94 protein-coding genes and 1 pseudogene (1 of these 95 running past the window's edge) are annotated in these 115,343 nt (G+C 63.7%); 47 read left to right on the top strand and 48 right to left on the bottom strand.

Annotated features, from left to right (window positions below; translation table 11 throughout):
• Positions 1-341, top strand: the end of a protein-coding gene (locus tag AC5ZGW_RS10595) for a DUF2336 domain-containing protein (protein WP_130229379.1). Its footprint begins 766 nt before the window's first position; the window shows 341 of its 1,107 coding nt (coding positions 767-1,107); its start codon lies beyond the left edge, outside the window; it ends in the stop codon at positions 339-341.
• A gap of 112 nt (positions 342-453) precedes the next feature.
• On the opposite strand, the gene AC5ZGW_RS10590 is transcribed toward AC5ZGW_RS10595, so the two are convergent.
• Positions 454-1,092 (bottom strand): NrsF family protein, encoded by a 639-nt coding sequence (locus AC5ZGW_RS10590; RefSeq protein ID WP_130229380.1) that lies wholly within the window; start codon positions 1,090-1,092, stop codon positions 454-456.
• Between the two features lie 2 nt (positions 1,093-1,094).
• Positions 1,095-1,640 (bottom strand): sigma-70 family RNA polymerase sigma factor, encoded by a 546-nt coding sequence (locus AC5ZGW_RS10585; RefSeq protein WP_130229381.1) that lies wholly within the window; start codon positions 1,638-1,640, stop codon positions 1,095-1,097.
• Between the two features lie 368 nt (positions 1,641-2,008).
• Here AC5ZGW_RS10585 and AC5ZGW_RS10580 point away from each other — a divergent pair, with 368 nt between their 5' ends.
• The 4 genes from AC5ZGW_RS10580 (at position 2,009) to AC5ZGW_RS10565 (ending at position 6,266) form a co-directional block, all read left to right on the top strand.
• Positions 2,009-2,692 (top strand): hypothetical protein, encoded by a 684-nt coding sequence (locus AC5ZGW_RS10580; RefSeq protein ID WP_245475032.1) that lies wholly within the window; start codon positions 2,009-2,011, stop codon positions 2,690-2,692.
• Between the two features lie 117 nt (positions 2,693-2,809).
• Positions 2,810-3,589 carry an enoyl-CoA hydratase gene (locus AC5ZGW_RS10575; RefSeq protein WP_130229382.1) on the top strand — a complete coding sequence of 260 codons (780 nt, stop codon included), beginning with the start codon at positions 2,810-2,812 and terminating at the stop codon, positions 3,587-3,589.
• A 163-nt stretch (positions 3,590-3,752) separates the two neighbouring features.
• Entirely contained in the window at positions 3,753-5,171 is a 1,419-nt protein-coding gene (locus tag AC5ZGW_RS10570) for a TolC family outer membrane protein (RefSeq protein WP_130229383.1), read from the top strand.
• Positions 5,172-5,294: 123 nt separating this feature from the next.
• Entirely contained in the window at positions 5,295-6,266 is a 972-nt protein-coding gene (locus AC5ZGW_RS10565; protein WP_130229384.1) for an amidohydrolase family protein, read from the top strand.
• Here AC5ZGW_RS10565 and AC5ZGW_RS10560 read toward each other — a convergent pair.
• Both AC5ZGW_RS10560 and AC5ZGW_RS10555 read right to left on the bottom strand, forming a co-directional pair.
• Positions 6,256-9,384 carry an efflux RND transporter permease subunit gene (locus tag AC5ZGW_RS10560; protein WP_130229385.1) on the bottom strand — a complete coding sequence of 1,043 codons (3,129 nt, stop codon included), beginning with the start codon at positions 9,382-9,384 and terminating at the stop codon, positions 6,256-6,258. The two genes, AC5ZGW_RS10565 and AC5ZGW_RS10560, sit on opposite strands and share 11 nt — an antisense overlap.
• 32 nt (positions 9,385-9,416) lie before the next feature.
• A complete protein-coding gene (locus AC5ZGW_RS10555) occupies positions 9,417-10,661 on the bottom strand; it encodes an efflux RND transporter periplasmic adaptor subunit (RefSeq protein WP_130229386.1) in 1,245 nt (414 codons plus the stop codon).
• Positions 10,662-11,008: 347 nt separating this feature from the next.
• Between AC5ZGW_RS10555 and AC5ZGW_RS10550 the strand changes: the two genes are divergently transcribed.
• The 4 genes from AC5ZGW_RS10550 to AC5ZGW_RS10535 all read left to right on the top strand — a co-directional run bounded on the left by AC5ZGW_RS10550 (position 11,009) and on the right by AC5ZGW_RS10535 (position 14,642).
• On the top strand, positions 11,009-11,293 hold the full coding sequence (locus AC5ZGW_RS10550) for a hypothetical protein (protein WP_130229387.1): 285 nt from the start codon (positions 11,009-11,011) through the stop codon (positions 11,291-11,293).
• Positions 11,294-12,439: 1,146 nt separating this feature from the next.
• Positions 12,440-12,736, top strand: a complete 297-nt coding sequence (locus AC5ZGW_RS10545) for a hypothetical protein (RefSeq protein ID WP_130230693.1) — start codon at positions 12,440-12,442, stop codon at positions 12,734-12,736.
• A gap of 221 nt (positions 12,737-12,957) precedes the next feature.
• Positions 12,958-14,385 carry a non-oxidative hydroxyarylic acid decarboxylases subunit C gene (locus tag AC5ZGW_RS10540; protein WP_130230695.1) on the top strand — a complete coding sequence of 476 codons (1,428 nt, stop codon included), beginning with the start codon at positions 12,958-12,960 and terminating at the stop codon, positions 14,383-14,385.
• The gene (locus tag AC5ZGW_RS10535; RefSeq protein ID WP_130230697.1) at positions 14,382-14,642 is read left to right on the top strand and encodes a non-oxidative hydroxyarylic acid decarboxylases subunit D; all 261 of its coding nucleotides are present in this window, start codon (positions 14,382-14,384) and stop codon (positions 14,640-14,642) included. The genes AC5ZGW_RS10540 and AC5ZGW_RS10535 overlap by 4 nt, the downstream gene beginning before the upstream one ends.
• 235 nt (positions 14,643-14,877) lie before the next feature.
• Here the strand turns inward: AC5ZGW_RS10535 and AC5ZGW_RS10530 are convergent, their stop codons facing one another.
• The 4 genes from AC5ZGW_RS10530 to AC5ZGW_RS10515 form a co-directional block, all read right to left on the bottom strand.
• The gene (locus tag AC5ZGW_RS10530; protein WP_130230699.1) at positions 14,878-15,717 is read right to left on the bottom strand and encodes a universal stress protein; all 840 of its coding nucleotides are present in this window, start codon (positions 15,715-15,717) and stop codon (positions 14,878-14,880) included.
• 352 nt (positions 15,718-16,069) lie between these two features.
• On the bottom strand, positions 16,070-19,630 hold the full coding sequence (locus AC5ZGW_RS10525; RefSeq protein ID WP_130230701.1) for an error-prone DNA polymerase: 3,561 nt from the start codon (positions 19,628-19,630) through the stop codon (positions 16,070-16,072).
• Entirely contained in the window at positions 19,627-21,129 is a 1,503-nt protein-coding gene (locus AC5ZGW_RS10520; RefSeq protein ID WP_130230703.1) for a Y-family DNA polymerase, read from the bottom strand. Before AC5ZGW_RS10520 ends, AC5ZGW_RS10525 begins: the two co-directional genes overlap by 4 nt.
• Before the next feature lie 241 nt (positions 21,130-21,370).
• The gene (locus AC5ZGW_RS10515; protein WP_130224279.1) at positions 21,371-22,162 is read right to left on the bottom strand and encodes an ImuA family protein; all 792 of its coding nucleotides are present in this window, start codon (positions 22,160-22,162) and stop codon (positions 21,371-21,373) included.
• 285 nt (positions 22,163-22,447) lie between these two features.
• On the opposite strand from AC5ZGW_RS10515, the gene AC5ZGW_RS10510 reads away from it, so the two are divergent.
• Together AC5ZGW_RS10510 and AC5ZGW_RS10505 are read left to right on the top strand one after the other, a co-directional pair.
• Positions 22,448-23,803: a UdgX family uracil-DNA binding protein gene (locus tag AC5ZGW_RS10510; RefSeq protein WP_130224281.1), complete on the top strand. Its 1,356-nt coding sequence runs from the start codon at positions 22,448-22,450 to the stop codon at positions 23,801-23,803.
• Between the two features lie 407 nt (positions 23,804-24,210).
• Positions 24,211-25,839, top strand: a complete 1,629-nt coding sequence (locus AC5ZGW_RS10505; protein WP_130224283.1) for an inorganic phosphate transporter — start codon at positions 24,211-24,213, stop codon at positions 25,837-25,839.
• 182 nt (positions 25,840-26,021) lie between these two features.
• On the opposite strand, the gene AC5ZGW_RS10500 is transcribed toward AC5ZGW_RS10505, so the two are convergent.
• Positions 26,022-27,194 carry a M20 aminoacylase family protein gene (locus AC5ZGW_RS10500; RefSeq protein ID WP_130224285.1) on the bottom strand — a complete coding sequence of 391 codons (1,173 nt, stop codon included), beginning with the start codon at positions 27,192-27,194 and terminating at the stop codon, positions 26,022-26,024.
• A gap of 211 nt (positions 27,195-27,405) precedes the next feature.
• On the opposite strand from AC5ZGW_RS10500, the gene AC5ZGW_RS10495 reads away from it, so the two are divergent.
• The 11 genes from AC5ZGW_RS10495 (at position 27,406) to AC5ZGW_RS10445 (ending at position 35,758) form a co-directional block, all read left to right on the top strand.
• A complete protein-coding gene (locus AC5ZGW_RS10495; protein WP_130224287.1) occupies positions 27,406-29,025 on the top strand; it encodes a GMC family oxidoreductase in 1,620 nt (539 codons plus the stop codon).
• Positions 29,026-29,103: 78 nt separating this feature from the next.
• Positions 29,104-29,472 carry a type II toxin-antitoxin system RelE/ParE family toxin gene (locus AC5ZGW_RS10490; protein ID WP_130224289.1) on the top strand — a complete coding sequence of 123 codons (369 nt, stop codon included), beginning with the start codon at positions 29,104-29,106 and terminating at the stop codon, positions 29,470-29,472.
• A 2-nt stretch (positions 29,473-29,474) separates the two neighbouring features.
• Entirely contained in the window at positions 29,475-29,816 is a 342-nt protein-coding gene (locus AC5ZGW_RS10485; protein WP_130224291.1) for a helix-turn-helix domain-containing protein, read from the top strand.
• Between the two features lie 5 nt (positions 29,817-29,821).
• Complete coding sequence (locus tag AC5ZGW_RS10480) at positions 29,822-30,730, top strand: alpha/beta fold hydrolase (protein ID WP_130224292.1); 909 nt, start codon at positions 29,822-29,824, stop codon at positions 30,728-30,730.
• A 120-nt stretch (positions 30,731-30,850) separates the two neighbouring features.
• A complete protein-coding gene (locus AC5ZGW_RS10475) occupies positions 30,851-31,381 on the top strand; it encodes a putative immunity protein (RefSeq protein ID WP_130224294.1) in 531 nt (176 codons plus the stop codon).
• A 128-nt stretch (positions 31,382-31,509) separates the two neighbouring features.
• On the top strand, positions 31,510-32,211 hold the full coding sequence (locus AC5ZGW_RS10470; protein ID WP_130224296.1) for a glutathione S-transferase family protein: 702 nt from the start codon (positions 31,510-31,512) through the stop codon (positions 32,209-32,211).
• The gene (locus AC5ZGW_RS10465) at positions 32,201-32,914 is read left to right on the top strand and encodes a class I SAM-dependent methyltransferase (protein WP_130224298.1); all 714 of its coding nucleotides are present in this window, start codon (positions 32,201-32,203) and stop codon (positions 32,912-32,914) included. The genes AC5ZGW_RS10470 and AC5ZGW_RS10465 overlap by 11 nt, the downstream gene beginning before the upstream one ends.
• Before the next feature lie 139 nt (positions 32,915-33,053).
• Complete coding sequence (locus AC5ZGW_RS10460) at positions 33,054-34,004, top strand: metallophosphoesterase family protein (RefSeq protein WP_130224300.1); 951 nt, start codon at positions 33,054-33,056, stop codon at positions 34,002-34,004.
• 14 nt (positions 34,005-34,018) lie between these two features.
• A complete protein-coding gene (locus tag AC5ZGW_RS10455) occupies positions 34,019-34,342 on the top strand; it encodes a cupredoxin domain-containing protein (protein ID WP_130224302.1) in 324 nt (107 codons plus the stop codon).
• A 103-nt stretch (positions 34,343-34,445) separates the two neighbouring features.
• Positions 34,446-35,000: a sigma-70 family RNA polymerase sigma factor gene (locus AC5ZGW_RS10450; protein WP_130224401.1), complete on the top strand. Its 555-nt coding sequence runs from the start codon at positions 34,446-34,448 to the stop codon at positions 34,998-35,000.
• Positions 34,997-35,758 carry an anti-sigma factor family protein gene (locus tag AC5ZGW_RS10445; RefSeq protein WP_130224303.1) on the top strand — a complete coding sequence of 254 codons (762 nt, stop codon included), beginning with the start codon at positions 34,997-34,999 and terminating at the stop codon, positions 35,756-35,758. The genes AC5ZGW_RS10450 and AC5ZGW_RS10445 overlap by 4 nt, the downstream gene beginning before the upstream one ends.
• 18 nt (positions 35,759-35,776) lie before the next feature.
• Here the strand turns inward: AC5ZGW_RS10445 and AC5ZGW_RS10440 are convergent, their stop codons facing one another.
• Complete coding sequence (locus tag AC5ZGW_RS10440; protein WP_130224304.1) at positions 35,777-36,181, bottom strand: GFA family protein; 405 nt, start codon at positions 36,179-36,181, stop codon at positions 35,777-35,779.
• Between the two features lie 121 nt (positions 36,182-36,302).
• Positions 36,303-37,694, bottom strand: coding sequence for an aminobacteriohopanetriol synthase HpnO (gene hpnO / locus AC5ZGW_RS10435; RefSeq protein ID WP_028167166.1), 1,392 nt, complete (start codon positions 37,692-37,694; stop codon positions 36,303-36,305).
• A gap of 104 nt (positions 37,695-37,798) precedes the next feature.
• Here hpnO and AC5ZGW_RS10430 point away from each other — a divergent pair, with 104 nt between their 5' ends.
• A complete protein-coding gene (locus AC5ZGW_RS10430; protein ID WP_130224305.1) occupies positions 37,799-38,497 on the top strand; it encodes a DUF2147 domain-containing protein in 699 nt (232 codons plus the stop codon).
• Here the strand turns inward: AC5ZGW_RS10430 and hpnN are convergent.
• Entirely contained in the window at positions 38,438-41,056 is a 2,619-nt protein-coding gene (gene hpnN / locus AC5ZGW_RS10425) for a hopanoid transporter HpnN (RefSeq protein WP_130224306.1), read from the bottom strand. The two genes, AC5ZGW_RS10430 and hpnN, sit on opposite strands and share 60 nt — an antisense overlap.
• A 445-nt stretch (positions 41,057-41,501) precedes the next feature.
• On the opposite strand from hpnN, the gene ispH reads away from it, so the two are divergent.
• Together ispH and hpnH are read left to right on the top strand one after the other, a co-directional pair.
• Positions 41,502-42,428: a 4-hydroxy-3-methylbut-2-enyl diphosphate reductase gene (ispH, locus tag AC5ZGW_RS10420; RefSeq protein WP_130224307.1), complete on the top strand. Its 927-nt coding sequence runs from the start codon at positions 41,502-41,504 to the stop codon at positions 42,426-42,428.
• Positions 42,429-42,462: 34 nt separating this feature from the next.
• On the top strand, positions 42,463-43,623 hold the full coding sequence (gene hpnH / locus AC5ZGW_RS10415; protein WP_028167170.1) for an adenosyl-hopene transferase HpnH: 1,161 nt from the start codon (positions 42,463-42,465) through the stop codon (positions 43,621-43,623).
• Positions 43,624-43,944: 321 nt separating this feature from the next.
• On the opposite strand, the gene AC5ZGW_RS10410 is transcribed toward hpnH, so the two are convergent.
• The 7 genes from AC5ZGW_RS10410 to AC5ZGW_RS10380 form a co-directional block, all read right to left on the bottom strand.
• Entirely contained in the window at positions 43,945-44,694 is a 750-nt protein-coding gene (locus AC5ZGW_RS10410) for a phosphorylase (RefSeq protein WP_028167171.1), read from the bottom strand.
• Positions 44,691-46,652 (bottom strand): squalene--hopene cyclase, encoded by a 1,962-nt coding sequence (gene shc, locus AC5ZGW_RS10405; protein ID WP_130224308.1) that lies wholly within the window; start codon positions 46,650-46,652, stop codon positions 44,691-44,693. Before shc ends, AC5ZGW_RS10410 begins: the two co-directional genes overlap by 4 nt.
• Positions 46,653-46,707: 55 nt before the next feature.
• Complete coding sequence (gene hpnE / locus AC5ZGW_RS10400) at positions 46,708-47,964, bottom strand: hydroxysqualene dehydroxylase HpnE (RefSeq protein WP_130224309.1); 1,257 nt, start codon at positions 47,962-47,964, stop codon at positions 46,708-46,710.
• Between the two features lie 6 nt (positions 47,965-47,970).
• On the bottom strand, positions 47,971-48,813 hold the full coding sequence (gene hpnD / locus AC5ZGW_RS10395; protein ID WP_130224310.1) for a presqualene diphosphate synthase HpnD: 843 nt from the start codon (positions 48,811-48,813) through the stop codon (positions 47,971-47,973).
• Positions 48,810-49,688, bottom strand: a complete 879-nt coding sequence (hpnC, locus tag AC5ZGW_RS10390; protein ID WP_028167175.1) for a squalene synthase HpnC — start codon at positions 49,686-49,688, stop codon at positions 48,810-48,812. The genes hpnD and hpnC overlap by 4 nt, the downstream gene beginning before the upstream one ends.
• Before the next feature lie 196 nt (positions 49,689-49,884).
• On the bottom strand, positions 49,885-50,124 hold the full coding sequence (locus tag AC5ZGW_RS10385; RefSeq protein WP_028167176.1) for a cysteine rich repeat-containing protein: 240 nt from the start codon (positions 50,122-50,124) through the stop codon (positions 49,885-49,887).
• On the bottom strand, positions 50,117-50,287 hold the full coding sequence (locus AC5ZGW_RS10380) for a hypothetical protein (RefSeq protein WP_155255431.1): 171 nt from the start codon (positions 50,285-50,287) through the stop codon (positions 50,117-50,119). Before AC5ZGW_RS10380 ends, AC5ZGW_RS10385 begins: the two co-directional genes overlap by 8 nt.
• A 266-nt stretch (positions 50,288-50,553) precedes the next feature.
• Here AC5ZGW_RS10380 and AC5ZGW_RS10375 point away from each other — a divergent pair, with 266 nt between their 5' ends.
• On the top strand, positions 50,554-51,057 hold the full coding sequence (locus AC5ZGW_RS10375) for a hypothetical protein (protein ID WP_130224311.1): 504 nt from the start codon (positions 50,554-50,556) through the stop codon (positions 51,055-51,057).
• Between the two features lie 48 nt (positions 51,058-51,105).
• Here AC5ZGW_RS10375 and AC5ZGW_RS10370 read toward each other — a convergent pair whose 3' ends face one another.
• Complete coding sequence (locus AC5ZGW_RS10370; protein WP_130224312.1) at positions 51,106-51,753, bottom strand: DapH/DapD/GlmU-related protein; 648 nt, start codon at positions 51,751-51,753, stop codon at positions 51,106-51,108.
• A gap of 42 nt (positions 51,754-51,795) precedes the next feature.
• Positions 51,796-52,686 carry a LysR family transcriptional regulator gene (locus tag AC5ZGW_RS10365; protein ID WP_130224314.1) on the bottom strand — a complete coding sequence of 297 codons (891 nt, stop codon included), beginning with the start codon at positions 52,684-52,686 and terminating at the stop codon, positions 51,796-51,798.
• A gap of 508 nt (positions 52,687-53,194) precedes the next feature.
• On the opposite strand from AC5ZGW_RS10365, the gene AC5ZGW_RS10360 reads away from it, so the two are divergent.
• The 6 genes from AC5ZGW_RS10360 (at position 53,195) to AC5ZGW_RS10335 (ending at position 59,232) form a co-directional block, all read left to right on the top strand.
• Entirely contained in the window at positions 53,195-54,346 is a 1,152-nt protein-coding gene (locus AC5ZGW_RS10360) for an ABC transporter ATP-binding protein (RefSeq protein WP_130224316.1), read from the top strand.
• The gene (locus AC5ZGW_RS10355) at positions 54,339-55,280 is read left to right on the top strand and encodes a carbohydrate ABC transporter permease (protein ID WP_245474576.1); all 942 of its coding nucleotides are present in this window, start codon (positions 54,339-54,341) and stop codon (positions 55,278-55,280) included. The genes AC5ZGW_RS10360 and AC5ZGW_RS10355 overlap by 8 nt, the downstream gene beginning before the upstream one ends.
• Positions 55,277-56,113, top strand: coding sequence for a carbohydrate ABC transporter permease (locus AC5ZGW_RS10350; RefSeq protein WP_130224320.1), 837 nt, complete (start codon positions 55,277-55,279; stop codon positions 56,111-56,113). The genes AC5ZGW_RS10355 and AC5ZGW_RS10350 overlap by 4 nt, the downstream gene beginning before the upstream one ends.
• Positions 56,114-56,142: 29 nt before the next feature.
• A complete protein-coding gene (locus tag AC5ZGW_RS10345) occupies positions 56,143-57,423 on the top strand; it encodes an ABC transporter substrate-binding protein (protein WP_130224322.1) in 1,281 nt (426 codons plus the stop codon).
• Between the two features lie 163 nt (positions 57,424-57,586).
• Positions 57,587-58,411: a phosphodiesterase gene (locus AC5ZGW_RS10340; protein ID WP_130224324.1), complete on the top strand. Its 825-nt coding sequence runs from the start codon at positions 57,587-57,589 to the stop codon at positions 58,409-58,411.
• Complete coding sequence (locus AC5ZGW_RS10335) at positions 58,408-59,232, top strand: phosphodiesterase (protein ID WP_130224326.1); 825 nt, start codon at positions 58,408-58,410, stop codon at positions 59,230-59,232. Before AC5ZGW_RS10340 ends, AC5ZGW_RS10335 begins: the two co-directional genes overlap by 4 nt.
• Before the next feature lie 142 nt (positions 59,233-59,374).
• On the opposite strand, the gene AC5ZGW_RS10330 is transcribed toward AC5ZGW_RS10335, so the two are convergent.
• The 4 genes from AC5ZGW_RS10330 to AC5ZGW_RS10315 form a co-directional block, all read right to left on the bottom strand.
• A complete protein-coding gene (locus tag AC5ZGW_RS10330) occupies positions 59,375-61,762 on the bottom strand; it encodes an efflux RND transporter permease subunit (protein WP_130224328.1) in 2,388 nt (795 codons plus the stop codon).
• 316 nt (positions 61,763-62,078) lie between these two features.
• Positions 62,079-62,849, bottom strand: coding sequence for an ethanolamine ammonia-lyase subunit EutC (gene eutC / locus AC5ZGW_RS10325; protein WP_130224330.1), 771 nt, complete (start codon positions 62,847-62,849; stop codon positions 62,079-62,081).
• Between the two features lie 6 nt (positions 62,850-62,855).
• Positions 62,856-64,442 carry a B12-binding domain-containing radical SAM protein gene (locus AC5ZGW_RS10320; RefSeq protein ID WP_130224332.1) on the bottom strand — a complete coding sequence of 529 codons (1,587 nt, stop codon included), beginning with the start codon at positions 64,440-64,442 and terminating at the stop codon, positions 62,856-62,858.
• A gap of 141 nt (positions 64,443-64,583) precedes the next feature.
• Entirely contained in the window at positions 64,584-65,966 is a 1,383-nt protein-coding gene (locus AC5ZGW_RS10315) for an ethanolamine ammonia-lyase subunit EutB (RefSeq protein ID WP_130224334.1), read from the bottom strand.
• Between the two features lie 208 nt (positions 65,967-66,174).
• On the opposite strand from AC5ZGW_RS10315, the gene AC5ZGW_RS10310 reads away from it, so the two are divergent.
• The gene (locus tag AC5ZGW_RS10310; RefSeq protein WP_245474577.1) at positions 66,175-67,923 is read left to right on the top strand and encodes a methyl-accepting chemotaxis protein; all 1,749 of its coding nucleotides are present in this window, start codon (positions 66,175-66,177) and stop codon (positions 67,921-67,923) included.
• A 12-nt stretch (positions 67,924-67,935) separates the two neighbouring features.
• On the opposite strand, the gene AC5ZGW_RS10305 is transcribed toward AC5ZGW_RS10310, so the two are convergent.
• Both AC5ZGW_RS10305 and AC5ZGW_RS10300 read right to left on the bottom strand, forming a co-directional pair.
• Positions 67,936-69,192, bottom strand: coding sequence for a sensor histidine kinase (locus tag AC5ZGW_RS10305; protein ID WP_245474578.1), 1,257 nt, complete (start codon positions 69,190-69,192; stop codon positions 67,936-67,938).
• A gap of 132 nt (positions 69,193-69,324) precedes the next feature.
• Positions 69,325-70,317, bottom strand: a complete 993-nt coding sequence (locus AC5ZGW_RS10300) for a formylglycine-generating enzyme family protein (RefSeq protein ID WP_130224336.1) — start codon at positions 70,315-70,317, stop codon at positions 69,325-69,327.
• Between the two features lie 445 nt (positions 70,318-70,762).
• Here AC5ZGW_RS10300 and AC5ZGW_RS10295 point away from each other — a divergent pair, with 445 nt between their 5' ends.
• Complete coding sequence (locus AC5ZGW_RS10295) at positions 70,763-71,752, top strand: helix-turn-helix domain-containing protein (RefSeq protein WP_035691666.1); 990 nt, start codon at positions 70,763-70,765, stop codon at positions 71,750-71,752.
• A gap of 133 nt (positions 71,753-71,885) precedes the next feature.
• On the opposite strand, the gene AC5ZGW_RS10290 is transcribed toward AC5ZGW_RS10295, so the two are convergent.
• From AC5ZGW_RS10290 to hpaR, 11 genes are all read right to left on the bottom strand, one after another.
• On the bottom strand, positions 71,886-72,764 hold the full coding sequence (locus tag AC5ZGW_RS10290; RefSeq protein ID WP_130224338.1) for a transglutaminase family protein: 879 nt from the start codon (positions 72,762-72,764) through the stop codon (positions 71,886-71,888).
• A complete protein-coding gene (locus AC5ZGW_RS10285; protein ID WP_130224340.1) occupies positions 72,761-75,283 on the bottom strand; it encodes a circularly permuted type 2 ATP-grasp protein in 2,523 nt (840 codons plus the stop codon). The genes AC5ZGW_RS10290 and AC5ZGW_RS10285 overlap by 4 nt, the downstream gene beginning before the upstream one ends.
• 75 nt (positions 75,284-75,358) lie before the next feature.
• The gene (locus AC5ZGW_RS10280) at positions 75,359-78,622 is read right to left on the bottom strand and encodes a transglutaminase family protein (protein WP_130224342.1); all 3,264 of its coding nucleotides are present in this window, start codon (positions 78,620-78,622) and stop codon (positions 75,359-75,361) included.
• A 234-nt stretch (positions 78,623-78,856) separates the two neighbouring features.
• Positions 78,857-80,380, bottom strand: coding sequence for a UxaA family hydrolase (locus AC5ZGW_RS10275; RefSeq protein WP_130224344.1), 1,524 nt, complete (start codon positions 80,378-80,380; stop codon positions 78,857-78,859).
• Positions 80,381-80,562: 182 nt separating this feature from the next.
• On the bottom strand, positions 80,563-81,342 hold the full coding sequence (locus AC5ZGW_RS10270; protein WP_130224346.1) for an HpcH/HpaI aldolase family protein: 780 nt from the start codon (positions 81,340-81,342) through the stop codon (positions 80,563-80,565).
• A gap of 171 nt (positions 81,343-81,513) precedes the next feature.
• Positions 81,514-82,599, bottom strand: a complete 1,086-nt coding sequence (locus AC5ZGW_RS10265; protein WP_130224348.1) for a malate/lactate/ureidoglycolate dehydrogenase — start codon at positions 82,597-82,599, stop codon at positions 81,514-81,516.
• Between the two features lie 70 nt (positions 82,600-82,669).
• A complete protein-coding gene (locus AC5ZGW_RS10260) occupies positions 82,670-83,398 on the bottom strand; it encodes an ABC transporter ATP-binding protein (RefSeq protein ID WP_130224350.1) in 729 nt (242 codons plus the stop codon).
• On the bottom strand, positions 83,398-85,176 hold the full coding sequence (locus tag AC5ZGW_RS10255; protein WP_130224352.1) for a branched-chain amino acid ABC transporter ATP-binding protein/permease: 1,779 nt from the start codon (positions 85,174-85,176) through the stop codon (positions 83,398-83,400). The genes AC5ZGW_RS10260 and AC5ZGW_RS10255 overlap by 1 nt, the downstream gene beginning before the upstream one ends.
• On the bottom strand, positions 85,173-86,048 hold the full coding sequence (locus AC5ZGW_RS10250) for a branched-chain amino acid ABC transporter permease (protein WP_130224354.1): 876 nt from the start codon (positions 86,046-86,048) through the stop codon (positions 85,173-85,175). The genes AC5ZGW_RS10255 and AC5ZGW_RS10250 overlap by 4 nt, the downstream gene beginning before the upstream one ends.
• Before the next feature lie 84 nt (positions 86,049-86,132).
• A complete protein-coding gene (locus tag AC5ZGW_RS10245) occupies positions 86,133-87,278 on the bottom strand; it encodes an ABC transporter substrate-binding protein (protein ID WP_130224356.1) in 1,146 nt (381 codons plus the stop codon).
• Between the two features lie 297 nt (positions 87,279-87,575).
• Positions 87,576-88,112 (bottom strand): homoprotocatechuate degradation operon regulator HpaR, encoded by a 537-nt coding sequence (gene hpaR / locus AC5ZGW_RS10240; RefSeq protein ID WP_245474579.1) that lies wholly within the window; start codon positions 88,110-88,112, stop codon positions 87,576-87,578.
• 92 nt (positions 88,113-88,204) lie between these two features.
• Between hpaR and AC5ZGW_RS10235 the strand changes: the two genes are divergently transcribed.
• From AC5ZGW_RS10235 to AC5ZGW_RS10220, 4 genes are all read left to right on the top strand, one after another.
• Positions 88,205-88,603: a 5-carboxymethyl-2-hydroxymuconate Delta-isomerase gene (locus tag AC5ZGW_RS10235; protein ID WP_130224409.1), complete on the top strand. Its 399-nt coding sequence runs from the start codon at positions 88,205-88,207 to the stop codon at positions 88,601-88,603.
• The gene (gene hpaE, locus AC5ZGW_RS10230; RefSeq protein WP_130224358.1) at positions 88,596-90,137 is read left to right on the top strand and encodes a 5-carboxymethyl-2-hydroxymuconate semialdehyde dehydrogenase; all 1,542 of its coding nucleotides are present in this window, start codon (positions 88,596-88,598) and stop codon (positions 90,135-90,137) included. The genes AC5ZGW_RS10235 and hpaE overlap by 8 nt, the downstream gene beginning before the upstream one ends.
• A gap of 189 nt (positions 90,138-90,326) precedes the next feature.
• Positions 90,327-91,310: a 3,4-dihydroxyphenylacetate 2,3-dioxygenase gene (hpaD, locus tag AC5ZGW_RS10225; protein WP_130224360.1), complete on the top strand. Its 984-nt coding sequence runs from the start codon at positions 90,327-90,329 to the stop codon at positions 91,308-91,310.
• Positions 91,311-91,386: 76 nt separating this feature from the next.
• Complete coding sequence (locus AC5ZGW_RS10220; protein WP_130224362.1) at positions 91,387-93,015, top strand: thiamine pyrophosphate-dependent enzyme; 1,629 nt, start codon at positions 91,387-91,389, stop codon at positions 93,013-93,015.
• A 117-nt stretch (positions 93,016-93,132) separates the two neighbouring features.
• On the opposite strand, the gene alkB is transcribed toward AC5ZGW_RS10220, so the two are convergent.
• From alkB to AC5ZGW_RS10205, 3 genes are all read right to left on the bottom strand, one after another.
• Positions 93,133-93,783: a DNA oxidative demethylase AlkB gene (gene alkB / locus AC5ZGW_RS10215; RefSeq protein ID WP_130224364.1), complete on the bottom strand. Its 651-nt coding sequence runs from the start codon at positions 93,781-93,783 to the stop codon at positions 93,133-93,135.
• Positions 93,784-93,956: 173 nt separating this feature from the next.
• Positions 93,957-94,643: a DUF2848 domain-containing protein gene (locus AC5ZGW_RS10210; RefSeq protein ID WP_130224366.1), complete on the bottom strand. Its 687-nt coding sequence runs from the start codon at positions 94,641-94,643 to the stop codon at positions 93,957-93,959.
• Entirely contained in the window at positions 94,636-95,985 is a 1,350-nt protein-coding gene (locus tag AC5ZGW_RS10205; protein ID WP_130224368.1) for an amidase, read from the bottom strand. The genes AC5ZGW_RS10210 and AC5ZGW_RS10205 overlap by 8 nt, the downstream gene beginning before the upstream one ends.
• A gap of 216 nt (positions 95,986-96,201) precedes the next feature.
• Here AC5ZGW_RS10205 and AC5ZGW_RS10200 point away from each other — a divergent pair, with 216 nt between their 5' ends.
• From AC5ZGW_RS10200 to AC5ZGW_RS10180, 5 genes and pseudogenes are all read left to right on the top strand, one after another.
• On the top strand, positions 96,202-96,615 hold the full coding sequence (locus AC5ZGW_RS10200; protein ID WP_130224370.1) for a Zn-ribbon domain-containing OB-fold protein: 414 nt from the start codon (positions 96,202-96,204) through the stop codon (positions 96,613-96,615).
• Positions 96,616-96,619: 4 nt separating this feature from the next.
• Entirely contained in the window at positions 96,620-97,759 is a 1,140-nt protein-coding gene (locus AC5ZGW_RS10195; protein WP_130224372.1) for a thiolase C-terminal domain-containing protein, read from the top strand.
• A gap of 129 nt (positions 97,760-97,888) precedes the next feature.
• Positions 97,889-98,803: an SDR family oxidoreductase gene (locus tag AC5ZGW_RS10190; RefSeq protein ID WP_130224374.1), complete on the top strand. Its 915-nt coding sequence runs from the start codon at positions 97,889-97,891 to the stop codon at positions 98,801-98,803.
• Positions 98,804-99,071: 268 nt separating this feature from the next.
• A pseudogene (locus AC5ZGW_RS10185) lies at positions 99,072-100,183 on the top strand (SMP-30/gluconolactonase/LRE family protein).
• 181 nt (positions 100,184-100,364) lie between these two features.
• Complete coding sequence (locus AC5ZGW_RS10180; RefSeq protein WP_130224376.1) at positions 100,365-101,534, top strand: SMP-30/gluconolactonase/LRE family protein; 1,170 nt, start codon at positions 100,365-100,367, stop codon at positions 101,532-101,534.
• A 59-nt stretch (positions 101,535-101,593) separates the two neighbouring features.
• Here AC5ZGW_RS10180 and ppc read toward each other — a convergent pair whose 3' ends face one another.
• From ppc to AC5ZGW_RS10165, 3 genes are all read right to left on the bottom strand, one after another.
• The gene (gene ppc, locus AC5ZGW_RS10175) at positions 101,594-104,383 is read right to left on the bottom strand and encodes a phosphoenolpyruvate carboxylase (protein WP_130224378.1); all 2,790 of its coding nucleotides are present in this window, start codon (positions 104,381-104,383) and stop codon (positions 101,594-101,596) included.
• Positions 104,384-104,636: 253 nt separating this feature from the next.
• On the bottom strand, positions 104,637-106,184 hold the full coding sequence (locus tag AC5ZGW_RS10170) for an acyl-CoA synthetase (RefSeq protein ID WP_130224380.1): 1,548 nt from the start codon (positions 106,182-106,184) through the stop codon (positions 104,637-104,639).
• Between the two features lie 149 nt (positions 106,185-106,333).
• Complete coding sequence (locus tag AC5ZGW_RS10165) at positions 106,334-107,146, bottom strand: crotonase/enoyl-CoA hydratase family protein (RefSeq protein WP_130224384.1); 813 nt, start codon at positions 107,144-107,146, stop codon at positions 106,334-106,336.
• A gap of 100 nt (positions 107,147-107,246) precedes the next feature.
• Between AC5ZGW_RS10165 and AC5ZGW_RS10160 the strand changes: the two genes are divergently transcribed.
• Positions 107,247-108,122, top strand: coding sequence for an SDR family oxidoreductase (locus tag AC5ZGW_RS10160; protein ID WP_130224386.1), 876 nt, complete (start codon positions 107,247-107,249; stop codon positions 108,120-108,122).
• Positions 108,123-108,258: 136 nt separating this feature from the next.
• Here the strand turns inward: AC5ZGW_RS10160 and AC5ZGW_RS10155 are convergent, their stop codons facing one another.
• Positions 108,259-109,533 carry an acyl-CoA dehydrogenase family protein gene (locus tag AC5ZGW_RS10155; RefSeq protein ID WP_130224388.1) on the bottom strand — a complete coding sequence of 425 codons (1,275 nt, stop codon included), beginning with the start codon at positions 109,531-109,533 and terminating at the stop codon, positions 108,259-108,261.
• Positions 109,534-109,753: 220 nt separating this feature from the next.
• Here AC5ZGW_RS10155 and AC5ZGW_RS10150 point away from each other — a divergent pair, with 220 nt between their 5' ends.
• Positions 109,754-110,533 carry an enoyl-CoA hydratase-related protein gene (locus AC5ZGW_RS10150; RefSeq protein ID WP_130224390.1) on the top strand — a complete coding sequence of 260 codons (780 nt, stop codon included), beginning with the start codon at positions 109,754-109,756 and terminating at the stop codon, positions 110,531-110,533.
• A 189-nt stretch (positions 110,534-110,722) separates the two neighbouring features.
• Here the strand turns inward: AC5ZGW_RS10150 and AC5ZGW_RS10145 are convergent, their stop codons facing one another.
• From AC5ZGW_RS10145 to AC5ZGW_RS10135, 3 genes are read right to left on the bottom strand one after another with little or no spacing between them, the layout of a single operon-like run.
• On the bottom strand, positions 110,723-111,100 hold the full coding sequence (locus tag AC5ZGW_RS10145; protein WP_130224392.1) for a DUF6285 domain-containing protein: 378 nt from the start codon (positions 111,098-111,100) through the stop codon (positions 110,723-110,725).
• Between the two features lies 1 nt (position 111,101).
• Complete coding sequence (locus AC5ZGW_RS10140) at positions 111,102-112,088, bottom strand: phosphotransferase family protein (protein ID WP_130224393.1); 987 nt, start codon at positions 112,086-112,088, stop codon at positions 111,102-111,104.
• On the bottom strand, positions 112,085-112,876 hold the full coding sequence (locus AC5ZGW_RS10135) for an enoyl-CoA hydratase/isomerase (RefSeq protein ID WP_130224395.1): 792 nt from the start codon (positions 112,874-112,876) through the stop codon (positions 112,085-112,087). The genes AC5ZGW_RS10140 and AC5ZGW_RS10135 overlap by 4 nt, the downstream gene beginning before the upstream one ends.
• A 183-nt stretch (positions 112,877-113,059) precedes the next feature.
• Between AC5ZGW_RS10135 and AC5ZGW_RS10130 the strand changes: the two genes are divergently transcribed.
• Positions 113,060-113,839 carry an SDR family NAD(P)-dependent oxidoreductase gene (locus AC5ZGW_RS10130; RefSeq protein ID WP_130224397.1) on the top strand — a complete coding sequence of 260 codons (780 nt, stop codon included), beginning with the start codon at positions 113,060-113,062 and terminating at the stop codon, positions 113,837-113,839.
• Between the two features lie 137 nt (positions 113,840-113,976).
• Complete coding sequence (locus AC5ZGW_RS10125; RefSeq protein ID WP_130224399.1) at positions 113,977-115,251, top strand: acyl-CoA dehydrogenase family protein; 1,275 nt, start codon at positions 113,977-113,979, stop codon at positions 115,249-115,251.
• Positions 115,252-115,343: the final 92 nt, after the last annotated feature.

Below are 115,343 nucleotides of genomic sequence, written 5' to 3'. Positions count from 1 at the left end.
ATGAGGATGGCCGCCTCGACGAATTCCAGGTGGCAGCGTTTGCCGACGCCGGCAAGTTCGACGAGACCAATGCCTCGATTGCAGCTCTTGCCAATGTGAGTCTGGCCGTTGCCGAGAACATGATGATCGAAACCCGCGCCGAAGGCGTGATGATCCTGGCCAAGGTCGCAGGCTTCTCGTGGTCGACCGTGCGCTCGATCATCAACCTGCGCGACGAATTGTCAGGCGGCGAGCCGACGGATCTCCTGGCCTGCATGGAGACCTACGAACGGCTCCGGCCATCGACCGCACAGCAGGTCTTGCGCTTCCACCGCATGCAGCAGTCCGCGCCCGCGGCTTAGCCTTCACACTCGTCATTGCGAGGAGCGATAGCGACGAAGCAATCCATGCCTCCGCAAGTGGAGAGATGGATTGCTTCCCTGCGCTCGCAATGACGACGTGGAGGGACCGCAATCAATATCGAAGCACCTTCGAGCCGATCAGGGCGCCGATGGCGGCGACCAGCGTGGTCCCGATCGTGTACCAGGTCGCCACGAACAGCGGTGAATCATCGGCGCAATGCGATGCGTAAAGCGTGGCCGCAAGTCCCGCTGCCAGCAGGCCCGCGATCGCGCCGGCGACTGCCGGGCGCGCCGGCGCGCCATGGCGCAGGCCGAACAAAGCGGCCGCGAGCAGCGGCAGCGACAGCAAGGGAATCGAGATCAGGCAGGCCCGCGAATTGTTGCCGACCAGCCGCGTCATCATCGGCGCGCGCTGCGGCATCATCATCTCGCCGCTGATACCGGCCACGAGCAGCCCGGCCGGAACCAGCAACCACCAGCCAAAGCCACGCAGCGAAGCCTCGGGCCGCGATAGATGCAGGCTGACGGCGATCGCAGAAGCGGCGAGCGCCAGCGTCACGGCGAACTTCAGACCGAAGAACGGGTTGTGCATCGCGGTCATGACATCAGGCCTGACGCCGAGCTCGGTGAAGAACATCAGCAAAGAAATCGGTGCGGCGGCGAGCAACGCCAGCATCAGGACAAAACCCACCGGTTGTGCACGCTGGGTGTTGTCGGCGGCGATCGTGCGAATGAGCTGATCGGTCTCCATGTTCAACTCTCCCGCAGTTTCGCCGTCAGATTGGCGAGCCCGCGATGCAACGCCACCCGCACGGCGCCCTCGCTCATCGAGAATTTTGCTGCCGTATCCTTGATCGAAGCGCTGTCGACGGCGATGGACTGCAGCACCTCGCGCTGCCGCGCCGGCAATGCGTTCAGATGCGCAGCGATTTCGCTCGCGGAGGCCTTCTCCTCCTGCGCCTCGCCGGGCAAGGTCTCGGCAAAATCGTCGATGTTGACGAACACCCGCTTGCCCCGGCGTCGCAGCGCATCGATCAGCTTGTTGCGGGCAATTGCGAACAGCCAGGGCGCAAACGGGGCGTTTACGTCCCACGTGTGTCGCTTCGAATGCACCGCCAGCAGAATGTCTTGCACGATATCCTCGGATTGATCGATCGGTTGGCCCGCGCGCGCCAAACCGCGGCGCGCGGCCGCCCGCAGGACCGGCGTGATCGCCTTCAGCAGGCGATGATACGCCGTGCTGTCGCCTGAAATGGCCGACCGCATCAGGCCGGTCCATTCGTCCTCACGCTCGCGCACGTGCGCTCCCACAACGCAATTCGGTCGATCCTTCAATTTGTTACACCGGCGGCGAACTGATCACAAAATCGTGAAACGGCGCCCGGGCGACAGAATCTCAAATCCGGACCAGCGCAAGTCGAGCGGGCCGTTCGAGATCCACAGCGCTCTTAACATCGATTGCTGGAGCTCGCACCGGTCGGAGCGTGAGCGCAGAATTTTACCTGGAGGAAAATCGACGCCGTGCCCGAAAGCAGCCGCTTTGGCGCAACGGTGCCGCCCCGTTTTGGCCCGGCAAAACCCGAAGATTCCCTTTTTCTGCCCCGCTGCGGACACGCCTCGGGGTCTCATTTCGCCCCTCAGGGGCGGGCAAATGGGGAGATTGTCAGATGATCACCAAAGCCAGCGGGCTTCTGGCGGTGCTTGTGGCCGCAGGGCTGTTTGCATGCGTCGCCGCGCCGTCCCCGGTCGAGGCGGCAGGTTCGGGCGGCACGACTGCCTCGGACTCCGATAGTGCGGCAAGTGTTAAGAAACAGAGTACGCGTCACGCAAAGCGCGACACGTCGGCCAAGACCGAGTCGAAATCGTCCGCTTCCAAGTCCTCCGAATCCAAGTCGTCCGAGGCCAAGAAACCGGATAGCGCCGAGACCGCCGACGCCGCAGCCGTCTCGCTTCCGGCATTGGTCGCCAATGCCAAGGCCGAACTGACCCCCAACGTTCCTGCCGATAATGCGAGTGCGATGTCGGCGAAGGCCAACACGCTGCTCGCCGCATCCGATAAGCCCGACGAGGCAAAGGCGCCCGGTGATGCCGACGTCGTCGCCTCCGACCAACTCAACGAAGTCGATCGCGCGATGCAGGAGAGCCAGCAGCAGAATCAGCCCGCCGCGCAGCCACAGCCGCAGCAGCCTGCCCCGGCGGTCGCGATGACGACCGCCCAGGCGCCGACGGCGGCGCCGGTCGCCAGCGCCGACGACACCACCTGGGACCGGACTTCCCTGATCGGCAAGATCTTCATCGCCGCGGGCGCGTTGCTGACCATGGCGTCTGCCGCCCGCATGTTCATGGCCTGACGTCCCCTTGTGCCCGGACGCGCGGCGCAAATAGCGCCACACCGCGTCCGGGAGCCCACTTGAAGCCCACCCCGTCAGCGGGCACATTGCCGCCAGATCAGGAGAACGGGGTGGATCATGTCGACGTTTGAACACATCATTGTCGAGAGCAAGGGCGCGGTCGGCATCATCAAGCTGAACCGTCCCAAAATGCTCAACGCGCTGTCCTTCGGCGTCTTCCGCGAGATCGCAGCCGCAGTCGACGACCTCGAGGCGGACGACGCCATCGGATGCATCGTCCTCACCGGCAGCGAGAAGGCCTTTGCCGCCGGCGCCGACATCAAGGAGATGCAGCCGAAAGGCTTCATCGACATGTTCACCAGCGACTTCGCCGCTGTTGGCGGCGACCGCGTCGCCAGATGCCGCAAGCCGACGATTGCGGCGGTGGCCGGATATGCCCTTGGCGGCGGCTGCGAGCTTGCCATGATGTGCGACATCATCATTGCTGCCGATACCGCGAAGTTCGGCCAGCCCGAGATCACGCTCGGCACGATCCCCGGAATCGGCGGCACGCAGCGGCTGACGCGCGCGATCGGCAAGTCGAAGGCGATGGATCTCTGCCTCACCGGACGGATGATGGATGCCGCCGAGGCCGAACGCTCCGGCCTCGTCAGCCGCGTCGTGCCCGCCGACAGGCTGATGGACGAAGCACTTACCGCCGCTGAAAAGATCGCATCGATGTCGCGCCCGGCAGCGGCGATGGCCAAGGAAGCCGTCAACCGCGCCTTCGAGACCACGCTGTCGGAAGGCCTCAACGTCGAGCGCAACCTGTTCCACTCGACCTTCGCGCTCGAAGACCGTTCCGAAGGCATGGCCGCCTTCATCGAGAAGCGGCAGCCTGTGAATAAGAACAGGTAAGTTAAATCACTGTCGTCACCGTCTGTGACGAACCGGCAACAGACAAGCGCTGATTTGATGTGCAGATGTCGCGCGACCGTTTGTCAGTAGCGAGACCATCCCCTAAACAGTAGATGTGACCCAGTCGACGGGGGCGGACAGTCGGGGTGGTTTGCGGGTTATTATGGTTGGACGTGCCGCTAGAGTTAGCGACGTGAGAAGGCGTTTGCTTCAGACGGGCATTTGCCTTGGCGTTATGCTTTGTGTCGATTTCGCCGCCTCGGCGGTCCATGCGGAGAGCCTCCCTGAAGCACTCGCCAAAGCCTACCAGACCAATCCGGCGCTGAATGCCGAGCGGGCGCGGCAGCGGGCGACCGACGAGAACGTGCCGCAGGCACTGACTGGCTATCGTCCGCAGATCGCAGCAACCCTCTCCGCCGGTTTGCAGGCGGTGCGCGACCTCTTGCCAAATAACGTCGTTCAGACCGCGAACCTGAAGCCGTGGCAGATCGGCCTGACAGTGACGCAGACGCTGTTCAACGGTTTCAAGACCGCCAACAGCGTGCGGGTGGCGGAATTGCAGGTGCAATCCGGCCGCGAGGCGCTGCGCAATGTCGGCCAGGGCGTGCTGCTGGACGCGGTGACCGCTTATACCAATGTGCTCGCCAACCAGTCCTTGGTCGAGGCGCAGCGCGCCAACGTCGCGTTTCTGCGCGAAACGCAAACCATCACGCAGAAGCGCCTCAATGCCGGCGATGTCACGCCGACCGACACGGCGCAGGCCGAAGCGCGACTGAACCGCGGGCTTGCCGACCTCAACGCCGCCGAGATCAGTCTCGCGATCAGCCAAGCGACTTACGCACAGGTCATCGGCAATGCGCCCGGGCAATTGCGGCCTGCCGAGACCACCGACCGCCTGCTGCCGCGCAATCGCGAGGACGCGATCGGGCTCGCCTTCAAAGAGCACCCGGCGGTGATGGCGGCAAGCTACGACGTCGACGTCGCCTCGACCACGATCCGCGTCGCCGAGAGCAGTCTGATGCCGAACGTCACGGTGCAGGGCAGCGTGAGCCGCAGCCGCGACTCCGACCCGACGCTCGGCACATTCGGAACCGATCAGGCTTCCATCATCGGCCAGTTGAACCAGCCGATCTATGACGGCGGCATGGCGGCGTCCCAGACCCGGCAGGCCAAGGAAGTGGCGGCGCAGAGCCGGCTGGTGCTCGACCAGGTTCGTAACCAGGCGCGGACCGCTGCGATCAGCGCCTGGGTCGCCAACGAAGGCGCCAAGACGGCGGTCTCCGCTTCCGAGTCCGAAGTCCGTGCCGCGAACGTTGCGCTGCAGGGCGTGCAGCGCGAGGCGGCAGGCGGCCAGCGCACCACCGTCGACGTGCTCAATGCGCAACAGGATTTGATCTCGGCCAGAGCCCGGCTGATCGGCGCACTGCGCGACCGCGTGATCGCCTCCTACAGCCTGCTCAGCGCCATCGGCCGGCTCGACGTCAAGAACCTCAATCTCAATACGCCCGATTACCTGCCGGAGGTGCATTACCATCAGGTGCGCGACGCCTGGCACGGGCTGCGCACGCCGTCCGGACAGTGATCCGGCATAGGCATCACCGCCTTCCCGCCCGCACATTCGCCCTGTAACCTCGCTCAACCGGCGGCTGATAACGCCGGGGCGCAGCAAGCGCCGATCAAACGAGGAAACGCAGGGAGAAGACCAATGCTGACGCGACGCAGTATGATGCTTGCCTCCATCGCGGCCGGAGTGATGATGAACAACAGAGACGTGCACGCCAAGGCAGCCCAGCCTTCGACGCCGGTGAATTTCGACGTGCCGGCCGGCGCCTGCGACTGCCACACCCACATCCATGGCGATCCCCAGAAATTCCCGTTCTTCGCCGGTCGCGTCTACACGCCGGAACCGGCCTCGCCCGAGGAGATGAGCGCGCTGCACAAGGCTCTCGGGATCGAGCGCGTGGTGATCGTGACGCCGAGCGTCTACGGCACCGACAATTCCGCGACCCGCTTCGGCATGATGGCGCGCGGTGGCACGGCGCGGGGGGTGGCTGTCATCGACGACAAGACGCCGGAAAGCGATCTGGATGCGATGCAGAAGGACGGTTTTCGCGGCATCCGCCTCAACCTCGCAACCGGCGGCATCAACGATCCCAATGTCGCCCGTGCCCGCCTGACCTCCGGGATCGACCGCGTCAAGGCGCGGGGCTGGCATGTGCAGGTGTACACGAACTTGCCGCTGATCCCGGCGGTCAAGGACCTCGTCGCTGCATCGCCCGTGCCCGTTGTCTTCGACCATTTCGGCGGCGCGCAGGCCGCGCTCGGCGTGGAACAACCGGGTTTTCCGGACCTTGTCGAACTGGTGAAGTCCGGCAAGGCCTATGTGAAGATCTCCGGCGCCTACCGCGCCTCCAAGCTTGCGCCCGACTATCAGGACGCGATCCCGCTCGCCAAGGCCCTGATCGCGGCAAATCCCGACCGCATCGTCTGGGGCACCGACTGGCCGCATCCCGATACGGTGGTCCCGCCCGGAAAGCAGGTCACGGATGTTGTTCCGCTGTACCAGATCGACGACGGACGCCTCCTCAACCAGCTCGCGGTGTGGGCGCCGGACGCGGCGACGCGCAAGAAGATCCTGGTCGACAACCCGGCGCGGCTCTACGGCTTCACCTCCTAGATTCGCGCCGCGAGAAATAGGAGATCAGGACCGGCAGCGTCACGAGGATGACGATCGGCGCCAGCATCATGCCGGTCACGACCACGACCGCAAGCGGCTTCTGCACCTGCGAGCCGATCCCTCCCGACAGCGCCGCCGGCAATAGCCCGACGCCGGCGACGACGCAGGTCATCAACACCGGGCGCAGTTGCAATTCACCGGTGCGGACCACGGCCCGCATCCGCTCGTAACCTTCATCGATGAGCTGGTTGAACTGCGACAGGATGATGATGCCGTCCATCACGGCGATGCCGAACAGCGCGATGAAGCCGATCGCGGCCGAGACGCTGAAGGGAATGCCGGAGACCAGCAGCCCGAGCACGCCGCCGAAGATCGCCATCGGGATCACGCTCATGGCGAGCAGCGTGTCGACCATCGAGCCGAAATTGAGGAACAGCAGTATCCCGATCAAACCGAGGCTGATCGGCACCACGATCGACAGCCGCTTGATCGCGTCCTGCAGATTGCCGAACTCGCCGACCCATTCGACACGCGATCCCGGCGGGAGCTTGACCTGGTCCGTGACCTTCTGCTGCGCCTCCTGGATCGCGCTGCCGAGGTCGCGCTCACGCACCGAGAATTTGATCGGCAGATAGCGTTCCTGCTGCTCGCGGTAGATATAGGCGGCGCCCGAGATCAGCTTGATCGAGGCCACTTCGCTCAGCGGGATCTGCGTGATCCCGCCGTTCGGGTTGGCGACGCCGATGCGCAGGTTCTGGATCGCTTCGGCGCTCTTGCGGTACTCCGGGGCAAGCCGCACGATGATCGGGAAATGGCGGTCACTGCCGGGCTCATAGAGATCGCCGGCGCTGTCGCCGCCGACTGCGACCTTGATCGTGGCATTGATGTCGCCCGGCGATAGGCCATAGCGCGCGGCGCGGGCGCGGTCGACGTCGATCTGGATCGTCGGCTGGCCGAGCGAGGTGAACACGGCAAGGTCGGTGATCCCCTGCACCGTCGAGAGCACCGACTTGATCTGATTGGCCGTGTCGGTCAACGCCTGCAGGTCGCTGCCGTAAAGCTTGATCGAGTTCTCGCCCTTCACGCCCGAAACCGCTTCGGAGACGTTGTCCTGCAGATATTGCGAGAAGTTGAATTCGACGCCGGGAAACTTGTCCTGCAACTGCGCCAAGAGCTGCGCGGTAAGCTCATCCTTGTCGCGCGTGCCGGGCCATTCGCTTGCGGGCTTCAGCGGCGCGAAAAATTCCGCGTTGAAGAGACCGGCGGCGTCGGTTCCGTCATCGGGACGGCCGTGCTGTGACACCACCGATTCCACCTCGGGACGGGCGCGGATCATCCGGCGCATCTCGTTGACATAGGCATTGCCTTCCTGCAGCGAGATCGTCGGCGGCAGCGTGGCGCGGATCCACAGATTGCCCTCTTCCAGCTTCGGCAGGAATTCGAGCCCGAGCAATCGTACCGACAGCGCGGTCAAGACCACGAGGGCGGCCGCACCGGCCATCACCACTCGCCGGTTGGCGACCGCCCAGTTCAGGACGGGCAAATAGAGGCGATCGAGCTGCCTCATGATCCAGGTCTCGGTCTCCTGGATATGCGCGGGCAGGATGATCGCGCTCAGCGCCGGCGTGATCGTGAAGGTCGCGAGCAGACCACCGGCGAGCGCATAGGCATAGGTCCGCGCCATCGGTCCGAAGATGTTGCCCTCGACGCCGCTCAGCGTGAACAGCGGCAGGAAGGCGGCCACGATGATGGTGGCGGCAAAGAAGATCGAGCGCGATACGTCGGCGGACGCCGACAGGATCGCGTGGGTCTTGATGCCCATCATGGTTTCGGCGGAGACATGGCTCTGCTCGGCTTCAGAAAGCCGCGTGGTCTGTGACAGGCGGCGGAAGATCGCCTCCATCATGATGACGGTGGCATCCACGATCAGCCCGAAGTCGATCGCGCCGACCGACAACAGATTGGCGGATTCGCCGCGCAGCACCAGGATGATCACGGCGAAGAACAGCGCGAAGGGAATGGTTGCGCCGACGATCAGCGCGCTGCGAAGATCGCCGAGGAATATCCATTGCAGCAGCACGATCAGGAGGATGCCGACCACCATGTTGTGCAGCACGGTGTGGGTGGTGAGATCGATCAGGTCCTTGCGGTCGTAGATGCGCTCGATCCTGACCCCCGGCGGCAGGATCGAGGAGTGATTGATCGATTTGACCAGTTGTTCGACGCGGGCGATCGTCGGTGAGCTCTGCTCGCCGCGGCGCATCAGCACGATGCCCTGCACGATGTCATCGTCATTATCGATTCCGGCAATCCCGAGCCGCGGCTTCTCGCCGATGGTGACGGTCGCGATATCCCTCACCAGCACGGGGTTGCCGCCGGACTGCGACACCATGGTGTTGTTGAGATCGTCGACCGAACGGATCAGGCCGACGCCGCGCACCACCGCGGACTGGGTGCCGATATCGACCGTGTTGCCGCCGACATTGATGTTGGCGTTGCTCACCGCCTGCAACACCTGCGGCAAGGTCAGGCCGTTGGCGACGAGCTTGTTGAAATCGACCTGCACCTCATAAGTCTTGGTCTTGCCGCCCCAGCCGGTGACGTCGATCACGCCGGGCACGGCGCGGAAGCGGCGTTGCAGCACCCAATCCTGCAATGTCTTCAGATCGAGGACGCTGTAGTTGGGCGGGCCGACCAGCCGGTACCGAAAGATCTCGCCGATCGGGCTGAGCGGTGAGATCGTCGGCTGCACATTGCCGGGCAAAGGCGGCAGTTGCGCGAGGCGGTTCAGGACCTGCTGCAGCGCCTCGTCATAGGTGTAGTCGAAGGAGAACTGCAGCTTCACATCGGAGAGGCCGTAGAGCGAGATCGTGCGGATCGTGCGCAGGTTCTTCAGCCCGGCGACCTGGGTCTCGATCGGAATCGTGATGTAGCGCTCGATCTCCTCTGCCGACAGGCCCGGGCTTTGCGTCACGACGTCGACCATCGGCGGCGTCGGATCGGGATAGGCCTCGATGTTGAGGTGCTGGAAGGCAATCAGCCCGCCGATCATGACGGCGGCGAAGATGCCGACCATCAGATAGCGGCGGCTGACTGCGAGAGCGACGAGGCGATCCATTTCAGATCGAAGCTTTCAATAATCCGGGAATGTCAGGTACCGGAGGCGGCGCGATCGATGAACAGGCTGCCCTTGGTGACGATCTGCTCGCCTGGCCGCAGATTGCCGACGATCTCGACGAGATCGCCATTGGTGATCCCCGGCTTGACCTGGCGCAGTTCGATCGTCTTGTCCGGATGCGCGACCCAGACGCGCACCTGGTCGCCTTCATAGATCAGCGCCTGCTTGGGTACGCCGACCGCGGGATGGTCGCCCGGCGAATAGAGCGTGACATTGGCGAACATCTCCGGCTTCAGCGCGCCATCCGCGTTGTCGATGGTGGCGCGGACCAGGAGCCGGCGCGTCGCCGGATCGATCGCTGCGGCGACATAATTGATGCGCGCGGTCAGCGAGCGGCCCGGCAGCGCCATCACGCTGAATGTGAGGTCCTGCCCGACCGCGACCTTGGCGGCGTCGCTCTCGCGGACGAAGGCGAGCAGCCAGACCGTCGAGAGATCGCCGATGACGTAGACGGGATCACTGGCGCCCGAGGAGACATATTGCCCGGGGCCGGCCTTGCGCTGCACCACCGTGCCGCCGATCGGCGCGAAGATCGTGATTTCCGGATTGATGCCGCCCTTCTGGCGCAGCGCATCGATATCTCCGTCGCCGAAGCCCAGGATGCGCAGCTTGTTGCGCGCGGCCTCCAGCGTCGTCTGCGCCGAGCGCAGATCGTTTTGCGCCTGGACCAGCGTGGCCTGGGTCTGCTGATAGTCCTTCAGCGGCACGGCCTTGCCTTCGAACAGGTTCTTCGCGCGGTCGTCCTGGATCTGCGCCAGATCGACCGCGGACTTCGCCTTGTTCACGCCGGTCATCGCCGAGATGTAGTCGTTCTGCGCCTGCACGGTGTCGGCGGCCTCGATCACGAACAGCGGCTGGCCCTTGACGACGCTGTCGCCGGGCCGCGCCAGCAGCTTGGTGATGCGGCCGGTATAGGGCGAGAACACCGGAGTGGAGCGATCCTCGTCGATGCCGATCTTGCCCTCGGTCACGTATTCGGCGCGGAAGGCACGCTCGGAGACCGGCTGCAGGCTGAGGCTCGCCCATTCGGCAGGGGTTGGCGTGTAGCGCTGCAGGCCTTTGCGGGATTGGCTCGAAATCTCCGAATGGCCGCCATTTGCCCCCTTGTTGTGCAGGGATGCGTAAGCCACGCCACCGGCAACCGCCAGCACGGCCACGACCAGCGCCAGGCGCTGACGGCTAAGGGTCTGCAATTGCTTGGTAATGTCTTTGACCATGGGCCGTGGCTGATGTCGGAGGTTCCGCTGCGCGCTAATAGTGCCCAATTACCGGTTCAGACAACCAAAAAAGCGACAATTGGACGCAGGTTCCGGTTTATCTTTGGACAGTGAGGCATGAACGCCGGGTGAATGCCAAGCCCCGGGCAATTCCGGGGGTGACGGCCGGCGAAACTAAAGCGGGCCGTGTGACAGGCCCTGCGTGCGCAGGCAGATCCTGCCTGACCATCCCTCCTGTTTTGACGATGCCGACCGCCTGCCCTTTTCGGCATGGTTGAACCGGTCGCGCTTCGGCATTCCCTCAATTGTGTGCCCAAGAGCAGTGCCCGAACTGGGAAGGAGTTGCAATGGCCATCGATCCCTTGACCGCCGCCGGCGTCGTGCTGGCGACGGCCGCAACCGATGCGGTCTACGTGATGTTCACGTCCGCCGTGGTGGCACGCAAACGCGTGCCGGCGGCAACCTGGAGCAGCGTCTGGTACGTGCTCTCGTCCTATGCGGTGATCAGTTACACCGAAAACTCGGTCTACGTGTTGTTCGCGGCGATCGGCTCCTGGGTCGGCGCCTACCTGACGATGACGTTCTTGCATCGACCTCCCGGCGGCCCACCGGTCGGGGCGGCGGTGGAGTGAGCGCGTAGATGATGCGTAGGATGGGTAGAGCGCAGCGAAACCCATCGCGACGGAGTAAGCGGCACGAATGATGGGTTTCGCTGCGCTCTACCCATCCTACGATGTCGTCCCCTGTGAAAGCAGGGACCCATAACCACAGGGAGTGGTTGTGGCGCGAGCCAGCGGTGCGGAGCCGTAGGGTGGGCAAAGGCGCATCAGCGCCGTGCCCACCGTTACCACTTCGCTCGTGATGGTGGGCACGCTTCCGCCTTCGCTCGTTGAGCTACGGCGGACAAGTCGCTTTGCCCACCCTACGGCATCGCCGCGAGTTCTGATTCAGATTTCAAACAGCAGAGGGATGTGAGTTCGCGTTCTCGCGGCGCATTGCGTCCGAGGTTTGCGTCACTTTCCACCCTCCTCGATAGCAGAGGGCGCAGGGAAAGCCGGGTGCTGGTTGCACCCGTGGGTCCCGTGCAACAAAAAGCACGGGGGTAGGACCACAGGTTCAACCGAAGCATTCCGGCTTTCCCTGCGCGATGGTTTACGGTTTCCTTCGTGCTCTCCTTGGTGACCGGGCTTTCTTGCCACCATCGCCTCTCGCGCGGATTTCTTCGCGCAAAAAACTTAGCGCCAGCGTCGGGGCGCCAGGACCACACGACTTCGCCGTCCGCGATGCGCGTGCTCGTCAGTCACACCCATCACGTCCACCGCATCTCACCGCAACGTTCGTGACGATCGCGAACCGCCCCTCATCCGCCGTGAGACGCGCGGAGTTAAATCACTGATTTGCCCGACGGCGAAAGCGGAATGTTTTTCGCGGCTGGGCTGGACGAGGCAAATCACCTTGGAATCGCTTGCATAATTTGCTTCGCCGTGCACGCGACTTTGGACCCTCTTGGTGAGGAGCGCGCAGCGCGTCTCGAACCATGAGGCCCCGCTCTCGCCTGGAGCCCCTCCCTCGAGACGCCGCTAACGCGGCTCCTCGGGATGAGGGCGGGGGCGCCGTTGCAGGGAACAGCCTTTGGTAGTACTTCTTTTGCAGGGCCAGTCACGCTTGTCTCTTCCGGGAGACCGCGATGACCGCGGCGCACCGATCCTGCCTCACTTCAATGAACTGCCGCCTTCGATTTCCGCGAGAATGCGGATCACCTCCGAGGGAGATGTGAAATGAAGGAAGCCGAGCACTTCTACGCGGCGCCCGCAACCAGCAGCAAGACCCCGGACGGGGTGGTCCGTTATCTCGATGGCACCGACCTGGAGACCAAAACCCAGGCGCTGCGTCTCTCGACGGTTGGTTCGGACGGATGGCCTCACGCTGCCCTGCTCAGTGCAGGCGATATGGTGATCGTGCCTTCTGGTCGCGTCCGCTTTGCGGTTTTTCCGCAATCGACAATGGCCTCCAACTTGAACGCGAAGGACGGCTCACGATCGCGCTTTCACTGGATGGCGGCATTTGCGAGATGAAGCTCCGCTGTCGCCGCCTCGCACACTCTTCTGCCGATGTGCCGCTGGCGTTGTTCGAGGCGGAGGTCGAGTCGGTACGCCAGCATGTCGCGCCATACGCGGATGTGACAGGCGGAGTCACCTTTGCACTGCACGATCCTCAAGCCGTACTCTCGCGTTGGCAACGGCAGATTGCCGCGTTACGCGCCGCCTGAAACCAATCCGAGCAATCGGGGGCAGAAATGCGTGCCTACAAGGACCTTCGTGAATTCCTGTCCGTCCTCGAGCAAGAGCGGCAATTGCTGCGCATCCATGATCAGGTTCTTCCTGAACCCGACATCGCCGCCGCGGCCTGCGCCCTTACAGAGATCGGCGAGGACAGCCCCGCGATCTATTTCGACAACATCGCCGGCTACACCAGCGCTCGGGTCGCCATGAACATACATGGATCATGGAGCAACCATGCTCTCGCGCTTGGCATGGAAAAAGACGCCAGCATGCGCGATCAATTTTTTGAGTTCGTCCGGCGCTTCCAGCAATATCCTGGCACATTGGAGCGCGTTGAGACCGCGCCCTGGCAGGAGGTTGTCGTCGACAAGGACGTGAACCTCTACGAACTGCTGCCGCTGTTTCGTCTCAACCGCGGCGATGGCGGCTACTTCATCGACAAAGCCTGCACCATCAGCCGAGACCTGGACGACTGGAACAATGACGATGTCGAGAACGTCGGCATCTATCGCCTGCAGGTCAAAGGGTGGAATCGCCTTGGAATCCAGACTGTGCCGCAGCACGATATCGCGATCCATATGGCTCATGCGGAAGCCCGCGGCCAAGACTTGCCAGTCGCGATCGCGCTGGGAAACGAGCCTATCATCACGCTGATGGGCGCGACGCCGCTGCTTTACGATCAGCTCGAATACAAGATGGCGGCCGTGATGCAGGGCGCGCCATACCGTGTCGTCAAGACTGCAAAGGGCCTGGATGTCCCCTGGGGATCCGAATATGTGCTGGAGGGCCGCCTGCTTTGCGGACAGCGCGAGACCGAGGGGCCGTTTGGTGAATTCCCCGGCTATTATTCGGGATGCCATAAATATCCGGTGATCGAGATCGATCGCGTGTCGCACCGCAAGGATCCGGTCTACGACGCGGTCTATGTGGGGCGGCCCTGGACCGAGCTCGACTTCCTGCAAGCCATGACGACGAGCGCGCCGATCTTCCTTCAACTCAAGACGACGTTTCCCGAAGTCGTTGCCGTCAATGCACTCTATACCCACGGTCTGGTGGTCGTCGTCTCGACAAAAATCCGCTATGGCGGCTTCGCCAAATATGTGGGCTTGCGCGTGCTGACCACGACCCATGGTCTCGGATACGCAAAAGTCGTGATCGTTGTTGACGAGCAAGTCGACCCGTTCGATCTTAAGCAGGTGATGTGGGCGATATCGGTGAAGGTAAACCCTGCGGGCGACATCGTGACCATCCCGAATCTCGCGGAGAATCTCCTGGATCCGGCCTGCAGTCCGGCCGGCGTGGTGACCAAGATGATCATCGACGCCACCACGCCGATCGCGCCTGACATTCGCGGCGACTATGGCGAGGAACTCGACAAGCCGCAGCACACCGATCAGTGGCGGACCAAGCTCATGGCTCTGGCGAAGGAGATGCGGACATGACGGCGACAACCGCCGACACTCTTCCGGCCGCATGTCCGCGATGTCGATCAGGCAAGATCGAGGTCCGCAGCAAATCTCCCGTTGCCGGGGTCTGGACCGTGTTCGGTTGTCCGACATGCCTCTATGTCTGGAGATCGACCGAGCCGGAGGAGAACGTGAACCCGGACAAATATCCCGTCGCCTTTCGGCTGCGCCCCGAGGATCTTCCTAAGCTGCAGGTGGTTCCGCCGATCCCGCCGCGTCGATCATCCTCGTGAGTCCGTGCAGGACATTGGCCATTGTCATTCCGGGGCGATGCGAAGCATCGAGCCCGGAATCTATTTCTCCACTTGCGCCTGCGGCCCAATGGATTCTCTGATGTGCACTTGCACATCATAGCTCGCGCTGCGCGCGCCCCGGAATGACGGACAGTGAGAGTTTCTCGGCCATCCCTCGTGACGCCGCTTCGCGATGCCCGGAATGACACCTCGGGCAGTCCGGTGGGCACGATTTTCAATGCGCCATCAATAACGGCAAGTCTGCGTGTTCCATGATGTGGCTGGTGGCGCCGCCGAAAATCAATTGCCGTAGCCTGGTCCTTGTAAAAGCTCCCTTGACCAACAGGTCGCAGCCGTCGGCCTTGGCCGCGGCGAGCACCGCTTCGCCGGTGCTGCGACCGTTCAGCTCGATGCTCAGGGGCTCGGCGGCAATGCCATTGTACCGCAATTGCTTGCGCACCTGATCGGCCGATGGACCCGGCACATCCTGTCCGCCGATGACAGTCAACACCGTCACGCGTCCGGCCAGGTGCAATAGCGGCATCGCCAACGCGTTGGCGCGGGCCTGCTCGGTGCTGCCATTCCAGTGGATCATGATGTTGGTCGCGATCTGTTTCGGAGCAGTCGGCGGCGACAGCACAACAGGCCGACCGCTTTCGAACAATCCCGACTCGACCGCCCGCCGATAGAGAGGGTCCGTAGCAGCACCCGGCCTGCTCATCACAATCACATCGAACACGCGGCCATGGCTGCCGACGAGGCCCTCGCCCGGCGGCACCTCGGCGAACCAGCTATACCAAGGTCGGTCCGCGGTCATTTTCGCAGCAGCAACACCGTGCTGCTGCATGAAGGTCTCGAACAGCTCGCGCTCGCCCGCCGCCTCCGCTTCGCGCCGTACCCGATAGGTTTCCATGGAATAGCTGCTGGCCAGCCCCGCCACGACAAACTCAGGCGTGCCAAACCACAGTGGAACCCCCTCGATATAGGCGCCAGTGCGCCGCGCGAGCAGCACCGCCGTTTCGAGTGTGGATGTCATGGCCGGGGTATTTTGGGTCGGTACCAAAATCGTCTTCATTGTCAGCTCCCGCCCGTTGCAGATGAACGATAGTCCAGGCAGCCAAAACGGCACTGACTTTCGACATGCTAGACCTTCGGGACGGGATCGCCAACGCCGAGTGCATTGCGAAATGGATTCTCTGTGGTTACGCATCATAGTTCGCGCCTTCGCGCCCCGGAATGACTGAGGGAGCCCGTGGCCCATCCCTCGAGACGCCGCTTCGCGGCTCCTCGGGATGAGGAGTCATTCCGGGGCATCGCGAAGCGATGAGCCCGGAATCCATTTCTCCGCCTGCGGGTGCGGCGCAATGGATTCCGGGCTCGCGCTGCGCGCGCCCCGGAATGACGGAGGAGAGAGGCGGCGCGCTCCCTCAATGGAAATCGCGTGACGGCGGCAGAATGCGGACGTTGCGGGGGTGGCGGATTCTTTGCGGGGAGTTTTCGCCGTGGTCGCGGCGATCGTCATTGAGGGGTTCGACCAAAGCGGGGCCGGCGGGCACGGCAGGCTTGGCGCTGAAGGCGTCGTTGGAGAGATTGATGAGGTCGTAGGAGCGGTCGATCATGCGTTGCGCGACCAGGTGCGTCACCTCCTCCGGGCTGCTCTGGATATAGCCCTCGACCAAGATCAGACGCGCGCCCATCACCTCTTTCCGGTATTGCTCCATCACCTTCGGCCACACCACGATATTGGCGATGCCGGTTTCGTCCTCGAGCGTCATGAATACCACGCCATTGGCGCTGCCCGGACGCTGCCGTACCAGCACCACGCCGGCGCAACGGACGCGGCGGCGGTCGTTGCGATGGCAGATCTCCTTGCAGGACACCACGCGCTCTTTTTCAAACATCGCGCGCAGGAACTCCATCGGGTGGCCTTTCAGCGACAGGCGGATGGTCTGGTAGTCGGCGACCACCTGCTCCTGCCGCGGCATCTGCGGCAAGGGTTTTGCGTTCTCGTCCGGCTGCTCGCGGGCAACAGCGGCTTCGAACAGAGGCAATGGGACATCGTCGGGCAGCCGCCGCACTGTCCAGAGCGCTGCGCGGCGATCGAGCCCGATCGAGCGGAAGGCATCGGCGTCCGCCAACAGGATCAGCGCACGCTTGGGCAGGCCGGTGTCGCGGGCGAAATCCTCCAGCGAGGTGAAGGGACGCCGCTGCCGCGCCGCGACAATGCGGTCGGCCCAGTCGATTTCTTCACCTCTCCCATAGGGAGAGGTCGCGCCCAACGGGTCGCGCCGAAGGCGCGCCCGATGACAGGCTCCAGCGCGGGTGAGGGGCGCGGTCTCTCGTGGGACCTGAGCCCCCTCACCCGACTTGCACATGGTCATGTGCAAGTCGACCTCTCCCCGCTGGGGAGAGGTGGGAGCGTGCGGCAACATCGCAGGTTCACCATGGAATGACGCCTGGATTTGCTTCAGCTTCTCCTCATCCGGGTCTTTCCAGTTGAAGCCGTCGATCTGGCGGAAGCCTAGCCTCACGGCACAGTGCTTACCGCTGCCCTCCTCCAGCGTGTTCTGGGCGAAGCTGAAGGATACATCGATCTCGCGGACTTCGACGCCGTTCTTGCGGGCGTCGCCGACGATCTGCGCGGGAGCGTAAAAGCCCATCGGCTGCGAGTTGAGCAGCGCACAGCAGAAGGCGTCGGGATGATGATGCTTGAGCCAGGAGGAGATGTAGACGAGTTGGGCAAAACTCGCGGCATGGCTTTCCGGGAAGCCGTAGGAGCCAAAACCCTTGATCTGGTCGAAGCAGCTTCTGGCGAATTCGCCATCGTAGCCGCGTGCGACCATGTTGCCGATCAGCTTGTCCTCGTACTTGCCGATGGTGCCGAGATTGCGGAAGGTCGCCATCGAGCGGCGCAGGCCATTGGCCTCTTCGGAGGTGAATTTTGCGGCTTCGATGGCGATCCGCATCGCCTGCTCCTGGAACAGCGGCACGCCGAGGGTCTTGTGCAGCACCCTGTACAATTCGTCTGCAGGACCGTGCTCCGGTGACGGTGATGGATAGCTCACCTTCTCCTGCTTGTTTCGCCGGCGCAAATAAGGATGCACCATGTCGCCCTGGATCGGCCCCGGACGCACGATCGCGACCTCGATGACGAGGTCATAGAACTCCCGCGGCTTCAGCCGCGGCAGCATGTTCATCTGCGCGCGGCTCTCGACCTGGAACACGCCGAGCGATTCACCGCGGCACAGCATGTCGTAGACTCTCTTGTCGTCCTGCGGAACGGTCGCAAGCTCCCAGCGCTCGCCCTTGTGATCGGCGATCAGGTCAAAGCTCTTGCGGATGCAGGTCAGCATGCCCAGCGCCAGCACGTCGACCTTCATCATGTTGAGCGCGTCGACGTCGTCCTTGTCCCATTCGATGAAGGTGCGGTCTTCCATCGCGGCATTGCCGATCGGCACGTAGGTGTCGAGCCTATCCTGCGTCAGCACGTAGCCGCCGACATGCTGCGAGAGATGGCGCGGGAATTCGATCAGCTCGGTGGCAAGATCGACGGCGAGTCCGATCATCTCGTTCCTGGGGTCGAGCCCCGCCTGCCGCACCTGCATATCGTTGAGGCCCTTGCCCCAGCTTCCCCACACGGTATCGGCGAGCGCGGCGGTGACATCCTCGGTCAGCCCCAGCGCCTTGCCGACGTCGCGGATCGCGCTGCGCGGACGATAATGGATGACGGTTGCGATGATGGCGGCGCGGTGACGGCCATAGCGGCGATAGACATATTGCATCACCTCCTCGCGCCGCGAATGCTCGAAATCGACGTCGATGTCGGGCGGCTCCAATCGCTCTTTCGAGATGAAGCGTTCGAACAGGAGATCGACCTTGATCGGGTTGACCGAGGTGATGCCGAGTACATAGCAGACTGCGGAATTCGCCGCCGATCCCCTGCCCTGGCACAGGATATTCTGACTGCGTGCGTACCGGACAATGTCGTGCACGGTCAGGAAATAATGCGCGTATTTCAGTTTCCTGATCAGGCGCAATTCTTTGTGCAGGGTCTTTTTGATTTTCGGGGAAATCCGGATCGGAAATCTTTCGTGCGCGCCTTGCCACGTCAAATCTTCCAGGTGACGCTGCGCGGTCTTGCCCGGCGGCACCGGCTCATCGGGATATTGATATTTGAGCTGATCGAGCGAAAAGGTGATGCGGTCGGCAAAGCGCATGGTCTCGGCGATCGCGTCGGGAAAATCGCGGAACAGCCGCGCCATCTCCTGCGCAGGTTTCAGATGCCGCTCGGCATTGGCTTCCAGCTTCCTGCCGATGGCATCGATCGTCGTCTTCTCCCTGATACAGGTGAGCACGTCCTGCAGCGGGCGGCGCGCCGGATGGTGATAGAGCACTTCGTTGGTCGCGAGCAGCGGCACGCCGGCTTTGGTCGCAAGATGGTGCAATCGCGCCAGGCGCCGCCTGTCGTCGCCACGATAGAGTAGGCTTGCGGCGAGCCACACGCCATCAGTGCGGCTCGCCTTCAACCGCGCGAGCAGATCGAGCGCCTTGGCCATCTCGAAACGATGCGGCAATGACAGCACCAGGAGCTGGCCTTCGGCGAAATCCAGGAGGTCGTTCAGCTTCAGATGACATTCGCCCTTTTCGATCCGCTCGATGTCATCGCCGCGCTTGCCGCGGGTGAGAAGCTGGCACAACCGGCCGTAAGCCGCGCGGTCGCGCGGGTAGACCAGGATGTCAGGCGTGCCATCCATGAATACGATGCGCGAACCGATCAGCAGCTTTGGCGGATGGGTCACTTTCGAATTTTCGAGCTCCTTGTAGGCGCGCACGACACCGGCGAGCGTGTTGTGGTCGGCAAGCCCGATCACGGGAATGCGGAGAATGCTCGCCTGATGCACATAGGCGCGCGGATCCGATCCGCCGCGCAGGAAGGAGAAATTGCTTGTGATGCCGATCTCGGCATAGTCGGGCGCCGGTTCCATCATGCGAAAAGCCCATGCACGAACCAATTGGCGGGAATGGGCTTGCCGTCTTCGTCGATCAGTTCGCTGTCGTAAAGGCCGTCGCGAAAGATCCAGAAGCGCAGGCCCTGCTCGTCCTCGACGCGGAAATAGTCGCGCGTCAGCACCTTCCCGTCGCGCTGCCACCATTCCATGGCTATGCGCTCGGGACCCTCGACCCGCACCACCTGATGCGTGGCGCGCCGCCAGGTGAAGCGATGCGGCGGTCCATCCGGCACGGTGGCGAACGGCACCTTGATCGGCTCCGGCCTTTCGAACAGGCGCAGCGGACGGAGCGGCGGTTCGCCCTCGGCGCGCGCGGGCCAGGCGGCTTGCGAGGCCGCGGCCAGATGATGCTGCGCAGGGGCGGCAAGCGCCGCGCGCTCGGGGATATGGGTATCCTCCGGCAGGTACACGACCACGCGCTTGCCGCCGATGCGGGCGGCGATGCGGTCGATCAGCGCGGCAAGCTCGTCATTGTCGTGGACATGGGCATCGAGATCGCGCTGCTGCTGCACCACGATCTCGGTACGACCAGCCGACAGGCGGATCAGGTCGAAGCCGAAGCCGGGATCGAGGGGATCGCTCAGTGCATCGAGCCGCTCGCGGAACAGGCGGTCGATCACCTCGGGCTTCGTGACCGCGCGCCCGGTCTCGACGGCAAGCGTGCGCACCGCGCCGTCGGTGCGGAAGAAGCCTGCTTCCAGCTTCCGCGCGCCCTTGCCCTGCTTGTCCATCGCCTGGACCAGCATTCTGGCGAGGTTCTGCAGCGTCATCGCGATCATGGGCTCGGTCGTGACCGGCTCGGGAAACCGCTTTTCGACGATGTAGTCAGGCAATGGCTTGCGCGGACTGATCGGCGCATCGCCCTGCCCCAGCGCATGCGCGAGCCGCGTGGTGAAGGCAGCACCGAAACGCGCCGCAATCTCATGGCGCGCGCGGGCAGCAACATCGCCGATGGTCTTCAAGCCGGCGCGGCGCAGGCCTTTGGTGATCGTCTCATCGGCGCCCAATGCCGAGATCGGCAGAGGGCTGACAGCTTCGACCTCCGCACCATCCTCGATGATCCTGCCTGACGAATGCCGCGTCAGCGTACGCGCGCAAACCGAGGTGGCGGCGATCGCGCCGCTGACGGCAAAGCCGCGCCGACTGAGAGCGCCGCAGATGATCTGCAGCATCGCGTGTTCGCCGCCGAACAGATGGGCGCAGCCGGTGATATCGAGGAAGAGACCGTAGGGCGGATCGAGCGCCACCAGAGGTGTGAAGCGGTCGCACCAGTCGGCGATGTCATTGAGCGTTTTGGCATCCGCGACCTCGTCGGCATCATAGACCGTCAGTTCCGGGCAGATCGCGCGAGCATTGGCGAGTGGCAGGCCAGTCGACAGCCCGCTTCGCGCGGCGATGTCGTCGAGAGAGTGGATGACGAGCGCGTTGTGCTCCTTGATGACCACGACACTGGGGATCTCTTTCTTCACCTCTCCCATAGGGAGAGGTCGGATCGCATCGTTAGATGCGATCCGGGTGAGGGGTGCGGTCTCTCGCGGGACCTGAGCCCCCTCACCCGACTTGCACATGGCCATGTGCAAGTCGACCTCTCCCCGTTGGGGAGAGGTGGGAACTCGCGGCGATGCCGGTTCGATCAAGGAGACTGCGTGACTCGCGGAGGCACCCCCACCCCAGCCCTCCCCCGCTTGCGGGAGAGGAGGTGCGGCGTCCGTGTGGCGATCAACTGGCGAGGCGGTGCGCGCCAGTTGCCGCTTGATCCGATCGATGGGCAGGCGCGGCAGCCACAGGCTGAGGATACGCCGACGGTTCACTGAAAAGGCACTCATCACATTTCCATTCCATGATCCATCGCCCGACCGGGCCATGACGGTTGCGAACGAGCTGCGCATCGAACAGAGGCGCGCCCCACGCGCTCCAACTGGCGCCCGGCGGCGAATGCGCCGCGCGCACGATCCATCTGGTTTCCGCGGTGGACGGAAGCGGCGTTGCGGCGAGGCGCAGCAGCAGCGCGGGGACGCCTGATGATTGCGCTGATAGCGTCAGCTTGCGGCTCGCGACCAGATCGAGCTGCTTGGACTCGCCCCAGACTTCCATGATGACGGCGCCTAACGCGTCGCAGGCGAGCGCATCGGCCGTGGTGCGCAAGGCATTGTCGATGTCGGCGGCGCGCACGGTGACGAGGAGGCGCGGATCGAGGCCGAGTTCGGACAGACCGTTCATCGACAGCGCGCCGGATTCGGTTTCGGAAAAATCCTGCCGCACCCAGACCAGCGGCTTTCGCGCGGCAAGACGGCCGGCGAGACCTGCGATGAAACCGGTGGCGGAAGCGCCCTGGTGCCCCTCGGCAAACACCTCGTGCACCGCGGCTTTCGCGAGGCCGCCCTTGAGCATCGCATCAGCGCCGGCATGACCGAGCGCGATCCGCGGCAGCGGATGCGCTTCATTGGATGTCTCAATGCGCTCGATGCGCCCACGTAGGGACGCAAGCGTGCTCAGGCGTGCGCTCGTCATGCGCCGCTCCTTAAGGAAGATATCGGGGCCGCTGCTGGCTTCCGGGAGAAACTAGAAGCTGGCCCAATTGTTCATGGTATGTTCTAATATAAAGCCAACTGCGCGGGAGGAGTCAATCAGATTGGTAACGGGATAAATTCATGAATGAAATCAACTGGATTCATGAGAGCCGTCATGGCCGGGCTTGTCCCGGCCATCCACGTTCTTTCCTTGGTGAGGAAGGCGTGGATGCCCGGGTCAAGCCCGGGCATGACGAGAGGAGAGACAGGAGGGAGAGTAAGTGCCATGCACCACATCATCCTGGGCAGCGAGACTGATTTCGACGGCTGGCGAAAGGCAGCACGGACGCTGGTGCTGAACGAGGTGCCGCCTGACGATGTGACGTGGACGGTGCGCAACAACGAAGTCGAACCGTTCGATGCGCCGGACCGCGAAGCGCCGCTCGAGCCGCCGCACGGCACGTTCAGCGTGCCGGCCAAATTCGTCGAGCTGGCGAAAACCGCGATCCTGCATCGCGATGCCGAGCGCTTTGCCCTGCTCTATCGCCTGTTGTGGCGCCTGCGCCGCGACCATGACCTGCTCGACGTCGCCGACGACCCTGATGTCGCGCGCATCCATGCGATGGCGAAGGCCGTGCATCACGAGGCACAGCGGATGCGGACGTCGATCCGCTTCCGCGAGATCGGGCGCGAGCACAAATCGCATTTCGTCGCCTGGTTCGAGCCGCAGCATCATGTCGTGGAACTGGCGGCGCCATTCTTCGCGAGCCGCTTCGCCGACATGCCCTGGTCGATCCTCACACCTGATGTCTGCGCACATTGGGATGGACATGCGGTGTCGATCACCCCTGGTATCGGCGAGGCCGGGATGCCTGCAGGCAATCGGCTGGAGGAAATCTGGCAGCGTCATTACGCTACGATCTTCAACCCGGCCCGGCTGGCAGCGAAGCAATCGAGGAACCTGCGGGAGGCTTCGACGATTAAGCCCACAAGCGAAATCGCCACGCCACCGGAACCCGCCATGATCCGCCACGCCGACCGACTGAGTGCGCTGCGGAAGGAAGCCGCCGATTGCCGCGCCTGCCATCTCTATGAGCATGCGACCCAGACCGTGTTCGGCGAAGGCCCGCAAAGCGCGCAGGTGATGCTGGTCGGCGAGCAGCCGGGCGACAAGGAAGATCTCGCCGGAAAACCGTTCGTCGGTCCCGCCGGCCTGATGCTCGACCGCGCGCTCGACGAAGCCGGTATCGACCGCAAAAAGGTCTACGTCACCAATGCGGTGAAACATTTCAAATTTGTGCCGCGCGGCAAGATCCGCCTGCACCAGAAGCCGAATACGCCGGAGATCAAGGCCTGCCGCCAATGGTATGAGCGGGAACTCGCATCGATCAAACCGGACCTGGTAGTGGCGATGGGCGCGACCGCTGCGCAATGCGTGTTCAACAAGCTCACGCCGATCAACAAGAACCGCGGCCGCCTGATCGATCTTGACAACGACGTCAAGGCGCTGGTGACGGTGCATCCCTCCTATCTGCTGCGGCTCCCCGATGAGGATGCGAAAGCGCGGGAATATCAACGCTTTGTCGAGGATCTGAAGATCGCCGCGGAACTGTTGAGGAAACGCGCGCGGGCTGCGGCATAAGCATGGCCCCATGCATAGCACTGCAAATATCAAGCCGTTGATCTATTTACAACCTTACATTGATGGACAATACTCCCCTATTACAGGGGGAGTTTGGGGCGTCTTGTTCACGCCAATGACGTTCCCATGCGGTCGACGCGCTGCCACGGCGCCACAGCCCCGGCGTCAGGCAGCGCGCGACCGCTCCTCTCCATCACACATCCATCACACACTTTCGCTACGAGCATGGCTCGTCATGTGAATGGTCAACATTCGTGTCGCGAGCGCGCGTGACAGACGATCATCGATGCAACACCCAAGCACCGTTGCGACACGCGTTTCATTCAAGCACACTACGGCTGTCATCTAACCTTCAAGTCAATGGTCAAGACTAAGGGCCTCCTTCCGTATTTCGACGGGGCCTCAGAATGACCGATTTTGCACTCAATACTTCAGTACGCGACGAAAGACCGATTCAGCCGGCTTCAAGGCCAAATCTCGATAAAGGCTTCAATCCGCTGACGATGATCCTCTTCTTCGGCATCCTCGCGGCGGGGTTGCTGTTCGTCGCCTACAGCATCTATTCCGACGTCGATGCCACCGGCACCCGCGTCACCACGTTCTTGCCCTACATCCTGCTGTTCGTTGCGCTCTTGATTGCGCTCGGCTTTGAATTCGTCAACGGCTTCCACGACACCGCCAACGCGGTCGCGACTGTGATCTACACGCATTCGCTGCCGGCCGAAGTCGCGGTGATGTGGTCGGGCTTCTTCAACTTCCTCGGCGTGCTGCTCTCGTCTGGCGCGGTCGCCTTCGGCATCATCTCGCTGTTGCCGGTCGAGCTGATCCTGCAAGTCGGCTCCAGCGCCGGCTTTGCCATGGTGTTCGCGCTGTTGATCGCCGCGATCCTGTGGAATCTCGGCACCTGGTATTTCGGCCTGCCGGCCTCGTCTTCGCACACGCTGATCGGCTCGATCATCGGCGTCGGCATTGCCAACGCGCTGATGCGCGGCCGCGATGGCACTTCCGGCGTCGACTGGAGCAAGGCCACCGAGATCGGCTACGCGCTCTTGCTGTCGCCCCTGGTTGGCTTCATCTGCGCCGCGATACTCCTGCTCGTGCTCAAGATGATCGTGCGCAACCCTGCGCTCTATGCCGCGCCGGAAGGCCACAAGGCGCCGCCGCTCTGGATCCGCGGCCTCCTGATCCTGACCTGCACCGGCGTCAGCTTCGCGCACGGCTCCAACGATGGGCAGAAGGGCATGGGCCTGATCATGCTGATCCTGATCGGCACCGTGCCGACGGCGTATGCGCTGAACCGCACGCTGCCGGAATCCATGGTCGCCCAGTTCCAGAAGAACTCGGAAGCTGCCTCCAAGGTGATCGCGGCGAAGGGCGCCGGTCACAGCATCATCGGCGATCCCCGTCCGGCCGTGACGCAGTACATCTCGCTGCACCACCTCAATGAGGGCACGTTCCCCTCGCTCGCGGTGCTGGTGAAAGATGTCAGCGACCAGGTGACGAGGTACGGCTCGCTGACCAAGGTGCCCGCGGAAGCGGTCGGCAACACCCGCAACGACATGTACCTGATTTCGGAAGCGATCCGCTTCCTGATGAAGGACAAGGAGAGCGACCTCAGCAAGGAAGACGTCGCGACGCTGAATGCCTACAAGGCTTCGCTTGACAGCGCGACCAAGTTCATCCCGACCTGGGTGAAGATCGCGGTGGCGATCGCGCTCGGCCTCGGCACGATGATCGGCTGGAAGCGGATCGTGATCACGGTCGGCGAGAAGATCGGCAAGACCCACCTGACCTACGCGCAGGGCGCCTCCGCCGAACTCGTTGCCGCCGCCACCATCGGAGCCGCGGACACCTTCGGCCTGCCGGTGTCCACCACGCACGTGCTGTCGTCCGGCGTCGCCGGCACCATGGCCGCCAACGGCTCGGGGCTGCAGATGGCGACCATCCGCAACCTCCTGATGGCCTGGGTACTGACGCTGCCCGCCGCGATCATGCTGTCGGCTTCGCTCTACGTGCTGTTCGCGAACGTGTTCTGAGCGGCAGAGCCATCAACAACAAAGGCCCGCGCGATGCGCGGGGCCTTTTTGTTTTGTGCGAGGATAGCGCCACACTCTGTCATTGCGAGGAGCGCAGCGACGAAGCAATCCATCTCTCCGCAAGCGGAGGCATGGATTGCTTCGCTGCGCTCGCAATGACGGGGAAGGACGACGAAAGGGCGTCACACCGCGAGCGTGTTCTCCACCAGCTTGATCCAGTAGGACGTGCCGTAGACGATCGCCTCGTCGTTGAAATTGTAGGCGGGGTGATGCAGGCCGGCGCTGTCGCCATTGCCGCAGAAGATGAAGGCGCCGGGGCGCGCTTCCAGCATGTAGGCGAAATCCTCCGCGCCCATCATCGGCGGCATTTCGTGGACGTTGTTCTCGCCGGCGATTTCCTTGGCGATCTTGGTCGCGAACTCGGTCTGCGAGCGATGGTTGACGGTGACGGGATAGCCGCGCTCGTAGGTGAGGTCGATCCTGGCGCCGGTCATCTGCGCAACGCCGGCGACCACCTCATGGATGCGCTTCTCGACCAGCGCCCGCACCTCCGGCGTCAGCGTGCGCACCGTGCCACGCAGCTCCGCGGTCTGCGGGATGACGTTCCGGGCATTGCCGGCGTGGAATTCGCAGATCGAGATCACGGCCGAATCCAAGGGATCGACGGTGCGCGAGACGATCGACTGCAGCGCCGTGATCAATTGTGAGCCGACCAGCACGCTGTCGATGCATTTGTGCGGCCGCGCGGCGTGGCCGCCATGGCCTTCGATCCTGAAGTCGATCGCGTCCGTTGCCGCCATGATCGGGCCGGTCCGGATGGCGAACGAGCCGACGGGGATGCCGGGGCCATTGTGCATGCCATAGACCTGCTCGATGCCGAACCGCTCCATCAGCCCGTCCTTGATCATCGCGGCAGCGCCCGCGCCGCCCTCCTCGGCCGGCTGGAAGATCACAACCGCGTTGCCGGCGAAATTGCGGGTCTCGGCGAGGTAGCGGGCGGCCCCTAACAGCATCGCGGTGTGCCCGTCATGGCCGCAGGCGTGCATCTTACCCGGCGTCCTGGATGCATAGGGCAGATTGGTCTCCTCCTCGATCGGCAGCGCATCCATGTCGGCGCGCAGCCCGATCACCCTGATGTCGCCACTGCCGGCTGGTTTCTTGCCCTTGATGACGCCGACCACGCCGGTGCGGCCGAGCCCCGTCGCGACCTCATCGCAGCCGAATTCCCGCAGCCGCTCGGCGACGAATGCTGCAGTGCGGTGGGTGTCGTACATCAGCTCGGGATTTTCGTGGATATCCCGCCGCCAGGCCTGGATGGCGGGCTGCAGGTCGGCGACGCGGTTGACGATGGGCATGGCACTTCTCAAGTTCTGTGATTCAAACGTGTGTGATGTTTAGCATGCAAGCGGCGGTCCACCCAACAGGCGCACCGGCCGGTCATGCCTATTCGTCATGGCTGGGCTTGTCCCTCCCGCCCACGTCTGATTGTTTGGGCAGCAGAAAAATGCGCAGATGCCTGGAACATTTTCGGGCAACGCGGCCCACGGACGGGTGGAAAGCAAGAGAATGCCTGGAAAGCTCGAGGGTGATTTCGACTATATCGTCGTGGGCGCCGGCACCGCCGGCTGCATCATGGCCAACCGGCTTTCGGCCGATGCCTCAAAGCGCGTGCTGGTGCTGGAAGCCGGCGGCGACGACAACTGGATCTGGTTTCACATCCCGGTCGGCTATCTCTTCGCGATCGGCAATCCGCGTTCCGACTGGATGTTCAAGACCGAGGCGGAGCCCGGCCTCAACGGCCGCGCGCTCGCCTATCCCCGCGGCAAAGTGATCGGCGGCTGCTCGGCGATCAACGCCATGATCTCGATGCGCGGACAGGCCGCCGATTACGATCACTGGCGCCAGCTCGGCCTCACCGGCTGGGGCTACGACGACGTGCGGCCGGTGTTCCGCGGGATCGAGGATCATTTCCTCGGGCCGAGCGAGGACCACGGCACGGGCGGCGGCTGGCGCATCGAGGCGCCGCGGCTGTCCTGGAAAGTGCTGGACGCCGTCGGCGACGCCGCGGAAGAAATGGGCATCAAGCGCATTCCGGATTTCAACACCGGCGACAACGAAGGCGTGAGCTATTTCCACGTCAACCAGAAGCGCGGCCGCCGCTGGTCTTCCGCGCGCGGCTTCTTAAAGCCCGCATTGCACCGGCCGAATCTGCGGCTGGAAAAGAACGTGCTGGTCGATCGCCTGCTCGTCGAGAATGGCCGCGCCGTGGGCGTGCGCTTCATCCGCGACAATGAAATCATCGAGGCCCGCACCACGGGCGAAGTGATCCTGACGGCCGGCGCGATCGGATCGGTGCAGGTGCTGCAGCGTTCGGGCATCGGACCCGCCGACTGGCTTGCGCCGCTCGGCGTCGATGTCGTGCTCGACAGGCAGGGCGTCGGGCGCAACCTGCAGGATCATTTGCAGCAGCGCGCGATCTACAAGGTCACTGGCGTGCGTACGCTGAACGAGACCTATTACTCGCTGTTCCGCCGCGGCCTGATGGGCCTTGACTACGCGCTGCGCCGCCGTGGTCCGCTCACCATGGCGCCGTCCCAGCTCGGCATCTTCACCCGTTCCGATCCGCGCCGCGAGCGCGCCAACATCCAGTTCCACGTGCAGCCACTGTCGCTCGACAAGTTCGGCGATCCCCTGCACCGCTTCCCCGCAATCACCGTGAGCGCCTGCAACCTGCAGCCGACGTCGCGCGGCACCGTGCGCATCCGCTCGGCCCAGCCTGACGAGAAACCGTCGATCGCACCGAATTATCTTTCGACCGACGAGGACCGCCAGGTCGCAGCCGACGCGATCCGCACCACGCGGCGCCTGATGAAGCAGAAAGCGCTTGCGCAATATCGGCCGGAGGAATTCCTGCCCGGCCCCTCTGTGGGCGATGACGATGCATCGCTGGCAAAAGCCGCCGGCGATATCGGCACCACGATCTTCCACCCAGTCGGCACCGCGAAGATGGGCACGGCCAGCGACCCGATGGCCGTGGTCGACGAACGCCTGCGCTTCTACGGCATCGCCGGCCTCCGCATCGCCGATGCGTCCGTGATGCCGACGATCACCTCGGGCAACACCAACACCCCGACCGCGATGATCGCGGAGAAGGCCGCTGCGATGATTTTGGAGGACGGGCGGTAACCCATCTCGTTCTGTGCGCCGAATTCGCCTTTGGCAGCAGCCATTGACCAAATCCTATAGGTATATTACTATATAAAAGTGAATGATGCGTTGCGCGAGATTAAGCCTGCCATTTTCGTGGGCTCGAGCCAGAAGGACTTGCGGGCCTTTCCTTCAGCCGTCCGAAGCGAGATCGGTCAATCGCTTTTCGAAGCGCAACTGGGCGAGCATCCACGCAACGCCAAGCCCTTGAAGGGCCTGGGCGGCGTACTAGAGATTCGAGACAATTTTGACGGCGACACTTACCGAGCCGTCTACACAGTCCGGTTCGAAGGCGTCCTGTACGTCCTGCATGCGTTCCAAAAGAAATCCACAAGTGGGATCGCCACACCGCAACGACATATGGATTTGATCCGGCAGCGTCTACGCGACGCGGAGGCTATCCACAAGGCAACCAAGGGAGACTAGCGATGAGCGCCAAGAAAAAAGTGCCCGCCCATACCAAGGGCTCCGGCAACATTTTCGCTGATCTCGGCTTGCCCAACGCCGAGGAGCATCAATTGAAGGCCGCGCTGGTCGCGCAGCTCAAGCGGCTGATGGCCGAACGGGAGTTGACTCAGACCGAGGCCGCCAAGCTGGTCGAAATGAAACAGCCCGACCTCTCGAAACTCCTGCGGGGTCACCTCAAGCTCGCATCCGTGGAAAAACTGATGCGGATGCTCACTGCTTTCGACCAGGACGTGGAAATCAGGCTGAAGCCGCATCGTAAGCGCGGCGAGGCAGGCCGGATCACGCTTGTTTCTGCAGTGTAGAATGTATGCTCAGTCAGCGCCGCATCTCGATCGGGTCTGCAGATAGGCGCATTGCGCTGGTGCAATGGGCCGAAGACAGCTCGCACCGGCCGCCCGCGCTTCTGCTGCATGGCACAGGTTTCGTGGCCGACGTCTGGGATGACGTCGCGCGCGATCTTGCATCCGACTACACGGTATATGCGCTCGATCGCCGCGGCCACGGCGACAGCCACAAGCCCGCGGCGAACTGCTATCACTTTCAGGACTATGCGCAGGACGTGTGCGCGGTCATCGAAGAGCTTGATCTGCACGACATTTACGGCATCGGCCACAGCGCAGGCGCAACCGACCTGCTGCTTGCCGCAAAGCTGCTGCCGGGACGCTTCGCACGCCTGTTCGTGATGGAGCCGACCATTATGGATCCGCGCGCCGCGCGCGACTGCGTGACGGGATTGAGCGAACGAGCAACCTCCTCCGTGCAAGGCGCCCTGCGCCGCCAGGCCGAGTTCGACAGTTTTGACGCGGTATTTACACGTTATCGCGCCGCGCCGGCATTTGCGGATTGGTCCGAGACTTCGCTCTGGGCCTATATCAGGCATGGCTTTGCGCCCCTGGAGAACGGAAGGGTACGGCTTCGTTGCACGCCCGAAATCGAGTCGGCGATCCTGCGCCCGATCTTCGAGGCCATGGAGCAGGTCTACGCCGGAGATGCGCGCGGCAATCCTTTCGGCTGGCTCAGTGAAATCGATTGTCCCGTGCGCGTGGCCACAGCCGAAAAGTCCTGGCCGATCTACAAGGAGATGGCGTCACGAGCCGTCTCGCTCATTCCCGATGTCAGCGCGTGGAATTTCGATGGCATCGGCCATTGCGTGGCGCAGGAAGCGCCGCCAATGCTGTTGCAGGCCCTGCGGGAATTCGCGCGATCGGAACGATGAAGCCCGCTCACTGCAGCACCGGGCTAATCCAAAGCCGCGTCGCCGGTCCTCTATATTGAAACAGCCCAGAGCAACACGTTAGTTCGTTGCGAATATCCATTGTGGAGGAAGTTCAAATAAATGGACAAACCAACCTTACCGGAATTGACGATCGAGAAGCTATGCCATGTTGCGAATTGGGCCGCCGACTGCGCGGAACGAGCACTCCCGGTGTTCGAGGCGCGCGCTCCAAATGACGCTCGTCCGCACCAAGCCATCTACGCCGCACGAGCTTTCGCGCGCAGCGGTGTACGGACCGCAGATCTTCGCAACTTCGCGTGGGGCGCACAGTCGGCCGCAAAAGATGTGCAAGATCCTGCCGCAGCTGCAGCCGCTCGTGCCGCTTCGACCGCTGCCGCGACGGCTTACACGCATCCAATCGCGACATCGCACCAGACAAATCACATCTTGAGCTCAGCCGCCTACGCCGCGCATGCAAGGGCGCTTTCGGCCGGCGACGAACCCGGTGCGAGCGACGCTGAAATTCGGTGGGCGATAGGGCGTGCATCGCCCGAGATCAGGCAGCTCGTCCAGCAATTTCCTACACGCGCCCCAAGCAAAGGGCGGTTTCACACACTGCTTTATCGCCTCGATACCGGCTTGCGGAGCTGATCGACGTACATGCGTCGAATGCTGGCCGGCCGAACGCATCACGCAACAATTGAAGTTGCGAAAGATGCGAGAAGGCGTTATATCGTCGCGTAGCCGGGCGCGCTGCGCCGCCACCGACGATCGGGCTCATGAAACTCTACAACTTCGCCTTCGGCCCCTACCCGCAGCGGTTGACTATCTACGTCGCCGAAAAGGGCCTCACGGATATCGAACTGATCCGTTTGGATCCGCCGACCGACCAGACGAACTGGCCGCCGGCCTTGCTCAAAGGTCTCACGCCCGCCAGTTCGTTGCCGATCGTCGTAGACGACGACGGGACGGTGGTCGGGCAGTCGCTGGCGATCCTCGAATATCTCGAGGACACCCGTCCGGGCCCAGACATGCGCGGCAGGACGCCAGCGGACCGGGCGCACACACGGGAGCTCGTCACAGTCTTTGACGACGCGCTTTCGTTCTTCGCCCTGTGGGCCCGGCACGGCAGCCTTCTGAATCGCGGCGTCGACCGCGAAAGTCGCGACGTCGCCGAGATCTGCGCTCCCAGCTATTTCCAGAAACTGCGGCTCGCCGAGCGGATGATCGGCGATGCCGAATTCCTGGCCGGCGAAGCCGTGACCATCGCCGATTGCGTCGCGATGGCGACGCTTCGTTACGTCGACGGCTTCTACGACGTGCCGATCCCGTCCGATTGCTCCCGGCTCTCCAATTGGTACGCGCGCTTCTCGTCGCGGCCGAGCGTGCCGGCCCATGACTTTCCTCCCCATCAGCACGCGCTCGCGCGTCATCTGATGACGCAGACCGGGATTTCGATCGAGAATGCGCATGAAGAATGACGCGTCCACCGCTGCCTCGCCGGTTTCCGAGATCGTGCGCCACTTCAGCGATCGCGCAGCGGTCGCCCGCTACGCCGAGGATACGCCGCGCAAGGTGCCCGGCTTCGCCGATCTTCAGCGCATGGCGTCGCTGCTGCTCGCCGAACGCGCGCCGGAAGCGGCTGATATCCTCGTCCTCGGTGCCGGCGGCGGTCTGGAGCTGAAAGCGTTCGCCGAGGCAAGGCCGCGCTGGGGCTTCACGGGGATAGATCCCTCGGCGGCGATGCTCGATCTCGCGCGTGACGTGCTGGGGCCGCTCGCCGCGAGGGTCCGGTTGCTGCAAGGTTTGATCGAAGACGCACCTGCCGGGCCCTTCGATGGCGCGACCTGCCTGTTGACACTGCATTTCCTTTCGAAGCCGGAGCGCCTGCGCACGCTGCGCGAGATGCGGCGACGGCTCAAGCCGGGCGCGGCGCTCGTCGTGGCGCATCACAGCCGGCCGCGGGGCGGCGCGCTCGAATGCTGGCTGACGCGCTCCGTCATGTTCGCGAACGGCACCGGAGCCGATCCCGCGCAGGTGTCGGCCTCCGCCGCTTCCATGGCGCAGCGGCTGCCCATTCTGTCCGCCGAAGAGGACGAAGCGCTTCTCGCGGAAGCGGGCTTTTCCGACGTCGCCCTGTTCTACGCCGGATTTACGTTCCGAGGCTGGGTCGCAGCCGCCTGACGGGATACACCTTGCACGGCGCTGCTGCTCACGAAATCGTCATCGCCTCGCGCCAATAGACCGCCGCTGCCGGGAATAACCCCTCCCCTCGCCCAATCACATCTCCGCAGACCCAATCACGGGCGCATGGAGAACTGCGATGAGCGAGTTCGATCACGACCACAGGGACGAAGGGCGCGGCGTGAGCCGCCGCAGGGTGCTGGAGTGCATGACCTGGGCGGGCACCGGCGTGCTCTGGACAGTGGCGGGCGGCGTGCCGCGCTCGCTCGGCATGGTCGGTTCTGCGCAAGCCGCCGAGGCTTCCGGCATGACCTTCCTGCAGATCAGCGACAGCCATGTCGGCTTCGACAAGGCCGCCAATCCGAACGCGCTCGGCACGCTGGAAGAAGGGATCGGCAAGATCAACGCCATGCCGGCGAAGCCCTCCTTCATGATCCACACCGGCGACATCACACATCTGTCGAAGGCCGCCGAATTCGACAATGCCGAGCGCGTCATCTCGCAGGCCAAGCTCGACGTGCATTACGTGCCGGGCGAGCACGACCTGATCGACGAGGAGGTCAAGCTCTACAAGGAGCGCTACGGCCGCGGCACCAGGGGCGCCGGCTGGTATTCGTTCGACGCCGGCGGCGTGCACTTCGTCGGCCTCGTCAACGTCGTCGACCTCAAGGCCGGAGGCCTGGGCAATCTCGGCGCCGAGCAGCTCGAATGGCTCGAGGACGATCTGAAGGGCCGCTCGAAATCGACCCCTATCGTGCTGTTCGCCCACATCCCGCTGTGGACCGTCTATCCGACCTGGGGCTGGGGCACCGAGGACGGCGCACGCGCGCTGGAATATGTGAAGGGTTTCGGCTCGGTGACCGTGCTGAACGGGCACATCCACCAGGTGATGCAGAAGGTCGAAGGCAACGTCACCTTCCACACCGCGCGCTCGACCGCCTTCCCGCAGCCGGCGCCGGGCACTGCGCCCTCGCCGGGTCCGATGAAGGTCGAGGATGCCAAGCTGCGCAGCGTGCTCGGCATCGCCAGCGTCAACTTCAAGCAGGGACAGGAGCGCCTCGCCATCATCGACACGCCGCTGCAGGGCTGAAGAGGAACAGGTTCATGAGCACGATCAATCGCCGTGACTTCGGCATCGCCGTCGCCGCGGCCATGCTGCTCCGCGCCACCGCTGCGCGCGCCGCCGATATGGAAGTGCATATCGACAATTTCGTTTTCCAGCCCGCGCAGCTCGACGTGAAGGCCGGCACGACCGTCACCTGGACCAATCGCGACGACATTCCGCACACGGTGGTATGCGCGGGAAAATTCAGGTCGAAGCCCATGGACACCGACGGCAGCTTTTCATTCACCTTCACGGAGGCCGGCGAGTACAAATATTTTTGTTCCCTGCACCCGCACATGACGGGCATGATCAGGGTCGAGTAAGTTGACGATCTCTGCCAGCGCACCCCTGCCCGGCCGGCGGATCGACACCGGCCGGGCCAAGACACGGGCCAAGACATTCGCCGCACAAACCGGGCATGAGGCGATGAACGCGTCGGAGGACAATCCCGAGAAGGCGCGGCGCTTTCGCGAGGCCGCACTGCCTTATCTCGACGATGCCTATACATTGGCACGCTATCTCCTGCGGGACGCCAGCGATGCCGAAGATGCGGTGCAGGAATGTTTCCTGCGCGCCTACAAGCATTTCGACAGCTATCGCGGGCCGGCAATGAAGCCTTGGCTGTTCGCGATCCTGCGCAATGTCTGCCGCGCCGAATATGCGCGGCGCGCGGGCATCAAGACCGGCGCGATCGAGGATGTCGCTGGTAGCTCGGAGGTAACCCCGCTCTGGCATGAGGCGCAGGAGACGCCAGAGACGCAGATGCTGCGCGAGAAGGATTCCGCGGCAATTCGCCGATTGATCGCGGCGCTCGCCGAACCGTTTCGCGAGACCTTCGTGCTCCGGGAAATCCAGAACCTTTCTTACCGCCAGATCGCCGATGTTGCGGCCGTGCCCGTCGGCACCGTGATGTCGCGACTTGCCCGCGCCCGCGCGATGCTGCGCTCGGCGTGGCTTGCGGAACAGGAGCAAGCAAAATGACCTGCGAGGAAGCCGAGGTGCTGCTTCAGGCGCTGATCGACGGCGAGCTCGACGCGGGACATGCGCGCGAGGTCGAGGACCACTTCGCAGGCTGCCCGCGCTGCACGGAGCTGGCGAAAGACTATCGCGCGATCAGCCGCATGATCGCGGAAAAAGATGCAAGCTACACTGCGCCGCCCGAGCTGCGCCGGCGCATCGAGGCCGCGCTGCCGCAGCCGAAGGTTGCCCCAAGTCGCCGCGCGGTGCTGCGCGGCTTCGCGCTGGGATCGGCGGTCTCCGCGATGGCTGCCACCGGTCTCGTCGCCGTCATCCTGCGCAGCGACGACGAGGCGCGCGTCCAGTCGGAACTGGTCTCGGCGCATCTGCGCTCGCTGCAGGCCGGCCATCTCACCGACGTGCTTTCCACCGACCAGCACACGGTCAAGCCGTGGTTCAACGGCAGGCTCGATGTCGCCCCGCCGGTGATCGACCTCACCGCCCTGGGCTTTACCCTGATCGGCGGACGCCTCGACTATGTCGACGCCCGCCCGATCGGCGCCGTGGTCTATCGAAGGCGCCAGCACGTCATCAACCTGTTCGTCGCGCAGACATCGGACACCGAGCGCCACGCCGCCCGGATGAGCCAGCGGCAGGGCTTCAACATCCGCCACTGGAGCGATCACGGCCTGAATTTCTGGGCCGTCAGCGACCTCGCCGCCGACGAGCTTGCCGAGTTCGGCGAGAAGTTCGAGACGGCGATGCGGACTCCGGCCACGTAGCCGGACGGTTGTGGGCGACTATTGCTGCGGAGGGTATCGGTCGAATACGGGCAGCTCGTGCGCGCGTGCCATCCATTGGACCCGCTCGGCGACCTGGACATGGATCACTGGCGGAACGACGTCAGGATCATCATAGGTTCCGCTCTGAACATCGATGATCCCGGGCAGCATCTGCTCGTTGACGTAGAAAAGACCGGTGCCGCAGTTGGCGCAAAAATGCCGGCGGCCGTGCTCGGATGATTCGTAGACCTTGGGCTGGCCTTGCGTCACCTTGACGGCATTGGCGGGATACATCGTCCAGCCGACCATCGGCGCGCCGGCGTGGCGCCTGCAATCCGAGCAGTGGCAGAGGGCGTGCGTAAGGGCTTCGCCTTCAGCCTCGTAACGGATGGCTCCGCAATGACAACCGCCTGTGATGCGCATTTCATCTCCTCCCAGGTCGTTGATAGAGCCGATTAGTCGAAGGCGTAGTCCACCAACACGCGTTGGTTGGTGAGAGCTGCGGCGATTGCGCTTCGCTAATCCGCCCTACGAGTCCACACGGCTACGCCGACTTGCGCACCGCGTTGTCGACCAGCGTCTTGCCGAGCGACCAGATCGCGCCGGGGACCTTGTGGCTGCCGGCGATGACGGTGTCGAAGGCCTTTTCGATCCAGGTGCAGTCGTCCTCGGTGAGGACGAGCGGTGGCAGGAGCTTGATGGTGTGGAGGCCGTGGCCGGCGACCTGGGTCAGGATCTTGTGGTCCTTGAACAGCGGCACGGTGATGAGCTGGCAGAACAGGCCCTTGTTGGCGGTCTCCAGCACGTTCCAGGATGCACGCAGGCGCAGCGACTTCGGCGGGCCGAACTCGATGCCGATCATCAATCCCTTGCCGCGGACTTCCTTCATCAGCTCATAGCCCGGCACCATCCGCGTCAGCGCGAGGCGGAGCTCGGCGCCGCGCTTGGCGGCCTGCTCGACCAGCTTCTCGGCCTTGATGACGTCGAGCGTCGCGATGCCGGCGGCCATCGCCAGATCGTTCTTCGAGAATGTCGAGCCGTGCACGACGGCGCGATCCATCTGGTTGAAGATCTTGTCGAAGATGCTCTTGCGCGTCAGCAGCGCGCCGACCGGGACATGACCGCCGGACAGCGCCTTCGCGAGCAGCACCATGTCAGGCTCGACATTCCAGTGCTCGACGGCGAGGAATTTGCCGGTGCGGCCGATCCCGGTCTGAATCTCGTCGGCAACAAGCAGCGTGCCGTATTTCCGGCACAGCGCCGCGGCACCGGGCAGGAATTCGTCCGAGGGCATGTTGACGCCCTTGCCCTGGATCGGCTCGACGATGAAGGCCGCGACCTGGCGCGACGACAGCGCCTGCTCGAGCGCGGCAAGATCGTTGAAGGGAATCTGGGTACAGCCGGGCAATAGCGGCTCGAAGCCGGAACGGAAATTGGTGTCGTCCATCAGCGACAGCGCGCCATAGGACAATCCGTGAAACGAATGCGAGCAGGACACGATGCCGGGGCGCCCGGTCGCGCCACGCGCGAACTTGATGGCGGCTTCTACCGTCTCGGCGCCCGAATTGGAAAAGAATACCTTGTCCAGATATGGCACATATTCGAGCAGGCGCTCGGCGAGGATGCCGGCGAGCGTGGACACGTCAAGCTGCACGAGATTGGGCAGATCGGCATCCAGCACGCTCTTCAAGGCCTGGCGCAGCGCCGGGTGGTTGCGGCCGATCGCAAAAACGCCAAATCCGCTGAGTAGGTCGAGATAACGTGCCCCCTCACGATCGAAGAGATATTGGCCTTGCCCTTTTTGAAAGCCGACGTCATAGCCGATGGTTTTGAGCACGCGCACGAGCTGCTCGTTCAAGTAGCGCGCGTGCAGGGAACTGCGCTGCGCTTGGCGCTCCACAAACATCTCGGAAACGTCTAGATTTGAGCTTAGCATTGGCTACATACGTCGGTTGATGGTCATTTCGTCAACTCAAAACGCCGAATGCGGCGTTTTGCCCCCAAGCTTTGGCTCTTCTACACTTAAGCACAGGTAAGACCATGTTGCACTGCCCACCCAAGCTCGCGCTCACCATAGCATACTCGGGATTCGTTTTGGCGAGCACAATGGTCCCAGCGCTGGCTGCGGATCCGACCGGCGACTGGCGCGTGGCTGACGGTGTCGCCCATATCCGGGTCGCACAATGCAACGGCAGCCTCTGGGGCGCAGTCGCCTGGGAGAAGACCCCCGGCGGCAAGGATACGCATAATCCGGACGCCGCGAGGCAAAGCCGGCCCACGCTCGGCATGCCGATCCTGATCGACATGAAGAAGAAGGCGGGCACGGATGCGTGGGAGGGCCAAGTCTATAATGCCAAGGACGGTCAGCTCTACAGCTCTACGATCAAGCCAATTGGCTCTGACAAGCTCGAGATTCAAGGCTGCGTGCTGGGCTTTCTCTGCGGCGGCGAAACCTGGACCCGCGTTGGGCCTCCGATTCCCTCCAGCGCCGCTGGCAGCACGCCCCCTGCCAACAGCATGGCCAAGGGCGCCGCGCCCAAAGGTGCATCGCAGCAGGCAGCCGCTCCGACGCCGCCCAAGACCACCGGCTCGGTGAGCTCGGCTCCCGCCACCGCGCCGGCCGCGTCTTCCAAGCAACCGGCCGGCCAGAAGCAGGCAGCAGCCGTCCCAGCCGCCCCATCAGGTGACGTCGTCGGCGATATCTGCCTCCTTCCGGACGTCGCGCGGTTTACCCATTAGTGCCGGCTGGAAGAGCAGCACCGCAGCGAGAGTCGTGACCAGCGACAGCGCGAGCAATTTGCCCATGCTCGCGGTTCCTGGATGACTTGAAAGCCACAGGCTGCCGAACGCCGTTGCCGTCGTCAGCGCGCTGAAAAAGATTGCTCGCGTCAGGCTCGACTGCAGCAGATTCGTTCTGCCCTGACGCCAGGCGGTGACGTAATAGATCTTGAAGGCGACGCCGACGCCGAGCAACAGCGGCAGCGCGACGATGTTGGCGAAGTTCAGCGGCAGCCCGATCAGCACGCAGATTTCCAGCGTCACGGCGCCCGCGACCAGCAGCGGCACGATCGTCATCAGCACGTCGGCGATGCGCCGCAGCGTCAGCCAGAGCAGCAGGCTGATCACGATCAGCGACCAGATGCCGGCGTGGATGAACGCCTTCACCACAGTATCGCCGGACTTCAGGATCGAGACCGGGCCGCCGATCGCGGTCGGCTCGGCCGCGAGCACGGCGGCGGCGAATTTGCGCAGCGTATCGTTGTCGTTCGGATCGCCCTTCGGCAGGGCCTCCACCCGTATCAGCCCGTCCTTGGCCTTCCATTGGCGTACCAGTTCCTCCGGCAGCGACTTCAGGGTGACGGTCTGGGCCTGCAGCATGTCCCTCAGCTGGTCGAGCACCACCTTGAGCGGCGAAACGAACACGTTCTGCGCCTTATCGCGCGTCGCCTGATTCGAATCGGCGAGCTTGGTCAGCGCATCCGCAAGCCGGCGCGCAGCCACGGCGCCGGCGTTCTTGATGTCGCCGGCTGTCTTGCGGAGGTTGTCGGCCGAGCTCTTCAGGGACTCGACATTCTCCTGGTCGGTCGGCGGCGCATCGATCGAATCCGGATTGAGCGCCGGGTTGAGCATCTTAGCCGCCTGCGCGATCAGCTTCAGCTTGGCCGGCTGATCGGTCGGCACGAAGCTGTCGAGCGACCGGACGCTCAACACCTCCGGCAGCTTCTCCAGCCTCTCCTCGATCTTCCTGGCGTCGGCTTCCGAATGCGTCATCACGTTGATCGCATTGGCGCCGGTGTTCGGGTCCCGCCTCAGATCGAGGAAGGTCGCGATCGATTCGACGTGCGAGTTGCGCAGGTTGATCGGATTGAAGTCGAACTTCATGTAGTAGAGCAGCGGCAGGCCGGCGATCACCAGCGCAAGCGTGCAGATGATGATCGCGACGCGATGCTTCTCCAGGAAGTGGTCAACGGGCGCGAGAAACGCGTAACCGACCGGCTCCTTCTCGCCGGGCGGATTGAGCAGATCGAGGAGCGCCGGCAGTGTGGTGATGCTGGTGAGGAACGCGATCAGCATGCCGGCGCCGGCGATCTTGCCGAGCTCGGAAATGCCCTTGTAGTCGGTCGGCAGGAAGCACAGGAAGCCGGCGGCGGTGGCCATCGCCGCAAGCGACAGCGGCACCGCCGAGCGCCGCGCCGCGTTCTCCAGCGCCAGCGTCAAGTTGTCGTTCTTGAAGCGTTCGGAGCGGTAGCGGACGCTGAACTGGATGCCGAAATCGACCCCGAGGCCGACGAACAGCACGGCAAAGGCGATCGACAACAGGTTGAGCGAGCCGACCATCATCAGGCCGACGGCCGTGGTGATGGCAAGCCCGATGAACAGGTTCAGGAACACGGCGAAGATGATCTTGGCCGAATGCAGCGCGAGCCACAGGATCACCAATACGATCAGCACGGTGCCGATGCCGTTGATGACGGCGCCGTCCTGCACGGTGGCATATTCCTCGTTCGCGATCGGGACCGGCCCGGTGAGGCGGACGCGCGCGCCATATTCGCTTGCGAATTTCAGGTCCGCAGCCGCCTGCCGGATCGCATCGGTCGCTGCCTTGCCGGGCTCCAGCGCCTGATAGTCGAGCACCGGCTTGAACTCGATGAAGGCGCGCTTGTCCGAATCGGTCAGCGGCTTATCGCTGGTGAGCTCCCGCCAGGAGAAGGTCGGATTGCCCTTGTTGCTGAGGACATCCTCGACCGTCTGAGAGATCAGGTTGAAGGGCCGCGCGGCATTCTCGAGCTTGGCCTGCCCGCGCTTGACGCCGGCAAGGCCGGTCTCCAGCGCACCGGTGAGGCCGCGGATCGAAGGATCGCCGGCCATGATCTCGATCAGGGGCGCGGCTGATTCGAGCTCGCCGGTGACCTGCGCGACTTCCTCGGTCGGCAGAAACAGAAGCCCGTTCTTCTCGAAGAATTCGCCGGAGCCGAGCGGGGTGACCGATTCGAAATGCTCGGTGTCACCGGTAAGCTTATCGGCCAGCGCCTTGGCCGCCAGACCCGTGAGTTCCGGCGTGGGCGCCTCCACGACGGCAAGAATCAGGCGCTCGCGGTCGAAAGCTTCCTCAAACTTGATGTCGCGCTGGCGCCAGTCGAGGTTGGGCGAGATCAGCGTATTGATGTCGGTATTGATCGTGAAGTTGCGCGCCGCATAATAGCCCGCCGCCACCGCAAGAATCAGCGAGAGCACGACGACAGGGACGGCAAATCGCGTGCACGTCTTAACAATCGAGACAACAATACGTGTCAGCACTTCATTTCTTTCTGATCTCAGGAAGCACGCCGAAAACGCCCGCTATGTAGCGGAGTTCCCAGGGCCGATCTAATGTTGTTTCGACCGCCCGACCGCTGGTTCACGAAGCAGCGTCGAAAACGGCCGGAACGGCGTTGCGCGCGGTATATCCCGCCCCAGCGGGCAATAAAGTGACGAACAAGTGAGATGGGTTGGGCATTAATGCCGCAGTTTTAGGTATTTTGATACCTTAAAATGGTAACCCGAGTGATAACCGTTCCGTAATCCGGCTTTCCTAGACGCTCATTTTTTGACACAAAGCGCTCTTCTTCCGTGCGCTTGGGGGTGGGCTTAAGTGCAGGAACCGGTGGTGTGGATATTGCAGCAGGCAGGACATGCCGGCTGCAGTATTCGGTCGCGCGGGTTTTCGGATCAGGATTGGTGCAATTTGCTTAACGGACGTCCCATGGAGGTTTTTCTAGCGCAGCCGCGGGGGTTTTGCGCCGGCGTGGTGCGCGCCATCGAGATCGTCGAGCGGGCGCTCGAGAAATACGGGCCGCCGGTCTATGTGCGGCACGAGATCGTCCATAACAAATACGTCGTCGAAAGCCTGAAGAACAAGGGCGCGATCTTCGTCGAGGACCTTTCCGAGGTTCCGGCGAACGCGGTGACCGTGTTCAGCGCCCATGGCGTGGCGCGCAGCGTCGAGGAAGAGGCCGCCGCACGCGGCCTGCCGGTGCTCAACGCCACCTGCCCGCTGGTCACCAAGGTTCACAACCAGGGCAAGCGCTATATGTCGAAGGGCCGGGCATTGATCCTGATCGGGCATGCCGGCCACCCCGAGGTCGAGGGAACCATGGGCCAGGTTCCAGGCCCCGTGCTGCTGGTCCAGAGTGTCGAGGACGTCAAGGCCCTGACGCTGCCGGCTGATACGCCAGTCGCCTACATCACCCAGACCACACTGAGCGTAGATGACACACGTGAGATTATTCTGGCGCTCCAGGCGCGGTTTACAGACATTCAAGGCCCTGACATCCGCGATATCTGTTATGCCACACAGAACCGCCAATCCGCGGTAAGGGACCTGAGCAAGCTGGTGGATGTCATCCTGGTGGTTGGGGCCGCCAATAGTTCCAATTCCAATCGGTTGCGCGAGATCGGCACCGAGGCCGGTGTCGCCAGTTACCTCATTGCCGATGGCACCGAACTCAACTCGGAATGGCTGAACAATGCGAAGACCGTCGGCATCACGGCAGGTGCCTCGGCACCCGAAGTGCTGGTCGACGACGTGATCGAGGCGTTGCGGCGCATCGGACCGGTCAAGGTGTCGGTCCTGTCGGGCCGGGAAGAGAACATCGAATTCCGCCTGCCGGCCGAACTGACCGCGGGCTGACCCAAACTAGGTCGTGAGAGTCGAGAGAGAAAGAATGGCAATACCCTTCTTCAAGGAACTCCGCATCGGCGGCTATCTGCTCAAGCAGAAGCTGCGGGGCCGCAAGCGCTATCCGCTCGTGCTGATGCTGGAGCCGCTGTTTCGCTGCAATCTCGCCTGCGTCGGCTGCGGCAAGATCGATTATCCGGATGCGATCCTCAACCGTCGCATGACCGCCCAGGAATGCTGGGACGCGGCCGACGAGTGCGGCGCGCCGATGGTCGCGATCCCCGGCGGCGAGCCGCTGATCCACAAGGAGATCGGCGAGATCGTCCGCGGCCTGGTGGCGCGTAAGAAGTTCGTCTCACTCTGCACCAACGCGCTGCTTCTGGAAAAGAAGCTCGACCTGTTCGAGCCGTCGCCATACCTGTTCTTCTCCGTGCATCTGGATGGCCTGAAGGATCACCACGACAAGGCGGTGTCGCAGAAGGGCGTGTTCGACCGCGCGGTGTCCGCGATCAAGGCGGCGAAGGCGCGCGGCTTCACCGTCAACGTCAATGCCACCATCTTCGACGGGCATCCGGCGGAAGAAATCGCCAAATTCCTCGACTTCACCACCGAGCTTGGCGTCGGCGTCTCGATGTCGCCGGGCTACGCCTATGAGCGCGCGCCGGACCAGGAGCATTTCCTCAACCGCACCAAGACCAAGAAGCTGTTCCGCGACGTCTTTGCACTCGGCAAGGGCAAGAAGTGGAATTTCATGCATTCCGGCTTGTTCCTCGACTTCCTGGCCGGCAACCAGGAATACGAGTGCACGCCGTGGGGCATGCCGGCGCGCAACATCTTCGGCTGGCAGAAGCCCTGCTATCTGCTCGGCGAAGGCTACGCCAAGACCTTCAAGGAGCTGATGGAGACCACGGACTGGGATTCCTACGGCACCGGCAAGTATGAGAAGTGCGCCGACTGCATGGCGCATTGCGGCTACGAGCCGACCGCGGCGATCGCAGCGCTCAACAACCCGCTGAAGGCAGCGTGGGTCTCGATGCGCGGCATCCGCACCAAGGGTCCGATGGCGCCCGAGATCGACCTCTCGAAGCAACGCCCGGCGCAGTACATCTTCTCGGAGCAGGTCCAGAAGAAACTCTCCGAGATCCGCCGCGACGAAGCGGCCGCCGCCCAGCAGAAGGCCGCGCAGAAAGCCTCAACCGCCGCGTAAGCCGCGAGCGACAATCGAATAGGCAAAAGGCCCGACCGTCGATGACGGTCGGGCCTTTTGTTTTGTCCGTAGCCCGTTTACCACGCCCACCGCCGTCATTCCGGGGCGTGCGTAGCACGAGCCCGGAATCCATCAAGCGGTAGGTGATGGCGGAGAAATGGATTCCGGGCTCGATGCTTCGCATCGCCCCGGAATGACAGCCCCGTTGTTGCCAAGCTTCGTAGCCCGGGAGGAGTGCAGCGTAACCCGGGATTTTCTGAGCCAGCGTTTACACCGGTCCCGGGTTACGCTGACGCTTCACCCGGGCTACGGCCTCAGCAGCTACGCCGCCGAGCGAATCGGCTCCACGGGGACGAGGGTCTCGCCACCCAGGAGGAAGCCACGGCAGCCGCGCAAGGAGCGCAGCGCGCGGTTGAAGTCGATTCCGGTCGAGACCAGCGAGCGCAGCGTCAGCGGGTTGCGCGCCACCCCGCGCAGGACCTTGCGCAGGTCGATGTCGCCGTTCGGCTTGACCGCGGTCTTCGCCAATTCCGGCAGCGCGCGGTGGGCGGGATCGCTGATCACCCGGAGCGCCGCGAACGGGACGCCCGCCCTGGCCGCGTAGGCCGCAGCGATGTGGCTCTCCATATCGACGGCGGCAGCGCCGGTTTCGGAGCGCAGCGCCGCCTTGCAGGCCCTGGCCGCAATCACCTGCTCAACGCCCGCGAGCCCGCCCCTGACGATCTTGCGGCGCTTCAAGGTGGCGCTGGCAACCATCTCGTCGTTCAAGGCCATATCGGCCAAGAATCGGGTGTCGCCGGAAAGCACCTCCGTCGCCACTACGACGTCACCCGATCGCAACGCCGGATCGAGCCCGCCGGCCACGCCGAACGAGATCACGCCGCGGAACGATGACGAATCGAGTGTCGCCAATAGCGCACGAAGCTGCTGCGGATCGCTGGAACTGCAAATAACGATCATGCCGGGCCCAGCCGCGATGCGGGCCTCCTGCACTAACCCCGTTACGATCAAGACCGGCCGCGGATCCAGCATTTTCCCCACAGTCGCGGCGGCCCCCGCCCCCAAGCTCACATTCCGACCCCTACCACCCTGCTGTTCGTGCTTCGCAAATTCCGATACCGCGCTAGCGCCCAGAGCGGGAAGAACTTGGAGTAGCCATGATAACGCAAGTAAAACACACGCGGGAAGCCCGTAGCCGTGAAGCGCTGCTCCTCCCAGAGTCCTTTTTCGCTCTGTGTGCTTTTTAGGTACTCCACCCCCCCTCGAACTGCGGGGTTTTCGACTTCTCCCGCCGCCATCAGCGCGAGCAAAGCCCATGCCGTTTGCGAGGAGGTCGAAGGCGCGGCCTCATAGCCCCGATAGTCGAGCCGGTAGCTGACGGCGTCCTCGCCCCAACCGCCGTCCTGATTCTGGACCGACACCAGCCAGTCGACCGCCTTCCGAATCATCGGGTCCTGATGGTCGACGCCGGCGGCGTTGAGCGCGCAGAGCACCGACCAGGTGCCGTAGATGTAGTTCAGCCCCCAGCGGCCGAACCAGGAACCTTCGGCAAGCTGGGTGCGGCGCAGATAAGCAACGCCGTCAGCAACCGCTTTGCTGGTCTTTTCGGTCTCGCCGAGCTGCGCCAGCATCGAGACGCAGCGCGCGGTGACGTCCTCGGTCGGCGGATCGAGCAGCGCGCCATGGTCGGAGAACGGGATGTTGTTGAGGTAATATTCGAGGTTGTTGACGTCGAAGGCGGCCCAGCCGCCGTCGCGGCTCTGCAAGCCCTCGATCCATTCGCGGGCGCGGGCAATCGCCGCATCGTACTCCTTGGTGCCGGTATAGCGGCGCGCCCGATCCATCGCCATGACCACCACAGCGGTGTCATCGAGGTCGGGATAGTGGTCGTTGTTATACTGGAACGCCCAGCCGCCCGGCCGGACGTCGGGCGCCTTCACTGCCCAGTCGCCCTTGAAATCGAGCACCTGCCGCGGCTTCAGCCAATCGAGCCCCTGCTTGGCCTTGGCAAAGGTCTCCTCGCCGCCGACCTCCTCCAGCGCGTGGCAGGTCAGCGCAGTGTCCCACACCGGCGATACGCAGGGCTGGCAATAGGCCTCGTTGTCGCGGATCACCAGGAGCTTCTCGAGGCCGCGCCGCGTGGCGGCACGCGGCGGATAGTTCTCGTCCTTGCCGAGCGCGTCATACATCATCACGATGTTGGCCATCGGCGGATAGATCGCGCCCATGCCGTCCTCGCCGTTCAACCGCTCTTCGATGAAGGCGAGCGCGGCATCGATCGCACGCTGGCGCAGGCTCTTGGTAAATAGCGGCTCGACTACGCGCAGAACGCTATCGAGTCCGCGGAACAGCAGGAACCAGCCCCAGCTCTGATGCGGCGCCTTCGGCGGCATGCCGACCGACTTGGGATCCTGCAGGAACAGTTCGTCGAGGCCGACGCCCTTCGGGTTCTTGGCCCGCGGCTTCAGCGCGGCCAGGACCATCAACGGCACCATCGTGGTGCGCGCCCAGTAAGAGATCTTGTTGATGTGGAACGGCGACCACATCGGCAGCAGCATGATCTCGACCGGCAGCACCGGCGTCGCGCGCCAGGTCACGATACCAAACAGCGCCAGCAGGAAGCGGGTGAAGACGTTGGAGCCCGCGGCTCCGCCGCGCGAACGGATCGCCTCGCGCGCTTTCACCATATGCGGCGCGTCGACGGAATCGCCGATCACCTTCAGCGCGAAATAGGCCTTCACGCTCGCGCTCATATCGAACGGACCGTCATGCACCAAGGGCCAACCGCCATGGGCGCCCTGCACACGGCGAAGGTAGTTGCCGATCTTCGCCTCCAGCCCGCTGTCGACGGGCTCGCCCAGATAGTGGCACAGCAGCACATATTCCGCCGGGATCGTGCTGTCGGCCTCGAGTTCGAACACCCAATGTCCGTCGGATTGCCGATGGCCGAGCAGCGCCTCGGTCGCCGTGGAGATGCTCTTCTCCAGTGCGATCGGATCGACGGCGGCGGTATCGTTGACGGCATCCATTTTGTTCGATTTCTCCTTCTCTTGAACGTGCTGCTGCTACGTGCGCCGGTGTATGTCAGGGCCTCGCCAGGACCAGATCGGCGGCGCGGTCACCCGACCGCACCGATCCCTCGATCGTTGCCGGCAGTCCCGTATCAGTCCAATCGCCGGCGAGAAACAGGTTTTTATAGGCCGTGACCGCGCCGGGGCGCAGAGCGTGCTGTTCCGGCGTGGCCTCGAATGTGGCACGGCGCTCGCGCACGATCTGCCAAGCGGGCAATGGAGGCAATTCGCCGGAAATGCCGGCGGCCTTGCAGACATCGCGCCAGATCGCCTGGGCGAGTTCCTCGCGCGGCATGTCGACGAGACGATCGCCATTGCTGATCGTGACCGAGAGCCGCTGCGGGAACGCGAACAACCATTCGACGAGGCCGCCGATCACGCCGAGGATCGGCGCAGCATTGGGCGGCGGATCGAAGCGGAAATGCGCGTTCACGATGGCGCGGAATTTGGTCGGCGTCTTCAGGCCCGGCACCAGCGATGCCGCAGCGCGCGGCGGGACCGCGAGCACCACCGCGTCAGTGGGCGCCAGATCGATCGTATCGTCGCCGAATTTCAGTTCGCTGACATGATCGGACACTGTGCCGAACTGTCGCAGCTCATGGCCGAGCCGCACGCTCGAACCCCTCTCCTGCAGCAGCTTCACCGCGGGTTCGATCAGGACCGAGCTCAAACCGTCGCGCGCAATCAGCGGCCGGCAGGACTCGCCGCCGGCAAGCAGCGTCTCGCGTACGATCGCACCGGCCAATCCCGCCGAGCCCTCGGGCGGGTCGACATTGAGCGCGGCGAGCAACAGCGGCTGCACCAGACGATCGTACAGCGTGCCTTTGCATGCGATGGTATCGCCGACCCGCTTGTCGGTGCCGGCCCAGACGATCGGCGCCAGGGCGAGGTAGTCGCGTAAGCTCGTGTCGGGAACCCGGCGCGCTTCGTCGAACACCCAAAGCGGCAGGCGGGAAGCGCCGAGATCGAGTTCCCAGCGCTTGCCGGTTGCAAGATCGACAAAGGGAAATTTCGCGCGTTCCGGCCCGACCAGCCCGGCTTCGGTGCCGATCGATTTTGCATAGGCCAGGGCATGGCGGTTGCCGGACAGCAACAGGTGATTGCCGTTGTCGATGGTGAGATTGGTCGCGGCGTCGAAATAAGAGCGGCAACGGCCGCCGGTTTGCTGCGTCGCCTCGTGGACGTGCACCGTGTAGTTCGCGCTCGAAAGGCGAACGGCTGCCGAGAGGCCGGAAATACCGGCGCCGATGATATGAACGGTCTTTTGCATCAGATGTCAGATGAACGCGTAACGAAGAAGAATGCCGATCTTTTGCATCTTGCCGACGCGAACGGGCTCGCGTGGCGTTGCAAAACCCCTGATGATCAGGAGATCGAGGATCGCGCGATAGTATTTCGACATGATCCGTGGCGCGCGCACCGCGCGCCGCGAATTACGCTTCATGATGTCATCCGCCTTCTCGAAATGTTTCTTCGCCCGGTCGGCAAGCGGCAGGCACACTTTCGGCAAGTTGCGCTCGGCGATCACCCGCTGGGGCTCGTTAGACGTAATGCCGGCATGGAGCAGCATCTCGCGCGGCAGATAGAGCCGGCCGAGGCCGGCGTCCTCGTCGACGTCGCGCAGGATGTTGGTGAGCTGCAGCGCCCGGCCAAGATGATGCGCGAGCAGGACGCCGTCCTCCTCGGGCAGGCCGAACACCCGCACCGAGAGCCGGCCGACCGCGCTCGCCACGCGGTCGCAATAGAGATCGAGCGTCGCCATGTCGGGGGCGCGGATGTCCTGCGGCACATCCATCTCCATGCCGTCGACGATAGCAAGAAAGTCCTCGCGCTTCAGGCCGAAGGACTTGACCGAGGCAACATAGTCCTTGAGCCGCGGCGGCGGATTGCCCTGGTACAGCGCATCGATATCGTCACGCCATTGCTGCAACGCGGCCAGCCGCTCGTCGCGCGGACCGTGGGAATCGGCGATATCGTCGACCTGGCGGCAAAAGCTGTAGATCAGGAACATCGCATCGCGCTGCGCGCGCGGCAGGATCCGCATCGCGGCGTAGAACGAACTGCCGGACGCGGTGGTGCCATAGTCTTCTGCGTTGGCCGCCGCCGTCTCAACGCTCATGCGCCGGCCGCCGTTTTTGACACCGGCCGGCGCCCGATGGCGCGACGGGCCAATTCGCCGGCGACGCCGCCGAGGCTGTTGCCGAGCATTTCGAGCGGACTGAGATGCACGCGCTCGCTGAGGGGATCGCGCACCTTCAGCATGTTCACGATCCTGTCGGCAAATGCCTGGATCACGGATATCTCCAGACCCAACCGCAGATCCTTCACCTCGGCGGCGAGCGACTTGCTTTCGGCAAGCAGCGTCTCGGTGCGCACCGCGAGCGCCTGCAGGCATTGCAGCAGCGACGGTGGAGACTTCGGCTCCCCGAGCATCTCGACGGTCGCGCCGGATGCGGCCAGCGCATCGCGCGGCAGGTAGATACGGTTGAGATTCTTGTAGTCCTTGGCGCAATCCTGCAGGTGGTTGTTGATCTGCAAGCCCGCGCATAGCGCGTCCGACGCCGCCCAGGTGGACGTGCTCTCGCCGTGGACATCGAGCATGAAACGGCCGACCGGCATCGCCGAGTAGCGGCAGTAATGGATCACCTCGTCCCAGTTCTCGTAGCGCAGCTTTGTCACATCCATGCGGAACGCGACCAGCACGTCCAGCGCGTGGCGCGGCGGCATCGCTCGCTCGGCGAGTGCACGGCGCAGGTTGACGGCTTCCTTTTGGGTATCACCCTCACCCAGGAGCTCCTTCTCGAGCAGATCGAGATAATGGAGCTTTTCGTCCGCCGGCAACGTTGCGTGGTCGGCGATGTCGTCGGCGGTGCGGACGAAATTATAGAAGGAAAGGATCAGGGCGCGGTGACGCGGATGAATGATCCACGACGCGACCGGAAAATTCTCGTCGCGGTGGGTCTTCCCGGATCGCAGTTCGCTCGCGCTTGTCATCAGGAACCGGCCACATTCGCCCTGGCTAAGGCACATGCGCCAGAAGTTGCGCGCATGCGGTGGATTGCGTGCCCCATATAGGGGAATACGCGACCAAAACCAATGCTGTATGGGCAATGTGCGCGGCGCCTGTGCCCAATATCACACAGTGGGCATAGGCTCTCTTGCGGCAATTTTTCGCGTGCAAAATACGGCGTTACTGCCCGTGGCTCTTCAATACCTGGTCGCAGGCCGCGCTGATCTTGGTGCGGTTCTCCTTCAGGCAGGCGAGGATGGTGAAATCGCCCTGATCGATCACCGCGCGGCAGTGCTTCTGAACGTCGCGGGTGCAGGCCTTCTGTTCCTCAGGCGTGCCGCTGCGCGATTGCTGCTGGGCGAAGGCGTCAGATGAAAACGGGATCGACAACAGCGCGAGGGCCAATAGAACTTTACGCATCGTATTCCTTCATTTTCGACAGCAAAAAACCCTGTTCCGGAAATTGCGTTTCGGCAGGACCCGGCGCGGATTTATTGGGATTTGCGCCGCCGCGTAGCAAAGCGACGAAGAAAGGACAAGCGCCGCTAAATGCGGCCAAATTTGCGGTGCTGTAAAGGGCCATCTAATCAGTTGATAAACCAAGAAATTCCTTTCGATCACGGTTCGCTACAGACTGTTGCAGCGCAGATGCCGATATCAGATGAACAGACATGACGTGAGATGCGGCTTGATTCTGTCGAGCAAAAATGGCCTGTTTCCCGCGATTCCGCCGGCTATGACAGGCAGGGTGGGTCGTTTGAACCTGTGGGATCGCGATCAACACTAAGTGTTCGATGCGGCGAGGCGTATCTTGAAGAAGGTCGTCGATTTTTGATGGGAAAACTCACAATGAAGCGGTTTGGTTTGGGCTTGTTCGGGCGCGCGATCGCGGCGGCCGGCATTGGCGCGGTGGTCATGTTGTCGGTCAGCGCGGGCAACGCCCAATCGTCGGGACCATTCGCTGGCTTTGACGGATCGTGGAGCGGTTCGGGCACCGTTGCGCTCTCCAACGGCACCACGGAACGGATCCGCTGCAAGGCCAGCTACAAGGTCAACGCCACCGGGCTTGGCCTGAAGCAGAGCCTGAATTGCGCCAGCGACAGCTATAAGTTCGACCTCTCCAGCGACGTAACGAGCCAGGGTGAGCGCATCTCCGGCAACTGGAGCGAGAGGAGCCGCAACATCTTCGGCAACCTGCAGGGTACCGCGGGCGGCGGCCAGATCGAGGTGTTCGTCGAGGCGTCCGGATTCGCCGCCACGCTGAACCTGCGCGCCCACGGCAACAGGCAGGTCGTGCAGATCGACTCCAAGGGCGAGATCCGCGGCGTCAACATCACCCTGACGAAGGGCTGACACTCTCGCGAATTCTGTGGCCCGGGTGAAGCGACAGCGCAACCCGGGCTACGACACTGTCGCAGCACCGTCCCAACGCGCGCAGAAGCCCTCGATGTCGGTCGACTGGAATTCGGGAAGGCGCGCCATGATGGTTTCGAACGGCCAATCCCACCACGCGATCCGCGCGAGCTGCGCCGCGATCTTGCGATTGAACCGCTCGCGGATCTGCCGGGCCGGCACGCCGCCGACGATGGTGTAAGGCGCCACATCGCGCGTCACCACGGCGCCCGCCGCCAGCACCGCGCCGTCCCCTACCGTGACACCGGGCAGGACGATGGCGGCGTGGCCGATCCACACATCGTTGCCGATCACCACCCGATCGTCCCTCCGCTCGGCGAAGAAGCCGCGATCACGCTCGGCCGTCTCACAGTAATATTCGGGACAATAGGTGAAACGGTGCAGCGACGGACGGTCGATCGGATGGTTCGGTGCCCCGATCCGGACCTGCGCGGCGATGGCGCAGAACCGGCCGATCTCTGCATCCCCGACCATGCAGCCGGGGCCGAGATAGGAGAAATCGCCGAGCTCCGAATATTCGACGGAGGTATCGCCGAGGATCTCGCAGCACTTGCCGATCGTGCTCTCGCGCAGCTTGACCGTCGGCTCGATGACGGTGTCGGCAATCTTCGGGCGCGGACGCGGCGCTTCATTCATTTTGATGTCTTCCTGTTTCGTGAGGCGGGAGCTTCATTCAGCCTAGCCGACCTCGCCATCGATATTCAGCACCTCGCGGGCAACGTCAATGAAGCTGCGCACGAAGCGCAGTTCGCGCTTGTCGACGGGAGCAAGGAGATAATATGTGAAGGTCTCGCTCATGTCGGTGATCTCGATGCCAACCAGCTCACTTGATGCCGACAGGCTGTCCTCAGGCCACAAGCCGACACCTACGCCGTGTTGCACAGCCTCTTTCACGACGGGAAATGTCGTGGTCTTCACGAGACGCGTCAGAGTGATGCCGAGTTCGCGACACCTCTGGTGCAGCAGGCGCTGCGTCAGCGAGCCATCCTCCGGCACGATCACCGCCTCGTCCACGAGGTCGCGCAGCGAAAGCCTCCTGCGGCGCGCCAATGCATGGCCGCGACACATATAGGCCCGGTAGCGCGCCCGCGTCAGCGGCAGGCTGTAGAGCTGCTCATCGATCACCGGATCGGCCACGATGGCAACATCGACGGCGCGTTCATGCAAACGCTCCATGGCCAGCGTCCAACTCACCAGCGTGAACTCGATCTGGACGCGCGGGTAGAGCGTCGTATAGCGGGCGATCACGGGCATCGCCGGGCGCGGCGCATTGGCGACCACGCTCAAATGTCCGCCGGACATCTCGCTGTAATTGGCAACCTTCTCCTCGATCAATTGCTCGAGTGTCCGCAGCCTGTCCGAGACCGAAAACAACTCGCGACCGGCGCGCGTCAGCTCCAATCCGTCACGGCGGCGGACGAAGAGCTTGATCCCCATCGTGCGCTCGAGGTTTGCGACATGCTGGGTCACTGACGATTGAGTGACGCCGAGTTTTTCGGCCGCACGGGTGAAACTCCCCTCCCGCGCGGAATGGGTGAAGGCGCCGATCTGATACGGATTTGCCCGCATCGGGCCCGACCTCGCAATCGCAGTTCAACAACCTGCGCTGCTCCGTCCATTAGCACGGCTAATATGACGTCACGGTGACGTTAATCTGGCTGGCTACGCGTGGCCAAGCTTCTCATCACGCGAGACTCTCACCGTGATGACGCAGTGATGACCATCGTCCGAGGACAACGATATGCAGCTCAGCGCTTCGCGGATTCTGACCACCCACGTCGGCAGCCTGCCACGTCCGCATGAACTCGAAGCGATGCTGCTGCGCCGGGAGAAGCGCGAACTGGACGCATCAAGACGGCGCAGGGCGCGGAGATTAGCATCACGGCGGCTTTGGAAACGCTGAGGGAAGAGCGATCGGCCGCGCGCAAAGCGCAACTCGATGTCTCGGTGCCGGCGGCGATTTACCGCACAAGAAGCCGGTGCCCTGCCCGAGGAAGCATTCCAACCCGTCACGCAAGTGTCAGACGCGTTCCTTAACGCTGACGCAACGCGACAAAGGCTCCGGGGAATAGATCGAATGGCGAGCATTGAACTTTCAGCCATCAGGAAATCCTTTGATGGCACGGAGATATTGAAGGGCGTCGACCTCAGGATCGAGGATGGCGAGTTCATCTCGCTGGTCGGTCCCTCTGGCTGCGGCAAATCAACGCTGCTGCGCGTGATCGCAGGTCTCGAGCCGCAGAGCGCGGGCGAGGTCAGGATCGATGGCGTCGCTGCCGACGGGATCAGGCCGAACGCGCGCAACCTCGCGATGGTGTTCCAGTCCTACGCGCTCTATCCGCACTTGAGCGCGTTCGACAACATCGCGGTGCCCTTGCGCATGCGGCGCCTCTCGGCGATCGAACGCCTGCCCCTCCTCGGCGCGCTGCTGCCGAGCCGGCGCCGCAAGGAACGCGGCATCCGCGAGGATGTGGCAAAGGTCGCCGAACAGCTCGAAATCGCGCATTTGCTCGGTCGCAAGCCGGCGCAATTGTCGGGCGGACAGCGGCAGCGCATCGCGGTCGGACGCGCCATCGTGCGCCAGCCGGTGGCCTTCCTGTTCGACGAGCCGCTGTCCAACCTCGACGCCAAGCTGCGCGTCCATATGCGCGCCGAGCTCGCGCAACTGCACCGCCGGCTGAACACCACCTTCGTCTACGTCACCCATGACCAGGCCGAGGCGATGACGATGTCGAGCCGGATCGCCGTGATGATCGGCGGTGAGCTGGTGCAGGTCGGCACGCCCACCGACATCTACGACAACCCGCGCGATATCCGCGTCGCCGAATTCGTCGGCAGCCCGAAGATCAACATCCTGCCCGGACGGATCCGCGACGACGGCCGCATCGAGGCGCTCGGTATCGCATTGCGATTGACGAGCCCTACCGCGCCGGGCCCCTGCCGGATCGGCGTGCGCCCCGAGCGGATCGAGCTCGGCGGCGGGCCGTTCTCCGGCCACGTCGTACACGTCGAGAACATGGGCTCGGAAGCGTTCGTGCATCTCGGCATCAATGGCAGCGACGCGCGTCTCGTGGCGCGTATCGACGACCCGAGACGACTGCCGCCGATCGCAACCCCGGTCTCATTCGGCTTCGCGACGGATGCCGTGCGCGCCTTCAACGCCGAGGGCAAACGGATCGAGGTCGAGATCGAGCACACCGAGCGCGTGCGGGAGCGGGCCATTGTCTGACGCCGCAACGATCGACACTGCCGCCGTCGCCGCGCCGGCGGCGAGCGCAGCCCTGCGCAAACGCAACCACCGCGCATCGACGGCCTACGGCCTGGTCGCGCCGGCTTTCACGCTGATGCTGCTCATGCTGCTCGGCCCGCTGGCGAGCGTGATCGCGCTCTCCTTCACCGACTATCAGCTCGGCGCTCCCGCCTTCTCCTGGATCGGCCTTGCCAACTACCAGGACATGTTCACCGACAGGGTATTCTGGGTCTCGCTGCGCAACACGCTGACCTACGTCGTCATCGTGGTGCCGGGCGCCGTGACGCTCGGGCTCGGCATCGCGCTTCTGATCGAAAGCGGCACCAGCCTGCGCAGCCTCTACCGCACCATCTATTTCCTGCCGGTGATGGCGACGCTGATCGCGATGGCTGTGGTCTGGGAGTTCATGCTGCATCCGCAGTTCGGCCTGGTGAACGGGCTGTTGCGCGGCGCCGGGCTGCCGGCCTTTAGCTGGCTGCAGGACCGCGGCACCGCGCTCTATGCGCTCTGCGCGATCGGCATCTGGCAGGCGGTCGGCTTCAACATGGTGCTGTTCCTTGCCGGCCTGGTGTCGATCCCGAAGCAGCTCTACGAGGCCGCCGAAATCGATGGCGCCGCCAGCGCCTGGGCGCGGTTTCGCCTGGTGACCTGGCCGATGCTTGGCCCGGTGACGACTTTCGTGATCGTGATCAGCGGCATCCGCTCGTTCCAGGTGTTCGACACCGTGCACATCCTCACCAAAGGCGGGCCGTCGAAATCCACGGAGGTGCTGATCCACACCATGTACACCGAGGGATTCGAGTTCTTCCGCTCAGGCTACGGCGCCGCGCTCACGGTCGTGTTCCTGGTCTTCGTCCTCCTGCTCACCTTGATCAAAGCGAGGCTCGCCGATCGCGGCGTGCAATACGCATGAACAGTATCCGCACCATTCCGCTCTGGCCCGCCGTCCGCCATTTGCTCCTGATTACGGGCGCCATGGTGCTGCTGGCCCCGTTCATCTGGATGATTTCCACGGCCTCGAAGCCGCCGGAGGAAGTCTTCTCCAGCGAGCTGCACCTGATCCCGCATCATTTCGCGCTATGGGACAATCTGAAAATCGCCTTCGCCAAAGCCAATCTCTGGCGCTTCCTGCTCAACGGCGTGATCGTCACCATCTCGATCTTCGTGCTGCAGGTGCTGATCGCGCTGCCCGCCGCCTATGCGCTGGCGAAGCTGCGTTTCCTCGGCCGCGACACGCTTTTCGCGCTGGTGCTGTTCGGAATCCTGATTCCGCCGCAGGCCACTGCGATCCCGGTGTTCCTGCTGCTGCATAAGCTCGGCCTGCTCGACAGCTATGCGGCGCTCGTGCTGCCGTTCACGATTTCTGTGTTCGGCATCTTCCTGATGCGCCAGTTCTTCAAGTCGGTCCCCGACGATCTCGTGGACGCGGCGCGCATGGACGGCATCTCCGAGTTCGGCATCGTCTGGCGTGTGATGCTGCCTGCCGCGATCCCCGCGGTCACCGCCTTCGGCATCTTCTCCGTGGTCGCGCACTGGAACGATTATTTCTGGCCGCTGATCGTGCTCAACAGCGAGCAACTGCGCACCCCGCCGCTGGCGGTGGCGCATTTCCGCAACAACGAGGCCGGCACCAATTACGGCCCGCTGATGGCGGCGGCGATGGTGATCATCGCGCCGCTCCTGATCGCCTTCCTACTCGCGCAGCGTCGCTTCATCGAAGGCATCACGCTGACCGGAATCAAGTAACGCCGTCATCTCAAACAGGAGCCTGTCCTATGCTGAAATCGTGGATCGCCGGAGCCGTGCTGTCGCTTGCCGCCAGCGCGTCGCTGGCACAAACGCAGACCGAGATCGTGCTGCAATATCCGTATCCGGAACTGTTCGCCGAGACTCACAAGCGCATCGCCGAAGAGTTCGCCAAGGAGCGGCCCGACATCAAGATCACGCTGCGCGCGCCTTACGAATCCTATGAGGACGCTACCCAGAAGGTGCTGCGCGAAGCGGTCACGAACCAGATGCCCGACGTCACCTTCCAGGGCCTGAACCGCATCCGCGTGCTCGTCGACAAGAACATCCCGGCCCAGCTCGACAACTACATCGCCGCCGAGAAGAATTTCGACCGCCAGGGTTTCCACCAGGCGATGTTCGACATCGGCACCGCCAGCGGGAAGATCTATGCCCTGCCCTTCGCGATCTCGCTGCCGATCGTCTATGTCAATCTCGACCTGTTGAAGCAGGCCGGCGGCGATCCCAACAACCTGCCGAAGACCTGGGACGAGCTGATCGCACAAGCGAAGAAGATCAAGGCGCTCGGCCCTGACATCAACGGCGTGACCTATGTCTGGGACATCACCGGCAACTGGCTGTGGCAGGCTCCGGTGTTCGCGCGCGGCGGCACCATGCTGAATACCGACGAGACCAAAGTCGCCTTCGACGGTCCCGAAGGGCAGTTCGCGATCCGCATGCTCGCCCGCCTCGTCAATGAAGGCGGCATGCCGAACCTCGACCAGCCCGCGATGCGCGCGGCCTTTGCCGCCGGCAAGACCGGTTTCCACATCACCTCGACCTCCGATCTGAACAAAGTCACCCAGATGATCGGCGGCAAGTTCGAGCTCAAGACCCACACCTTCCCGGACGTCGCATCGCCGAACGGACGCCTGCCGGCGGGCGGCAATGTCGTGATGATCCTGTCCAAGGACAAAGCCAAGCGCGACGCGGCATGGGAAGTCGTGAAGTTCTGGGCCGGTCCGAAGGGTGCGGCAATCATGGCCGAGACCACCGGCTACATGCCGGCCAACAAGGTCGCCAACGAAGTCTACCTGAAAGACTTCTACTTGAAGAACCCGAACAACTACACCGCGGTGAGCCAGATGGCGCTGCTGACCAAATGGTACGCCTTCCCCGGCGATAACGGCCTCAAGATCACCGACGTGATCAAGGACCACATGAACTCGATCATCAGCGGCGCGCGCTCCAAGGAGGCTGATGCCGTGCTCTCCGAGATGACCGCCGACGTGCAGAAGCTGCTGCCGAAGACATCAGGCGCGGCGCGCTAAAGCATGATCCGGAAAAGTGTGAAGCGGTTTTCCGAAAAGATCATGCTCAAATAATAGCCTAAAGCGCGATGATGATTCATCCTCATCTCATCGCGCTTTAGGACCTTTCGAAACCCGCTGCGGGGCGTATCATGCGCCCCGCAGCTCATTGCGGAGCGCCCCCATGAAACTCATCCATATGAGCGATATCCACCTGACTGCGCCGGGTTCGACCATCGGTGGCCGCGATCCGCGGAAGAACTTTGAACGCGCGCTGACCCACGTCCTCAGGGATCACCATGATGCCGAACTGATGGTGATCACCGGCGACCTTTCGGATTGGGACGACCGTGACGACTATCAATGGCTGAAGCAACGCCTCGAATCCTTCCCAATCCCGGTGCGGCTGTGCATCGGCAACCACGACAACCGCGCCAACTTCCTCGGCGTGTTTCCCGACCTCGCCGGAGAGGGCGGCTTCGTACAGGGCGTCCATGACCTGCCCGCCGCGCGCTGCCTGTTCCTCGACACCGCGCATCCCGGGACACACGCCGGCCGGTATTGCGACGAACGGCTCGGCTGGCTCGCGGCGCGGCTTGCTGAGCATGACGGACCGTTCCTGCTCTTCATGCATCACAACCCGATGCCGACGCATATTGCGCCGCTCGATCAGATCCGTCTGCTCGATGACGCCGCCTTCCGGCGATTGGTGGCGCGGCATCGCGAGCAAATCCGGCATATCTTCTTCGGCCATTGCCACCTGCCGCTCGCGGGATCGGTCGCCGGCATTCCCGTCTCCTCGCTGCGCGGCACCAACCATGCGAGCTATCCGCTGTTCGCCGAAACAGAGGTCCTGTGCGCGTCGGATCTGCCTGAAGCCTACGGCGTTGTGTTCTTGGGCGAGGATTACGTCACCGTACACATGGTGGAATTCGGCTACGATGGTCCGCTCCGCATCGAGGGTTCGCCCGACTATCAGACCTGGAACCGGGAGACCATGGTGCGATGAAGTTTGTCGTCCTGACCGATACCCATTTCGTCGCTAGCGGCCGCAGGATCTACGGTCTAGATCCGGCGGAGCGGCTCGCGGCCGCGATCACCTGCATCAACCGTGACCATCCCGACCTTGCCTTCGTCATCGTCACCGGCGACCTCGCCCATTGGGGCGAGGACGCGGCTTACGAGCATCTTGCCAACGTGCTGGCGCTTCTGAACGCGCCGACCATCCTGATGATGGGCAATCACGACCGCCGCGATACGTTCGGCCGCTATTTTCCTGGCGTTGTCAGAGACGGCGACGGCTTTGTGCAATCCATGCAGGTATTCGACGCCGCGACCATCGTCGCCCTCGACACGTTGAACGAGGCGGCTCCGAACCATGAGGGCCTGCTCTGCGAGCGCCGCCTCGCCTTCCTCGAGCATGCGCTGACCTCAGCGCCGAACGACCGTCCGCTGCTCTTATTCCAGCATCACCCGCCGTTCGACACCGGCCTGCGCTACATGGACACCATTCGCCTTGCGAATCCGGACGCCGAGTGGGAGGTGATCGCGCGCACGCGCCGGCCGGACTACCTGTTCATGGGCCATCTGCACCGGCCGATCGCAGGACTCTGGAACGGCATCCCCTTCCACATCCAGCGCGCGCTGGTGCACCAGGTCGCATTTGACCTCGATACCCAGGGCCACATTCCCGGCTCGCACGAGGCGCCGGACTATTCGCATGTCACGGTGAGCAGTGGACAGATCGTGATCCACCAATGCTCGTTCATGTATGTCGGGCCGAGGTTCTCGCTGCACGACAAGGCGGCGCTGAATGGGGCTCTGGGGTAGACGATTTGCTTTCCTTCACCTCCACGCTCGCGGGGTGCAGTTCGTAGCCCGGGTGAAGCGAACGCGTAACTCGGGACATCAGCATCAGCGTTCCGCGCGGCCCCGGGTACGTTGGCGCTCCACCCGGGCTACAGTTACTGCATCACTCCGCAGCCTTCGCCTGCGGCGGTGGCGTGGCGGTGCCGCGCAATTTCTCCGACAGGTTGATCAGGAACATTGCGGTCGGCCGGAGGATGAAGAGGTCGGCGACGAGGGCTGCGATCATCGAGAAGGCGGAGAGCCAGCCGAACAGGCGCAGCGACGGCAGGTCGGAGAACACGGTCACCACCAGGCCGCAGGCCAGCACCACCGTGGTCAGGATCAGCGCGGGTCCGACCAGCACGGTTGCGCGCTCGACGGCGACCGCTGCGGTGATGCCGGGCTTGTGCTCGAGCCTCAGGCGGTTGAGGAAGTGGATGGTTGCGGAGAGGCCGAGGCCGAACGATACCGTCAGCGCCACCACGCTCGCAAACTGCAGGCCTTCGCCGAGCAGCCACAACACCGTGCCCGACAGCACCACCGGGAAGATGCCCGGCAGGATGCAGGAGAACATCACGACGACGGAGCGGAAGGCGAGCCCGATGAAGATCGCGACCAGGGCGAACTCGATCGTCAGCCCGTGGTTGAGCTTCTCGATCATGCTGGCGCTGTTGCGCGCGGCGATCGCCGACAGCCCGGTGACGGCGATCTCGTAGCCGGGATGTTCGGCGCGCACCTTGTCGAGCGCGTGATCGAGCTTGTCGACCACCGGCAGGATCTCGCTTGAATCGAGATCGGGCACACGACCGGACACCACCACGGCATCCTGATTTGCGGAGATGAAGCGCCGCACCAGATGTTCGGGGATGACGCTGACATACTCCTTCAGCGTCGCGACATCGGTCGCGCCCGCCTTCTCGGCGAGCCAGCGGCGCAGCGTTTCCAGCGACCAGACATTGCCGACGCCGGCCGCACCTTCGACCGTGGAGTGAACCTCAGCGATCACCTTCAAGGTCTCGGGCGCGTAGAGCGAAGCGCCCTTCGGGAATTCGATCAGGACGTCGATCGGATTGGCGCCGGTCAGCTTGGCGTCAAGCCGATTGCTGGCCTCGACCGCCTGCTGCTTGTTCGGCACCTGGTCGGCCAGCCGATAGCGCGGCTCGAGATTGGCATAGATGATGCCGAGCCCGCCGACGAAGATCAGCGCGACCAGGCTGAACAGCCCGGGCCGGCTGACCATGCGGACCGCGATCCAGTAGCAGAAATTGCGCAGCGCCTGCACGCCGGCATCGGCGCTCTGGAACTTGACCGCGAAGATGCGCTCGTTGCGCACGAACAATACGCCGAATACCGGCACCAGCGACAACACCGCGAGCAGCGCGATGATGGTGGCGGCCAAGCCCGCCTCGCCGAATTTGCGGATCAGGTCGGAATCGGAGAACTGCAGCGCGATAAAGGAAATGCCGGCGGTCGCGTGCGTCAGCACGCAGGCCGGCCCCACCACCCGCACGGCATTGGTAAACGCGCTCAATTTGTCCTGCCCTGCGATCAGCCGGTCGCGCGCCGCGAAGGTGAGCTGCATCGAGTCGGAGAAGCTGATCACCATGATGAGCGGCGTCATCACGTTCAGGAACATGTTGAGATTGAAATTGGCCCAGCCGAGGGCGCCGAGCGCGAGCAGGATCGCGATCATCGGCGGGAATGCTGCCACCACCATGAAGGAGATCTTGCGGAAGAAGATGATCGCGATGATGCAGCCGGCAAGGATGCCGAGGACGTTGTAGGTCAATCCGTCGCGTTCGACCGCGTTGCGGATCTCAAGCTGCATCACCGGCACGCCGGAGAGCTGGGCATTGAGGCCGCTGCCGGAGAGATCGTCGGCCATCACCTTGCGGATCTCGCCGACTGCTGTGCTCAGCTTGTTGCTCGAGACCACTTCGGGATCGAGCGACAGCACGACCAGGGCCAGCGTACCGTCCTCCGACAACAGCTTGCCGCGAATGATCTCGTTGGATTTCACCGTCTCGACGAACTTGTCGTAGGCGGCGCCTTCGGGCAGTTCGTTGGGGAATAGCGCCGCCGGCAGTTTGCCGGGCTCCGGCGCCTGCCGCGCCGAGAACAGCGAGATCAGGCCGCGCACCCCGTCGACCAGTTGCAGGTCGGTGACCATGTCGCGCAATTTCTCGAGGTTGTCGCGCGCCAGCAGCGTCTTGCCCTCGACCACGACCAGCACGTCGAACTCGGTCGCCGGGAAGCGCTTCGTCACCTCCTCATATTGCTTGTAGTCCTTGGTGTTGGAACGGAACAGTTGCGACAGCGAATCGTCGATCTTGATTCGCTGGACGCCGAACACTGCCGCGATCATCAGCGCGACCAGGACGATCAGCGAGACGACCGGCGCCTTGACCGCGATCAGCCCGATGCGCTCCAGCCCGAAAGCGATACTGGCCCCCTGCGGCGGCTCCTCGACCTTTCCGACGTGGACCTGACTTTCGGAATTCTTTTCGAGCATGCCCTGTCCAGTTCTGAAATCGGCGCGAATTGTCTAGCTTGGGTTTTCCGGGCGTGCACAACGCTCTACAGTCACTTCCAATCGGGGCTAGCCCTTGAAAACACGGAAGTATTGACCGTCGCCGGTTTTACAGGCCCCTCCGGCGCCTCGCAAGCACAAGGGAGAGGTCAAATCAGCGTGTGCGGTACAAAAATCGCCATTAAGTATCTGATTTGTCACAGCGCACGAACGGATCGGACTGAAGCAGTCCCGCTCTCATCTCTTTGTTCGAACGTGATCTTTTCGGAAGGCCGGTCCCGCCTCCCCGATCGTCAGCTCAGGACGCGCCGAGCTGCGGCGGAATGCCTCCGCTCTCGTCCTTCAAGGCAACGCCGGTGACTTCGCGGCTCAGTCCCTCGCGGACCAGCCACGCGATTCGGTATGCCGCTTCCGCGTAGGTGAGGCCCGCGCGGTGGATGTTGGAGATGCAGTTGCGTTCCGCATCGGTGCGGCCGATCCGCGGCGCGAAGGTCAGGTAAGCGCCGAGGCTGTCGGGCGCGGACAGGCCGGGCCGCTCGCCAATCAGCACCAAGACCATGCGCGCGTTGAGAAGCGCGCCGATTTCGTCGCCCAGCGCAACCCGCGCGCCCGACGCGATCACGGTCCCGCCGATATCAATCCGGCCAGCCGCAAGCTTCGGCAATAGATGGCGTACCAGCTCGACCGCATGGACATTGACCGCGGTCGGCGACAGGCCATCGCCGATCACAAGAGCGAGTTGGCTGGACGTGCTGCCGTGGCTCTCCAAGGCGCGCCGCGATTCGGGATCGAGCATGCGTCCAAGATCGGGACGCCGGAGATAGTCGCGGCGATCGCGCGCCTGGCTCGACACCTGGAGCAGCTGCAGGCCGAGCTCGTTCAATCCCGCAATGAGGCCATTGAGATCGAAAGCCGCATGAACGGCATCGCGCGCACGGGCATGGTCGAGCGTAAAGCTCAGCAGCGCCTCGGTCGGCAGGCTGGAGCCGGAACGGCCGAGCCCGACGCGCGCCGGCGTCAATTCCCGCAGGCGCGTCAGCGAAAGGGGCGGCGGCGCCGGTGGCTTCATTTCGGGCTACTCGGCGGGCACGGAAGCTTCGCGCAGCCGGATCGAATAGTTCGACGCGTTCTGCTGGCCCCTCGAGGCCGCACGCGCGAACGTGATCAGGTGATGCGCGATCATCGAAGATGCGATCAACCCTTCGATGTCGCCGCGGCGAAGCCGCCCGAGCGCGAACTTCCAGAACGTCCGCCTGTAGTCGCCGAGCACGCCGACCTGCCAGAAGATGTTGCGCAGCATGATCAGCCCGCGCTTGATATTGGCCCAGCTCTTCCTTTCCGGGCTGATAGGCACCTTCACGCGGTGGGCGTAGGTGTAGTCGCATTGGTGCTCGTAGCGCGCGAACAGCTTTTCGGGCTCGTAGGCCACCTCCATGCACCGCTTCCAGGAGCTGATGACCTCATCATAGGGCAAAAGGAACTCGACGTTGGAGTCGCGGCTGTCGTCCTCGACCAGCCGTCCCTCGCGTTCGAGCCGATCCCAGAGCGGCGTCTTCGGCAGCGCCTGCAGCAGGTTGATCGTCAATAGCGGAATCCGGGATTCATCGACGAAAGCAAGCAGCGCGTCCGCGGTCTCGGCCTTGTCGGTGTCCAGGCCCATGATGATGCCGGAGACGACCTCCATGCCGTAGGAATTGATGGTCTGAACGCCTTCGAGGATCGGGACCATCATGTTGTGGTCCTTGTGCATCGCCTTCAGCGCGTCGGGATCGGGCGTCTCGATACCGCAGAAGATGGTGACGAAGTAGGCTTCGCGCATCTTCTCGAGGATCTCGGGGCGCTTGGCGATGTTCAGCGTCGCCTCGCAGGCGAGCCGCACGACATAACCGGTCTTCTTCTGCCACTCGATCAGATGCGGCAACAAGTCCAGTGTTGCCTTGCGGTTGCCGATAAAATTGTCATCGACGAAATAAACCGTGTCGGTCATGCCGCATTCGCGCAACCGCTCGAGCTCGGCGATGATCTGCTGCGGCGTCTTCAGGCGCGGGTTGCGGCCGTAGAGGCCGGGGATATCGCAGAACTCGCACTGATAGGGGCAGCCGCTGGAGAACTGGATGCTGCCGAGGAAATAGCGTCGTGTCTCCGCAAGCTCGTAGGCCGGGATCGGGAACTCCGTCATCGGCACACGGTCCATGGTCTTCAGAACCACCTGCTCAGGTGGGCGCGACGGATCGCGCGCCAGCCGCGCGATCAATTCATTGGTGGCGTCGCCGAGCTCGCCGACGTGGAGATAGTCGAACGACGGATAGTAGTCCGGGCAGGCGCTGACTGAGGGGCCGCCAAGGGCGACGGCAAGATTGAAGGTATGCGCCCGACGGCAGATGTCGTTCATGTGGTGGCGCTGGATGTGCATGCCGCTGACGAACACCGCCTCCGCCCACTCGAAATCTGCCTTGCTGGCGGGACGGATGTTCTCGTCGATGAAGCGGACCTGCCAGTTTTCCGGCAGATAGGCGGCGATCAGCAACAGCCCCTGCGGCGGCATGAAAGCCTTGACGCCGTCGGTCAAGGGATAGGCGTATTCGAACGTACCGAACGCCGATGTGTAGCGCGGGAAGACGCAGAGGATGCGTCGCGCCGTCTCGATGCCCTCAGCTCTCATCAAAACTTCCTTAAGACGAGCCTAAACCAAATGTAAGCACGGCATCGAACGCTGGGCCAGAAATTCTTCAAGATTGTGGCAGCGCACACGCGCAGGGAACGGTTCGTTGCCAAAGAGCACTGCGAGAGGGAACGCCGAGTTTCAGGCGATCAGGCGCGAGGCAAATTCGGGCAGCAGCCCTGCACGATCGGTAAGCTGGAAGTCGTTTCCCGCGAGCCCGGCGCGGAGCAGCCAGTCGTCGAATTCGGGCGCCCGCTTGAGACCGAAGACGTTCCGGACATAGAGCGCGTCGTGGAACGACGTCGACTGGTAGTTCAGCATAACATCGTCGGCGCCGGGCACCCCCATGATGAAAGTGACACCGGCCGCGGCCAGCAGCGTCAGGAGATTGTCCATGTCGTCCTGGTCGGCCTCGGCGTGGTTGGTGTAGCAGACGTCGACGCCGAGCGGCAGGCCGAGCAGCTTGCCGCAGAAATGATCCTCGAGGCCCGCGCGAATGATTTCCTTGCCGTCATAGAGATATTCCGGGCCGATAAAGCCGACCACGCTGTTCACGAGCAAAGGATCGAAAGCACGGGCGACCGCATAGGCTCTAGCCTCGCAGGTCTGCTGGTCGACGCCGTGATGGGCGCCCGCCGACAGCGCCGAGCCCTGCCCGGTCTCGAAATACATGACGTTGTCACCGACCGTGCCGCGGCGGAGCGACAGTCCCGCCTCGCGCGCTTCGCCGAGCAGCGCAAGATCGACGCCGAAGCTGCGGTTGGCGGCTTCCGTCCCGGCGATCGACTGGAACACCAGATCGACCGGCAGGCCCCGCCCGATCAGCCCGAGCGTCGTCGTCACATGGGTCAGCACGCAGCCCTGGGTCGGGACCGAAAGGCGCGTGATGATGTCGTCAAGCAGCCTGAGCAGGCCGCCGATGATATTGGGATCGTCGCTTGCCGGATTGATGCCGATGCAGGCGTCGCCTGATCCGAGCAGGAGCCCGTCGAGGATCGAGGCGGTGATGCCCTTGACGTCGTCAAAGGGATGGTTGGGCTGCAGCCGCGTGCTCATCTGGCCGCGCAACCCGATGGTGTTGCGGAAGCGGGTCGTCACCTCGCATTTCTTCGCAGCCAGGATCAGGTCCTGGTTGCGCATCAGTTTCGACACTGCGGCCGCCATTTCCGGCGTGATGCCGCGGGACAGCCTCTGCAGCGCATCGGTGCTCGCGGCATCCGACAACAGCCAGTCGCGAAAGCCGCCGACGGTCAGTGACGAGATGACGGCAAAGGCTGCGGCATCATGGGTGTCGAGGATCAGCCGGGTGACCTCGTCGTCCTCGTAGGGGATGACCGCCTCGTTCAGGAACTGCTTCAGCGGCACGTCGGCGAGCGCGACCCGCGCCGCGATCGTCTCCTGCGCACTTCCGGCCGCGATCCCGGCAAGGCGGTCGCCGGAGCGCGGCGGCGTGGCCTTGGCGAGCAGGTCGCGCAGATCGCCGAATACGTAAGAGGTGGCACCGATGACGTGGCGATAGACCATGAGGGATTCCCGCGCGCTGGCCGCGCTTCATTGGATCAACAGTCTATCACCATGCAAGAACCGGTGCCGACCGGCTATCCGGTCCCACCTGGGCTACCTCGCCACCGGTTGCAATGGGGGGAACTTCGCGCATTAAGAAATTGTCCACCAAAATTCTGGATGATTTTACCGGCCGTTGGTGCTCCCCGGCCCATCTGGAGTGCCCCGAATGGCTGAAATCACGACCTCCCCCCGCCCCATCCCTGTCCGCGCCATGGCGTCCCGGCTTTCCCTTGCTGCCAAGCTGTATGCGATCTTTGCACTGTTCGCGGTGCTGACCGCGGCCATCACCTTCCTGTCCGACCACAACAGCCGCCGGAACGCAGAGCTCACGGAGGCCGTGGAGACGGCAAGCCGCGCGGCGCTGAATGTCGAGCGGGTCAATTCGCTCGTCTATGCGGTGGTGATGGAATCCCGCGGCATCTACATGTCGACGGATCCGGCCGCGGTGAAGAAATACGGCGATGGGCTGCTCAAGTTCAACGAGCGCATCCTCGCCGTGGTCAAGAGCTGGGAGCAGATCGTCCAGGCCGACGATGCCGAGCAGTTCGCCAAATTCAAGAAGCGCATCGAGCAGTTCGTCGACTTCCGCAAGGAGCTCGTGCGCCGCGGCGTCGAGATCGGCGCCGCCGCGGGCCGCGAATGGGGCGACAACGACGCCAACCGCGACGTGCGTACGGCGCTGAACAAGGATCTGGAGGCGCTGTCGAAGGTCTATGCCGAGCGCAGCAGGAAGCTGGCGCAGGAGACCGACGCCAATCGCACCATGGCGCTCGTGCTGACCGGCCTCGGCGGCCTGGCGCTGGTCCTGGTGGTGTTCGGCGTGCTGATCATCGCGCGCTCGATCGCCCGCCCGCTGTCCGCGATCACCACGACGATCAGGCAGGTCGCGGCAGGCGAGGAGAACGTCGCCGTTCCCCACACAGGGCGTGGCGACGAGATCGGGGCGCTGGCGCGCGCGATCGAGATCTTCCGGGAGGCGATGCAGCGCAACCGCAACCTCAATTCGCAGGTGCTGCAGGAATCGAGGGCACGCGATGACCGCTCCAGGCACATCGAAGCCTCGGTGGACGCGTTCCGCGAGGCGATCGGCGCCGTGCTGCGTGCGGTCAACGACAATGCGGCCTCGATGCGCGATACCGCGCAGGCCATTGCCAGCGTCGCATCGGATGCCAGCGATCGCGCAGTGACAGCGGCCGGCGCCACCACGCGGGCCGCGGGCAATGTCTCCGCCGTCGCCAGCGCCGCCGAAGAACTCTCGGCCTCGGTGCAGGAGATCGGCCGCCAGGTCCGCCAGTCCGCCGGCGCGGTCGAAGAGGCCGGCCAGCGCACCGACAAGTCTGTCGCCGAGATCGAAGGACTTGCCGCCGCGACCCAGCGCATCGACGGCGTGCTCACGCTGATCCGGGCGATCGCCGAGCAGACCAACCTGCTCGCGCTCAACGCCACCATCGAGGCCGCCCGCGCCGGTGACGCCGGCCGCGGCTTTGCCGTCGTCGCCCATGAGGTCAAGGCGCTGGCGGAACAGACGGCGAAAGCCACCGTCGACATCGGCGAGAATATCGGCACGATCCAGGCCTCGACGCGCAATTCGGTCGAGGCGGTGCGCGAGATCGGCAATGCCGTCCGCGAGATCAACGCCGTGACATCGAATATCGCAAGCGCCGTCGGCGAGCAGGATGCCGCGACGCGCGAGATCTCGATCAATGCGCAGGCGGCCGCGCAAGGCAATGATACGCTGGTGGTCAATATCGGCTCGCTCAGCGAAGCGATGGGAAAGACATCCGTTGCGGCCGAATCCGTGCTTGCCGCCTCCGGTGATTTGACCGCGACGGCGGAGACGCTGTCGCGCGAGGTCGAGAAATTCTTCCGTAATTTGCGCGCCGATCCGGTCGAAGGTGTGCGGAAGAGCGCGTGATCCCTCCGCTCGCTAATGCGCGCTTTGCTCGCCCGCGATCCTCGGCAACAGCAGTTGAACGCGTGTGCCGCTGCCCACCTTGCTATCCAGCCTGATCCGTCCTCCCAGGCGCTCGGTCACGATGTTGTGGACGATGTGCAGGCCAAGGCCGGTCGCGCCTTCGTGGCGGCGGGTCGTGAAGAAGGGATCGAACGCGCGGCGCCTGGTCTCGGCGCTCATCCCTGAGCCGTTGTCGGCGAACACCACCTCGACGTGATCGGCCCCCGCGGCGCGCACGGTCAGATCGACAGCACCACGGCGGCCGTCCGGAAACGCGTGCGCGATGACATTGAACGCCAGATTCGTCAGGACCTGCCCGTAAGGACCGGGATAGCTGTTGATCCGAAGATTTGGCTCGCACCATGCATTCAATGTGATGCCGCGCTCCTGAAACTCGGGACGCAGGTTCGACAGGATCCGTCCTGTCAATTCACCAACATCGAACTCGCGTCGTTCGGATTGATCGTCGTCGGCTGCGACCTGCTTGAACGCGCTCACCAGTTCGGCCGCGCGATTGAGGTTCGTGACAAGCTGGTTCGATGCATCGTTGATCGCGTCGACGAACTCGGTCAACGTCGACCGGCGGAGCCCGCCGCACGCGGCTTCGGCCGCAAAGCGCTCGGTCCTGCGCTGAAGCGACGAAGCAACCGTCAGGCTGATGCCGACGGGATTGTTGACCTCATGGGCAACGCCCGCGACCATCCGGCCAAGCGCAGCAAGCTTCTCGGCTTCAACCAGCGAAGCCTGGGCCTCTCGCAGATCTTGCAGCGCGGCCTCGGCCGCGTCGCGGGCCTGCCGAAGCGCCTGTTCGCTGCGCTTGCGCTCGGTGATCTCCTCCGCCGCGACGTTGATGGCGACGATCTGGCCGCTCGGCGCACGCAACGGGTGCCAATACGTCACCCAGAAACGCTCATCGACCTGATCGGCCCGTTGACCGGCGACCTCGACGCCGATCACCGGTTCGCCGGTCTCCATGATCGACTGCACGATCTGCTCGACCGAGTCGGCCAGCGCAGGCACGCAATCCCTGACGGAGCGTCCGAGATGATATTCGACGGACAATCCGCATATCTCGGTAAGACGTTGATTGATCTGCAGATACCGGCAGTCTGGAGACAGGCATGCAAGCCCGATCGGCGCCGTGTCATAGACCAGTTGCAGCGCCGGCTGCGGGAACAACATGACGGCCGCTGGTTCGCCCCCCGGCCTCGCATTTGCAGTATTCGACACCACGCCTCCCCTGCTGCCAAGTGGCCAACTGCTGGAAGCACAGACTTGTTCCGATCAACGGAACCGATTCAACGACGCTTTCCTAGCTCGGTCGCGCGCTCAGCGGAGTGCAACCTACAGGATGACCGCGCATCACGAATGATGGCGAGACGGGGAAACGGGTGACCGCAACACACACCGGAAGCCGACATGGCTCGTGGAGGCATCAACCGCCTCCGCGTGCCGCGCAGCGGGACGATAGCGGCGGCTGTAATTCGGCGCGGAAAGATGCGAACCGCCCTTGAGCACCTTGCGTGGGATGCGGGCCCGCGCGCGCGCCGGATCGTAGCTGGCCTCCTTGCGGCCACCGACGGGATTATGCGGGACGCCGTGCTGCGCGTCGGCCTCATGGTGTGCCGACCACCAATCGGTTGTCCACTCCCAGACGTTGCCGATCATGTCGTGGACGCCATAGCCGTTCGGCGGGAACGCCGTCACCGGCGAAGTACGGTCATAGCCGTCCTCGCAGAGATTCTGCACCGGGAAATTGCCTTGCCAGGTATTGGCCATGTGGACGCCGCCGGGCATCAGGGCGTTGCCCCAGGCGTATTCCTCATCCTCGAGCCCGCCGCGCGCGGCAAATTCCCACTCCGCTTCCGTCGGCAATTCCTTTCCGACCCATTTCGCGTAAGCCAATGCGTCGGCGTAAGTGATGTGCACGACCGGATGACTGCCGAGCACGTAGATGTGGGTCTTGGGGCCGTATGGATGGCGCCAGTTAGCCCCGGGCATGAACGTCCACCACTGGCTGGTGTCGCGCAGATCGCGCACCCGCCGCGGCGCCGTGAAGACGAGCGAACCTGCCTGGCGCATGTCCGGCGGTGCATCAGGATCGTTGGCGGGACCGGGCGGAATCTCCGCCGCAGTGATGTAGCCGGTGGCGAGCACGAACTCGCGAAACTGCCAATTGGTGACGGGTGTCCGGTCGATCCAGAAACCGTCGACCGTCACGCGATGCGATGGCGCTTCCTCGGGGTAGTGATGGTCCGATCCCATCCGGAACGTGCCGCCGGGAATCCAGACCATGTCCTCGGTCCTGATATCATCCGGCTGATAGTTGCTGCACTCGATCTCTGCCCGAAACATGGCGCCAGCTTTGCGCGGTGTCGCGCCCCTTCCGGTTCAAGCGCCGCCAGCCCAGCGGCAACAACAGGTGAGCCCTCTTCTTGTCGTGTGCGAGGGCTGCCGTAAGCGCAGCCGCACCCGTGGCCTGCGACGCGGTCCGACACGACCTCATCACGTGCGTCCTCTGGTTGTGGACCAAAGGATAGACCAACTCCGCAGGCCTGTGATGTGCAGACTGTGCCAATTTTCGGCAAGCTTGCTTACAGCCGCCCACGCGAACCCGGCCGATCTCCTGCGGTTGGTAAAACGCGTTCGCGAAAATCGAGAGAAAAATTACCGCCGCACAACCGCCATCGCGAAACCCGAATCGGCAGGACAATCGGTGTCCTGGTGTGGCAGGAACTTCACCGTCCTCCGGCTTGTTGCCGGGACCGGCACTGCCCCAGCGTGCGTGGGGGAAGCGAAGATGGCGCAACATCTTTCGGTGAACATCTCCAACCTCGATGGCTTCGAGGGCATGCATCAGGGCGTCAAGGGCAGCCATGTCGACGTCATGCAGATCGGACGTGGCAGGATGCGCGGGACCCTGTCTCATGTCGGCATCGGGGATTTCTCGCTGAGCATCGGCTCGTTCAATCTCGGCCTGCGCACGCAGCGCATCTCGACCGATGACCGGCTGATCGTTGGAATGCTGCTTGATGCCGAAGACCGTGTCACGCACTGGTCGTTCGACATGCGTCCGTCCGACGTCCTGGTGATCCCGCCGCTGGTCGAGCATGATGGGATCTTCCACGGCGCATCCACTTATGCAGCGGTCCGGCTCGATCTCGCTCATCTCGGCTCCGTGTTCGGCGGCGACGCGCGGCTCAGCGATCCCGCCCATTGGCTGGAAAAAAGCTACTATCGCACGAGCGATGCGATCGGCATGGTCGCGGCCCGCCGCCTGCCCCAGATCGTTTCAAGTCTCGCCCGGCACGAGGCGGTGCTTTCGGATGATGCGGCCGAATTCTGGAAGCGCGCCATCGTCGACTGCATGACGGGTACGATCGTCAATTCGCTGCCGCCTGATGACAGCGGCTATCTGCCGTCGGCGATGAATCTCGTTCGCCGCGTCGAGGACTATCTCGATAGAGTGGGCCCGAGGCCGGTGCATATCTCCGAGATCTGCGCCGAATTCAGGCTGTCGCGGCGCGGACTTCACCGTGCCTTTCACGACGTGTTCGGCATCGGCCCCGTGACATTCCTGCGCCACAAGCGCCTTTGCGCCATCCATTCCATGCTACGGGAAAGCGCGCCCGGAGAGGTCACCGTCGGCGAAGTCGCGATGCAGCAGGGCTTCATCGAGCTCGGACGGTTCGCCCAATATTACAGAAACCTGTTCGGCGAGTACCCGTCCGAGACACTTCGCGGCAAGCGCGCCGGCGCACTGCCGCCGTCCGCCGCCGCATTTCGTTGAGCCATCGGCTTTAATCCGTAGCCCGGATGGAGCGCAGCGCAAGCCGGGACAACTGTATCGACATCGAAGAAAGAACCCGGGTTACGCTGACGCTTCACCCGGGCTACGGCAGGATGCGATGCGCGTGACGGCGTCACTCCACCAGCAACACGTCGACGGAGACGTTCAGCTTCTGCTTGCGCGAGCCGACGATGATGCCGTCGACCGGCGAAACATCGGAGAAATCGCGGCCCACCGCGAGGATGATGTGATCGTTCTCGACCAGGAGATCGTTGGTCGGATCAAAGCCGATCCAGCCGAGCTCGGCGCCGCACCACACCGAGACCCAGGCATGGGTCGCGTCAGCCCCTTGCAAGCGCGGCTGTCCCGGCGGCGGGATGGTGCGCAAATAGCCGCTGACATAGGCCGCCGGCAGGCCGAGGCCGCGGAGCCCTGCGATCATCACATGGGCAAAGTCCTGGCAGACGCCGTGGCGTTTCTCGAACACTTCCGTCAGCGGCGTCGAGATCACGGTGGCCTTGGAATCATATCTGAAGTCGCTGCGGATGCGGCGCATCAGGTCGGCGGCACCCGCAACGATGCCGCCTCCGCTTGGAAAGCTTGCGGACGCGTAGGCCGTGAGCGGGGCGAGCACCGGCACCAGCGCGCTCGCAAAGACATAGCCGACCGGCGAGGATGGTCCGAGACTCGTCGCCTCGAACGCGATGTCGCGCACGCTCTCCCAGGACGGGCTCGGCGCGGTGCGGCCGGGCGCATGCCGCGAGACCGAGACGCGCGAGCGCGAGTCGATGCGCAGATTGCGATGCGCGGTCTCGATCAGGATGCTTTCGGTCAAGGTGCCGAAGAAGTCGCGCCGCGCCGTACGCTCCGCGGGCCGCGGCCTGATCTCGACGCTGTGGGAAATCAGTTGCTGCCCGCTGCCGCTTTGCGGCTCGAGCCGCAGCGAGCATCGCGCGACGCTCACCGGGCTTTCGTAGGAGTAGGTCGTGACGTGCCTGATATCGTAGATCACGCGAGGCCCGTCAGCTTCTCCGGCCGGCTCGCATTGGGCCCGTGCGGGAAATAATGCAGCCCGATGGCATCGGCGAGATTGAGCAGGTCCTGCTCCAGCGAGAACAGCGTCTTGACATCGAGTGTCTCTGCTTCCGCCGTCGCCAGCATCGCCTGCAGCGCGACCGCAAGCCGCTGCGGACGCTCGATCATGCCGTATTCCTTTAGGCTCGGCAGCGCCGCGATATGTTCGTTGAGGCTTTCGACCTGGAACGCGACCGAGCGCGGGTTATAGGGGTCGAGCACCGCGAGATCGCGCACCGGCGCGAGGAGCGGCGTCACCAAATAGCGCGAGCGATAGGTGATCTGACAATCGACGAGCGTCAGCAGGATGTCGAGGTCTTCGTCACCAGCCTCGTCATAGGCGAACTGCCGCGCGAAACGGGTGGTGTTGATGGCGCGCTCGGCACGGCGGCCCATGTCGAGGAAGCGCCAGCCGGCGGCGCGGTTCATGTTCTCCTGCGCAAGTCCCGCAAAGCTCGCCAGTTCCTGCAGCGTCAACTCGGCCGCGCTGATGACGCCATCGTCATCCTCGACCTCCTCGCCGAGCCGGTCCACCATCTCGGTGATGACCTGCCAGGCGTCCGGCGACAGACGCTCGCGCAGCGAGGTGGCGGTGCGCTGCGCCGAGCGGACCAGCGACAATGCCGAACCAAAGCGCTCCTCGCTCTGCAAGGCCTCGGAGGCGACCTTGGCCAAGTTCGCGCGCGCCGTCTGCGAGCTCGCGCCCCAGGCCACCAGCATGCGCTGGATGCGCTCGACCGAATGCAGGTTGGACGTGCTGCTCGGATTCGACCTCGCGGGATCGCGCATCGGCGAGCCGAGCGCGCGAATCAAGCGCAGCGTCGCTTCGGCGCGTTCGAGATAGCGGCCGAGCCAGAACAGATTGTCGGCGGCGCGGCTTGGCAACACGCCGGCGATGCGGCGGATGCGCACGGTATCGCTCGCGGGCAACAGGCTCGCGGTCGAAACCGCTTTTTCCGACACCACCCAGACATCCGCGGCGCGCGCGCCGTCGCCCATCGACACCGCGCGGGCGTCAGGCTGTTCGGCGATCCGGCAGAAGCCGCCGGGCAGGATCGTCCAGCCGTGCGGCGTGGCCGCAGCGAAGACGCGCAGCACAAAGGGGCGCGGCGTGAGCTGGCCGTTCTCCCACACCGGCGTGGTCGACAGCCGCACCAGTTCCTGGCCGACATAGTCGATGCCGCGTTCGACGATCGCATTCCGCAGCCGCTCGCGTTCGCTCGGCGACAGTTCGCCCGCGAGCACGGGGCCATGGCTGGCAAAACCCGGCACACCCCGGCCATAGGCGCTTTCGATCGCGAAATCATCGAGCCGCGACAGCACCTGTTCGCGCGCCGCCTTCTGGCCGCACCACCAGGTCGCGATATGCGGCATTTCCAGTTCTTCGCCGAGCAGGCGGCGGCAGAGGCTCGGCAGGAAACCGAGCAGCGCCCGTGCTTCAAGCACGCCCGAACCGGGCATGTTGGCGATGACCACGCCGCCTTTGCGCAGCACCTCGATCAGGCCGGGCACGCCGAGATGCGAGGAGGCGTTGAGCTCGAGCGGATCGAGCCAGTTGGAATCGACCCGCCGCAACAGCACGTCGAGCCGCTTCAGCCCCGCCACGGTGCGGATATGGACGCGGTCGCCGCTGACGGCGAGATCGTCGCCTTCGACCAGCAGGAAACCGAGATAGCGCGCCAGGGTCGCATGCTCGAAATAGGTCTCGTTGAACGAGCCCGGCGTCAACAGGCCGATGCGCGGCTCGTCGCGGTCGGCGCTGGCGCGCAGGCCATCGCGAAACGCTTCGAAGAACGGCGCGACGCGCTCGACATTCATCGACTTGTAAAGGCCGGAGAAAGCGCGGGAGAGCACCAGGCGGTTTTCCAGCGCGTAACCCGCGCCCGACGGCGCCTGCGTACGGTCGCCGAGCACCCACCAGCGGCCGTCAGGGCCGCGACCGACATCGGCGGCATAAAGATGGAGGTAGCGCCCGCCCGCCGGCTTGATGCCGCTGACGGCGCGCAGATATTCGCTGCTGCCCGCAATCGCGGCGGCGGGGATCGCGCCATCGGTGACAAGGCGACCATCGCCATAGATATCGCGCAGGATCATCTCGAGCAGTTGCGCGCGCTGCGTGATGCCGGAGACGAGCTGCTGCCAGTCGGCATCATCGATGATCAGCGGCAGGTGGCTGAGCGGCCACAGTCGGTCGGACGTTTCGCCGGGTGCGCGATAGGTGACGCCGGCGTCGCGCAAATGCCGGTCGGCGGCGGCGAAGCGGCGCTCGATCTCGGCCGGCGAAAGCGTGGCAAAAGCGTCGAAGAAACGGGTCCAAACCGGGCGCGGGGTGCCATCCGGGCCGATATATTCATCGGGGATGCCGGGCAGCCGCGCATAGTCGCGCGACCACTGCGCCATGCGGCGCTGGCCTGGTCGGACCTTGTTCTCCTGATTGTTGCCGACCGATCCGGTCATTCCCGACGCTCTGCGTTTGACGCGTTTTCTTCACGCGAACCGGTACCCACTTCGCTCGAAAACGCTATGGTGCAATCAATGCAGGAGCGGCGTCCGCAAGTCGAGGGTCAGCGGGAATTCAATTGTGCGTTCTTCCGGCGGCGGCTCGATCCTGCCGGGGGTGTGGCCGTGGTCCTGGAAGCGGGCCAGCCGCCGCGCCTCGGCCTCGTAGGAATTGACCGGCTTGGTCTCGTAATTGCGGCCGCCGGGATGGGCGACATGGTAGACGCAGCCGCCGAGCGAGCGGCCGTTCCAGGTGTCGATCAGGTCAAAGGTCAGCGGCGCATGCACCGGGACGGTCGGATGCAGGCCGGAGGCCGGCTGCCAGGCCTTGAAGCGGACGCCGGCGACCGCCTCGCCTGAACGTCCGGTCGCAGTCATCGGCATCCGCCTGCCGTTGCAGGTGACGACGTGACGGCCCTCGACAAAGCCTGATGCCTTCACCTGGAGCCGCTCGACCGAGGAATCGACATAGCGGACGGTGCCGCCTGCGGACCCCTCCTCGCCCAGCACATGCCAAGGCTCGAGCGCCTGCCGCAGTTCCAGCGCGACGCCGCCATGATGGACGCGGCCGAACGCGGGAAAGCGGAACTCAAGTTGCGCGGCGTACCATTCCGACGAGAACTCGTAGCCGGAGCGCCCGAGATCGGCGAGCACGTCCAAGAAATCTTCCCAGAGGAAATGCGGCAGCATGAAGCGGTCATGCAGCGTGGTGCCCCAGCGCACGAATTTGCCCTGCTGCGGCTCGCGCCAGAGTTTTGCGATCAGCGCGCGGACCAGGAGCTGCTGCGCCAGCGACATCCTGGGATCAGGCGGCATTTCGAGGGCGCGGAATTCGACCAGGCCGAGCCGGCCGGTCGGGCCATCGGGCGAATAGAGCTTGTCGATGCAGATCTCGGCGCGATGCGTGTTGCCGGTGATGTCGACCAGGATGTGCCGGAACAGCCGGTCCGCCAGCCACAGCGGCGCTTCCACGCCCGCCGGCGGCACATGGGCGAGCGCGATCTCGAGTTCATAGAGCCCGTCATGGCGCGCTTCATCGACGCGCGGCGCCTGGCTGGTCGGGCCGATGAACATGCCTGAGAACAGATAGGACAGCGACGGATGCCGCTGCCAATACAGCACGAGGCTCTTGAGCAGATCTGGCCGGCGCAGGAACGGCGAATCCTCCGGGTTGCTGCCACCGACCACAATGTGGTTGCCGCCACCGGTGCCGGTGTGGCGCCCATCGATCAGGAAACGGTTGGCACCGAGCCGCACTTTCGCGGCGTCCTCGTAGAGGCCGAAGGTGATATCGACCGCCTCGCGCCAGCTTTGTGCCGGCTGGATGTTGATCTCGATCACGCCGGGATCGGGCGTGACCTTGATGACCTCGATGCGGGGATCGAACGGCGGCGCGTAACCCTCGATATGCACGTGCATCTGCAATTCTTCGGCGGTCGCCTCGATCGCCGTCACCAGTTCGAGATAGTCCTCGACCTTCTCGACCGGCGGCATGAAGGCGCACAAAGTGCCGTCGCGGATTTCGATCGACATCGCGGTGCGCACAGGCGGCGGCTCCGGGAGGTCTTCGAGCAGGCGCTTCAATTCTTCGTCGAAATCCGGCAGGCCGCCACGCGGCGCCATCGGATCGATCTCGATGATGTACGGATAATCTTCCGGCGGGATGTATTCGAGCGAAGAGATCGGCAGCCGCAGGCCGAGCGGGGAGTCGCCGGGCGACAGAAACAGATGGCTGCGCTTGAGCTTCCAGTGCTCGCTGCGCCAGCGGGCGCGTACGCCGGCAAGCGGACTGAAGCACTGGATCGGGAGCACATATCCTTTTGGCGTCGTCAATCCCTGATCGAACACGCGCGCCAGACGCGCGCGCTCTTCCGGATCGGACAGTTTCGAGTTCGCAGGGCTGACATTGGCGGGAAGCGCGGCCTCGCGCTGAAGCCAAAAGGCGGGATCCTCGAAGGCCGGCATGACGTAGTGGGCCGCCAGCGCGAGCTTCTGCGCCATGGTCACGGCGAAGCGCTCGGCGTCTTTGATCTCGGCCTTGTACGGGTTTTCGATCTTCGCGATCAGATCGGCATTCTTCCAGATCGGCACGCCGTCCTTGCGCCAGTAGAGGCCGAAGGCCCAGCGCGGCAGGCTTTCGCCCGGATACCATTTGCCCTGGCCGTAGTGCAGTAAGCCGCCCGGCGCGAAACGATCACGCAGGCGGCGGATCAGATCATCGGCGAGTGCACGCTTGGTCGGACCGACCGCGGCGATGTTCCATTCCGGCGCTTCGAGATCATCGACGGAGACGAAGGTCGGCTCGCCGCCCATGGTGAGCCGCACGTCTTCCGTCCTCAAGTCGATATCGACCTGTTCGCCGAGCGTATCGAGCCGCGCCCAGGATTCATCCGAGAACGGACGTGTGATCCGTGGCGCTTCGCGGATGCGCTTGACGCTCATCTCGAATGCGAAATCGACATTGGCAAATCCGGCGGTGCCGGAGATCGGCGCCGCCGAGCGGTAGTGCGGCGTGGCCGCAACGGGAATGTGCCCCTCGCCCGTCAGCATGCCCGAGGTAACGTCGAAGCCGATCCACCCAGCGCCGGGCAGATAGACTTCGGCCCAGGCATGCAGATCGGTGAAGTCGTTCTCGACCTCGCGCGGTCCCTCGACCGGATCGATGTCGGGACGCAGCTGGATCAGATAGCCGGAGACGAAGCGCGCGGCGAAACCGAGATGGCGCAGAATCTGGATCAGCAGCCATGCCGAGTCACGGCAGGAGCCCGCGCCAGCGGCCAGTGTCTCCTCCGGCGTCTGCACGCCCGGCTCCATGCGGATGAGATAGCTGATTTTCTCTCGCAGCTTCGCGTTGAGGTCGACCAGGAAATTGACGGTGCTGTCGGCCTCGCGTGGAATCTCCTTCAGGTAAGCTGCGAGCAGCGGCCCGGGCTCGATCGTTGCAAGATAGGGCGCGAGCTCGTTCTTGAGATCATTGGTGTATTGGAACGGATAGGAGGTGGCGTAGGACTCGACGAAGAAGTCAAACGGATTGATCACGGTCATCTGCGCCGTGAAATCAACCTCGATCTTCAGCTCACTGGCCTTCTCCGGAAACACCAGCCGCGCGAGCCAATTGCCCTGCGGGTCCTGCTGCCAGTTCACGAAGTGATTGGCTGGCGTGACCTTGAGCGAATAGCTCAGGATCGGCGTGCGCGTATGCGGCGCCGGACGCAGGCGAATGGTCTGAGGCCCGAGGTCGATCGGTCGGTCGTACTTGTAATGCGTGACGTGATGCAGTGCGACGAAGATCGACACGGATGGCGGACTCCAGCAGCTTTTTTGAGCAGAACACTGGTTCCGGCCGACAGCAAGCACTAACAACGGGCACGGGTGCCTATCGTCTCGGCGCGCTCTAACCCCGAGTCGTCCCGGGCTTGACCCGGACCCATAACCACAGGGTTTAGTGATGCACGAAGCTGTAACCGCTTGCTCGCGCCACAACGGAGATCACGCGGTATGGGTCCCGGGTCAAGCCCGGGACGACGGAGACTACATCGTCGCGCCCAAGACCCACGGCGCGAATTCGGCGCCGCCAAAGTCAAAACTCTCGCTCTTGGTGGGCTGGCCGGATGCCGTCTTCAGCATGAGATCAAAAATGCGCTGGCCGCATTCCTGCACGCTCTCCTCGCCGTCGAGGATGGTGCCGCAATTGACGTCCATGTCGTCTTCCATGCGCTTGTACATGGGCGTGTTGGTCGCAAGCTTGATCGACGGCGCGGGCTTGCAGCCGAACACGCTGCCACGGCCGGTGGTGAAGCAGACGAGATTGGCGCCGCCCGCCACCTGCCCGGTCGCCGCGACCGGGTCGTAGCCGGGCGTGTCCATGAACACGAAACCGCGCTTGGTCACCGGCTCCGCGTAATGCAGCACGTCGACCAGATTGGTGCTGCCGGCCTTGGCCATCGCGCCGAGTGATTTCTCCAGGATCGTGGTGAGGCCGCCGGCCTTGTTGCCGGGGCTTGGATTGGCGTTCATCTCGGCGCCTTCGCGCTGCGTATATTCTTCCCACCAGCGCATCAGGCCGACCAGCTTCTCGCCGACCTCGCGGCTGACGGCGCGGCGCGTCAAAAGATGTTCGGCGCCATAGGTCTCCGGAGTCTCGGACAAGATCACGGTGCCGCCGTGCCGCACGAGGAGATCGCTGGCAGCGCCGAGTGCGGGATTGGCGGAGACGCCGGAATAGCCGTCGGAGCCGCCGCATTGCAGCGCCACCGTGAGCTCGCTCGCGGCGACCTTCTCGCGCTTCACCTTGTTGGCGTCGGCGAGCGCTTCGCGCACGAAGGCGACGCCGGCTTCCACGGTCTTGCGGGTGCCGCCGACTTCCTGGATATCCATCGCGCGCAGACGGCCGGCGAGCTTCTGCTCCTGCATCAGGCCGCCGATCTGGTTCACTTCGCAGCCGAGGCCGAGCACGATCACGGCGGAGAAATTCGCATGCCGCGCATAGCCGCCGAGCGTGCGGCGAAGCAGCGCAAGCGGCTCGTCCTGGGTCATGCCGCAGCCGGTCTTGTGAGTCAGCGCGACGACACCGTCGACATTCGGGAAATCGGCCAGCGGATTGTCGCCGGTGAACGGATTCTTCTTGAAGACGTCGGCGACGAGGCTAGCGACATGGGCGCTGCAATTCACCGAGGTGAGGATGCCGATATAGTTGCGCGTAGCCACGCGGCCATCTGGACGGCGGATGCCGTCGAAGGTCGCCGGCAGATCGAAATTGGGCACCGGCTTCACGTCGACGCCATAGGCATAGTCCTTGGCGAAATCGCCCATGCCGCAATTCTGGGTGTGCACATGCTGCCCCGGCGCGATCGGCACGGTGGCAAAGCCAATGATCTGGCCATAGCGCTTGATCGGCTCGCCCTCCACGATCGGCTTGATCGCGACCTTGTGGCCGGCCGGAATGCGGTCGGTGGTGATGACGCCGTTGGCGACCTCAAGCCCGGGCGGCAAGCTCGCGCGCGCGATCAGCACGCTGTCATCGGGATGCAGGCGGATCACGGGTGCCGGGGCCATGGGATTCTCCTTGTTTCGTATTCACCTCTCCCCGTTCTTACGCGGAGAGGTCGGATCGCATCGCAGATGCGATCCGGGTGAGGGGCAAGCCACGCGCTCAACTGCTAGTTCAGTGCTCGCGGATAGAGCCCCTCACCCTCCCTCTCCCCGCGAAGAGCGGGGAGAGGGAGATAGAGAGACCGTTACGCTTTACCGCCAGATTCCTTGCGGGTCTGGTTCACCTGCATCTTGGCGTAGGTCATCATCAATCCGCTCTCGTTCGAGAGCGTGACGAGCTTGAAGCCCATGTTGATCGCACGCACCGCGCCTTCGGCGCCGCTGCAGTGGATCCCGGGGTTGAGGCCGCGCTTTCCGCACTCCTTGATGATCTTCTCGTAGATTTTGAGGATCTCCGGCTCGTCGCGGTCGAGCTTCGGCACCAAGCCATAGGAGAAGCCGAGATCGGAGGGACCGATATAGACGCCGTCGATGCCCTCGACGTCGAGGATCGCTTCCATGTTCTCGACCGCGGTCCTGGTTTCCATCATCGGCAGCAGCACGATCTCATCGTTCGCAGTCTGCTGATAGGTGCCGGCCGAGCCGTACATGCCGGAGCGGATCGGGCCGTTCGAGCGCGTGCCCTTCGGCGGATATTTCGCATAGGAGACGAGGTTCCTGGCTTCCTCGGGCGTGTTGACCATCGGGCAGATCACGCCATACGCGCCGCCGTCGAGCACCTTGCCGATGATGCCGGGCTCGTTCCAGGGCACGCGCACCATCGGCGTCACCGGATGGCCGTTCATGGCCTGGAAGCATTGCACCATCGACAGATAATCCTGCACACCGTGCTGCATGTCGACGGTGACGCTGTCGAAACCGCACTGCGCGATCACTTCGGCCGAAAAGCCCGACGGGATCGCCAGCCATGCGTTGACAACCGCTTTGCCCGACGCCCAGATTTGCTTGACCTTGTTATTCGCCACTTTGCCTTCCTTCCTTTTTTGTCGGACCTTCCGTCATTGCGAGCCACGCGGTCGGCGCGAAGCGCCGCCGGATGACAGGCTCCGCGAAGCAATCCATCTCACCGCAAGCTGAAACATGGATTGCTTCGTCGCTATCGCTCCTCGCAATGACGGCAATTTGTAATGACGAAGTTAACCTGTTGCCCGCTGGATGCTGACTTCGCTGACGCCGACTTCGCGCGCGGTGTTCACTATCGCCGCCCAGGTGTCGTCAGGCAAGGGGATGCCGTTCCTGGTGCGCTCGGCGCGGGTCTTTCTTTCGGGGTCGCCGGGGATCAGCACCTTGTCGGTGCCGGCGATCGGCTTGGTCTCGCGAATGAAGTCGACATAGCGCGAGATTTCGCCATCGAAGAAATTGGCGGGATCGACCACCTTGGGATCGACGTAGAATGCCAGCATGCCATTGGCAAAACGCCGGTTCGGCGCGGTCGCGCCCGTTCCGGTCAGTGCGCCGCCGAGCAGTTCGCAGATGAACGCCAGACCAGAGCCCTTGTGCTCGCCGAAGGCACGGATCGCGCCCGTGCCCTTGGTGTGATCGCGCGGCCCGTCCGGGGTGTACGGCCCGTACAACACATGCGGATCCTCGCTCAAGGTTCCGTCGGAATCGACCAGCGCGCCAACAGGCAGTTTCTTGCCGCCGCGGCTCGCGACAAGGACCTTGCCCTCGGCGACAACAGAGGTGGCGAAATCGAGCACGATCGGATCGTGGCCTTCGCGCGGAATACCGACGCAATAGGGCGCAGTCGACAGCCGCTTCTCGACGCCGCCGAACGGCGCGACCAGCAGCGAGCCCGCGGCATTGACGAAATGCACCGACACCAGCCCTTCGGCGGCGGCCATCTCGGCCCAATCGCCGACGCGGCCGATATGGCCGGCATTGCGCAGCGCAACTGCAGCGAGCCCCGCCTTCTTGCACTTTTCGATGCCGATCTTGACGGCGACCGGCGTAACGGTCTGCCCGTAACCGAACTTGCCGTCGACGACGGCCAGCGAAGGCGTATCGACCACGACCTCGGCGGTTTGGTTCGGAACCACCGAGCCCATTTTCTTCCAGCGGATGTAGACGGGCACGCGGATCACGCCGTGGCTGTCGTGCCCGGTGAGATTGGCGGTGGTCAGATATGTTGCAATGCGACGGGCTTCTTCGGGCGAGGATTCGGCGTGGGAAAAGACTTCAGCAACGAAATTGATGAGATTATCGACCTTGATCGTCACCATGGATATGTCACTCGCTCCTTGGTTTGGAGCATGATCCTTCCGGCACACCGGCTCCTCCGGATCATGCTTCTTATGCGCTGGCCTTGGCGTGACCGCCGAGATAGGCCGCGGCGATGGCCTCGTTGCCCCACAATTCGTCGGGCTTGCCGCCAAGCACAATCCGCCCCGTTTCCAGGACGAAGCCGTGATCGGCGACCGAAAGTCCCATGCGCGCATTTTGCTCGACAAGCAAGACCGTGGTGTCTTTCCTGATCTGCGAAATGATGCGGAACACCGCCTGCACGATGACGGGCGCAAGTCCCAGCGATGGCTCGTCCAGCAACAGCAGCCGCGGCTTCGCCATCAAGCCGCGGGCGACGGCAACCATCTGCAATTGACCGCCGGACAGCGTCCAGCCCAGCGCGTCGGCGAAGGCGCGGATATCCGGGAACAGGTCAAACATCGCATCCGCCTCGCGCGAGATCTGCGCCGAAGAAGCCTTCCGGTTCGACGCGCCGAGCATGATGTTTTCCTTGACCGTGAGGCCCGGAAACACGCGCCTCCCCTCCGGCACATGCGAGATGCCGAGCCGGACGATCGCCTCCGGCCCACGGCCGGCGATCGATTGTCCATCGAACAGGATTTCGCCGGACGTGGGCTTGGCGAGCCCCGAGATCGCGCGAAGCGTGGTGGATTTGCCGGCGCCATTTGCGCCGAGCAAGGTCACCACCTGCCCCGCCTCGACGGCGATGGTGACGCCGCGCAGCGCTTCGATTTCGCCGTAGCGGACCACGAGATTGCGGATTTCGAGCAGCGGCATCATTCGCTCCCGAGATAGGCGGAGACGACATCGGGATGGCGCAGCACCGCCATGGATTCGCCGTCCGCGATGCGGCGACCGAAATTGAGCACGGTGATGTGCTGGGCGGCTTCGGAGACGAGCGTCATATCGTGATCGATGATCAGGACGGTCAGGCCTTGCGCTGCGATGCGCTTGAGCAGTTCATGCAATTCGAGCTTCTCGGTCGAGTTCAGCCCTGCGGCCGGCTCGTCCAGCAAGAGGAGCGTCGGATTGGCGGCGAGCGCACGCGCAATCTCGATCAGGCGCTGGTGGCCGTAGGAGAAGCTCGAGATCAGCTCGTTGGCGCGGTTACCGAGGCCGACGAAATTCAGTGCCTCCATCGCGCGTTCGGTCAGCGCGTCCTCGCCCTTCCCGATCATGGTGTTGCCGGGCCGCTCGGCGCCGATCTCGACATTCTCGAGCGCCGTCATCGAACGGAACAGGCGGATGTTCTGGAACGTGCGCCCGAGGCCCGCAGCCGTGCGCTGGTGCGGCGGCATGTGGGTGATGTCGGTGCCGTCGAGCACGATCTTGCCCGAGGTCGCCTCGTAGAGGCCGGATAGCACGTTGAGCGTCGTGGTCTTGCCGGAACCGTTCGGCCCGATCAACGCGTGGACCCCGCCGCGCCTCACCGCGATGTCGACGCCATCGACCGCTTTCAGGCCGCCGAAATGTTTCGACAGTCCGGTGACCTCCAGCACGTAGTCGCCGCCGACGGTCGCGGGCTTCAACTGCAGCGCGGCCGCTACAGGCGGCGCCTTGGTGTGCGCGCGCCAGCGGTTGAAGGCATCGGCGACGAAGCCCCAGATGCCGTCAGGCATGAAGCGGATGATCAGGATCACGAACAGGCCGTAGATGGCTAGGTAAAGGCCGGGCACGCTCTTGAGGAAGCGCAGCCATTCCGGGATCAGGATCAGGAGCCCCGTGCCGATCGCCGAGCCGATCGGCGAAGCGACGCCGCCGAGCAGCGACATCGTCAGGAACACGATCGATTCCGCAAAGGAGAATTGATCGGGGCTGACATAGGCGAAGCCACCGGCAAACAGGCCGCCCGCCAGGCCGCCGAGCAGCGCACAAAGCGCGAAGGCATAGATCTTGGTGCGGAACACGTCGATGCCGTTGACGCCGGCCGCGAGTTCGTTGTCGCGCACCGCCCGCATCGCGCGGCCGAGCTTGGTATCGGAGAGATGCCAGACCAGATAGCCGACGATCGCGAGCATGGCGACGCAGAAAGCGAGATAGCTCTGCGACGTCTGGAACAGCTCGGGACGACGGATATTGGGGACGCCGTCAGGCCCGCGCGTCAGCCAGATCGCGTTGATCATCACAAGCGTGACGATCTGCTGGAACGAGATCGTCACCATCGCGAGGTAATGCCCGCCGAGCCGCAAGGTCGACATGCCCAGGAACGCGCCGGCAAGCAGCGCGATCACGCAGCCGCCAACAAGGCAGAGCCAGAAGCTGAGATGCAGGTCAGTCGTTCCGATGCCGACCGCGTAGGCGCCGAGCCCGAAGAACGCCGCCTGCGCCAGATTGATCTGGCCGCACAGCCCGAGCACGACCGACAGGCCGAACACCGCGATTGAGAACGTCGTCGCCTGCAGCAGGATGTTGAGGATGTAGCCGTCGAACCGCAAGCCTGCGGCAAGCGCCACCAGGATCGCCGCACCGATGAAATACGGCAAATGGCGGATCACAAGCGGTTTCGAGCGGACGGCGGGTGCCGGGATCGGCACGTTGTCGCTGGGGGCGCTCATGCTTTCTCCGCCACGCGTTCGCCGAAGATGCCCTGCGGCCGGAAGATCAGGAAGGCGACCAGGACCAGGAAGGCAAAACCATCCTTGTAGGGAACCGAGATGTACGCCGCGCCAAAGGTCTCGATGACGCCGAGCGCGAGCCCGCCGATAATGGCGCCGGCGACATCGCCGAAGCCGCCAATAATCGTGGCAGCGAATGCCTTCAGCGCGATCGTCGAGCCCATCTGGATCGAGACGAACAGCACCGGCGCAACGAGAATGCCGGCCAGACCGCCGAGCACGGCGGAATAGATGAAGGTGATCATGATCATGGTGGAGACGGAAATGCCGAGCAGCGAGGCCATTTCCTTGTCCTGCGAGGTCGCCTGCAGCTTCTTGCCGAGCAGCGTCTTCTCGAAGAACCAGTAATTGAAGAACACGAGCGCGATCGTCACCGCGATGATCAACAGATACTGGCTATCGAGATAGACAGGGCCGAGCTGGATGCCGGGCGTATCGAACCATCCCTGCAGCACCTGCGGCTGCGGGCCGTAGATCGCCAGCACCGAATTCGACAGCAGGATCGAGGCGCCGATGGTGGCGATGATGACGGGCAGGAAGGTGCGGTGGCGCAGCGGGTAATAGACGCCGAGATTGAAGATCACGCCAAGCAGCGCCATGCCGCCAAGCGCGATCAGGAAGGACAGCCAGTAGGGCCAGCCGAGATCGACGGAGAACACCACCATCAGATAGGCCGCGACCATGGAGAATTCGCCTTGCGCGAAATTCACCACATTGGTGGCGCGGAAGATCAGCACGAAACCGAGCGCGACCAGCGCGTAGACGGCGCCGATGCCGATGCCGGTAAACAGCAGTTGAAGGACGAGATCCATGACAAGCTCGGTTAGGAGGAACCCAGAGAATTCGCCGAAAGGTTTTCGGCCCCTCCGTGGAGAACGAAGAGGCCGAAAACGTGGTCAATCGTTGAATTCAATGTGCTTGTCGAAAACGATTTTGCCCTTGTCGTTTTTCACGATGTTGTAGCCGTGCAAACCGTCGCCGTTCTGGTCGAAATTATACTCGCCTTCGGCGCCGGGGAATTTCTTGATCGACAGGATCGCCTCGCGGATTTTTGCAGGCTCCGTCGAGCCGGCCTTGTTGATCGCCGCCGCCAGCACGGTGACCGCGTCATAGGGCCAGGAGCTCTGGTTATCCGGTGCGACCTTGACCGCATCACGATAGAGCTTGCCGAACGCCTTAGAAGCTTCGCTGGAATCTTCCGCGTAGTCCGCGACACCATAGGTGTTGTACAGCGCAGGCCCGGCGAGTTTCAGCGCGGTGATATTGACGATCGAGGGCGAGCCAACCCAGGGAATGTTGACGCCGAGCTGGCGCAACTGCCGCGCAAAGATGCCGAGGTCGTTTTCGAAGGTGAAGTAGGATCCGAGGATATCGGCGCCGGACTGCTTGATCGCGAGCACGACCGGAGTGAAGTCCTGGCTCTGGTTGGCATAGCCCTGGTCGAGCACGGGCGGGGCTCCGAGCTTTTCCAACGCAGCGGTCAGAGCTTTGCCACCTGCAGTGCCAAAAGCGTCGGTGGAATGCAGCACGGCCCATTTCTTCTTGCCGAGCGTGTTGACGCCATACTCGGCGATGACGCGCCCGGAATAGCTGTCATTCGGACGGAAACGGAACAGCCACTGATTGCCCATGTGAGTGAGGTTCGGATCGGTCCCCCCGATCATCACGGGCTTGCCAAGCTTGAGCACGTCGGGCGCCATGGCGTGCACCTGGGTCGACCGGATCGAGCCGAGGAAGCCGACAATGTCGGATTGTGCGGCGAGCTTGGAGAACGCCAGCACGATGCCGGGATTGGTGGTCTGATCGTCCTCGATGATTAGCTCGGCCTGCTTGCCCAGGATGCCGCCGGCCTTGTTGACCGCCTCGAGTGCGAGCTTCGCGCCCTGGATGGCGTAGCGGCCGGATTCGGCGGCGGGACCGGTCACGGGCGCGCACATGCCGATCTTGATCGTGGCGCCCTGCGCTCTCGCGCTCGTGATGATGTGGGGGGCGGCAAGGCCGGCGACGACACCAGCCGCGAAATCGCGTCTCGTCAGTTTCATTGGTTTCTCCCTGAGGCCGGGCTTCTTCGTCGGCCCTTCTTGCTGTTGGCGATCCCGGGCGGGGCGCGAACCGCATGCGTACTTACGGACTCTCCGTCTCGGAGTAAATTGATATTGCGGTGTTTTCGACTAACGATGGAGGTGCAGCGTTATCCGCGCGCACAGGAAAGATGAATGCCGACGAGATCATGACTATTCCGGCAGATTCCGCGCGCCTCCCAATTCCTTTGTGCTCAAACGATGTGCAGGAAAGGCGAGCTATGCGTCCGAGCACACACCATCATGCAAATTTTGCATTTATTCGTCCGCCTCGCCTCTGCCCTCTTCCGCGCCTGACAAGCTCGCAAGACTTTCCTCGAGCGCGCCCAGCATGGCCTGCAGTTCAGCAAGCTTGCGCGCGCCGTAACGTTTTGTAATGGCGGCGTAGATCGCTTCCGATGTCGGCGCGACCGCTTCGATCAGCTTCAATCCCCTCGGCGAGATCGACACCACGGCGCGACGCAGGTCCGCCTCCGCCGAACGGCGCTCGATCAGGCCGCGCGCTTCGAGATCGCGCAGGATGCGCGACAGGCTCGGCCCCAGCAGGAAAGCGAGCCGCGCGAGGTCGGTGACCTCGATCGACTCCACCGATGTGAGCGCGCGCAGGATGCGCCATTGCTGCTCGGTCAGCGCATGATGACGCAGAGAGGGACGGAACTGCCGCATCACGGCCTCGCGCGCGCGCAAGAGCGACATCGGCAGCGAGCGCGAGAAGTCGCGCATCGGCCCCTGCCGCTTTGTCTCCGGCGTCGCGCGCGGCCGCGAACCGTTCAGGGATGATTTCTTACCTGGCATCGTCAATCTTTTGCGGCGCAACAAAGCGCAAATCAATTTACGCCGATACATTTAACATGTTAATCATTCCAGCGCATCAGGAGCGATCCACCTTGCCGCATTTCACCATCGAATATTCGGCCAACCTGGATTCCCGTCTCGAGATGGGCGAAGTGGTCGAACTCGTGCGCAAGGCGGCGATCGAGACCGGCATCTTCCCGCTCGGCGGCATCCGTGTTCGCGCCGTCAGATGCGAGCACTACGCGATCGCCGACGGCCGAAACGACTACGGCTTCCTCGACATGGTGCTGCGGCTCGGAGAGGGCCGCGATCTCGCAACCCGCAAGAAGGCGGGAGACCATATCTTCAGGACGCTGTCGACCTATCTCGACCCGGTATTCGCTAGCAGCAAATTCGCGTTGTCGTTCGACATGCAGATCAACGACAAGGAGACGAGCTGGAAGCGCAACAGCATCCACGATGCGCTCAAGGTGGAGACTGTCCGTGGATAAAGCGAAGCCGAAATCGGCCGAACTATTCCAGGCCAACCGCGACCGCGCTGCGCCATTGCTGGCAAAGCTGAAGGCGGAGGGAATTGGCCACATGATCGACGGCAAGGTCGTGCCATCGACCTCCGGGCAGACATTTGAGACGAAGTCGCCGATCGACGGCGCCATGCTGGCAAGTGTCGCGCGCGGCAATAATGAGGACATCGATCGCGCTGCGACCGCGGCCGCCTTTGCCTTCAAATCCTGGCGCGACATGTCGGCCTCGATGCGGCGCAAACTGCTCAATCGCGTGGCCGACGCGATCGAGGATCGTGCCGACGATATCGCGGTGCTGGAATGCATCGACACCGGCCAGGCGCATCGCTTCATGGCGAAAGCCGCAATCCGCGCGGCCGAAAATTTCCGTTTCTTCGCCGACAAATGCGCCGAGGCGCGCGACGGCCTCAACATGCCGAGCGAAGAGCACTGGAACATCTCTACGCGCGTGCCGATCGGACCGGTCGGCGTGATCACGCCGTGGAACACGCCGTTCATGCTCTCGACCTGGAAGATCGCGCCCGCGCTCGCCGCCGGCTGCACGGTGGTGCACAAGCCCGCCGAATGGTCGCCTGTGACGGCTGATCTATTGGCAAAGCTGGTGAAGGAAGCAGGCGTGCCCGACGGCGTGCTCAACACCGTGCATGGCTTCGGCGAGGAGGCTGGTAAAGCGCTGACCGAACATCCCGCAATCAAGGCGATCGGCTTCGTCGGCGAGAGCGCGACCGGGTCCGCAATCATGGCGCAGGGCGCGCCGACGCTGAAGCGTGTGCATTTCGAACTCGGCGGCAAGAACCCCGTGATCGTGTTCGAGGATGCCGATCTCGAGCGCGCGCTCGATGCCGTCGTGTTCATGATCTACTCGCTGAACGGCGAGCGCTGCACCTCCTCGAGCCGGCTCCTGGTGCAAGAGAGCATTGCGGAACGGTTCGTCGAAAAGCTCACGGCGCGGGTGAAGGCGCTGAAGGTTGGCCACCCCCTCGACCCCGCAACCGAGATCGGGCCGCTGATCCATGAGCGGCACCTGGCAAAGGTCTGCTCCTACTTCGACGTGGCACGACAGGAAGGCGCGACGATCGCAGTCGGCGGCAAGCCGCATGACGGTCCGGGCGGCGGACATTATGTGCAGCCGACGCTCGTCACGGCCGCGCATTCCAAGATGCGGGTGGCGCAGGAAGAGGTGTTCGGACCGTTCCTCACCGTCATCCCGTTCCGCGATGAGCTTGATGCGGTCGAGATCGCCAACGGCGTGCAATATGGCCTCACCGGCTATGTCTGGACCGGCGACATGGGCCGCGCGCTGCGCGTGGCTGATACGCTCGAAGCGGGCATGATCTGGCTCAACTCGGAAAACGTCCGCCACCTGCCGACGCCGTTCGGCGGCATGAAATCGTCAGGCATCGGCCGCGACGGCGGCGATTATTCGTTCGACTTCTACATGGAAACCAAGCACGTCTCGCTGGCGCGCGGGACGCATAAGATACAGAGACTGGGAGTGTGATGGGCGCCACTGCATCGACAAAGACGGTGCCCCACCTCTCCCATAGGGAGAGGTCGAATTGCGCAGCAATTCGGGTGAGGCGTTGCGCTCTGTCGAGGGACCTGAGCCCCCTCACCCGCGCCTACGGCGCGACCTCTCCCTATGGGAGAGGTGAAGACGAGACTGCCTTGAGCTAGGAGCAAAACATCGATGCCCGTTCCGCAGCACGTCTTCGATCCGCCGTTCAACATCATCCGCTGCAGCCACGTCGTGCTCGACGTGACCGACCTCGCCGCCAGCCGCGCGTTCTACGAGACCACGGTCGGGCTGCATGTCGAGGACGCGGACGACAGGGCAGTGTATCTGCGCGGCTCCGAGGAGCACCAGCATCACTCGCTGGTGCTGCGCAAGGCGCAAGTCGCAGCCTGCAGCCGGCTCGGCTTCAAGGTCGGCAACGATGGCGACCTCGACAAGGCGGCGGCGTTCTTCTCCGAGCACGGCATCGACTATCGCTTCGTCGATCAGCCGTTCCAAGGCCGCACCTTGCAGTTCTCCGATCCGTTCGGCTTCCGGCTCGAGCTCTACGCGGCGATGGAGAAGCGCCCGCACCTGCTCCGCCGCTACGACCTCTATAAGGGCTGCCATCCGCAGCGGCTCGACCATTTCAACGTCTTCGCCGCGGAGCTGCAGGACACTATCGACTTCTATGCACGGCTCGGCTTTCGTCTCACCGAATATGGCGAGGAAGATGGCCCGAACGGGCGCATCGCCGCGGCATGGATGCATCGCAAGGGAAATGTGCACGACCTCGCCTTCACCAATGGCAAGGGCCCTCGCCTGCACCATTTCGCCTATTGGGTGCCGACGGCAATGAACGTGCTGCATCTCTGCGACGTGATGGCGTCAAGCGGCTTCCTGAAGAACATGGAGCGCGGCCCCGGCCGCCACGGCATCTCCAACGCGTTCTTCCTCTATGTCAGGGATCCTGACGGCCACCGGCTCGAGCTCTACACCAGCGACTATTTCACTGGAGATCACGACCATGAGCCGCTGCGCTGGTCGCTGAAGGACCCGCGGCGCCAGACGTTGTGGGGCGCGCCCGCGCCGCGCTCCTGGTTCGAGCAGGGCTCGCCATTCACCGGACAAGCGGTGCGGGAGCCGCTGTTCGTTGCCGACGTCACGATTGCGGATTGAGCGATCGGGGCCGAAGGCGTCGGTCTGTTGCGCAACGGCGTGGTCGACGAAGTCTGAGAAGCGGATGGATAACAAGATGAGCTCAACCAGCGGCGGCGAAGCGATCGTGGGCGGCCTCGTCGCCCATGGCGTCGACACGGTGTTCGGCCTGCCCGGCGCGCAGATCTATGGCCTGTTCGACGCTTTCCATCAGGCGCAGCTCAAGGTGATCGGTGCACGGCACGAGCAGGCCTGCGGCTACATGGCTTTCGGCTATGCGCGCGCGAGCGGCCGTCCCGGCGTGTTCAGCGTGGTACCCGGCCCCGGCGTGCTCAACGCCAGCGCGGCGCTGCTCACCGCTTTCGGTTGCAACGAACCGGTGCTCTGCCTCACCGGGCAGGTGCCGACTGCATTCCTCGGCAGAGGCCGCGGCCATCTGCATGAGATGCCGGATCAACTCGCGACGCTGCGCACTTTCGTGAAATGGGCTGACCGCATCGAATATCCTGGTGCGGCGCCGGCGATGGTCTCGCGCGCATTCCAGGAGATGCTATCAGGCCGGCGCGGACCGACATCGCTCGAGATGCCCTGGGACGTCTTCACCCAGCGTGCGGCGGTCGCGCCATCAAAGCCGTTCGAGCCATTTCCGGCGCCACTGCCCGACCCTGACAGGATCAAGGCGGCGGCCACGCTGATCGCGGCGAGCAAGACGCCGATGATCTTTGTCGGCAGTGGCGCGATCGATGCGGGCGAAGAAATTCTTGAGCTTGCCGAAATGATCGACGCGCCCGTCGTCGCCTTCCGCAGCGGCCGCGGCATCGTCTCCAATGCGCACGAGCTCGGGCTGACCATGGCGGCCGCTTACAAATTGTGGCCGACGACCGACCTGATGATCGGGATCGGCACCCGCATGGAATTGCCGGCCTCGGGTTTCCGCTGGCCGTACCAACCCGGCGGCATCAAATCGATCCGCATCGACATCGATCCCGTCGAGATGCGCCGGCTCACGGCTGACGCCGCCATCGTGAGCGATGCCAAAGCCGGCACCGCCGAGCTGCTCGCGGCCGTGCGCAAGACTGGTCTTGGCAAGAGCGGCGGCCGGCGTGCGGCGATCCGCGAAGCGACCGCGGCGGCTGCGCGCGAAATCCAGCGCATCCAGCCGCAGCTGGCTTACCTGAAGATTCTCCGCGAGGTGCTACCGTCGAATGCCATCGTGACCGATGAGCTGTCGCAGGTCGGTTTCGCCTCCTGGTACGGCTTTCCGGTGTACGAGCCGCGCACCTTCATCACCTCGGGCTATCAGGGCACGCTCGGCTCCGGCTTTCCGACCGCGCTTGGCGCCAAGGTCGCCCATCCGGACAGGCCGGTGGTTGCGATCACGGGCGATGGTGGCTTCATGTTCGGCGTGCAGGAGCTTTCGACCGCCGTGCAACATAGCATCGGCGTGGTGACGCTCGTGTTCAACAACAACTCTTACGGCAATGTGCGGCGAGACCAGCGCGAACGCTTCGATCGCCGCGTCGTGGCGTCGGACCTCGTCAATCCGGATTTCGTCAAGCTCGCAGAATCCTTCGGCGCCGGTGCCGCGCGCGTCACCTCGCCGGATCATTTCCGTCCTGCGCTGGAAAAGGCGCTAGCCGATGGCGGGCCATACGTGATCGCGATCGAGGTGCCGACAGATTCAGAAGTGAGTCCGTGGGCGTTCATTCATCCGCCGAAACCTTGAGGCCGTCATTCCGGGATGCGCCGAAGGCGCAGGCCCGGAATCCATGGCGCCGCCGGGTCACGGGGTGAAATGGATTCCGCGTTCGCGCTGCGCGCGCCCCGGAATGACGGAGGAGAGCTACCGGGTCTTTCTAAAGGTCAGATTGATCCGCTGCCGGCCGAGCACCGCATGCTCGCCGTCGGCGAGCGGCGCGACGCCATGGAAAAACAATCGCGACGGCCCGCCCCACACCACGACATCGCCATGCGTCAGCCGATATCGAGCTGGCTTGTCGCTACGCTTCGGGCCGCCGAACAGGAACGTCGCAGGCAGGCCGAGCGACACCGAGACAATCGGCGCGGCAAAATCCGTCTCGTCCTTGTCCTGGTGCAGCGACAGTTTTGTGCCTGGCTCGTAACGATTGACCAGGCAGGCATCCGGCGCAAAGCCGTCAAAGCCGCCCTCCGCCGCAGCCTTGCGCGCCAGGCGCAGCAGCACCGGCGGCATCGCCGGCCACGGCGTCCCGGATTCCGGATCGATGCGGTCGTAGCGATAGCCGCTGCGATCGGTGACCCAGCCGACCGTGCCGCAATTGGTCATCGCCACCGACATCTGATAACCGGCGGGCGTGAACATGCGCCGGAACGGCGCCTGAGTGACGATCTCACGCAACGCCGGGATCAGTTCAGCATCCACTTTGCGCGCAAATCCGCGCAGGATCACCGCGCCTTCCGCGATGGTCTCCCGCGCCGGACGCTCGGCAACGCCGTCGAATAAGTCAGCCGTCAAAGCGCAATGCTCACTTCAGATCCTACAATAACGAGGTGGTGGCAAATCCGCGAGCCGTCCACCACCCGGTTTCCGATACTCAGGCGTCATTGCGAGCGCAGCGAAGCAATCCATGCCGCCGCGCGCGGACAGATGGATTGCTTCGCTGCGCTCGCAATGACGGCGGCGTTAGATCATCCCCGCACCGGTAGCGTCACCACATCATACGCATGGCGGATCGTTCGCTTCAGCACCGGGTCCTCCAGCTCGAACTCGAACCGGCTTGCCGGGCGGATGCCGCCCTTGGCGGCGAAGGTGCCGCCGAACATGGCGCAGCCGTCGGGCAGGCCCTTGCCGTCGAAGCCGCGCGCGATCAGGTCCTTCACCGGCAGCATGCCGTCGAGCGTGCCTTCCTGGTACAGCACGCGCTTGCCATCGATCCAGGCGTGGGAGCGCAGGATCATCTGGTCCCAGTGGTCGATGACGTCTTCGAGCTCCCATAATTCGGAAGCGATCGGCTTGTCGCACATCTGCTTTGAAACCGTGACGCTGTAGCTCTCGACCTTGCGGTCGGTGTGATCGGAGCCGCAGCCGACGAAGATGCGGCCCTGCCAGCCGATCAATACGAACTCGACCTCACCGCTGGACTCCTCGCCGCAGACTTCGATTGTGTCCTCGGTGGTCAGCCGCCGCGCCGAGCAGCGATAGTAGATCGGCGTCGTTGCCGGCCTCGCAATGCCGAGCGCCTCGAGCTCGGCGATATGCTTGTCGCGCGCGACCGGATCGCGGCCGGTCCAGCCGGCGATCACCGCCTGGTCGATCGCGAGCGTCAGCGGCGTCGCCACGCCCTTGTCGTCGATGGTGAAAGTGAGGTCATACACGGATGATGGTCTCCATTGCGGCCGCGATCTCGAAGATGCGGCGATCCGATCCGCCTGCCGCCGCGACCATCAGACCGACCGGCACATCATCTTCACGATGGGCCGGCAGCGAGATGGCGCAGCCGTCGAGCACGTTGATCAGCGTGCAGTTGCGCAGCGCGCGCAGATTTTCCGCGGTGAACGCCTTGTCGTCTTCAAGATCGGCGATCTTCGGCGGCGTGTTGGCCGTGGTCGGCAGCAGCAGCGCGTCATAGGGCGCGATGCGCTTCTCGGTGCGCGCGATGAAGGACTTTCGGGCATTGAGGAGATCGATGTAGTCGGCGGCCAGATATCCCTCGCCGCGCGCGATGCGCGTGGCGACGCGGGGATCGTAGATGTCGCCTTTGCTGGCAAGCAGATAGCGGTGCCAGGCGTAACTCTCGGACGCCGCAAAGCCGCCCTTCGCGTTCATGATGCCGACATCGAGGAACTCCGGCACCTCGATCTTCTCGATCAGCGCACCAGCCTTCGACAGCGCCGCGAGCGCACGCTCGAACGTTTTGGCCACGGCATCATCGAGATCATCGAGCGCAACCGTGGTCGGCACCGCAAAGCGCAGGCCCTTCACCGGCCGCGGCTGCAGCGGCGCCACCGGCTCGCCCGCGAGCACGGCATCGAGCGTCGCGCAGCAGGCGACCGAATTGGCAAGCGGACCGTAGCTGTCGAGCGAGAACGACAGCGGCACACCGCCATCAAGCGGAATGCGCCGCTGCGTCGGCTTGTAGCCAACGATGCCGTTGAAAGCCGCTGGGATCCGGCAGGAGCCGCCGGTATCGGTGCCGAGTGCGCCAAAGGCCATGCCGTCGGCGATCGATACCGCCGCGCCGGACGACGAGCCGCCGGGCACATGGCCGACGCTGCGGTTGTAGGCGCTCTTCGGCGTGCCGTAGTGCGGATTGATGCCGATACCGGAATAGGCGAACTCGGTCATGTTGGTGCGGCCGATCACGACAAAGCCGGCCGCGCGCAGCCGCGCCACCACGGGCGCATCGGCTTCCGCCGGCGCGGAATCCTCCAATGCGCGGGAGCCGGCGCGGGTCACCTGCCCCTTGATGTCGAAGAGGTCCTTGATCGAAACGGGAATGCCGGCAAAGCGCGACGGCGCGGCATGCGCCTTGCGCAGGCGGTCCATCGCATCGGCGGCATCGAGCGCAGCTTCCTTGTCGACGTGAATGAACACGCGTTGCCCCTCGCCCGCGGGATCGGCGATCTTGGCGAGGCACTGCTCGACCAGTTGGCGGGCACTGGTGCGGCCGCTGTCGAGGTCTGCGGCGAGTGAGGCAAGGGTCGGATTGTCAGGCATGGCTTTCGATTTCAGGTCTCTTCAGGCGCGTTGTTTGAGCGCGGCAGATTTGCCGCGTGGCGGACTATTGCCCGAGACAGGCTGGCATACAAGCGCGCTGTCGTCTTCGGAATACCGCCATGCGATTGGAAACGCTGGACCGTTGACGACGGATAGTCAATTGTCGCATCACGTTTTTGAATGAGGCCTGACGGCCTGATCCAGGGAGGATGCCGAATGGCCGAAGCTGCGCGCGCAAAACCGAAACCGACGCCGGAAACCCAGCATTTCTGGGATGGCACGCAGGTCGGGGAATTGCGCCTGCAGCGCTGCGACGCCTGCTCGCATGTCTACTTCCCGCCGCGCCCGTTCTGCCCGTCCTGCGCCTCGCGCAAGGTCAGCGTGTTCAAGGCGAGCGGCAAGGGCGCACTCTACAGCTACGTCATCAATCACCGTCCCGCTGCGCCCGGCTTCACGCCGCCTTACGCCATTGCGGTGGTCGAACTCGACGAGGGCCCGCGCATGATGAGCAACATCATCGACTGCCCGCAGACGCCGGAAGCGCTCGAGCTCGACATGAAGTTGGAAGTCGCATTCGAGAAGCTCGACGACAAGATCACGCTTCCTTTGTTCCGTCCGGCGAAGGGTTAAAGAGATGCGCAGGAACCAGGTAGCCGTCGTCGGCGCGGCCGAGACCACCGAGCTTGGCGTCATCCCCAACATGTCGCAGCTCCAGCTCCATGCGGATGCTGCACTCAATGCCATCGCCGATGCGGGGCTGAAGCTTTCCGACATCGACGGTTTCGCCACCGCGGTCGAGACGCCGCAGCAGGTCTGTCACTATCTCGGCATCAAGCCGACCTGGGTCGACGGCACGTCCGTCGGCGGCTGCTCGTTCATGCTGCATGTCCGTCACGCCGCGGCGGCGATCGAGGCCGGCCTCTGCAAGACCGTGCTGATCACGCATGCCGAAAGCGGCAAGTCGATGATCGGCAAGCAGCCGCGCTTCACGCCACCGGACAGCCTCAACGGCCAGTTCGAGGCGCCATTCGGCGTGTACGGGCCGCCGAGCATGTTCCCGATCCCGGTCCTGCGCTTCATGAAGACCTACGGCATCACCCATGAGCAGCTCGCCATGGTCGCCGTCGTGCAGCGTGAGTGGGCCGCGAAAAATCCACGTGCGACCATGAAGGACCCGATCACGGTTGCCGACGTCCTGAACTCGCGGATGATCGCCTATCCCTTCCGCCTGCTGCAGTGCTGCCTCGTCACCGATGGCGGCGGCGCGCTGATCCTGACCTCGGCCGATCGGGCCAAGGATTTTCCGCAGAAGCCGGTCTACATCCTCGGCACCGGCGAGAGCGTGGAAACGCCGATGGTCAGCCAGATGGAGACCTTCAACTCCTCGCGCGCCTTCAAGGTCGCAGGCCCCCTCGCCTTCAAGGAAGCCGGCATCACGCACGGGGATGTCGACCATCTCATGATCTACGACGCCTTTGCGCACCTGCCGCTGTTCGGGCTCGGCGATCTCGGCTTCATGCCTTATGAGGAGACCGGCAAGTTCATCGCCGATGGCAATACGCGCCCCGGCGGCAAGCTGCCGCTCAACACCAATGGCGGCGGCCTGTCCTATATGCATTCGGGCATGTATGGCATGTACGCGCTGCAGGAGAGCGTGCGCCAGATGCGCGGCATCGCGCCGGCGCAGGTGCCGGGCGCGAAGATCTCGGTGTGCCATGGCGTCGGCGGCATGTTCGCGGCGTCGGGCACGATCATCTTCACGAACGAGAAGTAACAGCCCGTCATTCCGGGATGCGCCGACAGGCGCAGGCCCGGAATCCATCGCGCGGCAAAATGGATTCCGGGTTCGCGCTTCGCGCCCCGGAATGACGGCTTGAAGCGAAACAGATAGCGGAGAACCCACATGACAAAATCACTGCAGGACAAGGTCATTATCGTCACCGGCGCAGGCCGCGGCATCGGGCGCGAGATCGCGCTGCTCTGCGCCGCCGAAGGCGCCAAGGTTGTGGTCAACGATCCCGGCGGCACGGCTGACGGCGCGGGATCGAGCGCCGCCCCGGCCGAGGAAGTGGTCGAGGAAATCAAGAAGCGCGGTGGCACCGCGGTCGCCAATTTCGAGTCGGTGGCGGAAGCGATCCCGGCCAGCAAGATCGTGAAGACCGCGACCGATCATTTCGGCCGGCTCGACGGCGTCGTCAACAATGCCGGCATCCTGCGCGACGCGATCTTCCACCGCATGAGCGTGGAGGCGTTCGAGGCCGTCATCAAGGTGCACCTGATGGGCTCGTTCTACGTCAGCCACGCCGCAGCGCGGCTGTTCCGCGAGCAGGAGAGCGGCTCCTTCGTGCACTTCACCTCGACCTCGGGCCTGATCGGCAATTTTGGCCAGGCCAACTACGCCGCCGCCAAGCTCGGCATCGTGGGCCTGTCGAAGTCGATCGCGCTCGACATGAGCCGCTTCAACGTGCGCTCCAACTGCGTCTCCCCGTTCGCCTGGACCCGCATGATCGGCACCATTCCAACCGCGACCGACGCCGAAAAGGCGCGCGTGGAGAGGATGAAGCAGATGGGGCCGGAAAAGGTCGCGCCGGTCTGCGCCTATTTGCTCAGCGACGCCGCCAAGGAGGTCACCGGGCAGATCTTTGCGGTCCGCATGAACGAGATCTTCCTGATGGGCCAGTCGCGGCCGCTGCGCTCGGTGCACCGCGGCGAAGGCTGGACGCCACAGACCATCGCCGAACACGGCATGCCGGCGCTCAAGGGCTCGTTCTACAATCTCGACCGCTCTGCCGACGTCTTCGGTTGGGACCCGATCTGACCGTCGATCCCTCATGGTGAGGAGGCGCGCAGCGCCGTCTCGAACCATGAGGCCCCAATCTCCCCCCGTGGCCCATCCGTCAAGACGCCGCTTGCGTGGCTCCTCGGGATGAGGTCCGAGTGATGGTCTGACAACTTCATGACAGCGTCGCCCCCGCTGGCTCCCGGGACGACGCTATCTCCGGTTGTTTCGCTACGGCTGCCCGTTTTATGCCGGAATGCGGGCGCATGAGTTCCTTCCCAACAACAAAAAAGCCTGGGAGGAAGTCATGAACAATCCGAACAATTCACCCAACCAGCAGGACGGCGGCGCGATCGGGCTCGACCGCCGGACGCTATTGCGCAGTGCAACCGCGATTGCTGCAACTGCGGCGGTCGCGCCGGAAGCCTTTGCCCGCGACTTCGGTCGCAATGCGGAGCCGCAGCGCTATCCCGACCCCGATATCGTCGTGATCGATCCGAAGCGCTTCAAGGCCAAGGTCGGCAACACCGCGATCAAGCGTCTCTACACGGGCTGCCTGTGGGCCGAGGGCCGGCCTGGAATGCGCAGGGGCAATATCTGGTCTGGAGCGACATCCCCGCAAACCGGCAGCTTCGCTATCTCGACGATGACGGCCATATCTCGGAGCAGTTCCACAAGCCGTCGAACGAGGCCAACGGCAACTCCTTCGATTTCGAGGGACGCCAGATTTCAGCCGAACGCACGCGGCTGGTGCGCTACGAGCACAATGGTACGGTCACCACGCTGGCCCAGGAGGCCAACGGCAAGCCGCTGAACGGGCCGAACGACATGGTCGTCCACCCCAACGACAAGTCGATCTGGTTCACCGATCCCGGCTATGGCGCGATCTCGATCTATGAGGGACAGTTGGCCAACACCGGCTCGGTGCAGCCCTACCAGAAGGAAGCGGTGTACCGGGTCGACGGACAGTCCGGCCAGATCACCAAGGTTGCAGACGAGCCCTTCAAGCCGAACGGCATCGCCTTCAGCCACGACTACAAGAAGCTGTATGTCTGCGACACCGGCATCACGCACTATCCGAACGCCAACAACGTGGTCTGGAGCTACGACATCAACGGCGACAAGCTGTCCAACCCGAAGCAATTGATCGACATGAAGCTCGACGGCAAGTCAGGCTTCCCCGACGGACTGCGCGTCGACACCGAGGGCAACATCTGGGTGGGCGCCGGCTGGGTCGGCCCGGGCTATGACGGCGTGCAGGTGTTCGCCCCCGACGGCACGCGGATCGGCCAGATCCTGCTGCCTGAGACCTGCGCCAATGTCTGCTTCGGCGGCAAGAAGCGCAATCGCCTGTTCATGACCGCGAGCCAATCACTCTATGCGGTCTATGTGGAGACGCAGGGCGCGCATAACTGCTGACGCAGTCGGCTAATAGGGAGTGGCGAATGGCGGATAGAACGCCGCATTCGCTATTCACCTTCCCCACGCGCTATTCCTCAATCCCGCGGATATCCCGTTGATCGTGAGCTGGGAAGGATCGCCCGGTTTACGCCCGAATGCGGGCGGATGGTTTTCTCCCAACAAAAAATGGGAGGCAACTATGACAAAATCACTGACCATTTCCGCCGAGATCAATCAGCCCGGCCTCGGCCGCCGCACCGTTCTGAAGGGCGCGGCTGCGGCGCTTGCGGCGACCAGCTTCGGGGTACAAGGCGCTTCGGCAGCGACCGTCGCGCCACTCGGCCAAACGGGCACGCCAACGCGATCGACCGCGCCGCTGCCCTTGGGACCGCTGCCCGGCAGCCGGTATCCGGACTCCCACCTGGAATCTGCCAGGAAGGGAGGACCGCCAACGTTCGGGCCTCCCGGTTTCCCAGCCTTCGCGGGCACCATGGCAGTTGAGCGCGTCGCAACCGGCATGCGGTGGGCTGAGGGTCCGGTCTACTTCCCGGCCGGGCGCTACGTGCTGTTCAGTGACATTCCCAACAACCGTATCATGCGCTTCTCCGAGGATGACGGTCACGTGAGCGTATACCGGCAGCCATCGATGAACTCGAACGGCAACACCATCGATCGCGAAGGACGCCTGATCACTTGCGAACATTCCGGCCGACGCGTCACCCGTACCGAGCTCGACGGCTCGATCACCATCATCGCCGACAAATATAATGGCAAGAAACTGAATTCGCCGAATGATGCGGTTGTCACCTCCGATGGCGCGATCTGGTTCACCGATCCGGTCTACGGCATCGGCGGTTATTATGAGGGCATCAAGGCCGATCCTGAGCAGGAAAAGCACAACGTCTACCGGGTGGATCCGAAATCCGGGGACATCAAGGTTGTTGTCGACGATTTCGTTGAGCCCAACGGCATTGCGCTTTCGCCTGACGAGAAGAAGCTCTACGTCATCGACACCGGCTTTACAGACGGGCCGGAGAACCCGTCGCATATCCGAGTGTTCGACCTCGATGTTGCGGGCGGAAAGGTATCGAACGGCAAGGTCTTCGCGGAAATGCCCAAACCCAGCATTACCGACGGAGTGCGAACTGACACCGCCGGGCGTGTTTGGTGCTCCGTGGGTTGGGGCGATCCGAATGAAGATGGCGTGCGTTGCTACAGTCCGGACGGTAATCTGCTCGGCAGGATTCACATTCCGGAAACCGTCGCCAACCTCTGCTTCGGCGGTCAGCAGCGAAATCGACTGTACATCTGCGGCTCGACATCGCTCTATGCCGTCTACACGAGTGCACAGGGCTCGATGAAGCCATAAGAAAAGTAAATGGCGAGTAGGGAGTAGCGTCTCTACTCGCCATTCGCTGTTCGCCTTCCCTACCCGCTATTCCTCAACCCTGCGGAGATCCCGTTGATCGTGAGCTGGATGCCGCGCAGCACCTGCTCGTCAGGGTTCTGCGCGCGGTGCTCTTTCAACAGTTCCACCTGCACGTGGTTCAGCGGATCGAGATAAGGGAAGCGGTTGCGGATCGAGCGTTCGAGCAGCGGGTTGCCCTGCAACAACCGCTCATGGCCCATGATGTCCAGCAGCGTCTCGATCGACAGGTGCCATTCGCGGCGGATGCGGCCGAAAATCTTCTCGCGCAACTCCGCATCCGGCACCAGCTCGGCATAGCGCGAGGCGATCGCGATCGAGCTCTTTGCCAGCACCATGTCCATGTTGGAGAGCAGCGTGCGGAAGAACGGCCATTCCTTGTAGAGCTCCTGCAGGAACGGCATGCCCTGCTCCGGATGCTCCGCGATCCAGGTCTCGACCGCGCTGCCGAAGCCATACCAGCCCGGCAGCATCAGCCGGCACTGCGCCCAGGAGAACACCCAGGGAATGGCGCGGAGGTCCTCGATCTCGCGGGTCTTCTTGCGCGACGCCGGACGGCTGCCGATGTTGAGTGTCGCGATCTCGTTGATGACGGTCGAGCCCCAGAAATAATCAGCAAAGCCGTCGGTCTCGTAGACCAGACCGCGGTAGGCCTTGAAGGCAAGCGCCGAAAGCTGCTCCATCGCCTTCAGGTATTCGGCGCGCGGCGCGCTTTGCCTGGGCTGCAAGAGGCTGGTCTCGAGCGTCGCGGCGGCAAGGATCTCCAGGTTGTTGCGGCCGACTTCGGCGTTGGAATATTTGCTCGAGATGATCTCGCCCTGCTCGGTGATCCTGATCTGGCCGTTCACGGCGCCGCCGGGCTGGGCGATGATGGCGTCATAGCTCGGGCCGCCGCCGCGGCCGACCGAGCCGCCGCGGCCATGGAACAGACGCAGGCGCACGTGATGGCGCTCGAACACCTCGACGAGGCCGATCTCCGCCTTGTAGAGCTCCCAGCCCGAAGTGACGAACCCGCCGTCTTTGTTGCTGTCGGAATAGCCGAGCATGACCTCCTGCACGCCGCCGCGACTGTCCACCAAGCGGCGGTAATCGTGCAGCGCCAGCATGCGGTCCATGATGCCGCTGGAGGCCTGAAGATCCTCGATGGTCTCGAACAGCGGCACGATGTTGATGGCGCTGCGGCCGGAGGGATTGATGAGCCCGACCTCCTTCAAGAGCACAGCGACCTCGAGCATGTCGGACATGCCCTTGCACATCGAGATGATGCATTGGGAAATCGCCTCCGCGCCGAAGGTCGCATGCGCTTCGGCGGCTGCCCGGAACACGGCGAGTTCGCCTTGCGTCTCCTCGCTGTATTTCACGAAGGGCGAGGACAACGGACGCGCGCTGCGAAGTTCGCCGAGCAACAGGTTGATGCGGGCATCCTCGCTGAGCGCCATGTAGGACATGCCGGGGATCGCAGTATCAAGCAGTTCGGCGACGGTGCGCTCATGCACCGCGGAGTTTTGCCTGATGTCGAGGCGGGCGAGATGGAAGCCGAAGCAATCCACCGCGCGCCGCAGCAGCCGCAAGCGTCCACGCGCGATGACGGCGGAATTGTTGGCAATCAGCGAGCGGTCGAGCACATCGAGGTCGGCCTTCAGCTCATTCACATTGGTATACGGCTCGGCCTTGCCGACCGGCCGCCGCGTGATCTCGACCTGCAGCTTCTCGGCGGTCGCGGTGAGCCGGGCATAGATGCCGGACACCGCCAAACGATAGGGCTCGCCGCTCCGGTGCGGCGAAGGATCGGGCGAGCGCTCGGCGAGCACACGCAGCTCGTCAGAAACATCGGCAAGGTTCTTGGCTAGCGACAATTCGGCGCCGAGTAAGTGCAGCTCTTCCAGATAGAAGCTCAAGATCCGGCTCGACTGCAGCCGCAGCGTGCCGCGCATGACGTCGGCGGTGACGAACGGGTTGCCGTCGCGGTCGCCGCCGATCCAGCTTCCCATCTTCAGGAAGGATGCGAGTTCGCCGGGCTCGCCGCCTTCCTTGTTGAGCCGGTCTTCCAGCGCACAATGCAGCCGCGGCACCTCGTGGAGGAACGTGTAGTCGTAGAACGACAATCCGTTGGTGACCTCGTCCAGCACCGTAAGCTTGGTCCGGCGCAACAGATTGGTCTGCCATAGCGTCACCACGGCGCGGCGAAGCTGCTCGTCGCTGGCCTCGCTCTCTTCGGGCGTCATCTGCAACCGCTCGCGCCGGTCGAGCAGACGTGCGACCTCCATCTCGCGGTCCATGGTGCTCTTGCGCCGGACCTCGGTCGGATGCGCCGTCAGGACCGGGCTGACCAGGGCACCCTTGAAGAAGCGGCGCAGATCGTCAGGGCTGAATCCAGCCTGCTGCGCATGGCTCACCGCCTGCGTCAGCAGGCTCGGACGCGGCGCACCGGCTCCCCGCCCCCGCATCTGGCGGATGTTGTTCTGGTCCTCGGCGATGTTGGCGAGGTGGGAGAAATAGCTGAAGGCGCGGACGATCCGCACCGTCTCCGAGATCGACATGCTGTCGAGGATGGTTTCCAGTTCCCGCCGCGCCAGCCGGTCTTCATCCCGATGGAACCGGATCGAGGTCTGGCGGATGCGTTCGACCAGGTCGAAGACGTCGGCGCCCTCCTGGTCGCGCACGGTGTCGCCAAGGACGCGCCCGAGCAGGCGGATGTCAGTGCGCAGCCGCGTGTCTTCCTCAAGCGCCTGGCTGTCCTCAGCGCGGTTGGCGCGGACATCGGTTTCGGAAGACGTGGTCTGGGGAGACATTGGCTGATCGCTCCAGCAACTGCCCGGCAGGCGCGGAGTGTGCAACTTTTTTGCCGCAGCGCAAGATGAAGTTGGAGGCGGCGCACACAGGATGTTGCGCCGCCGACCTCGGCTTCCAACCTCATCCTGAGGGGCCGCGCCAGCGGCGTCTCGAAGGATGGGCCGCGGGCGCTGTCGGGGCCTCATGGTTCGAGACGGCGCTACGGGCCTCCTCACCATGAGGGTCTGTCATCAAGCCCGGGACGACGGGAGGCTAAATCCTCCTTCCCGCCTGCTCCCAATAGGGGTCGCGGAGGCGGCGCTTGAAGATTTTGCCGGAATCCTCGCGCGGCAGGTTGGTTGCGATTTCGATGTGCTTGGGCACCTTGTAGTCGGCGAGCGAGTTCTTGAGCTGGGCGCGGACCGAGGCGACGTCCAGCTTGGCCCCTGCTTGCGGCTCGACCACCGCCATCAGCGCCTCGCCGAATTCGGCATCGGGGATGCCGAACACCGCACAATCATGCACGCCGGGAACGGCATGCAGCATCGCCTCGATCTCGGCCGGATAGATGTTGACCCCGCCCGAAATCACCATGTCGCGCTTGCGATCGCAGATGAAGACGTAACCGTCCTGGTCGATATAGCCGACATCCCCTGACGTGATGAATCCGTCGCGGTCGATCTCGGCGCGCTTTTCGGGCTTGTTGTGGTAGGTGAAATCCGGATTGCCTGATATCCGCGAATAGATTTCGCCGATCTCGCCTGATCGCAGCACTTTGCCGTCCTCGCCGATGAAGCGCAGCTCGGCGCCGGGCGAAATCTTGCCGACAGTGCCGGGCTTCTTCAGCGCATCCTCGGAATTCGCGAACGTTACCGCCCCAGACTCGGTCGAGCCGTAGAACTCATAGATCACCGGCCCCCACCACTCGATCATCGCGCGCTTGATATCGGCCGGACAGGGCGCGGCAGCGTGGATGACATGGCGCAGCGAGGACACGTCATATTTCCTGCGCACCTTCTCCGGCAGCTTCATCAGGCGGATGAACATGGTCGGCACCATGAAGACGGTGTCGACCCGCTGCTCCTCGACTAAGCTGAGGAAATCTTCCGCATCGAAGCGCGGCATCATCAGCAGCGCGCCGCCGAGCCGGCCGGAGCGGAGGCCGAAGGAATTCGGCGCGGAATGATAGAGCGGGCCCGGAAGCAGCGCGCGGACGCCGGGCCTGAGACCATAGATCATGGCGCGCATCGCTTCCGCATTGGCCGCCTGCTCCGGCGTCGGCGCAAAGCGGCGGACGCCCTTGGGATGGCCTGTTGTGCCCGAGGTGTAGATCATGTTCTGCGGCTGCGGCACTACCGGGCCGTCATAACGTGGGTGTTTCGCGAGCCACGGCTCGAAATCAACAGCGAAATCCGGCACGCCGAGATGATCGGGATTGATCTTGTAGTTGGCGAGGATCTCCGGCGGCGTCGGCACGCTCAGCACGGTGATGCCGGCAGGGATCGCATCCCGCAGCGGATGCAGCATGTCGGCATGCGCGATCAGGACCCTCGTGCCGGAATCCGTCAGCACGTAGTTGATCTCTTCCGGCTTGAAATGCCAGTTGATCGGCACGCCATAGGCCCCGAGCCGCATCGCGGCATAGGCGGCCTCGATGAAGGCGATGTCGTTGCGCATCAGCATGCACACGCTGTCGCCCTCGCGGACGCCAAGCTTCCGCAGGCCGCTGGCGATGCGCTCAGTGCGCTGGGCGACTTCCTCATGCGTGCGACGGCGATCGCCGCTGATGATGCCGAGGAAGAGTTGGGAGGTTTCGCTCATTTGCTTGTTGTTCTTGTCCGTTGTTGGCCCGGCATTCGCTGTTTTCGTCATCACCGGGCTTGTCCCGGTGATCCACGTTCTTGCTTCGTCGCCGAGAGACCAAAACGTGGATGGCCGGGACAAGCCCGGCCATGACGGCGTGAGAGGCCCTACACGTCCACAAAGCGCGGCGGGCGCTTGTCGATGTTGGCGCGCACGGCCTCCGTCTGGTTCGGGCTGGCCAACAGCTTCTGCTGCTCGACGGACTCGGCGAGCAGCGCCGGGCCGGGATCGACCGACAGCTTGTTCAGCAGGCGCTTGGCGGCACGGACCGCATCCGGGCTCTTGCCGGCAATCTCGCGCGCGACCTCGAAGGCCGCGGCGCGCGGATCGTCGCACACGCGGGTGGCGAGGCCATAGCCCAGGGCCTCCTGGGCCGAGAAGATGCGCCCCGTATAGGTGAGCTCGCGCAGGATATCGTCACGCACCAGCGTGGCGAGGATCGGCGTGCCCGCCATGTCGGGGACGAGGCCCCATTTGATCTCCATGATCGACATCCGCGCGTCAGCGCTGAGGAAGCGCATGTCGGCGCCAAGCGCGAGCTGGAAGCCGCCGCCGAAGGCGACGCCATGGACCGCGGCGATGACCGGCACCGGGAGCTGCCGCCAGCCCCAGACTGCCTGTTGCGGGAAATTGGCCTGCCCGTGGGTGCGGATGGTGAGGTCCCGCTTCTCGCCGCCGGCAATCCCGTTGCCGCCCTTCTCCTTCATCGCGGCGAAACGCCCCATGTCGAGACCGGCGCAGAACGCCCGCCCCTCCCCGGACAATACTACCACCCGGACGCCTTTTTCGGTCGAAAGGCGCTCGGTTGCGGCCACCAGCGCCTCGAACATCGGGGCATCCAGCGCATTCATCTTGTCCGCGCGCACCAGCCGGACATCGGCGATCCCATCGGAAACCGAGATCGTGACGCGTTGCTCCATGGAATTGTCCTCCGCTGTTCTTGTTGCCGCTTTACAGAAGGGCCGTTGCCGGTTTTAGTCAATCGACCAATTAACTGACAATCCCCTTTGGGTGGAAACCATGTTCACAGATCAGCTTCTCGCCGGACGGCGTATCCACGTGACCGGGGGCGGTACCGGCCTCGGCAAGTCCATGGCCGCGAAGTTCCTGCAACTGGGGGCCGAAGTGCATATCTGCGGCCGCCGCAAGATCGTCTGCGACGAGACCGCAACGGAACTGATGGACCAGCACGGCGGGCGCGTGGTCAGCCACGGCGTCGATATCCGCAATGCACTGGCCGTCGACGAGATGATCGAGGCGATCTGGACGACCAGCGGTCCCGTCACCGACCTCATCAACAACGCCGCCGGCAATTTTATCTCGCGCTCCGAAGAGCTCTCGCCGCGCGGCTTCGATGCGGTGGCCAATATCGTCATGCACGGCACGTTCTACGTCACCCATGCGGTCGGGCGGCGCTGGATCGCCGGCAAGCATCGCGGCAACGTGGTGTCGATCACCGTCACCTGGGTGCGCAACGGCTCGCCCTATGTGGTGCCGTCGGCGATGAGCAAGTCCGCGATCCACGCAATGACCATGTCGCTCGCGATCGAATGGGGCAAATACGGCATCCGCCTCAACACCATCGCGCCCGGCGAAATCCCGACCGAAGGCATGAGCAAGCGCATCAAGCCGGGCGACGAAGCCGGCGCGCGGACCAAGGCGATGAACCCGATGGGCCGCGTCGGCACCCTGGAGGAATTGCAGAACCTCGCCGTGTTCCTGATCTCCGGCGGCTGCGATTGGATCAACGGCGAGACCATCGCAATGGACGGCGCCCAGGCGCTCGCGATGGGCGGCAATTTCTATCAGCTCCGCGAATGGAGCGACGACGACTGGACCAACGCGCGCGACTCGATCAAGGCGCAGAATGAGAAGGATCGCGCAGCGCGGGGTTGACGTCGCCAAGGACGGCGTCATTGCAAGCCGCCACTCTCGCTCCCGTCATTGCGAGCGGAGCGAAGCAATCCATCGCGCCACTTGCGGAGACATGGATTGCTTCGTCGCTCGCGCTCCTCGCAATGACGGCAAAAACTCAATGCTTCCCCGCCCCCATATAGCCGAACAGGAATCCCGCCACTTTGCGCTTCTGGATTTCCTCGCTGCCTTCCGTGATGCGGTAGCGGCGGTGGTGGCGGTAGATGTGCTCGAACGGCTTGTGGCGTGAATAGCCCATGCCGCCGTGGACCTGCATGGCGCGGTCGGCGGCCTCGCAACAGAGGCGGTTTGCCCAGTAGTTGCACATCGAGACCTTGTCGGAGAGCGTGTGCTCGACCTGCGCCTGGGTGAGCTGGTCCATCTCCCAGGCGGTCTTGCGGATCAAGAGACGCAGCATCTCGGCTTGGGTCGCAAGCTCCACCAGTGGCCACTGGATCGCCTGGTTCTCGGCCAGCGCCTTGCCGAACGGTTTTCGTTCGCGCGCATAGGTGACGCTTTCATTGATGCAGTAGACGGCCGCGCCGAGCGAGCTCGCAGCCTGGCGGATGCGGTTCTCGTGCACGAAGCATTGCGCCAGCGACAGCCCGCGGCCGACCTCGCCGAACAGCGCATCCTCAGGCACGAATACATCCGTGAAGCTGACGCGGGGATGATCGGTCGGCATGTTGAAGGTCCACATATATTCCTCGACCTTCACGCCTTCCGATTTCGCCGGCACGAGGAAGCAGGTGATGCCGCGCGCATCGCCGTCATTGCCCGACGTGCGCGCGAACAGCGCGCAATGGGTTGCGACATGCATGCCGGTGGTCCACATCTTCTCGCCGCTGATGACCCAGCCCTTGACGTTGTCGCGGGTCGCAGGCTCCGCCCTGGTCTCCATATGGGTCGCATCGGAGCCGTGGTCGGGCTCGGTGAGGCCGAAGGTGATGCGGTATTTTCCTGTGATCGAACCGTCGATCATCGCCTTCTGTGCGTCGCTGCCGTAGCGGTCGAGCATGGTGACGACAGGAAAATTGCCGACGATCGAATGCTCGTTCTGCAGGTCGTTGTGCAGGCCTAGCCCCTTGGAGGCGAAATGCTCGCGGATCACCGCCATCCAGAGATTGGAGCCGTCCTTGCCGCCATAGCGTTTCGGGATCGCAAAGCGCAGATGGCCCGCGGCATCGGCGCGGTCCTTGGCTTTGCGCAGCAGCGCTTCCCATTCGTGCCGCGGCAGGCCCCCGTTCTCGAAATCGGTGCGCGCCCATTCGCGGCGGTGGTCGAAGAAGCGGATGTTATCGTCGGCCTCCTCCAGCGGCTTGATCTCGCGCGCGATGAAGGTATCGAGTTCGGCGAGATAGGCGACGAGGTCCGCCGGCAGGTTGAAATCCAAGGTAGTCTCTCCCGCAAGATGTCGTTGCTTATCGTTTTGCGTTTAGGCGCTGCACGCCTCTGCTCAGCTCGATTAAGGTGAGAAGACGGCACTCAAGTCAAGCAATCACGTCGCGCTCGGCATGCGCAGACGCCTTGCGTAATTGGCTGGCATCGAGCGCCTGAGCCGCGCTACTATTGAGATCAATATTCTTCGCCACAGAAAATCAGCGGGAGCGAACATGGATCTGAAATTCTCGAAGGTGGAACGCAAGGGACCGATCACCATCGTGACGCTGTCGCGCCCTGAGGTGTACAACGCGCTGCATATCGATGCGCATTTCGAGCTCAACAAGGTGTTCGATGATTTCTCCGCCGATCCCGAGCAGTGGGTCGCGATCGTTACCGGTGCCGGCGACAAGGCGTTCTGCGCCGGCAACGATTTGAAATGGCAGGCGGCTGGCGGCAAGCGCGGCTGGGACAAGGGCGGCTTCGGCGGGCTGACCTCGCGCTTCGACTGCGACAAGCCGATCATCGCCGCGGTCAATGGCGTCGCGATGGGTGGAGGATTCGAGATCGCGCTCGCCTGCGACCTGATCATCGCCGCTGAGAATGCGACCTTCGCGCTGCCGGAACCGCGCGTTGGCCTCGCCGCGCTCGCCGGTGGCCTGCACCGATTGCCGCGGCAGATCGGGCTGAAGCGCGCGATGGGCATGATCCTCACCGCCCGTCACGTCAGCGCCAAGGAAGGCCTTGAGCTCGGCTTCGTCAACGAGGTCGTGCCGCAGGGCGAAGCGCTCGCTGCAGCCGTGCGCTGGGCCGAGACCATCTGCAAGAATTCGCCGATGTCGATCCGCGCCTCCAAGCAGACCATCGAACGCGGGCTCGCCGTGTCGCTGGAGCAGGCGATCAACGAGCAGCGCGAGTACCCCGCTGTGAAGGCGATGGCGGCCTCGCAGGATTACATCGAGGGCCCGAAGGCGTTTGCCGAGAAGCGGCCGCCGAAATGGGTGGGGAAGTAACGGCCTCCCCGTCATTGCGAGCGGAGCGAAGCAATCCATTTCGCCACCTGTGGAGAGATGGATTGCTTCGGTCGCTTCGCTCCTCGCAATGACGGTCGTGGTTGAAGCCGTTGTAGGATGGGTAGAGCGGAGCGAAACCCATCACGCGTCCGCATGCGTGATGATGGGTTTCGCTGCGCTCTACCCATCCTACGATTTCTGCCCCAGCTCCCGCTTGTACGATGCATAGTTCGGCTGATCGACGGCGAGCTTGTCCATCGTGGTCTGCCAGAGGTGATCAGCCAGTCCCGGCGTCTGCAGATCGATCTCGCCTTTTGCGATCTTCTCAGAGAGTGCGCGGTTCAGTTCGATCAATGAGCCATCGATACCGAGTAATTGCTTCAGCCGCGCTGCCTCCGCGGTGTCGGCCGCCTGGGCGAGTGAGAGCTGGCGCGTCACGAGGTCGAGCGCGTTGATGCCGACGCGGAGCTTGAATGCGTTGTGGCCCTTGATCGCGGGCGCTATCTCGTTGCGCAGGAAGTCCGCGACTACCTTGATCAGTTCGGTCGGTGTCGGTTCATCCTGCATCTCAACGCCCTCGCGGTGCCAGTAGCCTGAGCAGATCGATCTCGGTCTCCGAGGCGCGGCGACCGATCATCGCGCGCTCCATCGAATGGTCCGGGCCAATGCGAAAGCGCTGCATCATGCCGCAGCACATCACGCCCCAGCGCAGCGTGCCCATGACTTCCCAGAACATCACCCTGCTAGGATCGACCGTGCCGCCGGCCTCCTCATAGCCTGCGAACAATTCCTCGCGCGAGCCGAAGCCGCCGACCGGCTTGTCGATCTCGCCGAAGCGCCAGGAGTTGACGCAGCTCCAGCCGAGATCCTCCATCGGGTCGCCGAAATGCGCGAGCTCCCAATCCAGCACCGCGCGCACGCCGTCTGGGCCGATGATGAGGTTGCCATGACGGAAATCGCCATGCACCAGCGTCACCTCGTCCGATGGACCGGGATCATGGTCGCGCAGCCAGCGCAGCGCCAATTCGAACACCGGGCGCGGCCAGTCGAAGCCGCGATATTCCCGCTCGAGATCGCCGATCTCCTTGGTCGCCGTCATCTGCCTCAGCTTCGGCAGTTTCGTCGCCGGCAAGCCGTGGATGCCCGCTGCAACCTTGCCGAGCTGGCGCGCCAGCAGCGGCCGCGCTTTGGCAAACTGCTCGTCGCGCAGGATCTTGCGCGCGATGGTCTCGCCCTCAACGCGGGCCATGATGAAGCCGGTACCAAGCCCCTCCTCCGGCCTCAGCACATGCAGCACGCGCGGCGACGGCAGGCCGGCATCATGCGCAAGCTGCATCAAACTCGCCTCGGCATCGAGCCCGGCCGCGCGCGAGGGCGCGGCGCCATAGCCGGGCGGCGCGCGGCGCAGGATCGCGCCGATATTGCCGCCCGGATGCACGATGTCGAAGGTCCAGGTTTCTTGGCTGGCGCCGCCGGAGAGTTTTGCGGCGCCGGTGACGCCGGTCGCGCCCGGATGGAAGGACGCGACGCAGCGCGCGAGCTCGGCCTCGATCATTTGCCCTTGAACTTCGCGGGGCGCTTCTCGAGGAACGCGGTGACGCCTTCCTTGAAATCCTCGGTGGTGCCGGCCTGTCGCTGGCACTGGAATTCAAGGTTGAGCTGATCCTCGAACGAATTCTCCGGGCTGTCCCAATAGAGCTTGCGGATCAGCGACAGCGCCACGGTCGGCCCATTGGCGAGCTCATGCGCGAGCTTCATCGCTTCATCCATCAGCGCGCCGTCATCATGGAGCCGGTTGATGAGGCCCCATTCCAGCGCCTTCTCGGCCGGCAGCCGCTCGCCCATCAGCGACAATTCGATTGCACGCGCCTTGCCGACCAGTCGCGGCAGCAGCCAGGTCGAGCCGCAATCCGGCACCAGGCCGATGCGACGGAACGCCTGCAGGAAATAGGCCGAACGCGCGCACAGGATCATATCGCCCATCAGCGCGAAGCTCATGCCGGCGCCCGCTGCCGGACCATTGACCGCGGTGACGATCGGGCAATGCAGATTGCGCAGCCGCCGCAGGAACGGATGGAACGCGGTCTCCAGCGCTGCGCCGGCGTTTCGCCTGCCCGGCGTCTGGTTGTTGCGTCCCTGCAGATTGGCGCCGGTGCAGAAAGCGCGGCCGGCACCGGTGATGACAACGCAGCGCACCTCGTCCCGCTTGTCCTCGATCGCATCGAGCGCTTCGGCCAGGCCGCCGAGCATGTCGATCGACACCGCGTTCATGACCTCCTGATGGTCGAGCTTGAGGACCGCGACCGGTCCATCGAAATCGAGCGTGACGTGCTTGAATTGCATTGTTTCCTCGCGAGTTGCGCCCGCGCCATGAGTAACGCGGTGGCCAAATCCCTAGGCCCATATTTGATTTTTGAGGCGGGCTTGTCCATGGTGGAGCAAGAACGCCTCGCTTTCGGATGCACGATTAACGTGCGTCAGGGCAAATGGAAACACCCCAGGGAAATACGCCAAGGAAAAAATACCATGAGCATCTTCGACCTCTCGGGCCGCGTTGCGGTCATCACCGGTGGCAATGGCGGGATCGGGCTTGGCATCGCGCAGGCGCTCAATGCCGCCGGCTGCAATGTCTCGATCTGGGGCCGCAACGCCGAGAAGAACAAGGCCGCCGCGGCAACGATGGCGGCGGGTCCCGGCAAGGTCGACACCCGCATCTGTGACGTCAGCAATGCCGCCTCGGTGCAGGACGCGATGAAGGCGACGCTCGACACCTTCGGCCGCGTCGATGGCTGCTTTGCCAATGCCGGGATCGGCGGCGGCGGACGGCGCGCCTTCATCGACCGCACCGAGGAGGAATGGCGAACCATGTTCGCAACCAATCTCGACGGCGTGTTCCATGTATTCCAGGCCGCCGCCCGCCACATGACCGAGCGCGCCGAAGCCGGCGATGCCTTCGGCCGCCTCGTCGCCACATCGAGCCTGGCGTCGCTGTTCGGCACCGCACGCAACGAGCACTATGCCGGCACCAAGGCCGCGATCAATGCTCTCATCCGCGCGCTCGGCGTCGAGCTGGCCCGCCATGGCGTCACCGCGAATGCAATCCTGCCCGGCTGGATCAAGAGCGACATGACGGCCGGCATAATGGCGAATGACAAATTCGTCGCCAATGTGATGCCGCGCATCCCGGTGCGCCGCTTCGGCGAACCCTCCGACTTCGGCGGCATCGCGGTCTATCTGATGAGCAAGGCGTCGTCGTACCACACGACGGATTGTTTCGTGATCGACGGCGGCTACACGGCGTTTTAAACGCTGTTCGAATTCCGTCATGCGGCACTCGTGTCCTGCGCTGCGTCAGCGCAGGCACCCATGAAAAATGTGCGCTCGCACTTTGAAACCGCCGCGGCTATGTTGGCCGCAACGATCTCGGCGATGGGAGGAAGAAAATGAAACACGCCTACATACCCCGGACCACCAACTACACGCTCAATCCGGGCGACGAGCTCAACGACCTCCGCATGTCGGATCAGGTCCGCCCGCTCTATGAGCATGTGAAGAAGTTCATCCGGGAAACCGTCGAGCCGATGTCGGTCGAATTCTATCGCCACGGCGAGAACAAGAACGACCGCTGGAGCTTCACCGACGGCCAGCTCGAAGTGCTCGATAAGGCCAAGAAGAAGGCCAAAGAGGAAGGCCTCTGGAATTTCTTCCTGCCCGACGCCGAGACTGGCGAAGGCCTGAACAATCTCGACTACGCCTATATTGCAGCCGAGCTCGGCAAGAGCCCGCTGGCCTCCGAGACCATGAACTGCTCGGCGCCCGACACCGGCAACATGGAAGTGCTGGAGCGTGTCGGCACCAAGGCGCAGAAGGAGAAGTGGCTGAAGCCGCTCCTGAACGGCGAGATCCGTTCGGCCTACGCGATGACGGAGCCGAACGTCGCCTCGTCGGACGCCAAGAACATCTCCACCACCGCAAAGCTCGTCGGCGACGAGTGGGTGATCAACGGCGAGAAATATTACATCTCCGGCCTCGGCGATCCCCGCTGCAAGATCATGATCGTGATGGTGAAGACCAATCCGGACGCGCCGCCGAGCAAGCAGCAGTCGCAGATCCTGGTGCCAAAGGACACGCCTGGCGTCGAGATCCTCGGTCCTATGCATGTGTTCGGACAGGATCATGCACCGCGCGGCCACATGCATCTGCGCTTCAACAACGTCCGGGTGCCGAAGGACAACATCCTGCTCGGCGAGGGCCGCGGCTTCGAAATTTCGCAGGTTCGCCTGGGGCCGGGCCGCATCCACCACTGCATGCGCACCATCGGCAAAGCGGAGAAGGCGCTCGACATGATGGTGCAGCGCGGCCTCACCCGTGAAGCCTTCGGCAAGAAGATCGCGCATCTCGGCGGCAATCTGCAGATCATCGCGCAGGCGCGCTGCGAGATCGAGGCGATGCGGCTGATGGTGCTGAAGGCGGCGAAGGCGATGGACGTGCTCGGCAACAAGGAAGCGCGCGTCTGGGTCTCCATGGTCAAGGCCATGATCCCCGAGCGCGCCTGCAAGATCATCGACCAGGCAATCCAGATGCACGGCGCCACCGGCATCTCGCAATGGACGCCGCTTGCCGAAATGTACCAGGACGTCCGCCATCTCCGCTTCGCCGACGGTCCGGACGAAGTGCACTGGATGGTGGTCGGCCGACACGAACTCAGCATGCCGTAGCGGACGCGGCGATCCGTAGATGGGGTAACGGGCCGCGGTCTGCCCTCCAAGCAAGCCGCGCTTGCTACGGCGCTATGGGTGGCGCGCTGCGC

This window comes from Bradyrhizobium sp. Crot121 (genome assembly GCF_059512385.1).
The sequence above is the reverse complement of the archived record's forward strand: the minus strand, read 5'-3'. Positions and strand labels throughout refer to the sequence as shown.

Coding starts and splice junctions, on each gene's coding strand:
- AC5ZGW_RS10440 (WP_130224304.1), bottom strand. CDS start 36,181: ATGCGCATCACAGGCGGTTGTCATTGCGGAGCCATCCGTTACGAGGCT.
- AC5ZGW_RS10165 (WP_130224384.1), bottom strand. CDS start 107,146: ATGGAGCAACGCGTCACGATCTCGGTTTCCGATGGGATCGCCGATGTC.
- shc (WP_130224308.1), bottom strand. CDS start 46,652: ATGGATGCCGTCAACGATACCGCCGCCGTCGATCCGATCGCACTGGAG.
- AC5ZGW_RS10460 (WP_130224300.1), top strand. CDS start 33,054: ATGAGCGAGTTCGATCACGACCACAGGGACGAAGGGCGCGGCGTGAGC.
- AC5ZGW_RS10200 (WP_130224370.1), top strand. CDS start 96,202: ATGGCCGAAGCTGCGCGCGCAAAACCGAAACCGACGCCGGAAACCCAG.
- AC5ZGW_RS10360 (WP_130224316.1), top strand. CDS start 53,195: ATGGCGAGCATTGAACTTTCAGCCATCAGGAAATCCTTTGATGGCACG.
- AC5ZGW_RS10205 (WP_130224368.1), bottom strand. CDS start 95,985: ATGCCTGACAATCCGACCCTTGCCTCACTCGCCGCAGACCTCGACAGC.
- AC5ZGW_RS10310 (WP_245474577.1), top strand. CDS start 66,175: ATGGCTGAAATCACGACCTCCCCCCGCCCCATCCCTGTCCGCGCCATG.
- AC5ZGW_RS10135 (WP_130224395.1), bottom strand. CDS start 112,876: ATGCAATTCAAGCACGTCACGCTCGATTTCGATGGACCGGTCGCGGTC.
- AC5ZGW_RS10130 (WP_130224397.1), top strand. CDS start 113,060: ATGAGCATCTTCGACCTCTCGGGCCGCGTTGCGGTCATCACCGGTGGC.
- AC5ZGW_RS10275 (WP_130224344.1), bottom strand. CDS start 80,380: ATGGCCCCGGCACCCGTGATCCGCCTGCATCCCGATGACAGCGTGCTG.
- AC5ZGW_RS10195 (WP_130224372.1), top strand. CDS start 96,620: ATGCGCAGGAACCAGGTAGCCGTCGTCGGCGCGGCCGAGACCACCGAG.
- AC5ZGW_RS10450 (WP_130224401.1), top strand. CDS start 34,446: ATGAACGCGTCGGAGGACAATCCCGAGAAGGCGCGGCGCTTTCGCGAG.
- AC5ZGW_RS10380 (WP_155255431.1), bottom strand. CDS start 50,287: ATGGCCCTTTACAGCACCGCAAATTTGGCCGCATTTAGCGGCGCTTGT.
- AC5ZGW_RS10590 (WP_130229380.1), bottom strand. CDS start 1,092: ATGGAGACCGATCAGCTCATTCGCACGATCGCCGCCGACAACACCCAG.
- AC5ZGW_RS10285 (WP_130224340.1), bottom strand. CDS start 75,283: ATGACCGGATCGGTCGGCAACAATCAGGAGAACAAGGTCCGACCAGGC.
- AC5ZGW_RS10160 (WP_130224386.1), top strand. CDS start 107,247: ATGTTCACAGATCAGCTTCTCGCCGGACGGCGTATCCACGTGACCGGG.
- AC5ZGW_RS10330 (WP_130224328.1), bottom strand. CDS start 61,762: ATGCTCGAAAAGAATTCCGAAAGTCAGGTCCACGTCGGAAAGGTCGAG.
- AC5ZGW_RS10530 (WP_130230699.1), bottom strand. CDS start 15,717: ATGAAGACGATTTTGGTACCGACCCAAAATACCCCGGCCATGACATCC.
- AC5ZGW_RS10150 (WP_130224390.1), top strand. CDS start 109,754: ATGGATCTGAAATTCTCGAAGGTGGAACGCAAGGGACCGATCACCATC.
- AC5ZGW_RS10525 (WP_130230701.1), bottom strand. CDS start 19,630: ATGATGGAACCGGCGCCCGACTATGCCGAGATCGGCATCACAAGCAAT.
- AC5ZGW_RS10320 (WP_130224332.1), bottom strand. CDS start 64,442: ATGAGAGCTGAGGGCATCGAGACGGCGCGACGCATCCTCTGCGTCTTC.
- AC5ZGW_RS10375 (WP_130224311.1), top strand. CDS start 50,554: ATGAAGCGGTTTGGTTTGGGCTTGTTCGGGCGCGCGATCGCGGCGGCC.
- hpnH (WP_028167170.1), top strand. CDS start 42,463: ATGGCAATACCCTTCTTCAAGGAACTCCGCATCGGCGGCTATCTGCTC.
- hpnE (WP_130224309.1), bottom strand. CDS start 47,964: ATGCAAAAGACCGTTCATATCATCGGCGCCGGTATTTCCGGCCTCTCG.
- AC5ZGW_RS10560 (WP_130229385.1), bottom strand. CDS start 9,384: ATGGATCGCCTCGTCGCTCTCGCAGTCAGCCGCCGCTATCTGATGGTC.
- AC5ZGW_RS10455 (WP_130224302.1), top strand. CDS start 34,019: ATGAGCACGATCAATCGCCGTGACTTCGGCATCGCCGTCGCCGCGGCC.
- ppc (WP_130224378.1), bottom strand. CDS start 104,383: ATGTCTCCCCAGACCACGTCTTCCGAAACCGATGTCCGCGCCAACCGC.
- AC5ZGW_RS10340 (WP_130224324.1), top strand. CDS start 57,587: ATGAAACTCATCCATATGAGCGATATCCACCTGACTGCGCCGGGTTCG.
- AC5ZGW_RS10345 (WP_130224322.1), top strand. CDS start 56,143: ATGCTGAAATCGTGGATCGCCGGAGCCGTGCTGTCGCTTGCCGCCAGC.
- AC5ZGW_RS10475 (WP_130224294.1), top strand. CDS start 30,851: ATGGACAAACCAACCTTACCGGAATTGACGATCGAGAAGCTATGCCAT.
- AC5ZGW_RS10245 (WP_130224356.1), bottom strand. CDS start 87,278: ATGAAACTGACGAGACGCGATTTCGCGGCTGGTGTCGTCGCCGGCCTT.
- AC5ZGW_RS10485 (WP_130224291.1), top strand. CDS start 29,475: ATGAGCGCCAAGAAAAAAGTGCCCGCCCATACCAAGGGCTCCGGCAAC.
- AC5ZGW_RS10445 (WP_130224303.1), top strand. CDS start 34,997: ATGACCTGCGAGGAAGCCGAGGTGCTGCTTCAGGCGCTGATCGACGGC.
- AC5ZGW_RS10505 (WP_130224283.1), top strand. CDS start 24,211: ATGACCGATTTTGCACTCAATACTTCAGTACGCGACGAAAGACCGATT.
- AC5ZGW_RS10555 (WP_130229386.1), bottom strand. CDS start 10,661: ATGGTCAAAGACATTACCAAGCAATTGCAGACCCTTAGCCGTCAGCGC.
- hpaR (WP_245474579.1), bottom strand. CDS start 88,112: ATGCCAGGTAAGAAATCATCCCTGAACGGTTCGCGGCCGCGCGCGACG.
- AC5ZGW_RS10545 (WP_130230693.1), top strand. CDS start 12,440: ATGAAGGAAGCCGAGCACTTCTACGCGGCGCCCGCAACCAGCAGCAAG.
- AC5ZGW_RS10220 (WP_130224362.1), top strand. CDS start 91,387: ATGAGCTCAACCAGCGGCGGCGAAGCGATCGTGGGCGGCCTCGTCGCC.
- hpnC (WP_028167175.1), bottom strand. CDS start 49,688: ATGACAAGCGCGAGCGAACTGCGATCCGGGAAGACCCACCGCGACGAG.
- AC5ZGW_RS10575 (WP_130229382.1), top strand. CDS start 2,810: ATGTCGACGTTTGAACACATCATTGTCGAGAGCAAGGGCGCGGTCGGC.
- AC5ZGW_RS10550 (WP_130229387.1), top strand. CDS start 11,009: ATGGCCATCGATCCCTTGACCGCCGCCGGCGTCGTGCTGGCGACGGCC.
- AC5ZGW_RS10140 (WP_130224393.1), bottom strand. CDS start 112,088: ATGATCGAGGCCGAGCTCGCGCGCTGCGTCGCGTCCTTCCATCCGGGC.
- hpaD (WP_130224360.1), top strand. CDS start 90,327: ATGCCCGTTCCGCAGCACGTCTTCGATCCGCCGTTCAACATCATCCGC.
- AC5ZGW_RS10500 (WP_130224285.1), bottom strand. CDS start 27,194: ATGCCCATCGTCAACCGCGTCGCCGACCTGCAGCCCGCCATCCAGGCC.
- hpnO (WP_028167166.1), bottom strand. CDS start 37,694: ATGCTAAGCTCAAATCTAGACGTTTCCGAGATGTTTGTGGAGCGCCAA.
- AC5ZGW_RS10335 (WP_130224326.1), top strand. CDS start 58,408: ATGAAGTTTGTCGTCCTGACCGATACCCATTTCGTCGCTAGCGGCCGC.
- AC5ZGW_RS10265 (WP_130224348.1), bottom strand. CDS start 82,599: ATGGTGACGATCAAGGTCGATAATCTCATCAATTTCGTTGCTGAAGTC.
- AC5ZGW_RS10365 (WP_130224314.1), bottom strand. CDS start 52,686: ATGCGGGCAAATCCGTATCAGATCGGCGCCTTCACCCATTCCGCGCGG.
- AC5ZGW_RS10540 (WP_130230695.1), top strand. CDS start 12,958: ATGCGTGCCTACAAGGACCTTCGTGAATTCCTGTCCGTCCTCGAGCAA.
- AC5ZGW_RS10370 (WP_130224312.1), bottom strand. CDS start 51,753: ATGAATGAAGCGCCGCGTCCGCGCCCGAAGATTGCCGACACCGTCATC.
- AC5ZGW_RS10495 (WP_130224287.1), top strand. CDS start 27,406: ATGCCTGGAAAGCTCGAGGGTGATTTCGACTATATCGTCGTGGGCGCC.
- ispH (WP_130224307.1), top strand. CDS start 41,502: ATGGAGGTTTTTCTAGCGCAGCCGCGGGGGTTTTGCGCCGGCGTGGTG.
- hpnD (WP_130224310.1), bottom strand. CDS start 48,813: ATGAGCGTTGAGACGGCGGCGGCCAACGCAGAAGACTATGGCACCACC.
- AC5ZGW_RS10300 (WP_130224336.1), bottom strand. CDS start 70,317: ATGTTTCGGGCAGAGATCGAGTGCAGCAACTATCAGCCGGATGATATC.
- AC5ZGW_RS10190 (WP_130224374.1), top strand. CDS start 97,889: ATGACAAAATCACTGCAGGACAAGGTCATTATCGTCACCGGCGCAGGC.
- AC5ZGW_RS10465 (WP_130224298.1), top strand. CDS start 32,201: ATGAAGAATGACGCGTCCACCGCTGCCTCGCCGGTTTCCGAGATCGTG.
- AC5ZGW_RS10430 (WP_130224305.1), top strand. CDS start 37,799: ATGTTGCACTGCCCACCCAAGCTCGCGCTCACCATAGCATACTCGGGA.
- AC5ZGW_RS10515 (WP_130224279.1), bottom strand. CDS start 22,162: ATGACGAGCGCACGCCTGAGCACGCTTGCGTCCCTACGTGGGCGCATC.
- AC5ZGW_RS10295 (WP_035691666.1), top strand. CDS start 70,763: ATGGCGCAACATCTTTCGGTGAACATCTCCAACCTCGATGGCTTCGAG.
- AC5ZGW_RS10350 (WP_130224320.1), top strand. CDS start 55,277: ATGAACAGTATCCGCACCATTCCGCTCTGGCCCGCCGTCCGCCATTTG.
- AC5ZGW_RS10250 (WP_130224354.1), bottom strand. CDS start 86,048: ATGGATCTCGTCCTTCAACTGCTGTTTACCGGCATCGGCATCGGCGCC.
- eutC (WP_130224330.1), bottom strand. CDS start 62,849: ATGAAGCCACCGGCGCCGCCGCCCCTTTCGCTGACGCGCCTGCGGGAA.
- AC5ZGW_RS10535 (WP_130230697.1), top strand. CDS start 14,382: ATGACGGCGACAACCGCCGACACTCTTCCGGCCGCATGTCCGCGATGT.
- AC5ZGW_RS10470 (WP_130224296.1), top strand. CDS start 31,510: ATGAAACTCTACAACTTCGCCTTCGGCCCCTACCCGCAGCGGTTGACT.
- AC5ZGW_RS10570 (WP_130229383.1), top strand. CDS start 3,753: ATGGTTGGACGTGCCGCTAGAGTTAGCGACGTGAGAAGGCGTTTGCTT.
- AC5ZGW_RS10510 (WP_130224281.1), top strand. CDS start 22,448: ATGCACCACATCATCCTGGGCAGCGAGACTGATTTCGACGGCTGGCGA.
- AC5ZGW_RS10480 (WP_130224292.1), top strand. CDS start 29,822: ATGCTCAGTCAGCGCCGCATCTCGATCGGGTCTGCAGATAGGCGCATT.
- AC5ZGW_RS10255 (WP_130224352.1), bottom strand. CDS start 85,176: ATGAGCGCCCCCAGCGACAACGTGCCGATCCCGGCACCCGCCGTCCGC.
- AC5ZGW_RS10125 (WP_130224399.1), top strand. CDS start 113,977: ATGAAACACGCCTACATACCCCGGACCACCAACTACACGCTCAATCCG.
- AC5ZGW_RS10520 (WP_130230703.1), bottom strand. CDS start 21,129: ATGGGAGAGGTGAAGAAAGAGATCCCCAGTGTCGTGGTCATCAAGGAG.
- AC5ZGW_RS10385 (WP_028167176.1), bottom strand. CDS start 50,124: ATGCGTAAAGTTCTATTGGCCCTCGCGCTGTTGTCGATCCCGTTTTCA.
- AC5ZGW_RS10580 (WP_245475032.1), top strand. CDS start 2,009: ATGATCACCAAAGCCAGCGGGCTTCTGGCGGTGCTTGTGGCCGCAGGG.
- AC5ZGW_RS10565 (WP_130229384.1), top strand. CDS start 5,295: ATGCTGACGCGACGCAGTATGATGCTTGCCTCCATCGCGGCCGGAGTG.
- AC5ZGW_RS10260 (WP_130224350.1), bottom strand. CDS start 83,398: ATGCCGCTGCTCGAAATCCGCAATCTCGTGGTCCGCTACGGCGAAATC.
- AC5ZGW_RS10315 (WP_130224334.1), bottom strand. CDS start 65,966: ATGGTCTATCGCCACGTCATCGGTGCCACCTCTTACGTATTCGGCGAT.
- AC5ZGW_RS10180 (WP_130224376.1), top strand. CDS start 100,365: ATGACAAAATCACTGACCATTTCCGCCGAGATCAATCAGCCCGGCCTC.
- AC5ZGW_RS10170 (WP_130224380.1), bottom strand. CDS start 106,184: ATGAGCGAAACCTCCCAACTCTTCCTCGGCATCATCAGCGGCGATCGC.
- AC5ZGW_RS10145 (WP_130224392.1), bottom strand. CDS start 111,100: ATGCAGGATGAACCGACACCGACCGAACTGATCAAGGTAGTCGCGGAC.